At 67.7% G+C, this 96,894-nt stretch carries 60 protein-coding genes (1 of these 60 cut by a window edge); 38 read left to right on the forward strand and 22 right to left on the reverse strand.

What is annotated here, in order from left to right:
- Positions 1-848: the 3' portion of a TetR family transcriptional regulator gene (locus AC07NS_RS22670; protein WP_494606925.1), read on the forward strand. It extends 307 nt beyond the left edge of the window; 848 of the gene's 1,155 nt are visible here — the last part of the coding sequence; its start codon lies beyond the left edge, outside the window; it ends in the stop codon at positions 846-848.
- A gap of 18 nt (positions 849-866) precedes the next feature.
- Here AC07NS_RS22670 and AC07NS_RS22675 read toward each other — a convergent pair whose 3' ends face one another.
- The 3 genes from AC07NS_RS22675 to AC07NS_RS22685 form a co-directional block, all read right to left on the reverse strand.
- Positions 867-1,517: a GntR family transcriptional regulator gene (locus AC07NS_RS22675; RefSeq protein ID WP_494606927.1), complete on the reverse strand. Its 651-nt coding sequence runs from the start codon at positions 1,515-1,517 to the stop codon at positions 867-869.
- A gap of 187 nt (positions 1,518-1,704) precedes the next feature.
- The gene (locus AC07NS_RS22680) at positions 1,705-4,464 is read right to left on the reverse strand and encodes a DUF5695 domain-containing protein (RefSeq protein ID WP_494606929.1); all 2,760 of its coding nucleotides are present in this window, start codon (positions 4,462-4,464) and stop codon (positions 1,705-1,707) included.
- 8 nt (positions 4,465-4,472) lie between these two features.
- Positions 4,473-6,824, reverse strand: coding sequence for a S9 family peptidase (locus AC07NS_RS22685; RefSeq protein WP_494606931.1), 2,352 nt, complete (start codon positions 6,822-6,824; stop codon positions 4,473-4,475).
- A gap of 400 nt (positions 6,825-7,224) precedes the next feature.
- On the opposite strand from AC07NS_RS22685, the gene AC07NS_RS22690 reads away from it, so the two are divergent.
- The 4 genes from AC07NS_RS22690 (at position 7,225) to AC07NS_RS22705 (ending at position 14,570) form a co-directional block, all read left to right on the forward strand.
- Positions 7,225-9,600, forward strand: a complete 2,376-nt coding sequence (locus tag AC07NS_RS22690; protein WP_494606933.1) for a beta-L-arabinofuranosidase domain-containing protein — start codon at positions 7,225-7,227, stop codon at positions 9,598-9,600.
- Complete coding sequence (locus AC07NS_RS22695; protein WP_494606935.1) at positions 9,597-11,357, forward strand: DUF885 domain-containing protein; 1,761 nt, start codon at positions 9,597-9,599, stop codon at positions 11,355-11,357. Before AC07NS_RS22690 ends, AC07NS_RS22695 begins: the two co-directional genes overlap by 4 nt.
- 1 nt (position 11,358) lies before the next feature.
- A complete protein-coding gene (locus AC07NS_RS22700) occupies positions 11,359-12,918 on the forward strand; it encodes a family 43 glycosylhydrolase (RefSeq protein WP_494606936.1) in 1,560 nt (519 codons plus the stop codon).
- A 134-nt stretch (positions 12,919-13,052) separates the two neighbouring features.
- Positions 13,053-14,570: a glycoside hydrolase family 27 protein gene (locus tag AC07NS_RS22705; protein ID WP_494606938.1), complete on the forward strand. Its 1,518-nt coding sequence runs from the start codon at positions 13,053-13,055 to the stop codon at positions 14,568-14,570.
- 245 nt (positions 14,571-14,815) lie between these two features.
- Here the strand turns inward: AC07NS_RS22705 and AC07NS_RS22710 are convergent, their stop codons facing one another.
- Together AC07NS_RS22710 and AC07NS_RS22715 are read right to left on the reverse strand one after the other, a co-directional pair.
- Positions 14,816-17,467 carry a TonB-dependent receptor gene (locus AC07NS_RS22710; RefSeq protein ID WP_494606940.1) on the reverse strand — a complete coding sequence of 884 codons (2,652 nt, stop codon included), beginning with the start codon at positions 17,465-17,467 and terminating at the stop codon, positions 14,816-14,818.
- Between the two features lie 318 nt (positions 17,468-17,785).
- Complete coding sequence (locus AC07NS_RS22715; RefSeq protein ID WP_494606942.1) at positions 17,786-19,294, reverse strand: DHA2 family efflux MFS transporter permease subunit; 1,509 nt, start codon at positions 19,292-19,294, stop codon at positions 17,786-17,788.
- A gap of 231 nt (positions 19,295-19,525) precedes the next feature.
- Between AC07NS_RS22715 and AC07NS_RS22720 the strand changes: the two genes are divergently transcribed.
- Entirely contained in the window at positions 19,526-20,212 is a 687-nt protein-coding gene (locus AC07NS_RS22720) for a DOPA 4,5-dioxygenase family protein (RefSeq protein WP_494606944.1), read from the forward strand.
- A 6-nt stretch (positions 20,213-20,218) separates the two neighbouring features.
- Here the strand turns inward: AC07NS_RS22720 and AC07NS_RS22725 are convergent, their stop codons facing one another.
- The gene (locus AC07NS_RS22725; protein ID WP_494606946.1) at positions 20,219-21,514 is read right to left on the reverse strand and encodes a spinster family MFS transporter; all 1,296 of its coding nucleotides are present in this window, start codon (positions 21,512-21,514) and stop codon (positions 20,219-20,221) included.
- Between the two features lie 335 nt (positions 21,515-21,849).
- Between AC07NS_RS22725 and AC07NS_RS22730 the strand changes: the two genes are divergently transcribed.
- Entirely contained in the window at positions 21,850-24,165 is a 2,316-nt protein-coding gene (locus tag AC07NS_RS22730) for a TonB-dependent receptor (protein ID WP_494606948.1), read from the forward strand.
- 113 nt (positions 24,166-24,278) lie between these two features.
- Here AC07NS_RS22730 and AC07NS_RS22735 read toward each other — a convergent pair whose 3' ends face one another.
- The gene (locus AC07NS_RS22735; RefSeq protein ID WP_494606950.1) at positions 24,279-25,214 is read right to left on the reverse strand and encodes a LysR family transcriptional regulator; all 936 of its coding nucleotides are present in this window, start codon (positions 25,212-25,214) and stop codon (positions 24,279-24,281) included.
- Between the two features lie 419 nt (positions 25,215-25,633).
- Between AC07NS_RS22735 and AC07NS_RS22740 the strand changes: the two genes are divergently transcribed.
- The gene (locus AC07NS_RS22740) at positions 25,634-26,851 is read left to right on the forward strand and encodes a lipase family protein (RefSeq protein ID WP_494606952.1); all 1,218 of its coding nucleotides are present in this window, start codon (positions 25,634-25,636) and stop codon (positions 26,849-26,851) included.
- A 130-nt stretch (positions 26,852-26,981) separates the two neighbouring features.
- Here AC07NS_RS22740 and atzF read toward each other — a convergent pair whose 3' ends face one another.
- The 5 genes from atzF to AC07NS_RS22765 form a co-directional block, all read right to left on the reverse strand.
- Positions 26,982-28,730, reverse strand: a complete 1,749-nt coding sequence (gene atzF / locus AC07NS_RS22745) for an allophanate hydrolase (protein ID WP_494606954.1) — start codon at positions 28,728-28,730, stop codon at positions 26,982-26,984.
- Entirely contained in the window at positions 28,727-29,347 is a 621-nt protein-coding gene (locus AC07NS_RS22750) for an urea amidolyase associated protein UAAP2 (protein WP_494606955.1), read from the reverse strand. Before AC07NS_RS22750 ends, atzF begins: the two co-directional genes overlap by 4 nt.
- Before the next feature lie 9 nt (positions 29,348-29,356).
- Positions 29,357-30,178, reverse strand: coding sequence for an urea amidolyase associated protein UAAP1 (locus AC07NS_RS22755; protein ID WP_494606957.1), 822 nt, complete (start codon positions 30,176-30,178; stop codon positions 29,357-29,359).
- A complete protein-coding gene (locus AC07NS_RS22760; RefSeq protein WP_494606959.1) occupies positions 30,175-30,819 on the reverse strand; it encodes a cysteine hydrolase family protein in 645 nt (214 codons plus the stop codon). The genes AC07NS_RS22755 and AC07NS_RS22760 overlap by 4 nt, the downstream gene beginning before the upstream one ends.
- 118 nt (positions 30,820-30,937) lie before the next feature.
- Positions 30,938-32,155, reverse strand: a complete 1,218-nt coding sequence (locus AC07NS_RS22765) for a dipeptidase (protein ID WP_494606961.1) — start codon at positions 32,153-32,155, stop codon at positions 30,938-30,940.
- A 276-nt stretch (positions 32,156-32,431) separates the two neighbouring features.
- Here AC07NS_RS22765 and AC07NS_RS22770 point away from each other — a divergent pair, with 276 nt between their 5' ends.
- The 3 genes from AC07NS_RS22770 (at position 32,432) to AC07NS_RS22780 (ending at position 37,725) form a co-directional block, all read left to right on the forward strand.
- Positions 32,432-33,706 (forward strand): MFS transporter, encoded by a 1,275-nt coding sequence (locus AC07NS_RS22770; RefSeq protein ID WP_494606963.1) that lies wholly within the window; start codon positions 32,432-32,434, stop codon positions 33,704-33,706.
- 14 nt (positions 33,707-33,720) lie between these two features.
- A complete protein-coding gene (locus tag AC07NS_RS22775) occupies positions 33,721-35,286 on the forward strand; it encodes a sulfatase family protein (RefSeq protein ID WP_494606965.1) in 1,566 nt (521 codons plus the stop codon).
- 156 nt (positions 35,287-35,442) lie between these two features.
- The gene (locus AC07NS_RS22780; RefSeq protein WP_494606966.1) at positions 35,443-37,725 is read left to right on the forward strand and encodes a TonB-dependent receptor; all 2,283 of its coding nucleotides are present in this window, start codon (positions 35,443-35,445) and stop codon (positions 37,723-37,725) included.
- Between the two features lie 165 nt (positions 37,726-37,890).
- On the opposite strand, the gene AC07NS_RS22785 is transcribed toward AC07NS_RS22780, so the two are convergent.
- On the reverse strand, positions 37,891-38,991 hold the full coding sequence (locus AC07NS_RS22785) for a Gfo/Idh/MocA family protein (RefSeq protein WP_494606968.1): 1,101 nt from the start codon (positions 38,989-38,991) through the stop codon (positions 37,891-37,893).
- Positions 38,992-39,101: 110 nt separating this feature from the next.
- Between AC07NS_RS22785 and AC07NS_RS22790 the strand changes: the two genes are divergently transcribed.
- From AC07NS_RS22790 to AC07NS_RS22800, 3 genes are all read left to right on the forward strand, one after another.
- Positions 39,102-39,935 (forward strand): aldo/keto reductase, encoded by an 834-nt coding sequence (locus tag AC07NS_RS22790; protein WP_494606970.1) that lies wholly within the window; start codon positions 39,102-39,104, stop codon positions 39,933-39,935.
- Complete coding sequence (locus AC07NS_RS22795; RefSeq protein WP_494606972.1) at positions 39,932-41,002, forward strand: LLM class flavin-dependent oxidoreductase; 1,071 nt, start codon at positions 39,932-39,934, stop codon at positions 41,000-41,002. Before AC07NS_RS22790 ends, AC07NS_RS22795 begins: the two co-directional genes overlap by 4 nt.
- Positions 41,003-41,381: 379 nt before the next feature.
- A complete protein-coding gene (locus tag AC07NS_RS22800; RefSeq protein WP_494606974.1) occupies positions 41,382-43,694 on the forward strand; it encodes a TonB-dependent receptor family protein in 2,313 nt (770 codons plus the stop codon).
- A gap of 60 nt (positions 43,695-43,754) precedes the next feature.
- On the opposite strand, the gene AC07NS_RS22805 is transcribed toward AC07NS_RS22800, so the two are convergent.
- Entirely contained in the window at positions 43,755-45,101 is a 1,347-nt protein-coding gene (locus AC07NS_RS22805) for an MFS transporter (RefSeq protein WP_494606976.1), read from the reverse strand.
- A 206-nt stretch (positions 45,102-45,307) separates the two neighbouring features.
- Between AC07NS_RS22805 and cyoA the strand changes: the two genes are divergently transcribed.
- From cyoA to AC07NS_RS22870, 13 genes are all read left to right on the forward strand, one after another.
- Positions 45,308-46,369, forward strand: coding sequence for a ubiquinol oxidase subunit II (gene cyoA / locus AC07NS_RS22810; RefSeq protein ID WP_494606978.1), 1,062 nt, complete (start codon positions 45,308-45,310; stop codon positions 46,367-46,369).
- Between the two features lie 19 nt (positions 46,370-46,388).
- Entirely contained in the window at positions 46,389-48,386 is a 1,998-nt protein-coding gene (gene cyoB, locus AC07NS_RS22815; RefSeq protein ID WP_494606980.1) for a cytochrome o ubiquinol oxidase subunit I, read from the forward strand.
- A gap of 2 nt (positions 48,387-48,388) precedes the next feature.
- Positions 48,389-49,012 (forward strand): cytochrome o ubiquinol oxidase subunit III, encoded by a 624-nt coding sequence (cyoC, locus tag AC07NS_RS22820; protein ID WP_494606982.1) that lies wholly within the window; start codon positions 48,389-48,391, stop codon positions 49,010-49,012.
- A complete protein-coding gene (gene cyoD / locus AC07NS_RS22825; RefSeq protein WP_487290922.1) occupies positions 49,009-49,404 on the forward strand; it encodes a cytochrome o ubiquinol oxidase subunit IV in 396 nt (131 codons plus the stop codon). Before cyoC ends, cyoD begins: the two co-directional genes overlap by 4 nt.
- A complete protein-coding gene (locus tag AC07NS_RS22830) occupies positions 49,404-50,144 on the forward strand; it encodes an SURF1 family protein (protein WP_494606984.1) in 741 nt (246 codons plus the stop codon). Before cyoD ends, AC07NS_RS22830 begins: the two co-directional genes overlap by 1 nt.
- The gene (locus AC07NS_RS22835) at positions 50,141-51,496 is read left to right on the forward strand and encodes an ATP-binding protein (RefSeq protein ID WP_494606985.1); all 1,356 of its coding nucleotides are present in this window, start codon (positions 50,141-50,143) and stop codon (positions 51,494-51,496) included. The genes AC07NS_RS22830 and AC07NS_RS22835 overlap by 4 nt, the downstream gene beginning before the upstream one ends.
- Positions 51,486-52,019, forward strand: coding sequence for a response regulator transcription factor (locus AC07NS_RS22840; RefSeq protein ID WP_494606987.1), 534 nt, complete (start codon positions 51,486-51,488; stop codon positions 52,017-52,019). The genes AC07NS_RS22835 and AC07NS_RS22840 overlap by 11 nt, the downstream gene beginning before the upstream one ends.
- Positions 52,020-52,276: 257 nt before the next feature.
- Positions 52,277-54,493 (forward strand): alginate lyase family protein, encoded by a 2,217-nt coding sequence (locus AC07NS_RS22845; protein ID WP_494606989.1) that lies wholly within the window; start codon positions 52,277-52,279, stop codon positions 54,491-54,493.
- Positions 54,490-55,758: an MFS transporter gene (locus AC07NS_RS22850; RefSeq protein WP_494606990.1), complete on the forward strand. Its 1,269-nt coding sequence runs from the start codon at positions 54,490-54,492 to the stop codon at positions 55,756-55,758. The genes AC07NS_RS22845 and AC07NS_RS22850 overlap by 4 nt, the downstream gene beginning before the upstream one ends.
- 13 nt (positions 55,759-55,771) lie before the next feature.
- Complete coding sequence (locus tag AC07NS_RS22855) at positions 55,772-56,521, forward strand: SDR family NAD(P)-dependent oxidoreductase (RefSeq protein ID WP_494606991.1); 750 nt, start codon at positions 55,772-55,774, stop codon at positions 56,519-56,521.
- A 38-nt stretch (positions 56,522-56,559) separates the two neighbouring features.
- Positions 56,560-57,438: a rhamnogalacturonan acetylesterase gene (locus AC07NS_RS22860; protein ID WP_494606993.1), complete on the forward strand. Its 879-nt coding sequence runs from the start codon at positions 56,560-56,562 to the stop codon at positions 57,436-57,438.
- A gap of 202 nt (positions 57,439-57,640) precedes the next feature.
- Positions 57,641-60,523 carry a TonB-dependent receptor gene (locus AC07NS_RS22865; protein WP_494606995.1) on the forward strand — a complete coding sequence of 961 codons (2,883 nt, stop codon included), beginning with the start codon at positions 57,641-57,643 and terminating at the stop codon, positions 60,521-60,523.
- A 96-nt stretch (positions 60,524-60,619) separates the two neighbouring features.
- Positions 60,620-61,375: a FadR/GntR family transcriptional regulator gene (locus tag AC07NS_RS22870; protein WP_494606996.1), complete on the forward strand. Its 756-nt coding sequence runs from the start codon at positions 60,620-60,622 to the stop codon at positions 61,373-61,375.
- A gap of 7 nt (positions 61,376-61,382) precedes the next feature.
- On the opposite strand, the gene AC07NS_RS22875 is transcribed toward AC07NS_RS22870, so the two are convergent.
- Positions 61,383-63,374 carry a response regulator gene (locus tag AC07NS_RS22875; protein WP_494606997.1) on the reverse strand — a complete coding sequence of 664 codons (1,992 nt, stop codon included), beginning with the start codon at positions 63,372-63,374 and terminating at the stop codon, positions 61,383-61,385.
- Positions 63,375-63,376: 2 nt separating this feature from the next.
- Positions 63,377-69,211, reverse strand: a complete 5,835-nt coding sequence (locus AC07NS_RS22880; protein ID WP_494606999.1) for a HAMP domain-containing protein — start codon at positions 69,209-69,211, stop codon at positions 63,377-63,379.
- 180 nt (positions 69,212-69,391) lie between these two features.
- Here AC07NS_RS22880 and AC07NS_RS22885 point away from each other — a divergent pair, with 180 nt between their 5' ends.
- From AC07NS_RS22885 to AC07NS_RS22900, 4 genes are all read left to right on the forward strand, one after another.
- Positions 69,392-69,976 (forward strand): RNA polymerase sigma factor, encoded by a 585-nt coding sequence (locus AC07NS_RS22885; protein ID WP_494607001.1) that lies wholly within the window; start codon positions 69,392-69,394, stop codon positions 69,974-69,976.
- Positions 69,951-70,913 (forward strand): FecR family protein, encoded by a 963-nt coding sequence (locus tag AC07NS_RS22890; protein WP_494607002.1) that lies wholly within the window; start codon positions 69,951-69,953, stop codon positions 70,911-70,913. The genes AC07NS_RS22885 and AC07NS_RS22890 overlap by 26 nt, the downstream gene beginning before the upstream one ends.
- 124 nt (positions 70,914-71,037) lie before the next feature.
- Positions 71,038-74,097, forward strand: coding sequence for a TonB-dependent receptor (locus tag AC07NS_RS22895; protein WP_494607003.1), 3,060 nt, complete (start codon positions 71,038-71,040; stop codon positions 74,095-74,097).
- 89 nt (positions 74,098-74,186) lie between these two features.
- Complete coding sequence (locus AC07NS_RS22900) at positions 74,187-75,290, forward strand: pectinesterase family protein (RefSeq protein ID WP_494607005.1); 1,104 nt, start codon at positions 74,187-74,189, stop codon at positions 75,288-75,290.
- Positions 75,291-75,469: 179 nt separating this feature from the next.
- On the opposite strand, the gene AC07NS_RS22905 is transcribed toward AC07NS_RS22900, so the two are convergent.
- From AC07NS_RS22905 to AC07NS_RS22930, 6 genes are all read right to left on the reverse strand, one after another.
- A complete protein-coding gene (locus tag AC07NS_RS22905) occupies positions 75,470-76,495 on the reverse strand; it encodes an amidohydrolase family protein (RefSeq protein ID WP_494607006.1) in 1,026 nt (341 codons plus the stop codon).
- A 128-nt stretch (positions 76,496-76,623) separates the two neighbouring features.
- The gene (locus tag AC07NS_RS22910) at positions 76,624-77,898 is read right to left on the reverse strand and encodes an MFS transporter (RefSeq protein WP_494607008.1); all 1,275 of its coding nucleotides are present in this window, start codon (positions 77,896-77,898) and stop codon (positions 76,624-76,626) included.
- A gap of 51 nt (positions 77,899-77,949) precedes the next feature.
- Entirely contained in the window at positions 77,950-78,897 is a 948-nt protein-coding gene (locus tag AC07NS_RS22915; RefSeq protein ID WP_494607009.1) for a LysR substrate-binding domain-containing protein, read from the reverse strand.
- Positions 78,897-79,781, reverse strand: coding sequence for an NAD(P)-dependent oxidoreductase (locus tag AC07NS_RS22920; RefSeq protein WP_494607011.1), 885 nt, complete (start codon positions 79,779-79,781; stop codon positions 78,897-78,899). The genes AC07NS_RS22915 and AC07NS_RS22920 overlap by 1 nt, the downstream gene beginning before the upstream one ends.
- Complete coding sequence (locus AC07NS_RS22925) at positions 79,778-80,863, reverse strand: 4-oxalomesaconate tautomerase (protein WP_494607013.1); 1,086 nt, start codon at positions 80,861-80,863, stop codon at positions 79,778-79,780. The genes AC07NS_RS22920 and AC07NS_RS22925 overlap by 4 nt, the downstream gene beginning before the upstream one ends.
- Positions 80,864-80,867: 4 nt before the next feature.
- Complete coding sequence (locus AC07NS_RS22930; protein WP_494607015.1) at positions 80,868-81,563, reverse strand: 4-carboxy-4-hydroxy-2-oxoadipate aldolase/oxaloacetate decarboxylase; 696 nt, start codon at positions 81,561-81,563, stop codon at positions 80,868-80,870.
- Positions 81,564-81,817: 254 nt separating this feature from the next.
- On the opposite strand from AC07NS_RS22930, the gene AC07NS_RS22935 reads away from it, so the two are divergent.
- The 7 genes from AC07NS_RS22935 to AC07NS_RS22965 all read left to right on the forward strand — a co-directional run.
- Positions 81,818-83,608, forward strand: coding sequence for a tannase/feruloyl esterase family alpha/beta hydrolase (locus AC07NS_RS22935; RefSeq protein WP_494607016.1), 1,791 nt, complete (start codon positions 81,818-81,820; stop codon positions 83,606-83,608).
- Positions 83,609-83,619: 11 nt separating this feature from the next.
- Positions 83,620-84,873, forward strand: coding sequence for a gallate dioxygenase (locus AC07NS_RS22940; RefSeq protein WP_494607017.1), 1,254 nt, complete (start codon positions 83,620-83,622; stop codon positions 84,871-84,873).
- A gap of 244 nt (positions 84,874-85,117) precedes the next feature.
- Entirely contained in the window at positions 85,118-87,394 is a 2,277-nt protein-coding gene (locus AC07NS_RS22945; protein WP_494607018.1) for a TonB-dependent receptor, read from the forward strand.
- A gap of 532 nt (positions 87,395-87,926) precedes the next feature.
- Positions 87,927-90,062, forward strand: coding sequence for a type I secretion system permease/ATPase (locus AC07NS_RS22950; protein ID WP_494607019.1), 2,136 nt, complete (start codon positions 87,927-87,929; stop codon positions 90,060-90,062).
- Positions 90,059-91,456 carry an HlyD family type I secretion periplasmic adaptor subunit gene (locus AC07NS_RS22955; protein WP_494607021.1) on the forward strand — a complete coding sequence of 466 codons (1,398 nt, stop codon included), beginning with the start codon at positions 90,059-90,061 and terminating at the stop codon, positions 91,454-91,456. The genes AC07NS_RS22950 and AC07NS_RS22955 overlap by 4 nt, the downstream gene beginning before the upstream one ends.
- Positions 91,453-92,028 (forward strand): hypothetical protein, encoded by a 576-nt coding sequence (locus AC07NS_RS22960; protein WP_494607023.1) that lies wholly within the window; start codon positions 91,453-91,455, stop codon positions 92,026-92,028. Before AC07NS_RS22955 ends, AC07NS_RS22960 begins: the two co-directional genes overlap by 4 nt.
- 46 nt (positions 92,029-92,074) lie before the next feature.
- A partial coding sequence (locus AC07NS_RS22965; protein WP_494607025.1) for a calcium-binding protein occupies positions 92,075-96,894 on the forward strand: 4,820 nt, incomplete at its 3' end.

Genomic DNA, 96,894 nt, shown 5'->3' on the forward strand with positions numbered 1-96,894 from the left:
CCGAGGGCGTCGGCCTGGACTGGACGCGGGCTTGGGCGAGTTTCTGGCGCGAGACGGCCCAGGCGCTCGATCTGCCGCCGATCGCCGGCCGGGCCTTGCACGCCTTTTTCGAATCCGAGGCGCTCTATCACCTGTCGCCCTGGTCGCCGGCCCTGGAGCGGGCGGTGCTGCGCGACATGGTCGACCACTTCGCCGCCGTCTGGCTGGGCGCGCCCGCACGGCCCGAGGCTGGCGCCTTGCTGGCGGCCGAGCGCGCGGCCGGCGCCCGCCCGCACGGCTCGGTGCCGCTGTCGGCCATGCGCATCGCCGCCGCCGCCGCCGAGGTGGTCGAGGAAAAGGGCCTGGCGGGCCTGACCCACCGCGCCGTCGCCGCCCGGGCGAGCGTCACGACGGGGGCGGTGACGCACTACTTCCGCACCGTCGAGGATCTGGTCGGCGGCGCCATCCGCGGCCAGGTCGCGGCCATGGAGGCCGAAGCCGTCGAGGCCGCGGAGACGGCGCCCCACATCGACGAGGTGCTGACCCTGGAACGGCTGCGCGAGGTGCTGACCTTTCACGCTCGCGCCGAACGCCCGGCCAGCCCGGTCCTGCGCCGTCGCCGGCTGTTCCTGGCGGCCCTGCGCCGCGCCGATCTCGCCGGGGCGGGGGCGGTGATCCGCTACTCCCACGGCGGCACCCTGCGCGACTCCCTTGGCCGGGTCACCGGAAGGTCCGCCGAAGAGGTGGTGCTGGCCGCCGGCGTCGCCTCGCGCCTGCTGTCGGCCATCTGGTTCGCCTGCCGGGCGGATGACGACCCCGCCGCCGGGCGCGAGGCGCTCGCCGACTGGGTCCTGGCGTGGCTGCGCTAGGACAGCTTTGGGGGGCGTTTAGCCCTGCTTGAGCGCCAGCTGCTGGCGCAGGTCGTCCAGCGTGCCCTGGATGTGCTCGGCGAGCAGGGCCTCGACCTTGGCGGCGTCGCCGGTCTTCCAGGCGTCGAGGATTTCCCGGTGCTCGCGGCTGGCGCGCTCGTCGCGACCGAAGGGCTCCAGGTGGATGCGCACATAGCGCTCCGACAGGATCTGGAGCCGTTCGACCAGCTGGCTGGTGATGTGGCCGCCGGGGCGGACCAGCGACATGTGGAAGGCGCGGTTGTGGCTGACATGGTCGCCGTCGGGCCTGCCGAGCGCGGTCTCCAGGGCCGTGAGCGCGGCCTCGGCCCGCTCGTGGTCTTCAGGGCCGGCCTTGACGGCGGCCTTGGCGGCGGCGCCCGGCTCCAGCTTAAGGCGCAGGACGAAGACCTCGCTGGCTTCCTCGGTCGAGACGCCGCGCACCACATAGCCGCGGTTGGGGTAGGAGCTGAGTAGGCCGTCTTGCTCCAGTCGGCTCAGAGCCTCGCGCAATGGGATTTTCGAGACGCCGAGCTCGGCGGCGATGGCGTCCTGGCGCACGGCGGTTCCCGGAGACATGTCTCCCGTCAGGATCTTGAGGCGGACGACTTCATAGGTCTGCTCGGAGAGCGTGCGAACAATAATGCTCATAATGAACGGAGTATCTTCCAAGGCCGCGATCGGCGGCGCTGCTTCGTTCATCGTATATCAGATAAATCTCCAAGCTGACCAACAACTGACCTGGCTTGGGCAGGAAGCGGCTGCTCACGCTCGCCAATCAAACGAAAACGCCGCCGCTCGGAAGCGACGGCGTTCGTAGAAGAGGCGTCCGCCGGATCTATCGCGGACGCAGCACGATCGTCTTGGCCTTGTCGCCCAGCGGCACGGTGTAGGCGCCGCGCTCGAAGGTTGCTTCGGCCGGGACGTAGGCCTTGGCGCCGGCCGTGGTGGCCTCGACCAGCAGGCGCGCCGCGGGGGTGGCGGCGTCGGCGGCCGCCAGGGTCAGGGTGATCTCGCCGGTGGCCGGGGCGTAGGTCGCCGCCTCGATCTTACCGGCCTCCAGCGTCAGCCAGGCGCCGACGGGAGCGACGAACAGGCGGGCGCGGGCGCCGTCCTTGGGCGTGATGCGCACCACGCCGCCGTCGGCCTTGACGTCGCCGCCGAAGCCCAGCCAGCCGAAGGTCGGGTCCTTCACCGCATAGGTGGCCGCCGCATAGGCGTGGCCGAAGAAGCCCATGCCGTAGTCGCCGGTCAGCGGGTCCCACTTCATCATGTCGGGATAGGAGTGGAAGGCGGCCGAGCCGAAGCCGTCCTGGTCGATATTGGTGATGCCGCCCATCATGCCGCCGTAGGCAACGCGCAGCAGGTGCAGGTCGGCCGGATCGGCGCGGAAGGCGTCGAACAGCGGCACCGCGTTCAAGGCCGAGCCGTAGTGGTGGATCTGCCGCTCGATGCGCGAATACTTGCCGCCGTACAGGAAGTCCCAATAGCGGCGGGCGTTGCCGTTGTAGCCCCAGCTGGGGATGGTCGGGTCATAGGCGAGGATCACCTCGCGGGTCTCGTCGGCCTGGGGCTGGTAGCCGAAATAACGCATCCAGGCATAGACCTCGGGCTGGCCGGTGGAATCCCAGGCCATCTCGCTGCCGAACGGATAGGGCAGGGTCTTCCAGTGGTCGGCGCGGCCCTTCATCAGGGCCTCGTACTCGGCCGCCTCGGCGGTCATGCCCTCGCGCTTCAGGTCCTTGAGGATGTCGACGAAGACGTCGCCCTCCATCTGGCCGAACTGGGCGTAGTAGGGGGCGTCGCGCATCATCGCCACGGCGGTCATGCGCGCATGATCGAGGTACCAGCGCCAGTCGTGGCGGGTGACCAGGCCCTGGTGGTTGCGGGCCAGGCGGTAGAGCACCCAGTGGCCGATGGCGACGTGCGGGTAGTTGTAGGAGCGGCCCAGATCCCCGGCGTCCTTCTTCGACCACGAGGTCCAGGAGCGCCAGTCGATCTTGGGGTCGTAGTAGTTGGGCAGCTCGTCGGGCTGGTAGTAGAACAGGCTCTTCTTGACCGCCCCGGCCTGCGGGCCGTCGGCGACCTGCAGGTTGCCCACCACGGTCTCGTCGACCATGCGCTCAAGCCGCGCGACCTCGCCGGCGTCGGGGTTGTCGAGCTGCTTCATCATCGCCGCCACCCAGGCGCCGGCGCCGCCTTCGTCGCTCATGCCCGCGACCCAGACCCGGGAGTCCTGGGTGACGATCTTGTTGGTCTCGCGGTCGTAGCTGAGGATCGCCGGCGAACGGCCGAACGGATCGGCCTTGTCGTCGAACCACTGCTTCTCGGTGGAGAAGCGGCCAAGGTCGGCCATGGTCTGTTCGAGCGGCTTGGTGACGAAGTAGCTGACCGTCTGCACTTGGCCGTCGGCATAGGTGATCGACAGGGTCGCGCGGCCCCAGCCCGAGGCCTTCACGTCATAGCGCGCCCAGCCCTTGCCTTCGCCCGCCGCCGTGGCCGCCAGGGCGCCGGCCGGAAAGCTCTCGACCTTGGCCACTTTCGAAGGCGACCTCAGGAACAGCGAGCCCTGCTGATCGGTGGGCAGCACGTAGCCGGGCACGCCGACGGCGACGGGACGCTTGTTGGCGACCAGGGTCTCCTCGATGGCGCGGATCGAGGGCGAGGCCACGAAGCGCACGCCGATCTCGCGCTTTTCGCCCGGTTGCAGGGTGATGCTGGTCGGCGTGTTCCACTGCTGGCCGGCGTTCTTCCATTCCTTCTCGGCGAAGCCCAGGCTGGCCACGGTCCAGTCGTAGAAGCCCTCGGCGGTCTGGCCGCGCTGAGTCTTGTCGGTGAGGATGTCGCCGTCGCCGCGCGTGGCGCGGGCCTCGCGGATCGGGCGGTAGGCCTCCAGCGGCGTGCCCTTCTCGGGCAGCACCAGCAGGGCCGGGCCCTTGCCGTTCAGGCGGGTCACCTGCAGGTAGCCGGCGTCGCGGCCGATATAGGGATCGACGAAGCTAGCCTGGGCGTGGGCCTCCTCCAGCGAGCGATCGGTGATGATGTTGTCGAACACCATCGGCAGGCCCAGGCCCCCGATCTCCAGCGGCGTCTTGCCGGTGTTGACCAGGGTGAAGCGCAGGGCCAGCACGCCGTTGTCGTTGACCCAGCGGCGCTCGATACGCACTGGGGCACCGTCGCCCAGCGAGGCTGTGATGTCGGCGGCGGCCAGCACCGCGCCGCCGGCCTTCAGGGCGCGGATCGGCTTACGGGCGTGGGCCGAGCTGAAGTCGCGCCAGGCGCCGCCGGCCTCGCGCACGCGCAGATGAATGTCGCCGATGTGGACGTAGCCGCTTTCAGCCCGTTCGGCCTCGCGGGCGCCGGGCGTGAAGTCGAAGGCCGGCTCGCCCAGCGGCGACAGGCGCGCCAGCGTCTGGGTGTCGGTCCGCAGGTCCAGCTGGAACTGCTTGGTGCGATAGGCCGTCTTGGCGATCGGCGGGAAGACCTTCTTTTCTTCCTTGGGCGGTTCTTGCGCGAAAGCCGTCATCGGGACGGGCAGGGCGGCGGAGGCGCCGGCGAGCAGCAGCAGGGCCAGGGAAAGGGAGCGTGTTTTGTTCATCGGGCGCCTCATCGCGTGACCGGAGCCGAGGTCGCCGCTGTGGTCAGCGGCGGCGGGGCTTCGTCGAGCAGATTACGGGTGAAGTAGTCGCGCAGCTTCTTGTGGAAGAAGGGCTGGCCGACGGCGTGGGTGGTGTTGGGCAGGATCACAAGGTCGACGTCGCGGCCGGCCTTGATCAGGGCCTGGGCTAGGCGAAGGCTCTCGGTGACCGGCACGTTGTCGTCGATGTCGCCGTGGACCAGCAGCAGCTTGCCCTGCAGGTTGCCGGCGACCGACATGTTGGAGTTGCGCTCCCAGGTGGCCTCGTCGGCCAGGCCCATCGAGACCTCGGGCCACCAGGCCTTGTCCAGGCGCAGGTCGTGGTTGCCCGACGAGGCGACGGCGACCTTGAAGAACTCCGGCCGGCGCAGGACGAAGCGAGCCGCGTCGTAGCCGCCCGCCGAGCCGCCGTAGACGCCCACGCGGGTGGCGTCCATCTCGGGATGCTTGGTCGCCATCTGCTTGATCATGGCGATGTGGTCGTCGAGGCCGACTTCGCCGAGGTTCTGGTAGGCGGGCAGGCGGAAGGCCTGGCCCCGGCGCGAGGTGCCGCGGCCGTCGATCATCACCACGATCGCGCCGATCTGGGCGACGCTGTTGCCGCCGGCCAGGACGCTCTCGCTCCATTCGACCGGAACCTGGGTGGTGGTCGGGCCGGTATAGACGTTGTCGATCACCGGATAGCGGCGCTTGGGATCGTAGCCGGCTGGGCGGAAGATCATGCCGTAAAGCGGCGTCTTGCCGTCGGCCGCCACGCCCTGGAACGGCTCGGGCGGGGTGTAGCCGGCGGCGGCCAAGCCGCTGGCGTCGGCGCGGCCCAGTTCCAGCACGATCTTTCCATCGGCGGCGTCGCGCAGCACGGTGCGGGTCGGCTCCGTCGGGCTCGACATGGCGTCGACGAGCCAGCGGCCATCGGGCGAGACGCGGGTGTCGTGGTCCAGGGGCTCGGGCGTCAGCAGGCGCGGCGCGGCGCCGTCGAGGCCCGTGCGATAGAGGGCGCGGTCGTAAGGGTTACGGTCGGTCTCGCGACCGACGCCGGTCAGCACCAGGCTCTTGGCGGCTGGATCGATGTGCTCGATCGACAGGACTTCCCAGTTCCCGGTCGTCAGGGCCGCGCCGCCGTCCGGAGCGTCCGGCTTGACCAGATAGAGCTGCGCCCAGCCCGAGCGCTCGGAGATCACCAGCTCGCCGCCGAGGTCCGGCTGGGGCTGGATCTGGGTGGAGGTCACGGTTACGATCGGCTTGACGGCCTCGCGCGCCACGACGGTGGCGGCGCCGGTCTTCGGATCGGCCGAGTAGACGACGAGCTGGCCATAGCCGCGCTCGGTCCACTGCACACGGACGTGGTCGCCGATCCAGCCGAGGTCAGGATCGGCGGGATAGAGCAGCGACTCGCTGGGGATCTGCAGCGCGACCTGCTTGGCCTTGCCGTCCTTGAAGGCCTGGTCGACGTCGATCACCAGGCGGCTGGCCTGGGGCAGCACCTTCGCGCCGGCCAGCGGATAGACGTAGGCGAAGCTGCGCGGATAGAGGCCGCCGGGGTTCTGCTGGGTGATCGACAGCCGCTCGACGCCCCGGGTGTCGAGCCGCCAGGTCAGGACCTTCGAGCCGTCCGGCGACCAGCGCACCGAGACGGGCATGTCCGGCTCTTCCTTGCCGGCCTTCAGGATGTCGGCCAACTGCGGTATGCCGCGACCGTAGGGCTGTTCGCGGGTTCCGTCCTGGGTCAGGGCGATCTCGCGGCCGGTCTTCAGTTCGCGGGCGAAGAGGTTGAAGTCGCGGGCGACGATCTCGAAGCGGCCATCGGGCGATAGCGCCGGGTTCCATTCCGCCTCATGCGCTTCGGACAGCTCGCCCTTGGCTGAGAGGCTCCAGCGCTTGCCCTGAGCGTCGAAGGAAAGGACGCCGCCAGCGGTGTCGTAGCCCAGGCGGCTGAGCCACAGGCCGTCGGCCGGCACGGGCCTGCCCAGCGCCGCCGACAGCTTGCCGGCCAGGGCGCGATCATCGGTCAGGACGCGGTCTTGCTTGCTGGCCAGATCGACGAAGCGCACCGAGCGCTCGCCAGCCTTGCCCTTCAGATAGAGCAGGCCCTTGCCGTCGTCGGTGAAGGCCGGCTGAAGGTCGGCGTCGACGATCAGCTTGGCCAGATTCTGGCGCAGGAAGGCGTCGGCCTTGCGATAGCGCTCGGCGATCGGCGGCTGGGGGGAGGGGGCGGTCGCGCTCGAGGCGGGCTTGGTCGTTGTCGCGGCGACCGAAATCACCGGCGCGGACAGGGCCAGGACGGCGCCCGCCGTCATCCACAAGGTCGCTCGTCGCGACATGCGCGTCTTCGTCCGCAAGGCTCACCCCCGTTTCGCTTGGTTGCAGAAACGACGGTCAGCGATGCGACGTCAAGAAGATTATACGATATATGATCAGACTTTTTGTCGATCCCACGCATCTGGCGAAGTGGCCGTTCCTCGATCGAGGCGCCTCGCTTCCTCCTTATAAATGCGTAGGGCAAGCGAGGTTTCGGCGCACCATCGTGATGACCGAAGCAAGCCCGCCAAGCCCCTGACCTACCTGCACGAATGGCGGTCGCGGCTTGCCCGCTTGATAGGCTGGACGACGAGGGTGGCGTGCGTTTCGGCGCCGCTTCCCGCATCCCTGCAAATCAGGAGATTGACCTTCGAAAATATGTCTGACTTATTTCGTATACCGTATTAAGTTTTGGGTGCTTCGATGTCCGCCAGCCGCCGGGATTTGCTGCTCGCCACCGCCGCCGTCATGGCGTCCGCCCAGCCGATCCGCGCCTTCGCCGCCGGCAAGGGGCCTTCCGTTCCGACCAAAGCCGCGCCGCTGCCGCTTTCCGACGTGCGGCTGCTGCCGTCCGACTTCGCGACCGCGGTCGAGGTCAACCACGCCTACCTGCTGCGCCTCAGCCCCGACCGGCTGCTGCACAACTTCATGATCTTCGCCGGCCTGCCCGCCAAGGGGGAAATCTACGGCGGCTGGGAATCCGACACGATAGCCGGCCACACCCTGGGCCACTACATGAGCGCCCTGGTGCTGACCTGGCAGCAGACCGGCGACGCCGAGTGCCGCCGCCGCGCCGACTACATCGTCTCCGAACTGGCCCGCGCCCAGGCCAAGCGCGGCACCGGCTACGTCGGCGCCCTGCAGCGCAAGCGCAAGGACGGGACCGTCGTCGACGGCGAGGAGATCTTCGCCGAGGTGATGAAGGGCGACATCCGCTCGGGCGGCTTCGACCTCAACGGTTCCTGGTCGCCGCTCTACACGGTGCACAAGCTGTTCGCCGGCCTGCTCGACATCCACGCCGCCTGGGGCAACGCCCAGGCGCTTGAGGTCGTGACCGGCCTGGGCGCCTATTTCGAGAAGGTGTTCGCCGCCCTCGACGACGCCCAGATGCAGACCCTGCTGGGCTGCGAATACGGCGGCCTGAACGAGAGCTACGCCGAGCTTTACGCCCGCACCAAGGACGCGCGCTGGCTGGTCGTGGCCGAGCGCATCTATGACCGCAAGGTCCTGGATCCGCTGGCCGCGCAGGAGGACAAGCTCTCCAACTTCCACGCCAACACCCAGGTGCCCAAGCTGATCGGCCTGGGCCGCCTCTACGAGCTGACCGGCAAGGAGAAGGACGCCACCGCCGCGCGGTTCTTCTGGCAAACCGTCACCCAGCACCACAGCTATGTCATTGGCGGCAACGCTGACCGTGAGTACTTCTCGCAGCCCGACAGCATCGCCGACCACATCACCGAGCAGACCTGCGAGCACTGCAACACCTACAACATGCTCAAGCTGACCCGGCAGCTCTATAGCTGGAAGCCCGACGGCTCGCTGTTCGACTATTATGAGCGCGCCCACCTCAACCACGTGATGGCGGCGCAGAACCCCAAGACCGGCGGCTTCACCTACATGACGCCGCTGATGACCGGGTCGACGCGCGGCTTCTCGACGACCGACGACGACGCCTTCTGGTGCTGCGTCGGCAGCGGCATGGAGAGCCACGCCAAGCACGGCGAGTCGATCTTCTGGGAAGGCGAGGGGACCCTGCTGGTCAACCTCTACATCCCGGCGAACGCCCAGTGGAAAGCGCGCGGCGCGGCCCTCAAGCTCGAAACCCTTTATCCGTTCGAGCCGGAAAGCCGCCTGACCCTGAGCAAGCTGGCCAAGCCCGGCCGCTTCACCATCGCCCTGCGCGTGCCTGGCTGGGCCAATGGCAAGGCCGTGATCAGCGTCAACGACGAGGCGGTGACGCCCGTGCTGTCGGGCGGCTACGCCCTGGTGGAGCGTCGCTGGAAGGCTGGCGACGTCGTCTCGATCGCCCTGCCGCTCGACTTGCGGCTGGAGGCGGCTCCGGGCGATGCGAACACCATCGCCTTCCTGCGCGGTCCCATGGTGCTGGCCGCCGACCTTGGTCCGGGCGAAGCCGAATGGAACAGCGCCGATCCGGCCATGGTCGGGACCGACCTGCTGGCTGGCTTCAAGCCGGTCGAGGTCAAGAAGGCGCTCTACACCGTCGACGGCGTGTCGCGGCCCGGCGCCCTGAGCTTCGCGCCGTTCTACAGCCAGTACGAGCGCCGCAGCGCCGTCTACTTCAAGCGCTTCACCGAGGCCTCGTGGAAGACCGAAGAAGCCGCGTTCCTGGCCGACCAGGCCAAGGCCCGCGACATCGCCGCCCGCTCGGTCGACGTCATGCACCTGGGCGAGATGCAGCCCGAGCGCGACCACAACCTGACCTCCGACATCTCCTATCCGGTCAGCTATCGCGGCCGTAACGGCCGCGACGCCCGCTCCGGCGGCTTCTTCGAGTTCGACATGAAGGTGCGGGCCGGGGCGTTGATCCTGCAGGCGACCTATTGGGGCGGCGAGCGCGCGCGGACCTTCGACATCCTGGTCGATGGGACCAAGGTGGCGACCCAGGCCCTCGACAACGACCGTCCGGGCAAGTTCTTCGATGTCGAGTACCCGCTGGCCGAGACCCTGACCAAGGGCAAGACCAGCGTGAAGGTGCGCTTCGTGCCGAAGGAGCGGTCGAGCGCCGGGCCGGTGTTCGGCGTGCGGGTGTTCAGCGCCAAGGCCGGGGCCACGGCATGAACCGTCGCGGCTTGATGTTCTCCGGCGCGGCCGTCCTGGGCCTCGCCGCGGCGCCGGCCTGGGCGGCGCCCGCCGCCGGTTCGGCCGACAAGCAGTTCGAGGCGATCTACACCGCCGAGTACGACTGGCGGGTCAGCCAGGCCGCGCCCGACGAGGACAATCCCAACGCCCCCAAGCGGCTGCCCGATGTCGGTCCCGCCGTGCAGGCCGCGCGCCTGAAGCGGTGGACCGAGGTGTCGAGCCAGCTCGCAGCCCTTCCGGTCGCCCAGCTGTCGGTCGAGAACAAAATCAACTTCGCCGTCTACAAGGGCCAGATCGACGCCCTGCTGGCCGAGCAAAAGTACCGCGAATACGAAAAGCCGCTCAGCGCCGACACCAGCTTCTGGGGCGACGTGGCCGAGTGGTCGCGCGGGTCTTTCCGCACCGAGGAGGACTACCGCAACTACGTGGCCATGCTGCGCGAGATCCCGCGCTACTACGGCCAGCAGATCATCAACATGCGTAGCGGCGTGAAGCGCGGCTTCACGGCGGCCAAGATCACCCTGCAAGGCCGCGACGCCGGCGTGGTGCTGGCCGCCGAGGCCAAGACCCCGCAGGACTCGCCGTTCTACGCGCCGTTCAAGGTCATGCCGTCGGTGATCCCGGCGGCGACGCAGGCCGAGCTCCGCAAGCAGGCGGCCGAGGCGATCACCAAGGACGTGACGCCCGCCCACGCCAGCCTGCTGGCCTTCCTGCGCACCGAGTACATCCCGGGCGCGCGCAACTCGCTGGCGGCCTACGACCTGCCGGACGGCAAGGCCTACTACCAGTCCAAGATCGTCGAGTTCACCACCACCGACCATACGCCCGACGAGATCCACGCCATCGGTCTGGCTGAGGTCGCCAAGATCCGTGGTCGGATGCAGGATGTGATCAAGGAGGTCGGTTTCCAGGGCGACCTGCCGGCCTTCCTGACCTATCTGCGCACTGATCCGAAGTTCTACGCCAAGACCCCGCAGGAGCTGCTCAACCGCGCCGCCTGGATCGCCAAGACCTTCGACGGCAAGGCCAGCCAGTGGTTCGGCCGCCTGCCGCGCAGCCGCTTCGCCATCAAGCCAGTGCCCGACGAGATCGCGCCGTTCTATACCGGCGGCCGGGGCGGGCCGGGCATCTATCTGGTCAACACCTACGATCTGCCCTCGCGTCCGCTCTATTCGCAGGTCGCCCTGACCCTGCACGAGAGCGCCCCGGGTCACGCCTTCCAGATGCCGCTGGCGGCCGAGAACCAGAACCTGCCGGCCTTCCGCCGCGACACCTACCTGTCGGTCTATGGCGAGGGCTGGGCGCTCTATTGCGAGGCGCTGGGCGAGGACATGGGCATGTACGAGACGCCCTATGACCGCTTTGGCATGCTCAGCTACCAGATGTGGCGCGCCGCGCGGCTGGTGGTCGACACCGGGCTCCACGCCAAGGGTTGGAGCCGCGAGCAGGCCCAAAAGTACCTGCATGACAACACCGCCATGGGCGACCATGAGATCGAGACCGAGGTCGATCGCTACATCGCCTGGCCGGGCCAGGCCCTGTCCTACTACATGGGCATGCTGGCCTTCGTGGAGGGCCGCGCCCGCGCCGAGAAGGCCCTGGGGCCGAAGTTCAACATCCGCGCCTTCCATGACGCCGTGCTCGAGATCGGCTCGGCGCCGATCCCGGTGATCCAGGCCCGCATCGACCAACTGATCGCCGATGGCGGCAAGGGGCCTTATCCCGATGAGGAATGAGTTGAAGCGCGCCCTGATCGCGGGCGCGGCCCTGCTGCTGTCGCCAGTCGCCGCCTGCGCGGCTGGCCCGGAAGCGGTCCACGCCCCGGGCAACCCGATCCTGGCCGACGGCCGCTACTACTCGACCGATCCCGCCCCGGTGGTCGACGGCGATACGCTGTGGATCCTGGCCGGTCGCGACGAGGCGGCGCCGGACATCAACGACTTCATCATGAACGAGTGGCAGCTGCTGGCCACCAAGGACCCGGCCTCCGGCGACTGGCTGCACTATCCGGCCATCGCCAAGCCTCAGGCCGTGTTCAAGTGGGCCGAGGAAGGCCGCGCCTATGCCGGCCAGATCGTGAAGGGCAGGGACGGCAAGTTCTATCTCTACGCCCCTGTGCTGCAGGCCGGCGGAAACGCCAGGGACCGCTTCGCCATCGGCGTCGCTGTCTCCGACAGCATGACGGGGCCGTGGGTCGACGCCCATCCGTCTGGCCCGATCATCTCGCAGACCACGCCGGTCGCTAACGACATCCAGAACATCGACCCCACCGTGCTGATCGACGACGACGGCCGGGTCTATATCTACTGGGGCACCTTCGGACAGCTGCGTGGCATGGAGCTGGCCGCCGACATGGTCACGCCCAAGGGGGCGGAGGTGAAGGTCGAGGGGCTGACCGGCTTCTTCGAGGCCCCATGGCTGATGAAGCGCAAGGGCGTCTACTACATGCTCTACGCTGGCAATCGCGCCGGCCCGAAGTCGGACTGCACGCCGGCCGTCTATCACGCCTGCATTGCCTACGGCACGGCGACCTCGCCGCTGGGGCCGTGGACCTATCGCGGCGTCATGCTGGGTCCGGTGTCGTCGACGACCTCGCACTCGGGCGCGGTTGAGTTCAAGGGCCGCTGGTACATGGCCTACCACACCGCCGACGCGGCGGGTGGCGGCCATTTCCGGCGCAGCGTGGCGCTGGATCCGATCGAGTGGGACGACAGCGTCAGCCCGCCGGCCATCCGCAAGCTGATTCCGACGCGCCGGCCGCAACCAGCGCCGGCTCCGACTCGCAACATCGCCGGCCAGGCGACCGCCGGGGCCTCCAACGAGCCGATCCCGGTCCAATACTGGATCAAGGCGCTGAACGACGGGATCACCAAGGCCTCGCCCTTGCCACCGGACACCTGGGGGACCTGGTCGCCGAACAATCCGCCGCGCCAGTGGGTCGAGTACCGTTTCGACGCGCCGGTGACCGTGGACGGCGCCCGCATCTGGTTCTGGGGCGATCAGCCGGCAGGCTCCGGCATCGGCGTCGCCCCGCCCAAGGCCTGGCGCATGGAATACTGGGACGGCGGCTGGAAGCCGGTCGCTGCTCCCAAGGGCTTCGGCACGGACGTCGGCGCCTTCCAGGACGCCACCTTCGCGCCCGTCACGACCCGCTGCCTGCGGGCGGTGTTCGACGCGTCTTCAGCCGGCGGAACCTACGCCGCCGTCGCCGTGCAGGAATGGGAAGTGCTGGCCCCCAGCCCGGCGCTTCCCAAGGCCGGCTCGGGCCATGCGCCGCCCTGCGAGGCCGCGCGCTGAGCCGACTATGGACGATCCGCGCGCCGGGCCGGGCGCGCGGATCGTCTTCACCGATTTATCGAGGCCCTGGCGTCGCGCCGGGACTGAGCTTTGCTGCGCCTTGTCCGCAGCCTGATCCACACAAAGGAGATCGCATGCGTCGCCTGCTCATCCCGCTCGCCCTGGGGCTCGCCGCCTCGCACGCGGCCATGGCCGCGCCCGCCGCCCAGCCTGGGCTGGCTGGCGTCTGGACCTTCGACGATGCGCCGTCCTACCCGGGCGTCACCCTGATGAAGATCGAGCAGAAGGCCGGCAAGCCGACCGGGACCGTGACGACGGCCTGGTACGGCGCGATGGACATGCAGAACCTTGTCGTGAAGGACGGGGTGGCGACCTTCGAGCTGCGCAATCTCAACGACAAGGACAAGCCCACCCGCCAGTGGACCGCGACCCTGAAGGGCGCCGGGGTCTCCCTGGCCGGCGACATCTGGTACGCCCATGTCGAGCAGGACGGTCGTCGGGGCACGGCCGCCGACGCCAAGGCCCGCGCCTTCACCACCACTAGCCTGCCGCCGATGGGCGAACTGGCCGCGGACGGCCTGGGCGCCAAGCCGCCGATGGGCTGGAGTAGCTGGAACAAGTTCGGCGCGGCGATCGACGACAAGACCGTCCGGGCGATGGCCGACGCCATGGTCGCCTTCGGCCTGCGCGACGCCGGTTATGTCTATGTCAACATCGACGACGGCTGGCAGGGCGAGCGCGGCGCCGACGGCGTGCTGCGGCCCAACGACAAGTTCCCGGACATGAAGGCCCTGGCCGACTATGTCCATTCGAAGGGCCTGAAGCTGGGCATCTACAGCTCGCCCGGTCCCAAGACCTGCGCCGGCTACGCCGGCAGCTACGGCCACGTGGCCCAGGACGCCAAGACCTTCGCCGAATGGGGCGTCGACTATCTGAAGTACGACCTGTGTTCTGGCGAGTGGTTCTATGCCGACGCCGACACCGTCAAGCGCACCTATTACGAGATGGGCGCGGCGCTGCGGGCCACTGGCCGGCCGATGATCTATTCGCTGTGCCAGTACGGCCGCTTCGACGTCGGCGCCTGGGGGCGTCAGGTCGGTGGCCACCTGTGGCGCACGACCGGCGACATCACCGACGACTATCCGACCATGGCCAAGATCGGCTTCGACAAGAACGGCAAGCCCGAGTTCGCCGGCCCCGGCGGCTGGAACGATCCGGACATGCTGGAGGTCGGCAACGGCGGCATGACCAAGGACGAGTACCTGACCCACATGAGCCTGTGGGCCATGTCGGCCGCCCCGCTGATGATGGGGCACGACCTGCGCGAGACCGGCATCGAGGTGCTGAAGATCCTCGAGAACCGCGAAGTGATCGCCGTCGACCAGGACCCTCGTGGCGTGCAGGGCAAGGCTGTGCGCAAGGACGGCGCGACCGAGGTCTGGAGCAAGCCGCTGGCCGACGGTCAGGTCGCCGTGGCCCTGTTCAATCGTGGCGACAAGCCGGTCCGGATGGAGCTGAAGGCGGCCGACGCCGGCGTCGCCGGCCTGACGGCCGTGCGCGACCTCTGGCGCGGCGCTGATCTGCCGGCGGGCGAACAGGCCTTTGATGTGCCGGCGCGCGGCGTGGTGATGGTGAAGGTGAAGGGGAGCTGAGGCTTCCCTTCAGGCCGTAAAGGCGAGGGGCGCGGGCCATTCGGTCCGCGCCCCTTTTTTCATGGGTGACGATCTGAAGCCCGGGGGGCTTGTGTCACGACGCGCTGTGATGACCGGCCCAGCTCCGCGAAGCGGGCAAGAAGAAGGGGAGGGGCGATGATCGCCGCCTCCCCTGGGAGCGGCTGGGGGAACTTAAGCCGCTCGCTGGCGGCGTCCGGTTGGGGCCGGACGCCGGTTGGTGTTCGTCAGTAGCGGAAGCGGGCGCTGACCTGCAGGGTGCGGGCCTGCACGCGGACGCCCAGGGGCAGCATGCGGTCCTGGCCCCAATAGACGTTGTTGTTTTCCTTCAGCAGGTTGGTGCCCTCGAAGCTCAGCGTCAGCTGCTTGACCGGGGTCCAGTTTACCGCCGCGTCCAGACGCGAGGTCGCGTCGTTGTACGGCGAGTATTCGGGGTTGTCCTGGTAGACGAAGATCTTGTAGCGGGCGCGGTAGTTGTAGGCCACGCGGGCGCTGAACTGCGGCGTATCGTAGTAGAGCGCCAGGTTGTAGGTGTACTTCGAGGTGCTGTCGGCGTCGAAGACGCCCGGGATCAGCCGTTGATCCCCTTCGAAGGGGTAGTTGATGTTGTACTTCGCCATGTAGGTGAAGTTGGCGCTGGCCCCGAAGTTGCGCAGCTTGCCGGGCAGGAAGTCGAAGAAGGCCGACGTGTTGAACTCGTAGCCCTGGAACTCGCCCGGGCCGGCGTTGCGGTTCTTGTAGACGGTGTACTCGGCGCCGTTCACGGTTTCCGTGCTGCCGCTGTAATAGATGTAGCCGTCGGGCTTCTTGAGGAACGCGCCGAGCGAAACGATGCCGCCGCGGCCGAAGTAGTACTCCAGCGAGGCGTCGTAGTTCTCCGAACGGTTCGGCTTCAGGTCCGGATTGCCCGAATAGATGACCATGTTGTTGGCCTGGATCGTCTGCCAGGACGACATGTCCAGGAAGCTCGGGCGCTGGATGTTGTAGGTGTAGGCCATCCGCAGCTGGATCTTCGGCGTGAAGTGGATCACCGCGTTCAGGCTGGGCAGCACGTCGACATAGTCGCCGCCGCCTTCGGTCGGGGTGTCGACCCGGTTCCAGTTCTGGTCGAGGCTGATCTTGGTGCTGACGTTCTCGCCTTCGGTCTTGACGATGCGGACGCCGGCCACGCCGTCGATCGGGAAGCGGGTCTTCACGGCGTAGTTCAGGTTGACGTAGCCCGCCAAGCTCTTCTCGTCCTCGACATAGCTCTGGCCCACGTCGTTGGACGGCTTCACGGTCGTCCAGCCGGCGACCGTCCGCAGGGCGGCCGTGTTGGCCATCAGGTCGGGGCCCGACAGGTGGTACCAGGTCGGCGAGAAGCCGCCGACGGCGAGCTTGCTGGTGGTGACGCCGATGCCCGGCGCGAAGCCGGTCAGGCTGGTGGTCGGGAAGGCGTCGCGATAGCCGTAGTCGCGGGTCAGGTGGCGATCGGTATAGCGCGTCCCGAAACCGATGCTGCGGAAGAACTTGTCGTCGCTCAGGCGATAGGTGCCATCGGCCTTGAGCACGAACTCGCGGCTCTTGGCGTAGGTCTGTTCGTCGTGGACCTGGAAGATCTGGTAGTTGCCGACTTGGCTAAGGTCGGTGCCGGTGAAGGTGATGAAGGGGCCGCGGCCCGGAACGTTGCTGGAATTGAAGTCGACATTGACCGAGCTGATCGGATTGCCCGAGGCGTCCAGAAGGTGCGCCAGGGTCAGGATGCCGTAGTAGTTCGTCGAGCTCCAATTGTACTGGGCGGCGCCGTCGATCTGCAGGCGATCACCGTGCCAGTGGACCTCGGCGTTGGTGGTGTAGTTGTCGGAGTCGACTTCCTCGTAATAGGACTGGGCGCTGGCGTCGACGCCAGCCGCGCGGGTGAGCGTCAGCGACTCGACCGTCTTGCCGTCGTCACCCAGCACCACGTTCGAGACGCTGCTGTTCGGGTCGCGGGTGGTGACGTGCAGGCGGTCGCGCGCGCGCTTTTCCTCACTGCCGAAATAGGAGCCCTCGAGGACGAAATCGAGATGCTCGTCATAGCGCCATTGGCCGACCACGTTGATCGACGGGCGGGTGATCTTGCCCTGTTCGACGCCGTAGTTCACCGCGTAAGGGGCGATGATGTTCTGCTGGCTCGCCGGCAGGGACGCCCGCGAAGGGGTGTTTTCGAAGAATTCGTCGGGGGATTCGCTCTCGACGAAGTCCTCCTCGTAGTTGTTGCGGGTGTAGGAGCCGTTGATCAGGAAGCCCATCTCGCCGATGGCGGTGTCGAAGCGGTTGCCGACCAGCAGGCTGGCGTAGGGGCTCTTGGTGTCGCCGGTGCTGCCGTAGACGTTCTTGACGCTGCCGGCGATCGTGTAGCCGTTGCGCAGGTCCAGCGGTCGGCGCAGTTCGACGTTCACGGTGCCGGCGATGCCGCCTTCGACCTGGTCAGCGGTGCGGGTCTTGTAGACCTGGACCGACTTCAGCAGTTCGGCCGGGATGTCGGCCAGGTTGGTCGAGCGGGCTTCACCGACGCTGTTGCTGTTGCCGTTGATGGTGGTCGAGATGCCCGACATGCCGCGGATGGTGACGTTCGAGCCTTCGCCGTGGACGCGCTCGATCTGCACGCCGGTGATCCGCGACAGGGCCTCGGGCACGTTGTTGTCGGGCAGCTTGCCGACGTCTTCGGACTCGATCGACTCCACGATCTGAGCGGATTTGCGCTTGCGCTCCGCCGCCGCGTTCAGGCTTCCGCGGATGCCCTTGACGATGACCGTGTCGACGACGTTGGTGTCGGTATCGGCTTTCTTGTCTGACTTTTCAGGAGCGCTTGCGGCGTCCGTCTTGACGTCCTGCGCTAGCGCTTGATTTCCAACCATAATTGCCGCCGCGCTCGTAGCGACCAGCAACCAATTTTTCCCTCGGACCTGCATTTGTCCTCTCCCCTGACAAATTCGTGACAGGGAGGAACGCATATAACTCAGACAAGGTCAAAATAAATTATACGATATATCCGGACGGAATTGATCGGCTTGAAAGGCGCGCATTCGGAAGGCTGGGATGCGGCGTGGGGCGCCTTGTTGCGGGGCTGAAGCGTCTCGCGGCATGAACGGCCGATCAGCGCCGCGCGCCGCGCAAGACAGGCGTCGGGAACGACGTTTTCGGGTGTGAAAGACGCTTAGGCTACGGGCGGAAAATCAGCCGCGCTGAGGGCGTCCGCTGAGATCGGCGCCGGCGTCCGGGGCGAAGCGGCGGTTCCAGATCGTGGCCGAGGCCGAGATCGCCGTGACGATCAGGAAGGCCAGGGTGAAGTCGGCCAGTCGCGGCGAGGCGTGGTCGCCCGCCAGCATGCCCAGGTGCAGGGCCAGGGCGCCGGCGCAGACGCCCAGCGACAGCATCAGCTGCTGGAAGGTGGCGTAGAAGCTGGTTGCCGAACTCATTCGCTCGGGCGGGATCTCGTCATAGGCGATGGTGTTGTAGGCGGTGAACTGGAACGACATGCAGAAGCCGCTGACCATGAGCGTCAGGAAAATCAGCCAGATCGGCCATTCGGGCCGGAACAGGCCGCAGACCGCGTAGCCGGCGCTGGCCGCCAGGCCGCCGACGATCATGCTGTTCCTGAAGCCAAAGCGGCGCAGGATGCGCGGCGCCAGGCTCTTCATCGCCAGCGAGCCGATGGCCCCGGCGATGGTGATCGTGCCGCTGGCCGCGGCGGTCATGCCGAAGCCCAGCTGCAGCATCAGCGGCAGTAGAAACGGCTGAGCGCCCTGGGTGATGCGGGTCAGCGAACCGCCGATCACCGACAGCCGGAACGACGGCACGGCCATCAGCGACAGGTCGAGGATCGGGTCGGCGCGCCGGCGGGCGTGACGCAGATAGAGTCCGCCCGCGACCAGGCCGACGGCGATCAGCGCCAGGGCCTGGGGCAGTTCGCCGCTGCGGCTGGTCATCTCGAAGCCGAACAGCAGGCAGCCCAGCGAGGCGCCCGACAGCAGGAAGCCGACGGGATCGGCCCGCACCGGCGTCTCGCCGCGCACCTCGTCGATGAACAGGGTGACCAGCACGACGCCCAGCACGCCGATCGGGATGTTCAGGTAGAAGATCCAGCGCCAGTCCAGATAGGTGACGATGAAGCCGCCGATCGGCGGGCCCAGGATCGGGCCGATCAGGGCCGGGATGATCAGCCACGACATCGCCGAGACCATGTCCTGCTTGGCCACCGACCGCAGCAGCACCAGCCGGCCGATCGGGATCATCATCGCGCCGCCGATCCCCTGCAGGAACCGGGCGAGGATCAGCATCGGCAGGCTGGTCGCCTGGCCGCACAGCACCGAGCCGCCGACGAAGACGGCGATGGCCAGGCGGAACACGGTCTTGGAGCCGAACCGGTCGGCCAGGCGTCCGCTGGCGGGGATGAAGATCGCCAGGGCCAGCAGATAGGCGGTGAGGGCGGAACTGAGGCTCGGCGCGGGCACGCCGAAGTCGCGGGCCATGGTGGGCAGGGCGGTGGCCAGCACCGTGGCGTCCATCTGCTCCATGAAGAGGGCGCAGGCGATGATGACGGCGACGAGGCGGTAGGGCGGTCGCTTGCGGTCGTCGATCGGCGGCGCGTCGGGCGCGCGGGTGACGCCGTCGGCGGCGGGAAGGATGCCGTCGCGGACCTCGGAATTGATCGACGCCAGGCCTCGCCGTCTCAGCCTGGTCACGCGTCCGTCTTTCGGTCGGGAGACGTGGGAGGCGAGACTGGGCGGAGCAGGCGTAGGGACACGGACGAATCTTGGCTGTCGAGCGAGCGGGCGCGCAAGCGCCCCATAGATAGGCGCGAATGGTCAAGTCGCCAGCTTTTCTAAATTCCTACTAATTCAATCTGAATTGCGGCGCGGGCGCAAACGGGAGCTGGCTGGGGTCAGCCAAGCTTAGTTCCCGCGAGTGTTCCGATGAGCGATCCAACCCCTTCCGCCCGCGCCGTGGCGCTCGACGAGCCCGAGATCCAGCGCCGTAACCTGCTGCTCGCGGGCGGTGTGGTCGCGGCGGCGGCCGGTCTCGCCGCGCCGGGCGTCGGCAAGGCCGAGGAGGGGGCGAAGGTCCCGCCGCCCGCACGGCAGCCGCGTGCGCCGGTCGGCGGCAAGAGCCCCTGGGGCTACGAAACCTACAAGCAGACCACGACCCAGCCGGTCTCGATCCGGCCGGGCGAGGCGCCGCTGCCCGACCATCCCCGGGCCTATACCGACATCAAGAGCTATCACGCTCACGTCTATTTCGACGAGGACACCTACCAGAAGGCCGCGCTGCTGCGCCGCTGGGTGTCGGAGCGGTTCGCCGTCGAGCTGGGCGACTGGAACCTGACGCCGCGCGGACCGCATGTGACGCCGTCGTTCTACTTCGGCTTCACCAACGACCTGCTGCACGTGCTGCTGCCGTGGCTTCAGCTCAACAGCCTGGGGCTGACGATCCTGCTGCACCCCAACACTGACGATCCGCGCTCGGATCACCTTTACTACACCGCCTGGATCAACCGCTCGCAGCCGGTGAACGGCTACGGCATGAAGAAGCCGGGCGAGGGCGAGCCGCCGGTGGAGCTGATCTACCCCAACACCAAGCCGTTCCTGCCGATCGAGACCTGAGGCCGGTCAGGCCGGGATCGAGCGCTTCAGTCGGGCGGCGGCGAACACCAGGCAGGCGCCGCCGGCCACCGCGCTGAGCTGCATCAGCGAGATCGACGAGGCCAGGCCGTCGGCCGCGCCGCGGGCGACGAACAGGTCGCTGAGCCAGCCGGTCAGGAACGGACCCACGCCCATGCCGATGACGTTGAGCACGAACAGCATGCTGGCCATGCCGACGGCGCGCAGGCGCGGCGGCAGCAGCATCTGGCCGGCGGCGAACAGCGGGGCCGAGAAGGCCGAGCCGGCCAGTTCGGCGATGAAGTAGCAGAGATAGGCGGTCGGGCCGCTGGTCTGGAAGAACAGCAGGATCGCCGGTCCCATGACGCCGATGCCGATCATCGGCAGCCACAGGTACCAGCGGGCGTCGCGGCCGCCCAGGCGGTCGGCGGCGAAGCCGAAGATCAGGGTGCCGACGAAGCCGGTGACGCCTTGCAGCAGGCCGCTGAGCGAGCCGACCTCGGTCGAGCTCATGTGCTGCACGCGGATCATGTAGGTCGGCACCCAGTTCTCGAAGGCGCTGGCCGAGGCCGAGATCAACGCAAAGCCCAGCGCGATCGGCAGGAAGCAGGGGTGGCTGACGATATGGCCGGCCGCTTCTTTGAGGGAGTACTGGCGGGCGTTCTCTTCGGTGGCGGCGTCGAAGGCGCCGCGCGGCGGCTCGCGCACGATCAGGAAGAACAGCGCCGCCACGATCATGCCGGGGAAGCCGACGATCAGGAACGCGCTGCGCCAGCCGAAGTGGTCCTCAAGCACGCCGCCGAAGGTCAGGCCCGCCCACATGCCGATCGAGATGCCCAGGCTGTAGACGGCGATGGCCGCCCCGCGCCGGGCCTGCGGGAAGTAGTCGGAGATCAGGGAGTAGGCCGCGGGCGAACAGCCCGCCGAAGAGACGGCGATGCCGAACCGCGCCAGGGCCAGGCCCATGAAGTTGCCCACGAAGCCGCTGATGACGGTCAGGGTGCTCCAGGTTCCGATGGCGGCGGCGATGATCGCCCGGCGCGAGCCCTTGTCGGCCAGGCGCGCGATCGGAAAGCCGGCCAGCGAATAGAGCAGGGACGAGCCGAAGCCGGTCAACAGGCCGATCTCGGTGTTGGAGACCTTCAGGTCGCGGCTGATCGGGTCGACCAGGATGATCAGCAGGAAGCGGTCGATCCAGCTGAAGGTGTAGACCAGGGTCAGCATGGCCAGGACGATCCAGGCCCGGCTCGAAACCTTCGAGGGGGCCGGTGCGGGCGTTGCGTCGGCGATAGCGGCGTCGGCCATGTTGGTTCCGTGGGAGTCTCTGACCCCTCCGACGAACCACGGCGCGTGTCGTGGGTAGATGTCGTTCTCGGCAACCATGCTTGGCGGGCCGCGTAACGAACCGCTGGCCCGCTTGGGAAGCGTCGCCGTTCACTTCCAAATTCGCGCAACCATCATTGTGCAACGCGACATTCTCGCTGGCGGGCTCCTGCCAAATCCTCGCATGGAGACCGGCTTGAGCGAGACGCGGGCGGCCTTTCCGGGAGGAGGAAAGCGCCAGGAACCCGTGTCCGCAGCACCCTCGATCAAGAGGCCAGGCCCGTCCGAAGGCTTTCAAGCTCAAGGGGATAATCGTGATGTATTCGGATTTCGTGACGGCTCGCCGACGCAAGCGCGGCCTGAAGGCGACGCTGATGGTTGCGGGCATGCTGGCCGCCGTGACGCCGGCCCTGGCCTGGGCCCAGACCGAAGCGGCGCCGGCCGCCGACGACAACGTCGTGCCCGAACTGGTCGTCACCGCCCAGAAGCGTTCGGAGAACGTGCGCGACGTGCCGCTGAGCATCAGCGTCCTGACCGGCGACCAGCTGGCCAAGCAGCACGTGGCCAACTACGCCGACCTGGCCCGCAGCACGCCGGGCCTGTCGTTCAGCAACACCGGCAACAGCGGCCTGTCGCGCATCAGCCTGCGCGGCATCAGCTCGTCCCAAGGCTCGGCGACGGTCGGCGTCTATCTAAACGACGTGTCGCTGACGATCCCGAACCAGTTCTTCACCGGCGTGACCCTGCCGCGCCTGTTCGACCTCGACCACGTCGAAGTGCTGCGCGGCCCGCAGGGCACGCTCTACGGCGACAGCTCGCTGGGCGGCACCCTGCGCTTCATCACCAAGTCGCCGAAGCTGGGCGGCTATGAGAGCAGCGCCGAGGGCGAGGTCTCGCACACCGACGAAGGCGGCGTGAACTACCTGTTCGGCGGTATGATCAACGCTCCGGTCGGCGAGAACGCGGCCTTCCGCCTGGCCGTGCAGCGCGAGTACCAGAGCGGCTTCGTCGATCACGTCAACGCGGCCGGCGTCGTCGACAACAAGAACGTCGACGCCGAGCGCACGACCGCCGTGCGCGCCAGCTTCCTGTGGGAGCCGACCGACGACCTGAAGGTCAGCTCGACAGTGCAGTGGCAGCAGACCGACGCCGACGACACCGGCATCACCAAGCTGTCTCTGGGCAAGTTCCAGGAGAACCGCCCGGTGCGCGAGCCCAGCCAGGACACCCTGTTCGCGCCGAGCGTGACGGTTGAAAAGCGCTTTGGCGACCTGACCTTCACCTCGATCAGCGGCTACGCCTATCGCAGCTTCGACCGCCAGTTCGACGGCTCGATCTATGACAGCGAATACGTCGCCAGCGTGCTCGACGACAGCTATGGCGACACCTACGAGACGATCGCCGCCCTGCCGGGGATCATGCGCAACAAGGACGCCGTGGCCACCTACAGCCAGGAGTTCCGCCTCGCCTCGCCGTCGCTGGCCGAAAGCGGCAAGCGCTACGAGTGGCAGGTCGGCGCCTATTTCGCCAAGCAGAAGATCACCAGCCTCGACCACGAATACGTGCTGGGCCTGGACGCCGCCGTCGCCTCCGAACTGGGCACGACGACGGAAGACGCCCTGGGCTACGCCACGCCGGGCGGCCTGATCGGCTACTTCAACTCGGTGCGCCGCAACAACCAGATGGCCGTCTTCGCCGAGGGCTCGTTCAAGGTCACCGACCGTCTAAAAGCGACCGTCGGTCTGCGCCAGGTCAAGGCGTCCAGCCAATACGCGCTGGAGGAGGGCGGCTGGCTGGCCGACGGCGCGCCTGCCCATGACGACGCCTCCACCCGCTCGGCGCCGCTGACGCCGAAGTTCGCGATCACCTACGAGGCGTCCAAGTCGGTGTCGCTTTACGCCAACGCCGCCAAGGGCTTCCGTCTGGGCGGCCAGAACAACGCCCTGACCTCGTTCTGCGCGGCCGACGTCGCCTCGCTGGGGCTGTCGGACGCCAAGAGCTATCGTCCCGACAGCCTGTGGAGCTACGAGGGCGGCGCCAAGACCCGCCTGTTCGACGGTCGGGTGAGCTTCAACGCCTCGGCCTTCTACATCGACTGGAAGAACGTCCAGCAGTCGGTGCGCCTGTCGACCTGCGGCTCGGTCATCACCGGCAACGCCGGCGACGCCCGCAGCCAGGGCGGTGAGTTCGAACTGCGCGCGGCCCTGACCGATAACCTGACCCTCAACCTGTCGGGCGCGATCACCGACGCCAAGATCACGCAGGCGGCCAAGGGCACCGGCGCGGTCGACGGCTCCAAGCTGCTGGGCACGCCGGAGAACACCTTCTCGGTGGGCTTCGACTACGATCACGCCATCACCGACCGCATCGACGGTTTCGTCAGCATGAACTGGTCGCACACGGGCGAGAGCTACGGCTCCTACTCGACGACCAGCAAGGACTACCGCCGCCCGTCCTACGACCTGGTCGACGCCAGCGTCGGCGTGGATGTCGCCGACCTGCAGCTGTCGCTGTTCGCCAAGAACCTGCTGAACGAGGACACCATCATCCAGAAGCCTTCGGTGCTGTTCGTCACACAGGGCTTGGCGCTGCGTCCGCGCACCGTGGGTCTGAACGTGAAGGCGAAGTTCTAGGGAGAGGAGAGGGCCGACACTGGCTGTCGGCCCCCTTATCCGAGCATCCCCGCCTTCGCGGGGACATGCGGTTAATTAGGGCGGCGCGAGCACCAGCTCGCGCCCCTTTTCGTTCAGTTCACCCGGGCGCGGGCCGCCTCGACCTGCTGGATGAAGGCCGCGACGAGCGGGGGCGGATGGCCCTGGCGGGTGATCACCGAGATCTTGCTGGCGTAGGAGAAGGTCTCCGGCGCGACCTTGTGGAAGCGCTTGCCGCCGCCCATGCCCGCGACCTGGTGCTCGGTCAGGAAGCCCAGATAGCGGCCCGAGGCGATCATCATGGCGATCGACTCCATGTGGGTGACCGTCGCCGTGCGCTTGAGCAGGCCGCTGACGCCCAGCCGTTCCATCTCGTGCTCGAACGGGTAGCCGACGAAGTCGTAGGAGGCGATGTCATCGAGATCGACGCGGTCGTCGTGCGCGCGCAGTCGCCAGGCCGGGTGATCCTCGGTGCAGTAGAGCCAGCTGACCTCCTCGTAGAGGAAGTTGTAGCGCAGTTGCTCCATCGGCCGGCGCTCGAACACCACGCCGACGTCGAGATTGTTCTCGATCACCGCCTGCTCGATCAGGTTCGAGGTCGTGGTCGAGATGTTGAAGTGCACGTTCGGATAGGCGGCCTTGTAGCCGTCGAACACCTCGGGCAGGCGAAAGTTGGGATCGCCGACCAGGGCGTCGACCATGCCGATGCGAATGGCGCCCGCGGGGCTGGCGTGGATGTCGCGCACCCGGGCCTCGAACAGGTCGAGCTCGTCGAACAGCTTCTCGCAGGCCTCATGCACCCGCGCGCCCTCGGCGGTGAGGGTGAAACCGCGCCGGCCGCGCTCGCACAGCCGCGCGCCCAGGCGGATCTCCAGGTCCTTGATGTAGCGGCTGATCGACGGCAGGCCGATCTGCAGCTCGGACTCGGCGGCGACGAAACCGCCGTGCTTGACCACCGTGGCGAAGGTGCGCAGCAGGCGCAGGTCGTTGTCGCTGACCCGGCCGGTGAAACGCTTCAGACCCAGTTCCATACTTGGCTCGTCCGACAACAATGATTGCCCATGCGGGCATTCCCGACGACCGGGGAAGCGACGCAATCTGATGCTCGCGATCCACGCTCGACGCCTGTCCGCAATAGCACCGGGCCGGAGGGGGCTAAGATCGCCGGCGGCTAGAAACCGGAAATCCCTGGGGTTTGCTGAAAAGCTGATGGCCGGCGCCTGAATTTTGCGCGGGTCGCGGCGTTTGTGAAAACTCGTCGTTCGGCGACCGTCACGCGACGAGCGGGCGGCGGGCCGGGAAAGGCGATCTTTCCGCTTTCGGCAACTAAGGCGATCGGCCGGGCTGGGCGTCGAAACCGCGCCTTCGCGCCTGCCAGGATCCGCCGCCGATGCTTCGAACCCGTCTTTCCTGCCTTCTCGCGGCCGCGGCCATGGTCGCTGGACCTGTCATGGCGCAGCCCGTTCAGCCTTCGGCCGACCGCTGGGCCGGAGACGGCGGCGTCACGCCCTTTTATCGCTGGAACGGCGCGACGCCGTCCCTGCCCGGCATGATGCTGCGGCGGGAGGTCCTGCCGGCCGAGGACGCTCTGGCCGGCGCCGGCCGGGCCGAGCGCATCCTCTACAGCTCCACCGACTGGCTGGACGCCAGGAAGATGGTCACGGTCTCGGGCGCGGTGTTCTTCCCCAAGGGCGCGCCGCCGGCCGGTGGCTGGCCGGTGATCGCCTGGGCCCACGGCACGACGGGCGTCGCCGACGTCTGCGCCCCGTCGTTCATGCCGCGCTCCGAGCGTGACCAGCAGTACCTGTCGGCCTGGCTGGAAGCTGGCTACGCCATCGTCGCCACCGACTATGCCGGGCTCGGCACGCCCGGCCCGCACCCGTATCTGCAATCGAGATCGGAGGGTCTCGCCGTGCTCGACAGTGTGCGGGCGGTGCTGAAGGCATATCCGGGCCAATTGGCCAACAAGGTGGTGACCATGGGCCAGTCCCAGGGCTCCGGCGCAGCCCTGGCCGCCGCCTACTGGGCGCCGACCTACGCCCCGGACCTGAAGATCAAGGGCACGGTGGCCACGGGCGTGGTGGCCCACACCAACAACACCCGCGGCGCGCGGCAGGAAGCGGTCCCCAGCCTCTATACCGACCGCGACGCTGGCGGGAACGCGGCCTACGAGATCCTTTATTTCCTGGGCACGGTGCGTTCGATCGACCCGCAGGGCATCCGCGCCGAAGACTACATCTCGCAGGCCGGCCAGCCGCTGCTGGAGAAGGCCCAGACCACCTGCATGGGCGGCCTGCGCACCTTCGCCCGCGAGATCGCCCTGCCGGTGTCCAAGCTCTACAGCCGGCCGATCGACGCGCTCGAGGCGCGGGCCGACGCCCTGAGCGACTTTCCGGACGTGAAGATCCCGACCCCTGTCTTCGTCGGCACGGGCCTGGCCGACTCCGACGCCCAGACCGTCAGCCAGTACAACTTCGTCTCGGCCATGTGCGCGGCGGGGAACACCGTCGAATGGCGCTACTACCCGCACGCCACCCACGGCAGCGCCGTGATGCGCTCTCGCGCGGACTCTCCGGCCTTCGTCGAGAAGGTGTTGCATGACAAGCCGGTGGCCAACCTGTGTCCGAGCCTGGTTCCGCCGGGGCCGTTGCAGGACCCGGAAGGCTGAGGATACCCCTAAACCGAAAACCCCCGCGAAAGCGGGGGCCTAGGCTTTTCTGAAACGCGAAGCGCTCGACGATAAAAACACCTGGGTCCCCGCTTTCGCGGGGATTTTACGGGTGGGATGCGCAGACCGCCTACAGACTGGCGATATAGGCCCGCCAGCCGCCAAAGCCGGTGATCTCGGTCGCGCCGTCCAGCGCCCGCGGCTCGGCCACGAAGCCCTTCACCGTGCGGCCGTCGTCCAGCGTCACCGAGCCGATGGCCAGCGGCGCGGGCACCTCGGCGGTGAAGCCGCCGAAGGCGGCCAGGTCCAGTTCGTAGAGTTCCACCGCGATCGGCGCGCCGCCCTCCGAAAACACCAGCGCCGGCTTCGGCGGCGTCGAGTTGGCGATGGCGTAGAGGCGGTAGCTGTCGGCGGTCTTGGCCGCGCCCAGGAAGCGGGCGTTGCGCGAGGTCAGCTGCCAGTGCAGCGGCATGCCTTCCAGGTGGGCGCCGACGACGGCGAGGGTGACGGTTTCCATCTTGTCTCCAAGGTCGAGAACGGGAGCTGGCGCATCGAGCCGCGCCAGATAGGGGCGGGCGGCGGCGATCAGGGCGCGGTCGGCATGGGCCGGGCCGATCAGGGTGACGCCAAAGCCGACGTCTCCGCCTAGGAAGCCCGCCGGCACGGCCAGGGCGCTCATGTCGAGCAGGTTGACGAAGTTGGTGTAGAGACCCAGCGCCGCGTTCAGGCGGACCGGTTCCTGGCGCATCTCGGCGATGCGGAAGGCGGTCGGGGCGGTGGGCAGGACCAGCAGGTCGATGTCGCTCCACATCGCTTCGGCTCGGCGGGCCAAGGCCTTCAGCCGGTATTCGCCTTCGAACAGTTCGACGGCGGTGACGCCCAGGCCGGCCTCGACGATGGTTCGCACGGTCGGGTCGATGGCGTCCGGATTGTCGGCCAGCATCGTCTTCAGCGCCGCCGTCCTCTCGGCCACCCAGGGGCCGCCATAGAGCAACTGGGCGGCTTCGCTGAGGAAGTCGATGTCGATGGGCACGATCTGCGCACCGTCGGCGGCGAAGCGACCCAGGGCGCCTTCGTAGAGATGGGCGGCCGCCGCGTCGCCGAGGAAGTTGCGCTGGTGGGGCAGGGGAACGCCGAGGCGCCTAGCCGCGCGGGGCCGGTTCTCCAGCGGGCGCGAGAACGGGTCGGCCGCATCGAAACCGGCTGCGACCGCATCGACCAGTTCGGCGTCGTCGAGGTCGTGGGTGAACACGCTGATGCAGTCCAGCGACCGGCAGGCAGGCACGAGGCCGCTGGTGCTCCAGCGACCCTTGGTGGGCTTGAAACCGACGAGGTTGTTGAAGGCGGCCGGCACCCGGCCCGAACCGGCGGTGTCGGTGCCCAGCGCGAAATCGACCAGGCCCGCGCCCACGGCCACGGCCGAGCCGGAGCTCGATCCGCCGCTGACGAAGGCGCGGTTGAACACGCAGTGGGGCGCGCCGTGCGGGCTGCGCGTGCCGTTCAGGCCGGTGGCGAACTGGTCGAGATTGGTCTTGCCGATGGGGATCGCGCCCGCCGCGATCAGCCGCTGCACCACGGTGGCCGAGGTCTCCGGCGCATAGGCGAAATCCGGGCAGCCGGCCGTGGTCGGCAGGCCGAAGAGGTCGATGTTGTCCTTGATGGCGAAGGTCGCGCCGGCCAGCGGCAGGACCTCGCCGGCCGCGATCCGGGCGTCGACGGCGCGGGCGTAGGCGCGGACGGCTTCCGGATCCAGCCGCTCGATCCAGACCTGGGGCTGGACGGCGTCATAGGCGGCGATGCGGGCCAGGGCGGCCTCGGCCGCCTCCAGCGCGGTCGTTCCGCCGGCGGCGACAGAGGCCGCGATGGCCCGCGCGCTCACGCCCGCACCACCATGCGCACCGGCGTCGGATTGAAGCCGTTGCAGGGGTTGTTGATCTGCGGGCAGTTGGAGACCACCACCGTGACATCCATTTCCGCCAGCAGCGTCACCGACAGACCCGGCGCGGAGATGCCGTCGACGATGCCCAGGGCGCCGTCGGCCTCCACGGGCACGTTCATGAACCAGTTGATGTTGCTGACCATGTCGCGCTTGTTTCGGCCGGCCCGGCCGTTGGCGTCGAGAAAGTTGTCGACGCAGGCGTGCTGGTTCTTGGTGTGATGGCCGTAGCGCAGGGTGTTGCTCTCGCACGAGCACGCCCCGCCGATGGTGTCGTGATAGGCGACGTTGGTGGCCACGATCCGCATCATCGGCCGGCCCTCGTTCGACAGCAGCACGGCTCCGTCGCGCAGGAACAGGTTGCCTTGCGCGGCGATGGTGTCCTGGGCGCTGTAGCGTTCGGCGTCGTCGGCCGTGGCGTACATCAGGAAGTCGACGGCCTGGTTGCCCTCCAGGTCGATGATCTCCAGCGTCTCGCCGGCCTTCAGGCTGTGCATCCACGGGGCGCGGGCGGGCACCACCTCGTCATGGAGGACGGTGGTGTTGAGGTCTTCACGCATCGAACCCTCCTAGCGGGCGTAGTAGTCGTCGACGTTCAGGAAGGCGCGCAGGCCTTCCGGCGTGCCGGTGCGGATCGGGTCGTCGGCGCCCGCGACCGGCGCGCGCCAGGCATGGGCCCGCACGGGGGTGACCGTGTAGTCGGGACGCGGATCCAGCACGTGCGGGGTGTTGGCCAGCACCACGATCAGGTCCATCTCGGCCCGCAGCAGCAGGCTGCGGCCCGGCGCGAACGGCCCGACCTGGGGCGTGATCACCCCGTCGACCTCGACCTTGGCGCCCTTGAACCAGGTGAGGCAGGGATGGATGTCCTTGCGCCCAAGGCCGTACTTGCCGACCGCCAGGGCGAAGCGCTCGCGGCCCGACGGATGCGGGCCGTAGTTGCCGGCCTGACCGTACTTGGCCGCGATGCTCCAGGGCGTGGACGGACCGCAGAAGGCGTCGTGCGTGCCGGCGTCATCCTCCAGGATGCTCATCAGCGCCCGGCCCATGTCCGACAGCAGGAAGCGGCCGGCGCCCAGATAGCCGTTCCACTGGATCTTCAGGGTGTCGGCCACGTTCAGCCGCTCGACCGGCCGTTCGGCGTTGAACAGCAGCATCGACACGCAGCCGTCGCCGGAGAGATCCGTCAGGCGCAGGCGGGTCCCGCGCGCGATCTGCTTTGAGGCGTAACCGCCGGCCGCGATCGTCTCGGCCCAGACCATGTCGTCCGGCGAGACGCCTTCGGGCAGATCGGTCGCGGCCGAGGCCGGCAGGGTGGGCATGGCCTCGACCACCGCGCCGCCCTGGGCGCGGGCATGGGCCTGGGCGCCGTACGGGTCGGCGGTGCTCATGCGGCGCTCTCCCGCTTGGCGGCGAAGGCCTGGAAGCCGTCGATGATCTCGTCCGACATCCGCCGGGCGCCGGTCTGCATGTACTCCATGGCGTTCAGCGCCGCGTCGTGGGCCGGCGTCGACGAGGCGGTCACGCAGTCCTCGACCACGCGGCAGTAGTAGTCGCCCTGGTGGCCGTCGACGAAGGTGTAGTGCACGCAGACGTCGGTGAAGCCGCCGCACAGGATCAGCGTCTCGGCCTTCAGGCCCTTGAGCAGGATCTCCAGCTCGGTGCCGTAGAAGCAGGAGTAGCGGCGCTTGGCGAGCAGGTAATCGCCCTCGACGATGCCCAGCTCCTCGATGGCGAACTCGGTGCCCGGCGAGGTCTCGATGCAGTGCACGTCCTCGCGGCCGTCCAGCTCGCGACCGAAGTCGATCATGTTGGGACGGTGCACTTCCTTGAAGAACACCACGGGGATGTCGGCGGCGCGGGCGGCGTCGACCAAGGTGCGCACGCGGTGCATGCGTTCCACCCGGTCGGGCAGCAGAGGCAGGCGCTCCGACGGCGCCCAGTCCATGAACGAACCCTTCTGGACGTCGATGACGACGAGGACGGGCTGGCCGACGATCATCGGTCGGGCGTTGTCGGGGGTGTAGGTCAAGGCTGGATTCCCTGGTGTCTCTTGAGATCACCAAGACCAGCGCGCGGCGCTTCGAGAAATGACGCCGCCGGAAAAGTTGGTTGCGGATCGCGGCAACTGAACCGGCGGCGTTCGAGGTCTAGCGCTTGGCGGTCTGCTCCACGGCACGGAAGACGCGCAGATAGTTGCCGCCCCACAGCTTGGCGATGTCGGCCTCGGAATAGCCGCGCCGCACCAGCTCGGCGGTGACGTTGGCGGCCTCGCCTTCATTGCTCCAGCCGACGACGCCGCCGCCGTGGTTGAAGTCGGACGACAGGCCCACATGGTCGATCCCGACGCGCTTGACGGCGTAATCGACGGAGTCGGCCAGGTCCTTCACCGTCGCCCTGGGCAGCAGGGCGTTGACGGCGTGGCTGTAGTCCAGCCGCTTCTCGGGCGTCAGCGCCTCGGTCCCGTCGGCGGGGCGGACATAGGCGACCGGCAGGGCGTATTGCGCGCGCAGCGCCGCGACCTTGGGCGGGAAGTCGGGACCCGGCCGCACCAGGTAGGGGCCGAAGGCGACGATCTGCACCACGCCGCCTTTGGCCGCGATGGCGTCGAGCTCGGCGTCGGACAGGTTACGGGGACTGTCGACCACGCCCTGCACGCCCGAATGGCTGGCCACGACCGGCGCGCGGCTGAGCGCCAGCACCTGCTTCACCCCGTCCGGCGTCAGCTGCGAGACGTCGATGATCACACCCAGGTCGTTGAGCTTGGCCACGGCCTGCTTGCCCAGCGGCGACAGCCCGCCCCATTCGACCTTGGTTCCGCCGCTGGGACGCGAGGAGTCGGCAAAGGCGTTGTTGCCGGCGTGGACGAAGCCGAAGCTGCGCACGCCCGCGGCGTAGTAGGCGTCGATCGGCGTCAGGTCTTCGCCGAACGGATAGGCGTTGAGAAAGCCGACGATGATCGCCCGCTTGCCGGCCTTGGCGGCGGCCTCGACGTCGGCGGCCTTCAGGGCCAGGACGGCGCGGTCGGGATGGCGCTCGGCGACGCCGCGGATTGCGGCCAGCTTGGCGTCGGCGTCCTTGCGGGCCTTGGCGTAGCCCTCCGGCGTGCGCGGGCCTTGCGAGACGAACACCGCCAGCACCGCCGCATCGACGCCGCCGCGCTCGAGCTTGGGCAAGTCGACCTGACCGTCGCCGTCGACGGCCGCCTCGTGGGCGCCGACGCCCAGGTCCTGGGGTACGTCCGCATGGCTGTCGAGCACCAGAACGCGGGCGTGAACGGCCTTGGCGTCGAGATCGGCGGCCTGGGTCGTGCCGGCGGTCGCCAGGGCCAGCAGCCCGGCGGTGGCGAGGAGGAGGGGACGGAACATGAGGTCGAGCTTTCTGTGGTCGGCTCTGGTTTGCGATCGGGGGAGGGGAGCGGCCCGAGTCCCGGAGGGGGCGCGGCCTTCTGCGACGCTAGACCGGGCTTTGCGGCGGCGACCAATGCGGTGTTCTCATGTCGGATATTGCCGCCGGTAAAGCTTGGCGCGGTGGCCGAACTGGCAGGGCGTCCAGAAATTCTGCCAACCTGCCCGACGCGGCCTCGTCTAAGGCGTAATTCCTAGCGTCGCCATCGGGTTTGGCTTTGCTTTGGAGACCGTTCGATGATCGACGCCCCGCCCGCGCCTGGGATCCCCACCCTGACCCCGGCCCAGACCGCCGCCGAGCGCCGCCGCTGGCTGCTGCTGGGCCTGATCATCTTCGCCGGCATCCTCAACTACGTGGACCGGCAGGTGATCGCGGTGCTCAAGCCGATCATCGAGCAGGACATGGGCTGGAGCGACGCCGACTACGGGCGCCTGGCCTCGCTGTTCCAGTTCTCGGCGGCGATCGCCTTCCTGTTCACCGGCGGCATTGTCGACAAGCTCGGCGTCAAATGGGCCGCGCCCGTGGGGGTGGCGACCTGGAGCCTGGCGGCCATGGCCCATGGCGGGGCCAACACCATGCTGCAGTTCTCGGCCGCTCGCGTGGCCTTGGGCGCGACGGAGTCGATGGGCACGCCGTCCTATGTGAAGACCATCGGGGCGCTTTTCTCGGCGCGGATGCGGTCGGTGGCGTTCGGCATCTCCAACGGCGCCTCCAACGTCGGGGCGATCGTCACGCCGTTGCTGCTACCGCTGCTGTCGGCGGTGGTCGGCTGGCGGGCCTCGTTCGTGGTGGTCGGCGCGCTCGGTTTCCTCTGGGTGGCGCTGTGGTTCGTCTCGACGCGCGGCCTGCAGCTCGCGCCCGACAAGCCGGTCGAGGTCGCGGGGCAGCCTTCGGGCAAGACGTCGCTGAAGGTTCTGCTGTCGGACCGCCGCACCTGGGGCGTGGCCGGGGCCAAGGCGCTGTCGGACCAGGTCTGGTGGCTGCTGCTGTTCTGGGCCCCGGACTTTTTTCACCGGGTCTTCCACGTCGGCATGCACGACATCGGCAAGCCCCTGGCCGTGGTCTACGGCTTCGCGGCCGTCGGTTCGGTGTTCTCCGGCTGGATCGCCTCGCGGCTGCTGGCGCGCGGTCTGTCGATCAACACCGTGCGCAAGGGCTCGATGCTGGTCTGCGCCCTGCTGGTGACGCCCGTGCCGCTGGCGGTGCTGGTCGACAACTACTGGCTGGCGGTGCTGCTGCTGGGTCTGACGCTCGCCGCGCACCAAGGCTTCTCGACCAACATGTTCGCCACTATCGCCGACATCACGCCCAAGGACCGGGTCGGCTCGGTGACCAGCTTCGGCGCCTTCTGCGGCAACCTCGCCGGCATGGGCATCGTGCTGCTGGCGGGGGAACTGCTCCAGCGCGGCGCGGGCTACCTGCCGCTGCTGGCCATCGCCGCCGTCTCCTACCTGATCGCCGTGGCCTGGCTGCAGCTCTTCGTGCCGCGCCTCCAGACCGCCCAGGCCTGAGCCGGAGCAAGCCGATGATGCAATACACCACCACCCGCGGCGTGCTGCTGGCCGCCGAGGGCCTGGACAAGCCGTTCCACGCCGTCTCGTGGGACGCTGCGGACGGGGAGGGCGCCGCGCCCGAGCCCAAGGACCTCGCCCTAAAGGCCAAGCCCGGCGTGAAGCCGCGCAACATCGTCGTCGTGCTGACCGACGACCATCGGTTCGACGCCATGGGCTTCACCGGCGCTCAGCCCTTCGTCGAGACGCCGGTGCTCGACCGGCTGGCCGCCGAGGGCGCGCACTTCAAGAACGCCTTCGTCACCACGGCCCTGTGCTCGCCGTCGCGCGCCACGATTTTCACCGGCCTCTACGCCCACCAGCATCGGGTGGTGGACAACAACCACCCGATCCGCCCGGACGTGACCTTCTTTCCGGAGTATCTTCAGCACGCTGGCTACGAGACCGCCTTCATCGGCAAGTGGCACATGGGCGTGGAGGGCGACGACCCACAGCGCGGTTTCGACCACTGGATCAGCTTCAAGGGCCAGGGCGACTATTGGCCCAACGGCGACGGTCTGAACGTCAATGGCGAGCGCGTGCCCCAGAAGGGCTACCTGACCGACGAACTGACCGACTACGCCATGGACTGGCTGGAGAGCCGCGAGGGCGACAAGCCCTGGCTGCTGTTCCTGGCCCACAAGGCCGTGCACGCCGAGTTCATTCCCGCGCCGCGTCATCTGGGCCGCTACGACGACGCCGAGTTCCGCTATCCGGAAAGCCTGAACCTGCCCCCCGAGCAGTCCGAGGGCCAGCCGGTCTGGGTCAAGAACCAGCGCAACAGCTGGCACGGGGCCGATTTCCCGTACCACACCAACCTGGACCTGGCGCACTACTACAAGCGCTACGCCGAGACGATGCTGTCGGTCGACGAGGGCATCGGCCGCATCCTCGATCATCTGGAGGCCAAGGGCGAGCTCGACAGCACCCTGGTGCTCTACATGGGCGACAATGGCTTCGCGTTCGGCGAGCACGGCCTGATCGACAAGCGCACGGCCTATGAGGAGTCGATGCGCATCCCGATGCTGGCCCGCTGCCCCGAGCTGTTCCCGGGCGGGACGGTGGTCGAGCAGGTGGTGGCCAATCTCGACGTCGCGCCGACCCTGCTGGCGGTCGCCGGCCTGGAGGCGCCCGAGGGTCTGCAAGGCGCTGACATGCTGCCCCTGACACGCGGCGAGAACCCGCCTTGGCGCACCGAGCTGCTCTACGAGTACTACTGGGAGCGCAACTTCCCGCAGACCCCGACGGTCCACGCCATTCGCCAGGACCGCTACAAGTACATCCACTATCACGGCGTCTGGGACATCGACGAACTCTACGACCTGCAGGCCGATCCGAACGAGACGGTGAACCTGATCCATAGTCCAGGCCACGAGGCGGTGGTCGCGCGCCTGACCGAGCGGCTCTTTCAAAGGCTTGAAGAGCAGGATGGGCTCCAAATCCCGCTGCCCTTGCCAGTGGGAGGGCGGCACCTGCTGCGCGACGCCGACGGAGCGGTTCCGGCCGACTTCCCGGCGGTGCTGCTGAAGGCGCGGGAGTAGGCGGCGTCGGGCGGCTGGCGTGACGTCAGGGAAGCCTTGTCGCCCTTAGGAAATCCGAGGATCGGCCAAGAATATCTTTCTACTCCCATCGGATTAGTAGGAATACGAACCTCCCCCTGGAAGCCGACGCCGAACGCCGGCCCTTGGGGATATGCCATGATTGTTCGTACCGCCGCCCGCCGGGGCCGCGCCCACACCCTGCGCCTGGCTCTGCTGGCCGGCGCCGCCGTTCTCGCCACCGGTTCAGCCGCGCTCGCCGCCGACGCTGGCGCCGACTCCAACACCGTCGAAGAGGTCAAGGTCACCGCCCGCTATCGCGAGGAGTCGGTGACCAAGGTGCCGGTGGCCATCAGCGTCGTGTCGGGCGACGCGGCCGCCGCCAAGAACCTCAACAACCTGCAGGACATCGCCTCGACGATCCCGACGGTCGACTTCCGCACCGGGGCCTCGAACAAGGACCGCACCGTCTTCATCCGCGGCGTCGGCACGATCACCACCTCGCCGGGCGTCGAGCCCTCGGTCTCGACCGTGATCGACGGCGTCGTGCTGTCGCGTCCGGGCCAGACGACGCTGGATCTGGTCGAACTGGAGCGCATCGAGGTGCTGCGCGGCCCGCAAGGCACGCTGTTCGGCAAGAACGCCTCGGCCGGGGTGGTCAACATCGTCAGCAAGAACCCGGGTCCCGACGCCCACGCCTTCGCCGAAGCCGCCTGGTACGAAGGCGACGAGTATCGCCTGAAGGCCGGCGTCTCCGGCCCGCTGATTGACGGCAAGCTGGGCGCCAGCCTGTCGATCCTGAAGAGCGGCTGGGACGGCAACGTCAAGAACGTCACCACTGGCCAGACGGTGAACGGCTACGACCGCTTCGGCGGCCGCGCCAAGATCGTCGCCACGCCCAGCGACGACCTGACCCTGACCTTCAGCGCCGACTTCAGCCGCTCGAACGAGGATCCGCCGACCGGCGTCTTCGCCTCAAGCGACCGCGTGGCCTATCCGACCAACGTCGTGACGGCGAACCCGACCCTGGTCGCGGCCCTGGCCGCCTCGGGGATCACCGCCGGCGCCAACAACACCAAGACCAATGCCGACGTCCGCAGTTTCGTCGAGGACCGCAACGGCGGCGTTTCGGCCCAGGCCGACTGGAAGGTCGGCGATTTCACGATCACCTCCATCAGCGGCTACCGCAGCTGGAAGAACCATCAGCGCCAGGACTTCGACCAACTGGCCGTGGCCACCGCGGCCATCCCGACCGCTTTCGACGACGGCAAGGTGGACTTCAGCCAGGTCTCGCAGGAGCTGCGCATCACCTCGCCCAAGGGCGGGCTGATCGACTACGTGGCAGGCCTCTACTACCTGAAGGCCGAGACCGACGAGGTCTATCGCCGCGACCTGACCCGCATCGTTTCGGGTTCGGCGGTCAGCGACTACGGTATCGCCCGCTACGGCACGCGCGGTGTGAACTACGCGATCTTCGGCGAAGGCAACATCAACTTCACGCCGAAGTTCCGCGCCATCCTCGGCGCGCGCGCGATCCGCGACGAGCTGAGCTACTACCACGACCGCCAGGCCACCACGACCGTGGCCCTGACCGGCATCCGTCCCAACCACACCAGCGCGGGTTCGCTGGAGAAGGACGGTTGGAGCGGCCGCGCCGGCCTGCAGTACGACGTGGCCGAGACGGTCAACGTCTATGCGACCTACTCGCGCGGCTACAAGGGCCCCGCCTACAACACCTATTTCAACATGCAGGCGATCGACGAGATCTCGCTTAAGCCCGAGACCTCGGACTCGTATGAAGCGGGCGTCAAGGGCACGGCCCTGGGCGGCCGCTTCGTCGGCGCCCTGGCGATCTTCAAGACCGACTACGAGAACTACCAGGCCAACTTCACCGACGTGGCCGGCACGCCGGCGGCGATCGTCAGTCGTCTGATCAACGCCGGTTCGGTGTCGAGCCAGGGCGTCGAAGGCGACTTCACCCTGCGTCCGGTTCAGGGCCTGAAGCTGGGCTTCTCGTTCGCCTACACCGACGCCACGGTCGAGCACTTCAACTGCCCGAGCGGCGCGGCCAGCAGCTGCAACATCGACGGCCAGCCGCTGCCCTTCGCCCCGAAGTGGAAGACCTATACCGACGTCGAGTACCGCACCCGCCTGAACAGCGCCTTCGACGTGGTGCTGTCGACCGACTACGCCTGGAAGGACGACACCCAGTACTCGCTGGCCGAGACGCCCGACACCATCCAGAAAGCCTACGGTATCTGGAACGCGGGCGTCGGCCTGGTCGGCGTCGAGAACGGCTGGCAGGTGCGCGCGGTGGTCAAGAACATCGCCGACAAGTCGTACTCGCCGTACCTGGTCTATGGCGGCCTGGCCGGCGTGGTCCGCTACGTGCCGCGCGACAACGCCCGCTACTGGGGCCTGTCGGTGCGCAAGGAGTTCTAAGGGCCTCTCTCAACTTCCCGTCTTTCCCGCCCCTGTGGCGGGAACCCCTGGGTCCGCTCGCACGTGAAAGTGCGGCGGACCGCAGGCGGTCCGCTTCACTCGCGCCTGCGGCTGAGAGAGGGCTTCCCGCCACAGGGGCGGGAATGACGGGAGTAAGAGAGTTTCTCAGAACCCCAGCTCAGCCAGCGTCACCACCCGCTTCTCGCGGGCGCTGATCTCGGCGGCGGTTCCGATGGCCACGGCCATCAGGCCGTCGCGGGCGGTGACGGCGGGTGCTCCGCCGTCGCGGACCGCGTCGAGGAAGGCCCGCAGCTGATAGAAGGTCGAACCATGGTGGGTGCCCGCCTTCATCGCCGCCTCGTCGACCGGCACGTGCTCGCGGACCATCTTCTTGGGCGATCCCAGCGGTACGCGCGGGGCGAACACCAGGTCGCCAGGCGGGATCAGGGCTTCCAGCCGGGCTTCCGAGCCCGTCGCGGTCAGGGTCTCCTGCTCCTCGACGCCTTCTGCGAACATGCAGAGGTCCAGCATGGCCCGCACGCCGTTGTCGAAGTCGACGACCGTGTAGCTGTTGTCGATGATGTCCGGCGTCCGGCCGTCGTAGCGTTCGTCCAGGTGGTTGACGTCCATGGCCCCCGAACAGAACACCGACACCGGCTCGGCCTTCACGATCAGGCGCATCAGGTCGAAGAAGTGGCAGCACTTCTCGACCATGGTGCCGCCGGTGTTGGCCGAGAACCGGTTCCAGTCGCCCACCTTGACCAGGAACGGAAAGCGGTGCTCGCGGATCGACAGCATGGCCAGTCTGCCGATGTCGCCGGCGTGGACGCGTCGGATGAACTCGGCGGCCGGCGGCATGAAGCGGTATTCCATCGCCGTCCAGAACAGGGCACCGGTCTTGGCGGTGCGGGCATCGGCGGTCTCGGCGGCCCAGCGGGCGTCGGCCAGGTCGCTGCACAGCGGCTTCTCGCAGAGGATCGCCACGTCGGTCGCCAACGCCGCCTCCAGCACCTTGCGGTGGGTGAAGTTGGGCGAGACGATGATCACCGCGTCGAGTTCGACCTTGGCCAGCATCTCGGCGCCGTCGGCGAAGGCCTGGACGTCCTTGGCCTTGTCGCCCAGGGTCATCCGCGCCCAGTCCAGCGAGCCGGGCGTCGGATCGGCGATGGCCGCCACGCGGGCGTCCGGCATCAGTTCGAGGTTGCGCAGATGCTCGTTGCCCATCATGCCGACCCCGATCAGACCGACCTTGAGCTTCTCAACCATCTTCAAATCCCCCGAACTGAAAGCATGTACCCATGAGTGAGAGCCGCCAGTCACACGAACCCCGTCCGCTCGGCAAGAGCGGTATTTCCGTTTCTCCGCTGGCCTGGGGAATGTGGCGTTTCAAGGGGGAATCCGTCGCCGACGCCCGCCTGCTGGTCGAGACCGCGCTGGAAAGCGGGATCACCCTTCTGGACACCGCCGATGTCTACGGCGCCGACACGCCCTATGGCTTCGGTTCCTCGGAGGTGCTGCTCGGCAAGGTGCTGCGCGACGCCCCGCACCTGCGCGAGAAGTTCGTGCTGGCCTCCAAGGGCGGCATCATCCTGGGCGTGCCCTACGACTCCAGCGCCGACTATCTGGTCGCCGCCTGCGAGGCCTCGCTGCAGCGCCTGGGCGTCGAGAAGATCGACCTCTACCAGATCCACCGCCCCGATGTTCTGGCCCATCCGGCCGAGATCGCCGCGGCGCTGGTGAAGCTGCGCGAGCAGGGCAAGATCGACGCCGTGGGCGTGTCGAACTACCTGCCAAGCCAGGTGGCCGCCCTGCAGGCGCACCTGCCGTTCCCGTTGGCCAGCATCCAGCCGGAGTTCTCGCCGTTGGCCATCGAACCACTGTCGGACGGCGTGCTCGACCAGGCGCTTGAACGTGATCTGGCCGTGCTGGCCTGGTCGCCGCTGGGCGGCGGCCGGCTGGTGGGGCAGGGGACCGACGATCGCGGCCGCGCCGTGATCGAGGCCCTCGACGTCATCGCCCGCGAGCAGCTCGTCGACCGCGCCGCCGTCGCGCTCGCCTGGATCATGGCTCACCCGTCGCGGCCGATCCCGATCGTCGGCTCGCAGACGCCCGAGCGGATCAAGGCCTCGGCCGACGCGCTTCGCGTGAAGCTGAGCCGCACCCAGTGGTACGCCATCCTGACCGCCAGCCGCGGAGTTCCCCTGCCGTGAGCGCCCTGCCTCCCTGTGAAGTCTCGTGGTTCTCGGCGCTGTGCGATGACGACTACGAGTTCCTCGGCGTTCCGGATCCGGCGCTGAAGGCCTCCTACGCCCACTGCCGCGACATCGCCCTGGCGGCCGAGAGCGGCGGGTTCGACAACCTGCTGCTGCCGTCGGGCTACAACCTCGGCATCGAGGGCGTGGCCTTCGCCGGCGGCCTGGCGCCGATCCTGCGCAAGCTGAAGCTGCTCCTGGCCATCCGCTGCGGCGAGATGTGGCCGCCGCAGCTGGCCCGCCAGATCGCCACCCTGGACCAGATGCTGGAGGGGCGCCTGACCCTCAACATCATCTCCAGCGACCTGCCGGGCGAGACCCTGGCCTCCGGGCCGCGCTATGCCCGCACGCTTGAAGCGATGCAGATCCTGCGGTCCCTGCTCAATGGCGAGAGCATCGATTTCCAGGGCGAGTTCTACAAGCTGAAGCTCGATCCGCCGCGCCTGCGCACGGTCTCGGGCAAGTGTCCGCCGTTCTATTTCGGCGGCCTGTCGCACGAGGCCCGCGAGGTCGCAGCCCAAGCCGCCGACGTCTACCTGATGTGGCCCGACCGCATGGAGGTGGTGAAGGAGACCATCGAGGACCTGCGCGCCCGCGCCGCCGCCCATGGCCGCACCCTTCGCTTCGGCTACCGCGTGCACGTGGTGGTGCGCGAGACCGAGCAAGAGGCGAGGGCGGCCGCCGACCGGCTGCTGTCCAAGCTGGACGCCAAGGAAGGCGAGGCCATCCGCGCCAAGTCGCTGGATGCGGCCTCGTTCGGCGTGCGCCGCCAGGCTGAACTGCGCGAGGCCTCGGCCGGCGACGGCTATGTCGAGGACAATCTCTGGACCGGCATCGGTCGGGCGCGGTCGGGCTGCGGCGCGGCTATCGTCGGCGATCCCGACCAGGTGCTGGCCAAGATCAACGCCTATCGCGAGATCGGGCTCGAGGCCTTCATCCTGTCGGGCTACCCGCACATCGCCGAAGCGGACCTCTTCGCCCGCCACGTGCTGCCGCGCCTGGACCATAGGCCGCTGTTCGGCTGAGGATCGTCCGGTTGCGGATCGCTTGACCGTTGTCGCCCGCCGGGCGCCCCTCGCGTGGGCGTTCGGCGGCGAAGCGGCATGTAGACGGCTCGGACCCTTGACCTGTGGAGCGCAGGGCGATGGACTTGCCTCGTCGCGCCCAAGGCGAGTGGTGCGCCATCGCAGATTTCGATCTCCAACCGCGTCTGACTTTTCAGAAAGAAGTCGGCCGTCGAAGTCGTGGTGCGCGATCAGTCAAGAACTGGTCAGGTTGCATATTAAATCATCTCGTTTGTGTGGCTCGGGAACACGGAGAAAAGTGGGCTGAGTAAATGGCGATTTCTGTTTTTTGACCTGGGGTCGGGAGTCAGGCTCGCCGGGTCAACAGCAGGGGATAGCCATGACCAAAGCCCATTCGAAACCCGACGTCGCACCGCGCTGGAAGCTGGCCTTGATGGCCGCCAGCGTGCTTTGCGGCGCCTCGCCGGCCCTGGCCCAGGAGAGCGCGCCTGAAGAGGTCGACGCCGTCGTGGTCACCGGCCGTCGCGTCTCGGAGGCCAGCGTGGCGATCGGCACGGACCAAGCCACGGCGACGGTGTCGATCACCCGCGAGGCGCTGCTGTCGGCCCCGGCCGGCGTCACCGGCCTGAAGATGCTGGAGAGCCTGCCAGGCTTCAACGTCCAGGCTAACGACGCGCTGGGCATGTACGAGTTCGGCAACTCGGTCTCGGTGCGGGCCTTCAATTTCCAGCAGATCGGCTTCCTGCTCGACGGCATCCCGATGGGCCGCAGCGACCAGTTTGGCGGCAGCCCGATCTATCGCTATGTCGACAACGAGAACCTGGCCCGCGTGCAGGCCTCGGCCGGGGCCGGCGACGTGGCCCTGCCCAGCTACGCCTCGTTGGGTCCGATCGTCGACTACTTCACCAAGACGCCCGACGCCGAGGCCGGCGGTTCGGCCAGCCAGACCTGGGGCGAGGACAATCTGCTGCGCAGCTTCCTGCGCCTGGAAAGCGGCAAGGTGGGCAACTTCTCGGGCTATGTGGCCGGTTCGTGGGTCAAGGGCGACCTGTGGCGCGGCCCCGGCACGATCAAACGCGAGCACTACGAGGGCAAGATCGACTACGCCTTCGAGAGCGGCGGGAACCTGACGTTCCAGACCGTGCACAACGACTATTACGACTACGACTCTCCGTCGATCACCAAGGCCCAGTACCTGGGCACGGCGGGCGACGCCTTCGGCCGTTCGGGGCGCGACTTCGCCTACCTCGGATACGTGCCCAGCCTGGCGGAGACCACGACTGGAGTTAAGTATTCGAACGCGCTCTACAACCAGTACTACAAGTTCGCGGTCAACGCCCGGCAGGACCACCTCTACGGTCTGTCGCTGAACAAGCCGATCGGCGAGAACTTCGAGATCCGCTCGACCGCCTATTACGAGGACAAGGGCGGCTACGGCGTCTCGCCGGAGGCCTACGCCACCTCGCTGGCCAGCTACAACGCCGAGAAGGCCTATGTCTCGGGCCTGACCGCGCCGAAGGGCCTGCAATACGGCCTGTCGGGCGTCGACGGCATCCGCAAGGGCGTCACGGTCGGCGGGACCTGGAGGACAGGCGCCCACACCGTGCAGGCGGGCGTCTGGCTGGAGAAGGACGACTACCACCGGACCCAGGCGCGCTATAACACCGTCAACGGCGATCCGGACGGCACGCCGCTGCTGAACGAGCCGGTGCACCTGCAGCGCAACTACGTCTCGACCCGCGAGACGACGCAGTTCTTCCTCAAGGACACGATCAAGCTGCTCGACGACCGCCTGAAGGTCGAGGTCGGTTTCAAGTCGACCGACATCGACTACAAGATCAGCGGCTATCGCAATCCGGCCGACTACATCGCCCAGCGCAAGCCGACGATCACCGACAACTGGAAGGACGGCTTCCTGCCGCAGGTGGGCCTGGTCTATTCGATCAACAGCCGCGACCAGGTGTTCGCCTCCTATTCGGAGAACCTGGCCCTGCCGCGCGGCGCCGACGACATCTTCTCGGCGGCCAGCCCCAGCGTGCCCGGACCTGAGCCGGAAACCTCGCAGAACCTGGAACTAGGCTATCGCGCCAACCGCGCGACGTTCAACGCCTCTGTGGTGGTCTACTACACCGCCTTCGACAACCGGCTGCAGTCCTACGCTTCGGTGGTGCCGGGCAGCACGACGACCGAGACCTTCTATCAGAACGTCGGGGCGGTCGAGGCGCACGGGGCCGAGTTCAGCGGCCAGTGGAAGCCCGAGCTGCTGGGCGGCAAGATCTATTTCAACACCAACCTGTCGTACAACCGCGCCGAGTTCGAGAACAACTTCGGGACCAACGCCATCGCCGGCAACACCCTGCCGGACTTCCCGACCTGGCTGTTCCAGGGCGGGGTGACCTGGGAGCCGGTCGACTGGGCCGTGGTCAACGTCTCGGCCCGCCATCTCAGCGACCGCTACACCAACATGACCAACACCGAGAAGACCGACGGCTACACCATCTGGAACGCCTATGTGGATCTCGGCGACGGCTTCGGCGTCGGGCCGCTGAAGCAGGTCAAGGCCCGCATCAACGTCGACAACATCTTCGACGAGGACTACCTCGGCACGATCAGCACCACGGTGAACACCGCGGCGACCTTCCGGCCGGGCTCGCACCGGACCTTCCAGGTCACGCTGTCGGCCGACTTCTGATCAAAGAAAACGCCGCGGGCTGAGCCCGCGGCGTCCTCTTGTTCGAACTGACGACTGCAATCAGGCCTTCGGCGCGGCCTTGTGCAGCCGGCGGCGGCGATCGATGGTCAGGGCGATCAGGGTCGCGACCGCGCCGGAGGCGAGGTAGAGCCCGATGGCCGGCAGGCCCCAGAAGCTGGCCAGGGCCAGGGCGGCCAGCGGCGCGAAGCCCGCGCCGATCAGCCACGACAGGTCCGAGGTCAGGGCCGCGCCGCTGTAGCGGAACTTGCGCAGGAAGCCCGAGCTGACCGCGCCCGAGGCCTGGCCGAACGACAGGCCCAGGATCGCGAAGCCGACGACGACATAGACGGTCTGGCCCAGGCTGCCGGCGTCCAGCAGCCACGGGGCCGCCAGGCTGAAGATCCCGATCAGCACAGCCGACAGCGCCAGCTGGTTCTGGCGGCTGATGCGGTCGGCGATCCAGCCTGAGGCCATGATCCCGACCACGCCGACCAGGGCGCCGGCCAGTTCGATGCGCAGGAAGTTCAGCGCCTCGCCGCCGTCGTCGTGCAGGCTGACCCACGACAGCGGGAACACCGTCACCAGGTGGAACATGGCGAAGGTGGCCAGCGGGGCGAAGGCGCCGATGATCACGTTGGACCCTTGCGCCTTCATCAGGCTGGTCAGAGGAACGGGGCTCAGCTGGCCCTTCTCGAACAGCTTGCCGAACTCCTCGGTGGCGACGATCCGCAGGCGGGCGAACAGGGCCACGACGTTGATCGCGAAGGCCGCGAAGAACGGGTAGCGCCAGCCCCAGTCGAGGAAGTCGGCCGAGCCCAGGCTGGCGACGAAGTAGGCGAAGAGGCCGCTGGCCAGCATGAAGCCGAACGGCGCGCCCAACTGCGGGATCATCGCGTACCAGCCGCGCTTCTTCTCCGGCGCGTTCAGCGCCAGCAGCGAGGCCATCCCATCCCAGGCGCCAGCCAGGGCCAGGCCCTGGCCGATACGGAAGGCCGCCAGGGCCCAGATCGCGGCGGCGCCGGCCGTGGCGTAGCCCGGCAGGAAGCTCATCGCGGCCGTCGAGCCGCCCAGCAGGAAGAGGGCGATGGTCAGCTTCACGCCGCGGCCATAGTTGCGGTCGATCGCGCCGAAGATCGCCGAGCCGATCGGGCGGGCCACGAAGGCCAGCGAGAAGATCGCGAACGAGCACAGGACGCCCGTCAGCCGGTCCACGAACGGAAAGAAGAGGTGAGGGAACACCAGCACCGAAGCGATGGCGTAGACGAAGAAGTCGAAGAACTCCGAGGTTCGCCCGATGATCACGCCGATGGCGATTTCGCCCGGGCGGACGCCCTTGTGGTCGGCGTGCAATCGCCGCGCGTCGCGCTCGAGGCCCGATGACGTCGGCAGTGCGAAATCCTGATTCATGCAGCTACGCGCCTTGTTCCTGTTGTTCCGTCCCAAACTCTTTTCAGCCGCCTTGCCGACGGTCTGAACGAGAGCATGAGACCAACTGCCCCGTTCTGGCAAACGCCTTGATGCGCCTTCGGCTCCTCATTTTCGTGCTGCACTGCGGCGCCTAGGACAAATGGTCCAATGTCGCGCCCCTGTGCGTTAGACTATCGCGCCGGCCAATGCGTCCGAAGTCCAGGTTCCCCATGATTCCGAGTCCATTGAAGAAGCTCGCCCTGCTGCCCCTGCTGCTCGCCCTGAGCGGCTGCGACTGGGTCGTGATGAACCCGTCGGGCGACATCGCCACGCAGCAGCGTGACCTGATCGTCCTGTCGACCGTGCTGATGCTCGTCATCATCGTGCCGGTCATCTTCCTGACCCTGTTCTTCGCCTGGAAGTACCGGCAGTCGAACACGACGGCCAAGTACGACCCCGACTGGCACCACTCGACCAAGCTCGAGATCGTGATCTGGGCCGCGCCGCTGGTGATCATCATGATCCTGGGCGCCGTCACCTGGACCAGCACCCACCTGCTCGACCCGTACCGTCCGCTCGACCGCCTGGCTCCGGGCCGCACGGCCGAGGGCGTCAAGCCGCTGAAGGTCCAGGTCGTCGCCCTCGATTGGAAGTGGCTGTTCATCTATCCCGAGCTGGGCGTCGCCACGGTCAACGAACTGGCAGCCCCGGTCGACACCCCGATCGACTTCGACCTGACCGCCTCGTCGGTGATGAACTCGTTCTACGTGCCCGCCCTGGCCGGCCAGATCTACGCCATGCCCGGCATGCGTACGAAGCTGCACGCCGTGATCAACAAGCCGGGCGTGTTCGACGGCTTCTCGGCCAACTACAGCGGCGAGGGCTTCTCGCACATGCGCTTCAAGTTCCACGGCATGAGCAAGGCGGAGTTCGACAAGTGGGCCGCCGACGTCCGCAAGAGCAACGACCGCCTCGACGGTACGCGCTACCTCGTGCTGGAAAAGCCGAGCGAAAAGGTGCCGCCGCAACGCTTCGCCTCGGTCGAGGCCGGCCTGTTCGACAAGGCGGTCAACCGCTGCGTCGAGCCGGGCAAGATGTGCCAGCACGACATGATGGCCATCGACAAGGCCGGCGGCCTCGGCATGGCCGGGACCACCAACGTCACCACCCTCGAATACGACAAGCGGGTTCGGCGCGGGGAGGGCGGCATCCGCTCGTTCGTCGCCGCGCTCTGCGCCCCCAAGTCCGCGCCCGCCGAAGCGCGCTGATCAAAGCCTAGAGATCATCATGTCCCCGGACCTCGTAAAAACGATCTTCGGCCGTCTCACATGGGACGCCATTCCCTTCCACGAGCCGATCCTGCTCGGCACGTTCGCCATGGTCGCGCTGGGCGGTATCACCGTCCTGGCCGCCCTGACCTACTTCAAGGTCTGGGGCTATCTGTGGCGTGAGTGGCTGACCAGCGTCGACCACAAGAAGATCGGGGTGATGTACATCATCCTGGCCATCATCATGCTGCTGCGCGGCTTCGCCGACGCCCTGATGATGCGCGCGCAACAGGCTATCGCTTTCGGCGACGCCGCCGGCTACCTGCCGCCGCACCACTACGACCAGGTCTTCACCGCCCACGGCGTGATCATGATCTTCTTCGTGGCGATGCCGCTGATCACCGGCCTGATGAACCTCGTCGTGCCGCTGCAGATCGGCGCCCGCGACGTGGCCTTCCCGTTCCTGAACAACTTCAGCTTCTGGATGACGGTCGGCGGCGCGGTGACGGTGATGCTGTCGCTGTTCGTCGGCGAGTTCGCCCGCACCGGTTGGCTGGCTTATCCGCCGCTCTCTAATTTGGCGTACAGTCCAGATGTCGGGGTAGACTACTACATCTGGTCGCTGCAGATCGCCGGCGTCGGCACCACCCTGTCGGGCATCAACCTGATCGTGACCATCGTGAAGATGCGCGCGCCGGGCATGAGCCTGATGAAGATGCCGGTGTTCACGTGGACCTCGCTCTGCAGCAACGTCCTGATCGTCGCCAGCTTCCCGATCCTCACGGCCGTCCTGGCCCTGCTGACCGCCGACCGCTACCTGCACACCAACTTCTTCACGAACGACTTCGGCGGCAACCCGATGATGTACGTGAACCTGATCTGGATCTGGGGTCACCCCGAGGTCTACATCCTGGTGCTGCCGGCCTTCGGCGTGTTCTCGGAAGTCGTTTCGACCTTCTGCGGCAAGCGCCTGTTCGGCTACAGCTCGATGGTCTACGCCACGGTCGTCATCACGATCCTGTCGTACATCGTGTGGCTGCACCACTTCTTCACCATGGGCTCGGGCGCCAGCGTGAACTCGTTCTTCGGGATCACGACCATGATCATCTCGATCCCGACAGGGGCGAAGATCTTCAACTGGCTGTTCACGATGTACCGCGGCCGCATCCGCTTCGAGGTGCCGATGCTGTGGACCGTGGGCTTCATGGTCACCTTCGTCATCGGCGGCATGACCGGCGTGCTGCTGGCCGTCCCGCCCGCCGACTTCGTCCTGCACAACTCGCTGTTCCTGATCGCCCACTTCCACAACGTGATCATCGGCGGCGTCGTGTTCGGCATGTTCGCCGGCATCGTCTACTGGTTCCCCAAGGCCTTCGGCTTCAAGCTCGACCCGTTCTGGGGCAAGGTCTCGTTCTGGTTCTGGCAGATCGGCTTCTTCTTCGCCTTCATGCCGCTCTACGTGCTGGGCCTGATGGGCGTGACCCGCCGCATGAGCCACTTCGAGGATCACAGCCTGCAGATCTGGTTCGTGATCTCGGCCTTCGGCGCCGTGCTGATCCTGATTGGCATCATCGCCTTCGTTCTGCAGATGGTCGTCGGCTACCTGAAGCGCGAGCAACTGGCCGATCCGACCGGCGACCCCTGGGGCGGCCGTACGCTGGAGTGGTCGACCTCGTCGCCGCCGCCGGCCTACAACTTCGCCTTCACGCCGGTGATCCACGAGATCGACGCTTGGCACGACATGAAGCAGCGCGGCTACGTGCGTCCGACCACCGGGTTCATCCCGATCCACATGCCGAAGAACACCGGCGCGGGGATCATCCTGGCCGGCATCAGCATCGTCGTCGGCTTCGCGATGATCTGGCACATCTGGTGGCTGGCCGTGGCGTCGTTCGTCGCCCTGGTCGGCGGGGCCATCGCCCACACCTTCAACTTCAAGCGTGACTACTACATTCCGGCCGAGGAGGTCGTCCGCGTTGAGGACGCCCGCACCGAAGCCCTGCGGAGCCTCGCGTAACCATGGCCCACGCCCAGACCCTGACCGAAGCGGGCGAAACCCGCTTCCACCTGACCGAGGACCACCATCCGGAGAACGGGACCCTGCTGGGGTTCTGGATCTATCTGATGAGCGACTGCCTGATCTTCGCGGTCCTCTTCGCGTGCTACGCCGTGCTCGGCCGCAACTACGCGGCCGGCCCCTCGGGGGCGGATCTGTTCGATCTGCCCATCGTGGCGGTGAACACCGCGCTGCTGCTGTTCTCGTCGATCACCTATGGCTTCGCCATGCTCTCGGCCCAGGCCAAGAAGGCGCCGGCGACGCTGATCTGGCTGGCGATCACGGGCCTCTTCGGCCTCGGCTTCCTGTCGCTGGAACTCTATGAGTTCCATCACCTGATCCACGAGGGCGCCGGCCCGCAGCGCAGCGCGTTCCTGTCGTCGTTCTTCGTGCTCGTCGGCACCCACGGCCTGCACGTGACCTTCGGCATCATCTGGCTCGTCACGCTGATGACCCAGGTCGCCAAGCGCGGCCTCGGCGTCGAGATGAAGCGTCGCCTGATGTGCCTGTCGATGTTCTGGCACTTCCTCGACGTCATCTGGATCGGCGTCTTCTCGTTCGTCTACCTGCTCGGAGTCCTGAAATGAGCGCGGCCAGCCACGATGCGCACCACGCGCACGATGACCACGGTCATGACCACGATGGCGGCGCCCACGGCTCGCTGAAGGACTATGTCATCGGCTTCGTGCTGGCGGTGATCCTCACCGCCATCCCGTTCTGGCTGGTGATGGGCCACGTTCTGCCGAGCAACCAGATGACCGCCATCGCCGTCATGGGCCTGGCGATCATCCAGGTGCTGGTCCACATGATCTACTTCCTGCACATGAACTCGCGTTCGGAAGGCGGCTGGACCATGCTGGCCCTGGTGTTCACCCTCGTCGTCGTGGTGATCACGCTGTCGGGTTCGCTGTGGGTCATGCACAACCTCGACACCCACATGATGGCCCCGATGCCGCACGACATGCGGGAAGTCCCCTGATGAAGGCCCGCCGCGGCGGCGTCCGGACGATCGCCCTGGCCGGGCTCTGCCTGGCCTTCACCGCGATCTTCCTGGCGCTCTGCGGCTGGCAGGTCCAGCGCAGGGCCTGGAAGCTCGACCTGATCGCCCGGGTCGAGCAGCGCATCCACGCAGAGCCGACCCCGCCCCCCGGTCCCGACCGCTGGGCGGGGATCAGCCAGGCCTCCGACGGCTATCGCCGCGTACGCCTCACGGGTCGCTTCCTGCACGACCGCGAGACCCTGGTTCAGGCCGTCACCCGCGAAGGGCCCGGCTTCTGGGTCATGACCCCGCTTTCCACCGACCAAGGCTTCGACGTCCTGGTCAATCGCGGCTTCGTTTCCGCCGATCACCGTGCGCCCGGAACGCGCCTGGCCGCCCAGGCCGCCGGTCCGGTCAGCGTCGTCGGCCTCCTGCGCCTGACCGAGCCGCACGGCGGCTTCCTGCGCACGAACGACCCTGCCGGCGACCGCTGGTACTCCCGCGACGTCTTGGCCATCGCCAAGGCCAAGGGGCTTGGCCCCACAGCGCCCTATTTCGTCGACGCCGACGCCACGGCCAACCCCGGCGGCTGGCCGATCGGCGGCTTGACCGTGGTCAATTTCCCCAACAGCCACCTGGTCTACGCCCTGACCTGGTTCGGCCTGGCGCTGCTGACCGGCGGGGCGGCCGCCTATGTTCTGTTCGACGCGCGCCGGAACCGGGTTAAAGAGGCCCCATGACGCCGACCGCCCGCATCCTGATCGCCGGCATGTCGGGCTGGCTTTCAGGGGCGCGGGCCGCGGACAACGCGGCGAACCCCGCCGACGCCATCGCCCGGCAGAACATGCTGCAGTTGATCCACCTGCGCTGGATCGCCGTGGTCGGGCAGGTGGTCACCATCCTGGCGGTGCACTTCAGCCTCGGCTTCCAACTGCCCCTGGCGGCGATGATGCTGGTGCTGGCGGCGCTGGTGGTGCTGAACCTCGCCAGCCTGCTGCGCCTGAAGAGCGCCAAGCCGCTGGGTCCCTACGATCTCTTCTCGGCCCTGGCGCTGGACGCCCTGGCCCTGACCGCCCAGCTCTATTTCAGCGGCGGCGCGACCAACCCCTTCACGACCCTCTATCTGATGCACGTGATCCTGGGCGTCGTCCTGCTCGAGGTCTGGGCCACCTGGGCGATCGTGTTCCTGACCAGCTTCTGCTTCCTGATGCTGGTGGCCTTCAACCGTCCGGTCATCGCCACGGGGCTCAGCGACCAGGCCTTCTTCGGCCTGTTCATCATGGGCATGCTGATGGGCGTGGTGCTGGACGCGGTGCTGCTGGTGACCTTCGTCTCGCGCATCAACACCAACCTGCGTCGCCACGACGCCCACCTGGCCGAGTTGCGCCAGCGCGCGGCGGAAGAGACCCACATCGTCCGCATGGGCCTGCTGGCCTCCGGCGCCGCGCACGAACTGGGCACGCCGCTGGCGACGCTGGACGTCATCCTCAGCGACTGGCGGCGGATGAAGGTGTTCGCCAAGCATCCCGAGCTGGCCCAGGAGCTGGAGGACATGCGCGGCGAGGTCCAGCGCTGCAAGCAGATCGTCACCGGCGTCCTGCTGTCGGCCGGCGAGGCGCGCAGCGGCGAGGTTCGGGTCAGCACCCTCCGGGCCTTTATGGACGAGGTGGTGGCCGAGTGGCGCGCCACCCGCAACAGCGACGTCCTGACCTACGAGACCGATCTCGTCACGCCGACCTCGATCGTTGCGGAATCGACCCTCAAGCAGGTGATCCACAACGTGCTCGACAACGCGCTGGACGCCTCGCCCGAGGCGGTGCGGCTGCATGCGAGCGTCAGCGGGGGGCTGATCGTCATCGAGGTCGATGACGACGGCCCGGGCTTCGCGGCCGAGACGCTGGAGAACTTCGGCCAGCCCTACAACTCGACCAAGGGGCGGGCAGGGGGCGGCCTTGGACTGTTCCTGGTGGTCAACGTGCTGCGCAAGCTGGGCGGCGCGGTCGGCGCGGAGAACCGTCCCGAGGGCGGCGCCAGCGTCGTCCTGACCCTGCCGTTGGCCTCGCTGCAGATCCGGAGGCGTCATGCCCGCTGAGCGCAAGCTGATCATCGTCGAGGACGACGAGAAGTTCGCCGCCACCCTCAAGCGCTCGTTCGAGCGCCGGGGTTATGAGGTGGTGCATGTGCACGGCTTGGACGAGGCCCTGACGGCGCTGGAGACCTTCTCGCCGCGCTACGCCGTGGTCGACCTCAAGCTGGCCGGGGAGTCGGGCCTGGCCTGCGTTCAGGCGCTGATCGCCCGTGATCCGGACATGCTGATCGTGGTGTTGACCGGCTTCGCCAGCATCGCCACGGCGGTGGAAGCCATCAAGCTGGGCGCCTGTCACTACCTGGCCAAGCCCTCCAACACCGACGACATCGAGGCCGCCTTCGGCAAGCGCGAGGGCGACGCCGACGCGACGATCGGCGAACGCGCCACCTCGCTGAAGAACCTCGAGTGGGAGCGGATCCACCAGACCCTGGTGGAGACCGACTTCAACATCTCCGAGACCGCGCGGCGCCTCGGCATGCACCGCCGCACCCTGGCCCGGAAGCTGGAAAAGCGCCGGATCAACTGACGGCTTCGCGCTGTTCTCACTCTTGCTGCTCGTCTCGATCCGAGGCCCGCCGGGCCGTCGGGCTCGCTGCGTCATGGCCGCAAGTCGCCGAATGAGCGCTGAACTAAATTGGTCTAAATTGGTATAGGCAATATCACGGACCAAAAATGGGCTGAGATCTGAAAATTTGTTAGGACAAATGGTCCGCTCTGCCGTATGCCGTTTTCTCGAACCTGCGGACCAGCCACAGAGCTGGCGGCATCGAGGGAGTAAGACGAGTGCGACACATTCGGCGACGCGCGGGCGGCTTGGTTCTGGCCCTGCTGGTCTCGGCGGCTCTGCCCGTCGGCGTCATGGCCCAACCGAGCGGGCAGGGGCCTGTTCTGGTCGGCGGCGCGGATCTGGCGGCCATGCGCAGCGAAGGCGAGCGCTATCCGATGTTCGCCGCCGAACTGAAGCGGGTGCGCAAGGAGGTCGACGCGGCCATGAAGGCCGGCATCGACGTGCCCGTGCCCAAGGATCCGGGCGGCGGCCGCACCCACGAGCAGCACAAGCGCAACTACATGGCCATCTACGGCGCGGGCATGCTGTACCGCGCCACGGGCGACAAGGCCTATGCCGGCTACGCCCGCCGCATGCTGCTGGAATACGCCAAGCTCTATCCGACGCTCGGCCTACATCCGGCCGCCAAGAACAATTCCGCCGGCAAGCTGTTCTGGCAGAGCCTGAACGATGCGGTCTGGGTGGTCTATTCGATCCAGGGCTACGACGCGATCCGCGACACCCTCAGCGACGCCGATCGGAAGACCATCGACGACGGCGTCTTCCGGCCGATGGCCAAGTTCATCGCCGACGACCAGCCGCAGGTCTTCGACATCATCCACAACCACGCCACCTGGGCCTGCGCCGCCGTCGGCATGACCGGCTATGTGCTGCGCGACCAGGTGATGGTGGAAAAGGCCCTGAAGGGCACAGACCGCACGGGCAAGGTCGGCTTCCTCAAGCAGATCGACGAGCTGTTCTCGCCGGACGGCTACTACGCCGAGGGGCCGTATTATCAGCGCTACGCCCTGCAGCCGTTCGTGCTGTTCGCCCACGCGATCAACGAGAACGAGCCGCAGCGGAAGATCTTCGAGTATCGCGGCGGCGTGCTGACCAAGGCGGTCCGCGCGGCGGTGCAGCTGACCTATGACGGCTACTTCTTCCCGTTCAACGACGCCCTGCTGGAAAAGAGCCTCAAGACCGACGAGCTCTACCAGTCGGTGGCCATCGCCTATGGCGCGACCAAGGATCCGTCGCTGCTGTCGATCGCCCGCTGGCAGGGCCGCACGACCCTGACGCCGGACGGCCTGGCCGTGGCCCGCGACCTGGCGGCCGGCAAGGAAAAGCCGTTCCCCTACGCCTCTATGCTGTTCCGCGACGGTCCGAACGGCGACCAGGGCGCGATCGCCGTCATGCGCGCCGGTCCGGGCGACGAGGACGAGGTCGTGGCGGTCAAGAACACCGCCCAGGGCATGGGGCACGGCCACTACGACAAGCTGAACTGGATCCTCTACGACGCTGGCCGGGCGATCGTCACCGACTACGGCGCGGCCCGCTTCCTCAACATCGAGGCCAAGGACGGCGGCCGCTACCTCAAGGAAAACGAGACCTGGGCCAAGCAGACCGTGGCCCACAACACCCTGGTGGTGAACGAGACCAGCCAGTTCGACGGCAAGGTCAAGGTCGCCAACACCCTGGCGCCCAGGCAGGTCTTCTTCTCCGCCGAGGGGACGGCGAAGATCAGCACGGCCGAGATGGCCGGCGCCTGGCCGGGCGTGACCTTCCGCCGCTCGATCGTGCAGATCGACGTCGGCGGCAAGGGCCCGCCGCTGGTGCTCGACCTCTTGAAGGTGCACGGCGAAAAGCCGGCCCAGTACGACTTGCCGCTGCACTTTTCCGGCCACATCATCGACGCCGGTTTCCCGCTGAAGCAGAACCTCGCCGAGCGCCCGGTGCTGGGCAAGGACGACGGCTACCAGCACCTTTGGGTCGACGCGACCGGAACGCCCGACGCCGCCAACGCCCGCCTGACCTGGATCAACGGCGAGCGCTTCTACACTTGGCGCATGCTGCCGCCGGCCGGGGCCGAGGTGATCCTGGGCGAAAGCGGCGCCAACGATCCGAAGTTCAACCTTCGCCGCGAGCCGGTGCTGATCCAGCGGGTGAAGGGCGCGACCGATGCGACCTTCGTCGGCGTGCTCGAGCCGCACGGCGCCTACGACCCGTCGGCGGAGACCACCGAAGGCAGCACCAGCCGCATCGAGGCCCTGCGCCACGTAAGGACGGCCGACGCCGACGTCGTCACCATCGTCCTGGCCGGCGGCCGTACGATCGTCCTGGCCATCGCCGACAGCGCCGAGCCCGGCGCCGCCCATAAGGCCACCGTCGACGGCGCGCCCTTCAGCTGGAAGGGCCACTTCGGCCGCTTCGACGGCGAGGACATCGGCCAATGAGGGGCGGGCTTCGCTGGCTGATCGTCAGCCTCGTCGGGCTGGCGACCGTCATCAACTACATCGACCGCAACGCCCTGGCCGTGATGTGGCCGGCCGTGTCGAAGGACATCGGCGCCGACAAGGCCGACTACGCCCTGCTGGTGACCATCTTCATGGTCGCCTACGCCTTCGGCCAGTCGCTGTTCGGCAAGGTGTTCGACGTCATCGGCACCCGCATGGGCTTCGCCGTCTCGATCCTGGTCTGGTCGCTGTCGATCGCCGCCCACAGTCTGGTGCGGTCGCTCGGCCTCCTGGCCCTGCTGCGCGTGACGCTGGGGATTTCCGAGGCCGGCAACTGGCCGGGCGCGGTCAAGGCCAACGCCCTGTGGTTCCCGCCGCGCGAACGCGCCCTGGCGCAGGGGATCTTCAACTCCGGCGCGGCGATCGGGGCGATCATCTCCGCGCCGCTGGTGGCCCTGCTGTTCGAGCTTTTGGGCTGGCGGGCGACCTTTCTGGTGGTTGGGGTGCTGGGCTTCCTGTGGTTGCTGCCGTGGCTCTTCATCTACCGCGCCGACCCCGGCGCCCATCCGTGGCTCAGCGAGGCCGAGCGCGCTCACATCGCCGATCGCGGCGAGGCGAGCGCGAAGGCCGGCTGGTCGCCGACCCTGCGCCAACTGCTGCGCCAGAAGCAGAGCTGGGCGATCATCGTCTCGCGCTTCTTCCTCGACCCGGTCTGGTGGCTGTTCGTCTCCTGGCTGCCGATCTACCTGGCGGAAAGCTTCGGCTTCGACGTGCGCAAGATCGGCCTGTTCGCCTGGGTGCCGTTCGTCGGCGCCATGCTGGGCAGCCTCGGCGGCGGCTGGCTGTCGGGGGCGCTGATCCGGCGCGGGTGGAAGACGCTCAGCGCCCGGCGCTTCGCGGTGACCCTGGGCGGCGTGATCATGCTGCCGGCCCTGCTGCTGACGGCCCGAGCGGCCGATCCGCTGACCGCCGTGCTGCTGATCGCCGTGATCCTGTTCGGCTTCCAGGTGGCCATCAACAACATCCAGACCCTGCCCAGCGACTATTACGGCGGCGGGGCCGTGGGCACGATCGCCGGCGTCGGCGGCACCGCCGCGGTGGCCGGCACCCTGGTCACCACCTGGCTGGTGCCGGTCATGACCCGGCACGGTTACGCCCCGATCTTCGTCCTGGCGGCGGCCATCGTGCCGCTGGGCGTCATCGCTCTCTGGCTGCTGGGCGGGCGCGAAAGCCCCGTGCCGGCGCCGGCTTCCGACATTCAGTAAAAGAGGGGACCCCATGAGGTTCAAGGACAAGGTCGCGCTGGTCACCGGCGGCGGCCGCGACATCGGCCGCGAGGTCTCGCTGCGGCTGGCCGCCGAAGGCGCGACCGTGGTGGTGAACTATCGCGGCGACGAAGCCTCGGCCCAAGAGACGGCTGCGCGCATCGAGGCGGCCGGCGGCAAGGCGGTGCTGCACCGCGCCGACGTCACCGACGCGGCCGAGGTCGCCGCCCTGGTGGCCGCCGCGGCCGGCGTGACCGGCAAGATCGACATTCTCGTCAACCTCGCCGGCGGCATGGTCGCCCGCAAGAGCCTGGCCGAGATGGACGAGGCCTTCTTCGACCAGGTCATGACCCTGAACCTGAAGTCAGCCTTCCTGGTGACCAAGGCGGCCCTGCCGCACATCCCGGACGGGGCGGCGATCATCAACATCGCCTCGCTGGCCGGCCGCGACGGCGGCGGCCCCGGGGCCAGCGTCTACGCCGCCTCCAAGGGCGCGCTGATGACCCTGACCCGCGGCTGGGCCAAGGAACTGGGACCGCGCGGCATTCGCGTCAACGCCCTATGTCCGGGCCTGATCGGCACCAGCTTCCACGACATCTTCTCCAAGCCCGAAGGCCGCGCGGCCGTCGCCGGCAACACCCCGCTGCGTCGCGAGGGCGCGCCCGAGGAAGTGGCCGCCGCAGTGGCCTTCCTGGCCTCGCAGGACGCCTCGTTCCTGGCCGGGGTCAATCTCGACATCAACGGCGGGCTGGCCTTCTCGTAAGGCCGGCCGCGACGGCAAAGACAAGGAGGGAGGATCCAATGAAAATCAGAACCGCGATGCTCGCGGCCCTGGTCCTGGCGGCGGCTCCGGCCGCCGTCCTGGCCCAGCCGCCCGGCCCGCAGAAGGATCGTGAGCCGCGCACCGACGCCGCCCAGATCAAGCCCTACAAGATCATCCTGGTGGGCGACTCCACCATGGCCCCGGGCAGCGGCTGGGCCTCGGCCTTCTGCGACTATCACGTCAAGTCGTCGCTGAACTGCCTGAACCTCGGCCGGGGCGGGCGCTCGACTCGCAGCTACCGCGCCGAGGGCTCGTGGGACATCGCGCTGAACGAAGCGCGGGTGAAGGGCTACGCCGCCACCTACGTGCTGATCCAGTTCGCCCACAACGACCAGTCGTCCAAGGGCGAGCGCTGGACCGACATGACCACCGAATTCCCGGCCAACCTGAAGCGGTTCGTCGAGGAGGTCAGAGCGGCCGGCGCCGAGCCGGTGCTGCTGACGCCTCTGACCCGCCGCGAGTTCGCCGGCGGCCAGCTGAAGAACACGCTGGAGCCCTGGTCGGAGGAGGTGCGCAAGGTCGCCGCCGAGACCAAGACGCCGCTGGTGGACCTCAACAAGTCCAGCGCCGCCGTCGTGCGCAAGCTGGGCGCCGTCGACTCCATGAAGCTGGCCCAGGCCGAACCGCTGGAGAACGAGGTCGCAGCCGCCAATGCCGGCACGACCCTGCCACCACGCGCAGCCGAGGAGGCGCGCCAGCCCGACGTCCCGACGACCGAGACCGGGCCGCGCGGGCAGTTGGTGCGCAAGTTCGACTACACCCATGTCGGCGAGACCGGCGCGCGGGTGTTCGCCCGGCTTGTCGCCAACGACCTGGCCGCTGCCGTGCCGGCGCTGCGCAGCCAACTGGTTCCTTAAGCCGAGGAGGATGCGGAAGCGGCCTCGCGCCACGGCCCTGGCCGGGGTCGCTTCCGCGCGCCTGTCTGGAGAAAATTGGTATACATATGGTCCGGTTCAGATTGGCCTGAATATTTCTAAAATTGGTCCGAGAATCCGCCTTGACGCACCTGCGGTGAGGTCGCACGGTTCCGGCATAAGAAAAGAAGGGGAGGGAGCAAACATGCACGTCGCCAATACTCCGCGCAGCCAGTCGCGGTTCGCGGTCCTGCGGTCGGTCCTGAGCTGCGGCGTCGCCGCCTCGGCCATCGCGTTCGCCGCCGGCGCTTCGGCCCAGGAGGCGGTCGCCACCGCGCCGGCCGACCAGCCGATCACCGACAATTCGGTCGACGAGGTGGTGGTCAGCGCCGTCCGCCAGACCATGCAGAACTCGATCGCGGTGAAGCGCGACACGACGGCCATCGTCGACGCCCTGTCGGCCAACGAGATCGGCGACCTGCCGGGGCAGTCGATCGGCGAAGCGATCATGACCATCACCGGCGCCACCGCCGACCGCGGCAACTACGGCCCGACGGAAGTGTCGCTGCGGGGCCTGGGCTCGTTCCTGTCGGCCACCACCTTCAACGGCCGCGAGGCCTCGAACGGCAGCGGCGACCGCGCCGTCAACTTCGGCCAGTTCCCGTCCGAGCTGTTCAACGGCATCAAGATCTACAAGTCGCAGCAGGCCGACCTGATCGAGGGCGGCGTCGCCGGCACGATCGAGATGGAGACCAAGAAGCCGCTCGACTACGGCAAGCGGCTGGCCCAGGTGGAGCTGAAGGGCAACTACAATCCCTACCAGAAGCGGATCACCGGCTCCGATCCCTGGGGCTGGCGCGGCACCGCCAGCTATGTCGACCAGTACGAGTTGGGCAAGCTGGGCGATGTCGGGATTTCATTGGGCATCCAGCGCAACCAGGTCGACGACCCGGCCGAGTCCTACGTGGCGTCGAACACCTGGGTGGCCTGCAACCCCAGCATCGTCAGCACCGGCAACTGCACCGAGGTGAGCCGCGCCCAGGCCGCCGCCGGCACGCCGTTCTACCTGACGCCCAACTCGATGACCTATCGCCAGCTGACCGCCAAGGAAAAGCGCGACGCCTTCTTCGGCGCTCTGCAATGGCAGCCCAACGACCGCTTCGACGCCAATTTCGACGTCGAATATTCCAAGCGGAACTACCAGGAAGACCGCCACGACCTGGGTCTGGCCGAGACCCGCTACAACCTGCACAACGTGCAGTACGACGATGACGGCCGGCTGCTCTACGCCGAGGGCTCGAGCACGCTGCAGTCGGTCTCGACCCTGTTCCAGCGGGAAGAGGAATATATCGGCGGCGGCGGCAATTTCGAGTTCGAGGCCACCGATCGTCTGACCCTGAAGGCTGATATCTCCTACAGCCAGACCACCCGCACGGACCTGACCCGTTCGGTGCGCCTGCGCTCGGATCCGCTCGACATCTACGGCGTGCGCACGGCGATCAACAATCAGCGGGTGCCCTACGTCTACGACGCCCGCAACGGCTTCGCGCCGACCATCACCATCGACCCGCGCTTCAACCTCGACGACTGGTCGCTGTTCAGCGACGACGCCCGCCTGACCCGCGAGGAGGAGGAGAAGAAGGACCGCATCTTCGCGACCCGCTTCGACGCCAGCTACGCGCTTGACGGCTTCATCACCAAGGTGGACGCGGGCCTGCGCTATTCACGCCGCCGCTACACCACCTATGACGACCTGGTCACCATCGACCAGAACAGCCTGGCGGTGGACCGGGCGGTGAACCTGGCCTGCCGCACCAACTTCCCGCAGTCGGACTACCTGGCGGACGCGCCCAACAACACGATCCACAGCTGGGCGACCTTCGACACCCTCTGCCAATTCCGCAACTATCTGGGAACGGAGGATCCCGGCGGCACGGGCGACACCCGCTCGGTGGCCAACGCCGACGTCACCGAGACGGTGTGGTCGGGCTACGTCATGGCGTCCTACAAGGGCGAGGCGGCGGGCATGCCGGTGCGCGGCAACTTCGGCGTCCGCGTGGTCGACACCAGCGTCGTCTCCAAGGGCCTGCGGGCCGGTCTGGAAGTGGTCAACAACAGCGACGGTTCGATCCGCCTGGTCGAGACCGGCGAGTTCGACGACACCCGGATCAAGGCCTCCAGCTTCCGCGTGCTGCCCAGCGTCAACGCCAATTTCGACCTGAACCCCAAGACGGTCGGCCGGATCGCCCTCTACCGCGCCATGTCGCGGCCCGCGCCGAGCAGCCTGGCGGCTGGGCGGACCATCACCCTGCAGGACGGCACGGACTTCACCTCGATCCAGGACGCCATCGGCGAGATCGTCGCCAGCGGCAGCCCGCGCCTGAAGCCGATCATGTCGTGGAACGCCGACGTGGCGCTGGAATACTACTACAACCGCGACACCATCCTGGCGACGACGCTGTACTACAAGCAGTTCACCGGCGGCTTCATCCCGGTGACCATCGACGAAGAGTTCGTCATCGACGGCCAGAACGTCACGGTGCCGGTCACCCAGACACAGAACAGCGACGACAAGAGCCACGTCTACGGCGCGGAGTTCACGCTCTCGAACAAGTTCAGCTGGCTGCCCAAGCCGCTCGACGGCTTCGGCGGCAAGCTGAGCTACAACTACGCGATCACCAACTTCAAGAACCACGACATCCGCCTGGGCGACGTCATCGACCCCGACACCGGCGTGGTGACCGAAGGCATGATCCCGGCCGCGGGCCTGAACGGCTATTCCAAGCACGTGCTGTCGGCCCAGCTCTATTACGAGGCCGGCCCGCTGACGCTGCAGGGCATCTACCGCTACCGCTCGCGCTATTATCAGGACTTCGTCGGCGGCAACGCCCAGCTGCGCTACATCTCGGGCGGCGACGCCTTCGACTTCACCGCCCAGTACAAGCTGAACAAGAAGGTCGACATCCGCCTGCAGGGCCTCAACCTGTTCAACGAGGTGAAGGTCGACTCGATGCCGATCCAGGGCAGCACCCGGAACTACCAGTACTTCGGGCCGCAGTTCTTCGCTTCGATACGCGCGCGCTTCTAGGGCCGATTGGCGGCCGTGGTGCAAACCAATTTGCTATTCCAATTTTAATCCGATTGGGGCAAATCTGGCGACGCAACAACGTCTTAGAGGGGCGCCATGGCCGACCGCCGGCTGTTCGAGGAAATCGCCGACAAGATCGCCGGCATGGTCCGGGCCGGAGAGTTTCCGCCCGGCTCCAGGCTGCCGGGCGAGCGGGAGATGTCCGAACGACTGGGCGTCAGCCGGGTGACGGTGCGCGAGGCCGAGATTGCGCTCCAGGCCCGGGGCACCCTGCGCATCCGCGCCGGCTCGGGGGTCTATGTCTGCGGCCCGGTCGCGCCCGACGCCGCTGGCGGCGACAACCTGCCCACGGTCAGCGCCTTCGAACTGACCGAGGCCCGCTCGCTGTTCGAGTCCGAGGCCGCGGCCCTGGCCGCGCCGATCATCTCGGACGCGGACCTCGCCAAGCTCGACGCCCTGTTGATCGAGATGGTCGAGGCCGGCGACGACGACGCCCGCTCGACGGCGGTGGACCGCGAGTTCCACATGACCATCGCCTCGGCCTCGGGCAATCGCGTCATCATCCACACGATCAAGACCCTCTGGAAGTTCCGCATGGAAGATCCCGAGGTGCGCCGCACCCACGAGTCGATCTGCCATCACGACGGCGACGCCCGCCAGAACGAGCACGCCGCCGTGGTCGAGGCCCTGCGCCGTCGCGACGCCAAGGCCGCCCGCCAGGCCATGCGCCTGCACTTCTCGCGCCTGTTGGAAGCCATGCTCGACGCCACCGAGCAGCAGGAGCGTCAGGCCTTGGAACGCAAGGCCGCCGAGAGCCGCAGCCGGTTCCTGATCAGCGCCCGGATGGGCTAGGCGCCGGTCAGTTGACCGCGTCGAGGATCGCCCGCACCCGCGCGGCGAGGGCTGAAGGCGCGTAGGGCTTGTCGATCATCGGGTATTCGTTGGCCCAGTCCTCGGCCTCCTGGCCGATGAAGCCCGAGGTCAGCAGCACCTTCAGGCTGGGCCGCTTGACGCGGGCCTTGCGGGCCAGGTCCAGGCCCGTGATCCCGCCAGGCATCACCACGTCGGAGAACAGCAGGTCGAAGCCGTCGCCGTTGCGCAGCCGGCGCAGGGCGCTGGCGGCGTTGCGCGCCGCGGCGACGTGGTAACCCAGCGGCCGCAGGGTATCGACCGCCAGGGCCAGCACGGCCGGATCGTCCTCGACCACCAGGATCCGCTCGGTGCCGACCGGCACGCTGGCGGCGGGTCCCTCGACCTGGACTTCCACGCTCGACGGCGCGCAGGCCGGCAGGTCGATGCGGAAGGTGGCGCCGGCGCCGGGGCTGGTGGTCACCTCGATCTCGCCGCCCGACTGCCGCACGAAGCCATAGACCTGTGACAGGCCCAGGCCCGAGCCCTTGCCCACCTCCTTGGTGGTGAAGAACGGCTCGAAGATGCGTGAGGCCACTTCCGGCGACATGCCGGGACCGCTGTCGCTGACCTCCAGCTGGTGACCGGCCGCGCCGGTGCGGACCAGGATCTTCAGCAGGCCCGCGCCGTCCATGGCGTCGCGGGCGTTGACCGCCAGGTTCAGCAGCACGCTCTCCAGCTGGGCGACATCGACATGCACCCAGCCCTGTTCGGTCGAGTGCTCGACCTCGATGGTGACGGCCTCGCCCACGGCCTGGCGCAGCAGGGACGAGAACTCGCGGACGAGATCATTAAGTTCGACCGTCGCCGGGTCCAGCCGCTGCCGCCGCGAGAAGGCCAGGAGCTGACGAGTCAGGGCCGCGCCGCGCTCGGCCGCCTGGCGGGCCGCCGTGATCTGCCGGGCATAGGGAAAGGCGTCGCCGCAGCGGCGCTGCACCAGGTCGATGTTGCCCAGCACCACGGTCAGCAGGTTGTTGAAGTCGTGGGCCACGCCGCCGGTGAGCTGGCCGACGGCCTCCATCTTGCGGGCGTGAGACAGGGCCTCTTCCAGGCCGCGGCGGTCGGTGTTGTCGAACAGGGCGCCGAAGACCAGGGCGCGGCCGGTGTCGTCGTCGTAGGCCAGGACGCCCTGGTCGATGAAAGAGCGATATTCGCCGTCGGCCCGCAGCCAGCGGTACTCGCAGGTGTAGGAGCCCGTCCTTATGGCCTCGGCCTGGGCCCGGGCCACCACGGCGCGATCTTCGGGATGCACCCGGTCGATGCCCAACTCGGCCTCGCCCAGAAGCTGTTCGGCTGGAAAGCCGGTCAGACGCTCGGCATTGTCGCTCAGCGACAGCGGGGTGTGGGGCGGCTCAGCCAGGCGGGAGTGGAAGACGATCGGCAGCACCCGCAGGATGGCCTGCTGGCGCTCCTCGTTGCTGCGCAGAGAGCGCTCGGCCGCGGCCTTCTCGGCCTGGACGCGGGCGTATTCCTCCAGCAGGGCCTTCTGGTGCTCGGCCTGGCGGGCCAGTTCCAGCGTCTTGACGTGCAGATCGACCAGCACCTGCACCTTGGAGCGCAGGATGAACGGATCGACCGGCTTGAACACCACGTCCACCGCGCCAGCCGAATAGGCCTTGAAGATGTGGGTCTCGTCGCGGAACACGGCGGTCAGGAAGACGATCGGCACGTTGCGCGTGCGGCGGCGCTGGCGGATCAGGGCGGCGGTCTCGTAGCCGTCCATGCCTGGCATGTGCAGGTCGAGCAGGATCACCGCGAAGTCGTCGGTCAGCAGTCGCCGCAGCGCCTCCTCGCCGGAACGGGCGATGACCAGTTCCTGGCCCAGGCTCTCCAGCGCCTGGACGGCGGCGAAGGCATTGCGCTCGTCGTCGTCGACGATGAGGATCTTGGTGACCGGCTGCGGCTCGGGCTCGAGCGGCGGGAACTGGACGGCGGGCACCATGATCAGGACGCCGCCGTCGCCAGCACCACCACGTTGTCGCCGGCCGCCCGCGCCGCGTCGGCCCGCTGCACCGAGACCCTCAGCACCGAGATTAGCTGATCCAGGTCCACCGGCTTGGAGACGTAGTCGGATGCCCCGGCCTGGATGCACTTCTGGCGGTCGCCCTTCATCGCCTTGGCGGTGACGGCGATCACCGGCAGGTCGGCGAAGCGCCGCCGCGAGCGGATCTCGCGCATGGTCTCGTAGCCGTCCATGTCGGGCATCATGATGTCGACCAGCACCAGGTCGACCTGATCCAGACCGTCCATCAGCTCCAGGCCCGCGCGGCCGCTCTCGGCGTAGCGCAGCTCGATGCCGTATTCCTCCAGGGCGCTGGCCAGGGAGAAGATGTTGCGGATGTCGTCGTCGATGACGACGGCGGTGCGGCCGGCCAGCACGGCGTCGGCGTGGCGGTTCTGGGCCAGCATGGCGCGGGCGCCTTCGGGCAGGCCGTCCACGCGTTCGTGCAGCAGCAGGGCGGCCTGGTCGATCAGCTGTTCGGGCGTGCGGGCGATGCGGGCCAGGCCCGTGAACACCGCCAGCCGCAGCCGCCGCGCCTCCTCGGTGTCGCGCTCGCCCGGGGCGTACAGCACCACTGCCCCTGGCGCCGGGTTGCGGGCCTTGAGGGCGTCGAGAACCGACCCGGCAGCGCCCGGCTCGACCTCGATCACCAGGCCGCCGCCGTCGCCCGAGAAGGCCGAGGCGGGGAGGGCGGAAAGCTCCCGCGCCGCATTCACCTCGCCGAAGGCCTCGTGAAGCAGGCGGAGCGTATCGCTGCCGCCCGCGACCAGGGTCGGCGCCCGCGCGCCGCCGTGGGCCAGTCGGCGCACGCGGTCCAGGGTCGAGATCACTGCTTCCTGCTCGACCGGCTTGCTGGTGAAGCCCAGGGCGCCCATCGAAGGGGCCAGGCCTCCGCGATCGTCGGCCGAGATCACCTGCACCGGGATGTGACGAGTGTCTGCGGTGCGCTTGAGCAGGTCCAGCAGGGCCAGGCCGTCCATGTCGGGCAGGCCGACGTCCAGCAGGATGGCCTCGGGCGAGAACCGGCGCGCCAGGGACGGCACGGCCGAGCCCTCGCCGGTGACCACTCCGCGATAGCCGGCGTCGCGCGCCAGCGTCAGCAGGATCGAGGCGAAGCGCGGGTCGTCCTCGACGATCAGCACCACGGAATCCCCGGGCTCAATGCCGTCGCGGTCGTCCTGCACGGTCTCGACCGGCTCGTAGGCGGGGGCGTCGGCCGTGGAGATGACGAAGGTCGCCGGCGGCGCGCCGGCCGGGCGAGGCGTCGAACCCGGCTGGGGCGAGGCCGCCGTCGGGCTGAAGTTCAGCGGCAGGTAGAGGGTGAAGGTGCTGCCCTGGCCGGGGGTGGAGACCACCCTCAGCTCGCCGCCTAGCAGGCGGGTGATCTCGCGGCTGATCGACAGGCCAAGCCCCGTGCCGCCGTACTTGCGGCTGGTGGTGCCGTCGGCCTGCTGGAAGGCCTCGAAGATGATCCGCTGCTTTTCCTCGGGAATGCCGATGCCGGTGTCCTCGACCGAGAAGGCCAGCACCTGGCCGGCCTTGTTGAGGTGGTCGTTGCCCTCGGCCCAGCCGCGTTCGGCCCGGCTGACCGACAGGCTGACCGAGCCGGCCTCGGTGAACTTGAAGGCGTTGGACAGGAGGTTCTTGATCACCTGCTGCAGGCGCTTGTCGTCGGTGTACATGGCCCGCGGCAGGGCCGGGTCCAGGTCGATCAGGAAGTCGAGCTTCTTGTCCTGGGCGATCTGGGCGAAGGTGCGCTCTGTCTGGTCGCGCAGGCTGGCGAACGACATCTCGCCGATATCGAGGGTGACCGTGCCGCTCTCGATCTTCGACAGGTCGAGGATGTCGTTGATCAGGCCCAGCAGGTCGGCGCCGGCGCTGTGGATGTTCTTGGCGAACTCCACCTGCTTGCCCGACAGGTTGCCCTGGGCGTTCTCGCTGAGCATCTTCGACAGGATCAGCAGGCTGTTGAGCGGCGTGCGCAGCTCGTGGCTCATATTGGCCAGGAACTCGGACTTGTACTTCGAGGTCAGGGCCAGCTGCTCGGCCTTTTCCTCCAGCGCCGCCTTGGCCTGCTCGACCTCGGTGTTCTTGGCCTCGACCTGCTTGTTCTGGGCCGACAGCAGCAGGGCCTTGTCCTCGAGTTCGGCGTTGGTCTGCTGCAGTTCCTCCTGCTTGGAGCGCAGCAACTCTTCCGACTGGCGCAGCGACGCGGCCTGCAGTTCGAGGCGGTCGTTGGTCTTCTTCAGTTCGCCCTGCTGGGCCTGGAGCTCGGAGGTCAGCAGCTGCGACTGGGCCAGCAGGCCCTCGGTGCGCATGTTGGCGGCGATGGTCGACAGCACGATGCCGATCGACTCCATCAACTGGTCGAGGAAGGCCTGCTGGGTCTCGTTGAAGGCGCCGAAGCTGGCCAGTTCGATCACCGCCTTCAGTTCGCCCTCGAACAGGGCCGGCAGCACGATGATGCTGCGCGGCGCGGCCTCGCCAAGGCCCGAGCTGATCTTGACGTAGTCGGTTGGCAGGTCGGTCAGCAGGATGCGCTTCTTCTCGGCCGCGCACTGGCCGACCAGGCCCTCGCGCAGGCGAAGCTGGGTGGAGGGCGAACGGCGCTGGGCGCCGGCGTAGCTGGCCGCCAGGGTCAGCACCGTCTCGCCGGCCTCGTCGGCGTCGGAGACGTAGAACACGCCGTGCTGGGCGTTGATCAGGGCGGCCAGTTCCGACAGCACCAGGTTCGACACCGTCGACAGGTCGCGCTCGCCCTGCAGCATGCGGCTGAACCGGGCCAGGTTGGTCTTCAGCCAGTCCTGCTCAGTGTTCTTCAACGTCTGATCCTTCAGGTTCCGGATCATCTCGTTGATGTTGTCCTTCAGGGCCGCGACTTCGCCCGAGGCCTCGACGGTGATCGAGCGGGTCAGGTCGCCCTTGGTCACGGCGGTCGAGACCTCGGCGATGGCGCGGACCTGGGTGGTCAGGTTGGCGGCCAGTTCGTTGACGTTGTCGGTCAGGTCGCGCCACAGGCCGGCCGCGCCCGGCACCTTGGCCTGGCCGCCCAGCTTGCCTTCCGAACCCACCTCGCGGGCCACGTTGGTCACCTGGTCGGCGAAGGTGGCCAGCGTCTCGATCATGCCGTTGATGGTGTCGGCCAGCGAGGCGATCTCGCCCTTGGCGTCGAGGGTAAGCTTGCGCTTGAGGTTGCCCTGGGCGACGGCGGTGACGACGTCGGCGATGTTGCGGACCTGGCCGGTCAGGTTGGCGGCCATCATGTTGACGTTGTCGGTGAGGTCCTTCCAGGTGCCGGCCACGCCCGGCACGGCGGCCTGGCCGCCCAGCTTGCCCTCGGTGCCGACTTCCCGCGCAACCCGGGTCACTTCCGAGGCGAAGCCGTTCAGCTGATCGACCATGACGTTGATGGTCGACTTCAGCTCCAGGATCTCGCCACGCACGTCGACGGTGATCTTCTTGGACAGGTCGCCCTTGGCGACGGCGGTCGTCACGTCGGCGATGTTGCGGACCTGGCCGGTCAGGTTGGCGGCCATGAAGTTGACGTTGTCGGTCAGGTCCTTCCAGGTGCCGGCCACGCCCTTCACCTGGGCCTGGCCGCCGAGCTTGCCTTCCGTGCCGACCTCGCGGGCCACGCGGGTCACTTCCGAACTGAACGAGTTCAGCTGATCGACCATGACGTTGATGGTGTTCTTCAGCTCCAGGATCTCGCCGCGCACATCGACGGTGATCTTCTTGGAGAGGTCGCCCATGGCCACGGCGGTGGTGACTTCCGCGATGTTGCGGACCTGGCCGGTCAGGTTCCCGGCCATGAGGTTGACGTTGTCGGTCAGTTCCTTCCAGGTGCCGGCCACGCCCTTGACCTGGGCCTGACCGCCCAGCTTGCCCTCGGTGCCGACCTCGCGGGCCACCCGGGTCACTTCCGAGGCGAAGCCGTTCAGCTGGTCCACCATGACGTTGATGGTGTTCTTCAGCTCCAGGATCTCGCCCTTCACGTCGACGGTAATCTTCTTGGAGAGGTCGCCATTGGCCACGGCGGTGGTCACGTCGGCGATGTTGCGGACCTGGCCGGTGAGGTTGGCGGCCATGAAGTTGACGTTGTCGGTCAGGTCCTTCCAGGTGCCGGCCACGCCCCGCACCTGCGCCTGACCGCCCAGCTTGCCCTCGGTGCCGACTTCCCGGGCCACCCGGGTCACTTCGGAGCTGAACGAGTTCAGCTGGTCCACCATGGTGTTGATGGTGTTCTTCAGTTCCAGGATCTCGCCGCGTACGTCGACGGTGATCTTCTTGGAGAGGTCGCCGCGGGCCACGGCGGTGGTCACCTCGGCGATGTTGCGGACCTGGCCGGTGAGGTTGCCGGCCATCAGGTTGACGTTGTCGGTCAGCTCCTTCCAGGTGCCGCCGACCCCGGTGACGTTGGCCTGGCCGCCCAGCTTGCCTTCCGTACCCACTTCGCGAGCCACGCGGGTGACTTCCGAGGCGAAGGCGTTCAGCTGATCGACCATGACGTTGATGGTCGACTTCAGCTCCAGGATCTCGCCCTTCACGTCGACGGTGATCTTCTTGGAGAGGTCGCCGTTGGCCACGGCGGTGGTGACCTCGGCGATGTTGCGGACCTGGCCGGTCAGGTTGGCGGCCATGAAGTTGACGTTGTCGGTGAGGTCCTTCCAGGTGCCGCCGACGCCCTCCACCTGGGCCTGACCGCCCAGCTTGCCCTCGGTGCCGACCTCGCGGGCAACGCGGGTGACTTCGCTGGCGAAGGCGTTCAGCTGGTCCACCATCACGTTGATGGTGTCCTTCAGCTCCAGGATCTCGCCGCGCACATCGACGGTGATCTTCTTGGAAAGGTCGCCGCGCGCCACGGCGGTGGTCACTTCGGCGATGTTGCGGACCTGGCCGGTGAGGTTGCCGGCCATCAGGTTGACGTTGTCGGTCAACTCCTTCCACGTGCCGCCGACGCCCTCGACCTGGGCCTGGCCGCCGAGCTTGCCTTCCGTGCCCACTTCGCGGGCGACGCGGGTGACTTCGCTGGCGAAGGCGTTCAGCTGGTCCACCATGGTGTTGATGGTGTTCTTCAGCTCCAGCACCTCGCCCTTCACGTCGACGGTGATCTTGCGCGACAGGTCGCCGTTGGCGACGGCGGTGGTGACCTCGGCGATGTTGCGGACCTGGCCGGTCAGGTTGGCGGCCATCAGGTTGACGTTGTCGGTCAGGTCCTTCCAGGCGCCGGCGACGCCGGCCACCTTGGCCTGACCGCCCAGCTTGCCCTCGGTGCCCACTTCACGGGCCACGCGGGTCACTTCCGACACGAACGAACCCAGCTGGCCGACCATGGTGTTGACCACCTTGCCGATGCGCAGGAACTCGCCGCGCAACGGATGGTCCTCGTTCTCGAGGTCCATGGTCTGGGAGAGGTCGCCCTTGGCGACGGCCCCGATCACCCGCGCCATTTCGGCGGTCGGGTGGACCATGTCGGTGATCAGGCTGTTGACCGCCTCGACGCTGTCGTTCCACGAGCCCAGGGCGCCGGGCAGGGCGGCGCGCTGGTTGATCTTGCCCTGCCGGCCGACGGCGTCGCGCAGGCGCTCGAATTCCTTGGAAATCCGGTCGTTGAGGCCGACGGCGTCGTTGAAGGCTTCGGCCAGCTCGCCGTCCAGTCCGTCGAGATCGTCTGGGAGACGGACGGAGAAATCCCCCCGTCGAAAGGCCCGCAACGCCGCCAGCAGTTGGCGTTGGTCCAGCTTGTGTTCGCCGGCCGTCTGCCCCGTGTCCCGCATTTCGCCCCCTCGAGTCCCGAACCGTTGCGGCGGAACTCCACTCAACTCAACGGACAACGCGGCTGTTTGACCTGGGTTCCGGGCGCGTCATGCGGACGAGGGCCGACTTTTCCGCCATCGGGTTTGACGGAAATTCCCCGGCCGTGCATCGCTCCCTTCAGAACAACCTGGGCGGAAACGGTGTCGGACGGGCGTACGCGTGTCGTGGCTTGGATTGGGCGGGAGATCCTGCCCCATGAAGCCGACCTGCGCGCGTGGCTGAGGCGGGCGTTCGCGGCCGCGGGCGACGTCGACGACATCGTGCAGGAAACCTACTGCCGCCTGGCGGGCCTGAGCGCCGTCGAGCACATCGGCGAGCCGCGGGCCTATCTCTTCCAGGCCGCCCGCAGCGTGGCGCTGGAACAGCTTCGGCGGGCCAGGGTGGTGCGGATCGACACGGCGGCCGAGATCGACTCTCTCAATGTCGAACTCGACGAGCCGTCGCCCGAGCGCATCGCCGGCGGGCGGCGCGAACTGGAGCGGGTGGCGCGCCTGATCGCCGCCTTGCCCGACCGCTGCCGCCGGATCTTCGAGATGCGCAAGATCGAGGGCCTGCCGCAACGCGAGATCGCCCGCCGCATGGGCGTGACCGAGAACGTGGTCGAGAACGAATCCGTGAGGGGGCTTCGCGCCATCCTCGCCGCCCTCGCCGAGGGTGAAACACAACAACAACCGACGGCCGCGAGGAGGCCGAATACGCATGACCGAACGCGAAAGCGCCGCTGACATCGAGGCGCGCGCCGCCCGATGGGTGGTGCGCGTCGATCAGGGCGAACTCCCCGCCGAAGAGGCGCTCGAACTGGAAGCCTGGCTGGCCGGCGATCCGCGCCGGCGCGGCGCCTTCGTGCGCGCTCAGGCCGGCTGGACGCTGCTGGACCGCGCCCGCGCGCTCGAACCGGAGGCGGTGAAACCGGCGCAGGCCCCGTCGCGTCGCGCCCTGCTGGCCGGCGGCGGCGTCGCCGCGGCCGCCGCCTGCGTCGCGGCGCTGCTGGTTCCGCGCCTGATGGCTGCGCGCTACGGTACGGCGGTGGGCGAGATCCGGCGCGTGCCGCTGGCCGACGGCTCGATGGCCGCCATCAACACCGACACCGCGCTGGAAGTGGCCATGAAGCCGCGCAAGCGCGAGGTGCGGCTCGACAAGGGCGAGGCCTGGTTCCAGGTCGCGAAGGACACGCAGCGGCCGTTCGTGGTCGAGAGCGGGCCGGTGCGGGTGAGGGCGGTCGGCACGGCGTTCTCCGTCCGTCGCCGCGCCGGCGGCTGCGAAGTGCTGGTCACCGAAGGCGTGGTCGAGGTCTGGTCCGAAGGCGCGGGCGAGGCGCCCCGCCGCGTGGCCGCCGGCGAGCGGGTCTTCGTCTCCGACAGCGCCGGCGCGGCGCGGCCGGCGGCCGCGTCTCTGGAGATCACCCGCGAACTGGCCTGGCGCGAGGGCCAGATCGTGCTCGACGGCGAGGCCTTCGGCGCGGCCGCCGAGGAGTTCAACCGCTACAACGCCCGCAAGATCGTCATCGTCGACCAGGGGCTGGCCGACCAGCGACTGGTCGGCTGGTTCCGCACCAACGAGCCCGAAAGCTTCGCCCGCGCCGCCGCCGCCAGCTTCGGCGCGAAGGTGACCGTACGCGGCGACGCCATCCTGGTGGAGGCAAGCGCAGCGCTTGCGGAATAAGGGCCGGTCGCCCTTACCGCGAAAAATTTCGCCGATGCCTGACGGAAACCGGTTTCCCCCGCATCGCTCTAGACAGGCGCTCCGAGAAGCGCCGTGCGAAACGACAAAACAGGGAGGGCGCGGAATGGGTTGTCCGCGATATGTCTACGGCAAGTCGGCCTTGATGCTGGCGGCTGGCGCCGCGGCGGTTCTGGTGGGCACGCAAGCCCAGGCTCAGGCCCGCAAGTTCGATATTCCGGCCCAGGCCGCGGCCACGGGCATTCCGCAGTTCGGCAAGCAGGCCGACCTGCAGATCCTGGCGCCGCAGGCGGCCGTGCAAGGCAAGAAGGTCAACGCCGTGCGCGGGACCTACACCGTCTCCGAAGGCCTCTCGCGCCTGCTCGACGGCGCCAACCTGACCGTGGTCTCCAACGACGGCCGCACCGCGGTGCTGGGCCAGAAGGCCTCGGTGCAACTGGCCTCGACCGCCCCGGTCGCCATCCCGCAACAGTCCGAGCCGGTCGCCGACACGATCGAGGAGCCGGCCGCCGTCGAGGAAGTGGTCGTCACCGGCTTCCGCGCCAGCCTGGGCAGCGCCCTGAACGTCAAGAAGCGCTCCAGCGGCGTGGTCGACGTCATCAAGGCCGAGGACATCGCCGACTTCCCGGACGCCAACCTCGCCGAGTCCATCCAGCGCGTGCCGGGCGTCTCGATCGCCCGCGACGCCGGCGAAGGCCGCCAGATCACCGTCCGGGGCCTCGGGCCCCAGTTCACCCGCGTGCGCATCAACGGCGTCGAGGGTCAGAGCACGGCCAGCGGCACCGACAGCTCGGGCGGCGCCAACCGCAACCGCTCGTTCGACTTCAACGTCTTCGCCTCGGAGCTCTTCAACAGCATCACCGTGCGCAAGACCGCCTCGGCCTCGACCGAGGAAGGGTCGCTGGGCGCCACGGTCGACCTGCAGACCGGCCGGCCGTTCGACTACAAGGGCGCGACCTTCGTGGTCTCGGCCCAGCAGGGCTACAACGACCTCTCCGAAAGCTGGGACCCGCGCTTCGCGGCCCTGGCCTCCAACACCTGGTTCGACGGCAAGCTCGGCGCGCTCGTTTCGGTGGCCTACACCGAGCGCCACCTGCTGGAAGAGGGCCACGGCTCGGGCGGCTGGCTGAACGGCACGGAGGTGGGCGGCTTCAGCCCGGCCTCGACCTTCACCCAGGCCAGCTCGGCCAGCGTCTTCACCCCGCGCTTCCCGCGCTACGGCCGTCTGACCCATGACCAGAAGCGTCTGGGCGTCACCGGTTCGCTGCAGTTCCGGCCCGACGAGAAGACCCTGATCTCGGCCGACTTCCTCTATTCGGACTTCAAGGCCACCCGCACCGAGAACTGGCTTGAAGCCCTGTCCTTCGCGCGCAACGCCGCCCAGGGCGGCCGGCCCGAGATCGTCGTCCGAGACGGCGTGGTCAACGCCAAGGGCGACATGGTCTACGGCCTGTTCGACGACGTCGACGTCGAGAGCGAGACCCGCTTCGACAAGCTCGACACCAAGTACACCCAGGCCACCTTCGCGGCCGAGCACCACTTCACCGACCGCTTCAAGGTGACCGGCCTGGTCGGCTTCTCGAAGTCGGACTTCGACAATCCGATCCAGACCACGGTGATCCTCAACCGCGAGAACGCCGACGGCTTCTCCTACGACTACCGGAATAACGCCAACCTGCCGGCGATGAACTTCGGCTTCGACGTCACCGACCCTCTGGCCTACAACTTCGGCGCGGCGCGCTCGGAGATCCGCCTGCGGCCGCAGGGCGTGACCAACACCATCCAGACCGCCCAGCTCGACGGCGACTACGAGCTTTCCGACACCTTCCGCCTGAAGGCGGGCGTGAACCTCAAGAAGTACGAGTTCGACTCCTGGGCCCTGGCCCGCGTCAGCGAGTCCGTGGTGCCGACCCTGCCGGCCGGCGTCACCCTGGCTAGCCTGACGACCCTGGTCTCGGGCTTCGGCAAGAACCTCGGCGCCTCGGGCATCCCGACCGCCTGGGCCGCCCCCGACCTCGACGCCTTCGCCAAGCTGTTCAACATCTACAGCGGCACGGGCCTGTTCGAGCTTTCGGGCGCCAGCAACTCGGCCGCTCGCGGCAACATCCGCAGCGTCACCGAGAAGGACAGCGCCGCCTATGTGCAGCTGGACTTCAACACCGACCGCTTCGCCTGGCCGATCCGCGGCGACGTCGGCGTGCGCTATGTCAAGACCGACCAGAGCTCGACCGGCTACCAGCTGGTGTCCGGCGCGGCCCAGCAGGCCACCGTCAACCGTGACTACGAGGACGTGCTGCCGGCCCTGAACCTGACCGCCGAGGTGACGCCCGACTTCCTGCTGCGGTTCGGCGCGGCCAAGGTGATGACGCGTCCCAACCTCGGCAGCCTGACGCCGGGCGGCAGCCTCAGCGTCGCCGGCGTGTTCAGCGTCAGCTCGGGCAACCCGTATCTCGACCCGATCCGGGCCACGACCTACGACCTGTCGGCCGAGTGGTACTTCGCCAAGGACGCCCTGCTGTCGGTCGGCCTGTTCTACAAGGACATCGACAGCTACATCCAGACGCAGCGGATCTCGCAGACCTTCGCCGCCTCGGGCCTGCCGACCAGCCTGCTCGACGGCCTGACCGGCGTGTCGGCCAACGACACCTTCCTGTTCAGCAAGCCGGTCAACACCAAGGGCGGGCCGCTGAAGGGGATCGAGATCAGCTATCAGCAGCCGTTCAGCTTCCTGCCGGGCCCGCTGCGCCACACCGGGGCGATCTTCAACGTCACGATCGTCGACTCCAAGATCGACTACATCTCCAGCCTGTCCTCGACCGGCTACGTGCAGAACGATCTGGTGGGCCTGTCGAAGAACGCCTTCAACGCCACGCTCTACTACGAGGACGACAAGTTCAGCGCCCGCGTCTCCGGCGCCTATCGCGACAAGTACCTGACCGCGGTGCCCAGCGGCACCTCGACCAACGACATCGACGGGGTGCGCGACACCTTCACCGTCGACGCCTCGGCCTCGTACGCGATCAACAAGCGCCTGAAGATCACCTTCGAGGGCCTGAACCTGACCGACGAGTTCAACGCCCAGTACACCGACAGCGAGCGCGACAGCATCTACGTCTACTCGCACACCGGGCGGCAATATAACTTCGGCCTGCGGTACTCGTTCTAGGCCGGACCAGACTTCCTCCTCCCAGGGGAATTCAGGGCGTCGGTCTTTCCTCCAGGACCGGCGCCCGCCTTTTCTTTTTCGAGGCTTCGATGACGAAGGTTTCGCGCCGGGCCGTGACGGCCGGCCTGCTGCTGATCCCGGGCCTGGCCTCGGCGGCGCCCCGCTATGACGCCGTGCTGAAGCGGGCCGGCGATCCGCGCCGCTTCTCCGTACCGACCTATGACCGCCTCTCCGCCGCCGTCGCCGCCGCGCCCAAGGAGGGCACGCGGCCATTCCGCATCCTGGTCACCCGCGGCGTGTGGAACGAGCAGGTCGTGATCGACAAGCCGTTCGTCCATCTGGTCGGCGAGGACCGCAAGGCCTCGGTGATCAGCCATCTGGCCGCCTCGGGCCTGATCGCGCCCGACGGCAAGCGCTGGGGCACGTTCCGTACGCCCACCCTGTTCGTGCGCGCGCCCGACTTCGCCGCCCGCAACCTGACCATTCGCAACGCCTTCGACGGCCTGGAGGAAATGAGCAAGCCCGGCGGCCTGCACTCGCACGACGGCGGCGGACCGCAGGCCGTGGCCCTGATGCTCGACAAGGGCAGCGACCGCGCGCGGCTGACCGAGATCGACATCCTCAGCTACCAGGACACCCTGTTTCCCGACGCCGGCCGCAGCCTGTTAGAGCGCTGCCTGATCGCCGGCAGCTACGACTTCATCTTCGGAGCGGGCAGGGCGTTCTTCCGCGATTGCGAAATTCGCTCGCTGCCGCGCCCGGTCGATCCGGTCGACGGCTATGTCGTCGCTCCCAGCACCCCGATCGACCAGCCGTTCGGCTTCGTCTTCAAGGATTGCAGGCTGACCAAGGCGCCGGGAACGGCGCTCCATTCGGTCTATCTGGGCCGGCCATGGCGTCCGTCGGGGACGTTCCCGGACGGCCGCTACGGCGATCCCAAGTACGTCGCCCAGGCGGCCTTCATCGACTGCTGGATGGACGACCATGTCGCGCCGGAGGGCTGGACCGAGATGTGGTACACCGGCAAGGACGGCAATCCGCGCACCATGCTGCAGCCGGAGGCGGTGCGCTTCTCGCAATACGGCGTGCGCGGCCCTGGCGCGGCCGCCTTCCGGCGCGGCCACGCGCTGACTGCGGCTGAGGCCAAGGGTATGACGCCCAAGGTCGTTCTGGCGGGCTGGTCCGTCGGCTAGGTGTCAGCGTCGTTCATCTGTTCGAGCCCTCCAAATCCGTCTTTCCCCGCGTAGGCGGGGATCCAAGCTGACTTTCAGGAGGAGGCGCGGCCGTAGGTCATTCCCAGACACGGCTTGGATCCCCGCCTTCGCGGGGATGCTCGGATGAAAAAACCTCAAACGCCAAACGTCACGCAGTCTTACAGCCCGCGCGCCTTCAGAATCGCATCGAGACGGGGGAACACCCGGCGTGCGTTGCCCTCGAAGATCGTGTGGCGATCCGCGTCCGGGATGTCGAGCGCATCGACATAGCGCTTGGTGTCGTCGAAATAGAACCCCGTCGTCGGGTCGATCCCGCGCACGGCGCCGACCATCTCCGAGCCGAACAGGATGTTCTTGCTGTCGATCACCTGCGCCAGCAGGTTCACGCCCGGCTGGTGGTAGACGCAGGTGTCGAAGAACACGTTCTCCATCAGGTGCTTGTCCAGGCCCGGCTTCTTCAGCATGTCGGCCAGGCCTCGGTAGCGGCCCCAGTGGTAGGGAACCGCGCCGCCGCCGTGTGGGATGATGAACTTCAGGCTCGGGAAGTCGGCGAACAGGTCGCCTTCGATCAGCTGCATGAAGGCGATGGTGTCGGCGGCGATGTAGAAGGCGCCGGTGGCGTGCAGGGCGTGGTTGCACGAGCCCGAGACGTGGATCATCGCCGGCACGTCCAGCTCGCACATCTTCTCGTAGAAGGGATACCAGTAGCGGTCGGTCAGCGGCGGATGCTTGAAATGGCCGCCGCCGGGATCGGGGTTGAGGTTGCAGCCGATAAAGCCCAGTTCGTTGACGCACCGCTCCAGCTCGGCGATCGAGCCCGAAAGGTCTGCTTCCGGCGACTGGGGCAGCATGCAGACCCCCGCGAAGGTCTCCGGATAGAGATCGACCACCCGCTTGATCAGGTCGTTGCAGCGCTCGGCCCAGGCCCGGCTGACGCCCTCGTCGCCCACGTGGTGGGCCATGGTCGAGGCGCGGGGGCTGAAGATGGTCATGTCGGCGCCGCGCTCGCGGATCAGCCGCAGCTGCGCGCCTTCGATGGACTCGCGGATCAGGTCGTCGGGAATGTCGGGATAGAGGGGCGGGGGAGCCTTGGCGTCGAAAGCCTTCACCTGCTCGTCGCGCCAGGCGTTGTGGGGCTCCGGCGCGGTCGTGTAGTGGCCGTGGCAGTCGATGATCAGGCTCATACGGAGAGAACTTTCCTTACCGCGCGGGCGGCCCCGCGTGGCCGGAAAATGCCTGTGCGGCCGGACCCTGTCGTATCGGATGATCGGAACGGCTATGCCGCCCGGTTATAGGCCGGGCGGCGCACGCCTCAGATCTTCACCGGCTCCATCTTGGGCGCGAGCAGGTGCACGACGAGCAGGGCGACGAGATAGGCGCTGCCGGCGACGATGAAGATCGGGGTGTAGGTGCCGATCGTCTCGAGGACCTGGCCGATGTACTTGGAGAACACCATGCCGCCCAGGGCGCCCAGCATGCCGCCGATGCCGACGACGGAGCCGACGGCGCCGCGCGGGAAGACGTCCGACGGCAGGGTGTAGAGATTGGCCGAGAAGCCCTGGTGGGCGGCGGTGGCCACTCCGATGATCAGCACGGCGACCCATACGCTGCTGGCGAACGAGGCGAACATCACCGGCACGGCCAGCAGGGCGCAGATCAGCATGGTCAGCTTGCGGGCGTGGTTGATGGTGGCCCCGCGCTTCATCAGGTTGGACGACAGCCAGCCGCCGGCCACCGAACCGACGTCGCTGAGCAGATAGATGGCGATCAGCGGCGGGCCGAAGGTCTTCAGATCCAGGCCATAGCGCTTGCCCAGGAAGTCGGGCAGCCAGAACAGGAACATCCACCAGATCGGGTCGATCAGGAACTTGCCCAGGGCGTAGGCCCAGGTCTCGCGCTTGGTCAGCAGCTTGCTCCAGCCGATCTTCTCGACCGGGTCGGCGGGATCCTGCTCGATGTGGGCCAGCTCGGCCGCGCCCAGCTTCTTGTGCTCGCGCGGACGGCGATAGACCAGGAGCCAGATCGGCAGCCAGATCAGGCCCGCCACGCCGGTGACGATGAAGGCCATCTGCCAGCCGAAGGCCAGGACGATGCCGGGCACGACCAAGGGTGTCACGATGGCGCCGATGTTGGTGCCTGCGTTGAAGATGCCGGTGGCGAAGGCCCGTTCCTTCTTGGGGAACCACTCGGCCACGGCCTTGATGCCGCCCGGGAAGCCGCCGGCCTCGCCGATCCCAAGACCCATGCGGGCGAAGACGAAGCCGCCGAAGCCCTTGGCCGCGGCGTGGGCGATGTGGGCGATCTGCCAGATGGCGAAGGCCACGCCGAAGCCCCAGCGGGCTCCGATCCTGTCCATGATCTTGCCCCAGGCGAGGTAAGCCACGGCGTAGGCCAGCTGGAAGTAGAAGACGAGGTCGGCGTAGTGCTTCTCGTTCCACCCGAACTCATGGGAGAGATCGGCCTTCAGCAGCCCGATCGTCTGCCGGTCCACATAGTTGATGACCATCGCCGCGAACAGCAGGCTGACGATCACCCAGCGATAGCGACCGATCTTCTCGGATGGCGCGGGAGCCGTTGGTCGTCGCATTCTCGTTGTTTCCTCGTCCCTGCCTGGTTCTTTTCTCGTTGGCGCGTCCGGCTAGTCGGGCGGTCCGGCCAGCCGGCTCTCGATCTCGCCGACATAGGCGCGGGCGGCGTCGACGAAGGCCTGGGTGTTGCGCAGCAGGGCCGTGTCGCCCCGCCGGATCAGCCCGGCCGGACGTGGACGCCCGGTGGCCGGCAGCGGCAGCAGGCGCAGCGCCCCGCGCAGCAGGTCGCCGGCCAGCATCATGTGCGGGATCACCGCCACCCCGTCGGTGGCGTAGAGGATCTCGCGGATCATCGCGACCGAGCTGGAGCGCAGCGGCTGGTGCGGGGCCACGCCCATCTCCGCCAGCAGCACGTCGATCTCCTGGCCCACCCGCTGCGAGACCGTCGGCAGCACCAGAGAATAGTCGACCAGCACCGCCGCCGTCGCATCCCGGCGATCGAAGATCGGATGGTCGGCCCGCGCCACCACCGAGATCGGCTCGGAATAGAACGGGGTACGAACCAGGCCGTCGGGCTCGGCCAGGGTGTAGAGGCGGCCGATGACCAGATCCAGTTCGCGCCGCGACAGCTGCGAGATCAGCTCCTCGGTGCGGCCCTGGATGACCCGCACCTCGATGTCGGGCCGGGCGATCTTCAGGCGAGCCAGGGTTCCGGGCAGCACGCCGGCCGCCGCCACGGGCAAAGCGCCGACCACCACCGGGCCGCCGTCGCCGCCTTCAAGGGCGTCGAGTTCGTCCTCCAGCCGGCCGATCTCGGCCAGCAGCCGGCGGGCGGCGGCGGCCACCGTCAGGCCGAAGGGCGTGGGATCGACGCCGCGCGCATGGCGGTCGAACAGTCGCGCACCGACGATCTCCTCGATCTCCTGCAGGCTCTTGGTCAGGGCCGGCTGGCTGAGGCCCAGCGTCCGCGCCGCCTGCAGGATGCTGTCATGCGTGGCGATCGCGTCGATCACGCGCAGGTGCCGGAACTTCAGGCGCTGTTGCAGGTAGCGTCGCACTAGGTTTCCCGTTGGCTGGCGAGGGACTTTGTCCGCTGCTCGATCGCGTCGAGCAAGTCCCCAAGCTCGGTGGCCTGGTTGTCGGTCGCGGCGAGGCCCAGCGCGCCCTGGCGGGCGTGGACCTCGACCGTGGCGCGGGCCATGGGCGAGGGCAGGCCGGCCGCCTCCAGCATCACCGCCGCCTCGGCCATCTCCTCGCTACGGCGCTGGCCGTGCACGAGGGGGCGGGTGAGCAGATAGCGCGCCAGGGCCGGCCAGTCCGGATGGGGGATGGTGTTGCTCAGCGAGGCCAGCACCTGGGCTTCGACGCCGTAGTGGCGGGCGCTGGCCAGGCTCTCGGTGACGATCGCCTCCAGTCCCTTGACGAAGACGCTGCGCGACAGCTTCACGGCCGAGGGGCCGCCGACGGCGTCGCCAAACATCTCGGCGGAAAAGCCCAGGCGCTCGAGCAGAGGCAGGATCGCCGTCGCCCACGGGCCGCCCAGTAGGATGGCGGTTCTGATCCGTCGGGGCGCGATCGGGGCCATGACCGCTGCCTCGACATAGCGATCGATAAACGCCGCCTGCGCCTGGCGGGTCTGGGGCGCGACGGAGTTCAGATCGAGGAAGAAGGCCTCGCTCAGATGCGGCGCGGCGGCCTGGGCGACATTGACCGCCTCGCCGGCGGTGACGGCGCTGATGACGAGGTCGCGGTCCTGGCAGGCGGCGGCGATGTCGGGCGCCGTGCGTGCGCCTGTCGCGGCGACGGCTTGCGCGGGACCGGAGGCGACGTCCGCCAGCAGGCGATCGTGCACGAGGATGTCCATAAACCCCGCCGCCGCGAGGTCGGCGTGCAGGGTTTGGCCCACCTCGCCGAAGCCGATCAGGGCGATGCGCGGGCTCATCGGCGACCGTCCCAGACGCTGGCCGGCACGAAGACCTGGCCGGTCATCAGCAGGCGCGCGGTGCGCAGCAGGGCGGCCGAGACCACCTCGCCCTGCGGCGACAGGGTCAGCAGGGCCGTGAACTCGCCGGTCGGATGCTCGACGCTGACGGCGACCTCGCCCGCCAGGTCGGGCAGGCTGGCGACCGAGGCCGCGACCGAACCCTTCAGGCAGGCGGCGGTGGCGACGCTGACCGCGCCGAACACGCCGATCGCCTTGTGCACCGTGTGCGGGATGAAGCTGCGGGTCGACAGGGCGCCGCCCGCCGTCGGCGGCGAGACCAGGGTGATCTTGGGCACGGTGGCGTCGGTGACGTCGCCCAGGTTCATGCGCCGGCCCGCTTCCAGGCGGATCGCCTCGACCCGCGCGCGCAGCACGGCGTAGGCCTCCAGTTCGGCTGGGGCCTCGTTCCCCGTCACGCCCAGGTCGGCCGCGCGCACCACCACCACCGGCATGCCGTTGTCGATCAGGGTGACCTCGACGCCTTCGATGACGTCGATGACGTTCCCGGTCGGCAGCAGGGCGCCGCAAGACGAGCCGGCGACGTCGGCGAAGGCGATCGGGATCGGCGCTGCCGAGCCGGGCACGCCGTCGATGCGGCAGTCGCCGTCGTAGTTCACCCGTCCGCCGGGGGTCTCGATACGGGCGGTCGCCAGGCCGTCGGTGTTGCGCATGAAGATACGCACGTCGGTCTGGCCGTCCTGGGCCGCGACCAGGCCCTGCTCGATGGCGTAGGGGCCGATGCCGGCGAGGATGTTGCCGCAGTTCTGCCGGTCGCTGACCTTGGCCTCGGCCACCGAGACCTGCAGGAACAGGTAGTCGACGTCGGCGTCCGGTCGCTGCGAGGCCGAGACGATCGCGACCTTGCTGGTCAGGCTGTCGGCGCCGCCCATGCCGTCGATCTGGCGGTCGTCGGGCGAGCCCATGGCCGCCAGCAGCACCTTGTCGCGCAAGGCCTCGTCGGCCGGCAGGTCCTCGGCCCGGAAGTAGAGCCCTTTGGAGGTGCCGCCGCGCAGGACGGCGCAGGGAATGGCCGTCTGCATGGGCTCAGGCGTCCCCGTTCTCGGTATGCTCGACATAGACGAGGCCGGCGGCGGCGAGCCTTTCGCGCATCTTGTAGAGATCCAGTCCCAGCACCCCGGACGCCAGTTGGGCGCGCTTGTCGACCTCGGCGGCCTCGCGCTTGGCCGAGGCGGCCAGCACAGCGTCGGCGTCCTTGCGGGCCACCACCACCACGCCGTCGTCGTCGGCCACGATCACGTCGCCGGGGTGGATCAGCGCGCCGCCGCAGACCACCGGCACGTTGACGTCGCCCAGGACGGCCTTGACCGTGCCCTGCGCCGAGATGGCGCTGGACCAGACGGGGAAGCCCATCTCCTTCAGCACGGCCACGTCGCGCACCCCGGCGTCGATGACCAGGGCGCGGACCCCGCGCGCGATCAGAGAGGTGGCCAGCAGGTCGCCGAAATAGCCCGCGTCGCTGAACGAGGTCGGGGCCACCACGAGAATGTCGCCCGGCCGGCACTGCTCGATGGCCACGTGCAGCATCCAGTTGTCGCACGGCGGCGAGGAGACCGTCACCGCCGTACCCGCCACATGCGCGCCGGGCCAGATCGGCCGCAGCTTGGGCGACAGCAGGCCGATGCGCCCCTGAGCCTCGTGGATGGTGGCGACGCCGAAGGCCGCCAAGCCCTCGACCGCTTCCTTCGACGCCCGCGGCGGGTTGGTGACGACCTTGTTCAAGGCGAGCGCTCCGAAGCCGAAAATCTCTGCGGCGCCGACGCGAAAAGCGCCGGGCCGAGGCTTGGCTATCACCCGGCCCTGGGGGAGCGGCTATGCAATTTGGGCGGCGGCTATAACCAAAATCGCCGGTCGCGGCCGAAACCCCCACGGCGCGGGCCAGAACGTTATAGCCCCTGGAATTTTGTTATAGCGCGGCCGGCTGCAAGGCTTGCTACCGGCGTCGAGGAGATGACCCGAAGAGACCGGAGACATTGGTGATTTCGTTGCGTTCTTTCGGCGTGTCGGCGGTTCTGGCCGGCCTCGTGGCCCTCTTCGGCGCGGGCGTCGCCGTCGCGCGTCCAGAGCCGGTCCTGACCGACCTCGCCGCGGTAAAGCCGGTGATGGACTGCGCCGTCCTGGCCTCGGCAGACATCAGTGACGCGGTCGGCGCCAAGACCACCATCACCTCGGCCAAGCTCTCCGGTTCCGGCGACAAGGCCTTCTGCGCCGTGCAGGGCGTCATCGCCCCGAAGATCCGCTTCGAGCTGCGCCTGCCGACGGCGGGCTGGACCCAGCGTTACCTCCAGGTCGGCTGCGGCGGCCTGTGCGGCGCGCTGAGCATCCGCACCGAGCACGCCGACGGCTGCACCCCGGTCAAGGACGGCGCCATCGCCCTGGCCTCGACCGACATGGGCCACGAGGGCAAGGGCGGCATGGCCGCCATGGGCGACGGTGAGTTCGGCGCCGATCCGCAGGCCCGTGTCGACTTCGCCTATCGCGGCGTGCACCTGACCTCGGTCGCTTCCAAAGCCCTGATCGCGAAGTTCTACGGCCAGGCGCCGCGCTACAGCTATTTCTCGGGCTGCTCAGACGGCGGCCGCGAGGCGCTGATGGAAGCCCAGCGCTTCCCCGGCGACTTCGACGGCGTCGCCGCCGGCGCGCCGGCCATGGTCTTCACCGTCCAGAACAGCTTCTACCACGCCTGGCAGGCCCGCTCGAACATGGACGCCAATGGCAAGGCGATCCTTATCGCTTCGCGCCTGCCGATCCTGCACGCCGCCGCCCTGGCCTCGTGCGATGAAGTCGACGGCCTGAAGGACGGCCAGATCGAGGATCCGCGCGCCTGCCGCTTCGATCCCGTCGTCGCCCAATGCAAGCCAGGCGAGGGCAAGCCGGGCCAGGCCACCGACGCCTGCCTGACCGCCGCCGAGGTCGAAACCGCCCGCAAGCTCTATGACGGCCCGCGCGACGCGGCCGGAAAGCCCTTCACCCTGGGCCAGCCGCAGGTCGGCTCGGAGCTGTCCTGGGCCGGCGTCTTCGTGCCGCGCTCGGCCGACCAGGTCCCGGGCAGCTGGGGCATGGCCGAGCAGCCGGTGAAGTACGTGTTGTCGCAGACCAATCCGCCGGCCGACTACAGCTTGGCCGACTTCAAGTTCACGCCCGAGCAGTTCGCCGGCCTGAGCTGGGCCCATCGCCTCTACGACGCCACCGACACCGACCTGTCGGCCTTCGCGGCCAAGGGCGGCAAGCTGATCCTGTGGCACGGCTGGTCGGACCCGCACATCTCGCCGCTGAACACCATCGCCTACCGCAACGGTGTCGTGGCGGAGCTCGGCCAGGCCAAGGCCGACGCCATGATGCGGCTCTTCCTGTTCCCCGGCCTCTATCACTGCTTTGGCGGCGACGGCCTGTCGCAGTTCGACATCGTCAGTCCACTGATGGACTGGGTCGAGGCCGGCGCGGCGCCCAACGCCATCGAGGCCGCCAAGGTCGACATGCCGGCCATGACCGGCCCGCCGCCAGTCGGCGCCGACGTTCGCCAGGCGCCGATGCCCGACGCCTCGGCCCTGAAGCCCAGCCGCGTGCGGCCGGTCTACGCCTATCCGCGGGTCGCGGCCTATAAGGGGGCGGGTTCGATCGACGCGCCGGAGAACTTCGCGCCCAAGACCCCGGCGTCCGAGCCGCCCACGCGCGACGCCTACGCCGCCCAGTTCATCGCCCCGCGTTTCCACCAGGACTGCCGCGTCGAGGCCGGCGCCCTGGCCTGCGCGCCGTCCAAGCCCTGAGGAGAGCACCCATGGCCAAGCTCATCGGCACGATCGGCGTCTCCCACACCCCCACCATCGGCTACGCCCGCGACCGCAAGCTGGCGCAGGATCCCGTCTGGGCCCCGATCTTCGAGGCTTTCGAGCCGCTGAAGGACTGGCTGGCCGAGCAGAAGCCCGACGCCCTGGTGATGATCTACAACGACCACGTCACCTCGTTCTCGTTCGACCACTACTCGGCATTCGCGCTCGGGGTGGGCGATCAATACGCCGTGGCCGACGAGGGCGGCGGTCCGCGCGACCTGCCGGCCGTGCCGGGCCATGCCGAGTTCGCCCGCTATCTGGCCCGGGCCGTCATGGCTCAGGACTTCGACCTGTCGCTGTTCCAGCACAAGCCGCTGGATCACGGCTGCCTGTCGCCCCTGTGCCTGCTGACGCCGCCGGAAGAGACCTGGCCGATCCCGATCGTGCCCCTGCAATGCGGGGTGCTGCAGTTCCCCGCGCCGTCGGCGCGTCGCTGCCTCGACCTCGGCAAGGCCCTGCGCAAGGCGATCGACGCCTGGCCGGAGGACAAGCGCGTGGTGATCGTCGCCACCGGCGGCCTGTCGCACCAGGTGCACGGCGAGCGGGCGGGGTTCAACAACACCGCCTGGGACGAGGCCTTCCTCGACATGCTGCAGAACGATCCCGATCGCCTGGCCGGCATGACCCACGCCGAATACGCCAAGCTCGGCGGCTTCGAGAGCGCGGAAGTCATCATGTGGCTGATCATGCGCGGGGCGATGTCGGACAGGATCGCCTGCCATCACCGCACCTATTACCTGCCGTCGATGACCGCCATCGCCACCGTCCGCTACGAGGACCAGGGCGAAGACACCTCGCAGGCCGAGCGCGACCGCGTGCACCGCGAGACGAGCCGCCAGCTGGAGGGCGTCGAGGACCTGGAGGGCACCTATCCCTTCACCCTGGAGACCAGCGCCAAGGCCTATCGCGCCAATCGTTTCCTGCAGAACCTGGTCGATCCCGCCGCGCGCGCGCGGTTCCTGGCTGATCCCGAGGCCGAGTTCGAGGCGGCGGGCCTCAGCGACGAGGAGCGCGACCTGATCCGCCGCCGCGACTGGGGCGGGATGATCCGCTACGGCTTCATCTTCTTCGTGCTCGAGAAGCTGGGCGCGGTGCTCGGCGTGCCCAACCCGCAGATCTACGCGTCCATGAAGGGGCTGACGCTGGAGGCCTTCCTGGCCACCCGAAACGCCCAGATCACCTATTCCGTCTCGCGCAACTGACGGACCTTCCTTCCTCCGAAACCTTCGAGCCCGGCGCGTTCTCGCGCCGGGCTTTTCCTTGTCCTGGCGGCGGTTCTATCGATCCGGTCGATGGCTCCGGGCTTGGTTATAGGTTCCCGCGTTTATCTATAACCGTCACGCCGCCGGAACGCTGTTAGCTGACCTTGGCCGAAATCTCGGTCCGTCCTTGAGAAGTCTCCCGCGAGGAGGCCGAAGGCGAAGGTCTCTAGGGAGGAGGGGTGCGATGCATAGGAAGACTATGCTCTTGGCCGCGGCTGCGGCTTTCACGGGAGTCATGGGAGCGGGGCAGGGGGCCTTGGCCCAGACGGCGACGCCGGCGGCCGAGCCGCAGGACGGCTTCGCCATCGAGGAGGTGGTGGTCACCGCCCGTCGCGTCACCGAAAACCTCCAGGACACGCCGGTCTCGGTGTCGGCCTTCACTGGCGACATGCTGGAGCGCCGCCAGATCGCCAGTACGGCCGACCTCGACGACGCCACGCCCAGCCTGCAGTTCGCGCCCGTCTCGCCGCTGACCGGCAACTCGGCCGCGGCCCAGATCTTCATCCGCGGCGTGGGCCAGACCGACGCCACCGCCGGGGTCGATCCTGGCGTCGGCCTTTATATCGACGACGTCTACATGGGCTCCGCGGTCGGCGGGGTCATGGACTTCCGCGACATCGCCGGCGTCCAGGTCCTGCGCGGACCGCAGGGCACGCTGTTCGGCCGCAACACCATCGGCGGCGCCATCCTGCTGACCACGGCCGCGCCGGGCGAGGACTTCGGCGGCAGCTTCAAGGCCGGCTTCGGCACCGACAACCTGCGTGAAGGGATCCTGGCGCTGAACGTGCCGATCTCCGACACCGTCAAGACCCGCTTCACCTACGGCACGCGCGTGCAGGACGGTTACGTCACCCGTCTCTACGACGGCAAGAAGCTGGGCGACGTCAACACCTTCACCATCACCGGCAAGGTCCGCTGGACGCCGACCGAGAAGTTCACGGCAGAACTGCGCGGCGACTACACCAAGTCCGACGAGAACGGCGCGCCGCTGGTCTTCGCCGCCATCAACGAGACCTCGGCCTTCCCGCGGGCGGTCAGCTACGCCGCCGGCTGCCCGGGCATGGCCTCGGTCGGCACGACCGTGCCGTCGATCAACGACAAGCGCTGCGCCAACGACTATTACAACGCCGGCAAGTACGCCAACAACGGCACCCACCCGGTCAACAGCGACCTGGAGAACCTCGGCGCCTCGCTGCTGCTGGAGTACCGGCTGGCCGACGCCCTGACCCTGAAGTCGATCACCGCCTACCGCACCCTGGAATGGGCCGGCAGCCGCGACGCCGACAACACCCCGTTCCCGATCCTGGCGACCGACTATTCCAGCAAGGGCTTCCAGGCCAGCCAGGAGTTCCAGGCGCTGTATTCGGGCTCGCGCCTGACCGGCGTGGCCGGCCTGTTCCTGTTCCGCCAGGCCGTGGACGACATCCTGACCGTCACCCTGTCGCCGCCGACCGCGCCGACCGGCACGCGCGACAGCAACAACAACGAGGTTCGCAACAAGAACTGGGCGGCCTTCACCCAGTGGACCTTCAAGGCGACGGACGCCCTGAGCGTCACCGCCGGCCTGCGCTACACCGACGAGACCAAGGGCTCACGACCCTACCAGTTCAACTACTCGAACCCGACCGTGCTCTACGTGCCCTACAAGCTCTATGAGCGGAAGTTCTCGGCGACCACGGGCTCGTTCCAGGCGCAGTACCGCTGGAACTCGGCGCTGATGACCTATGTCAGCTGGTCTCAGGGCTTCAAGGGCGGCGGTTTCAACAGCCGCTTCAACGGCGTCGTCGCCTCGGGCCAGCCGCCGTCGTTCGAGCCCGAAACGGCCGAGACCACGGAAATCGGCGCCAAGCTCGATCTCGGCGGCAAGCTGCGGATCAACGCCGACATCTTCAACACCGACTACCAGGATCTGCAGTTCACTTACCGCGTCGGCACCGCGCCCTACCTGTTCAACGCCGGCAAGGCGACGATCAAGGGCCTGGAGGTCGAGTACACCTACGTGCCGACCAGTAAGCTCGTCATCGAAGGGGGCTTCAGCTACCTCGACGACAGCATCGACGAGGTCTCGACCATCGTCGGCGCGACCACGGCCGTCACCACCAACAGCCAGCTGCCCTATACGCCCAAGTGGCAGGGCAACGTCTCGGTGGCCTACACCGTCGACCTGTCGGGCGACCTGACCCTGATCCCGCGCGGCGAGATCGTCTACACCGACAGCCAGTTCTTCGACGCCGGCAACACCAAGGAAATCGCCCAGCTCGACGCCATCACCAAGTTGAACGTCGGCGTGGTGCTGGAGAACAAGGTCGCCGACTGGAAGGCGCAGCTGTCGGTCAACAACCTGACCAAGGAGATCTATCCGGTGGCGGGCAACTCCTCGCTCAGCACCAGCTCGGGCTATGCCGAGGTGGCCTACAACCGCGGCCGCGAAGTGGCCCTGTCGTTCACCAAGCGCTTCTGAGGCGCGAGAGCCGGTCGGCCCGTTGCGGGCCGGCCGGCCTTGCCGACTGTTCCTCCGGTTGCGACGCGATCGTCTGGTGGGGGCGATATGGCGGCTACTCGACTCTAGCTATGGGGGAGTGACCTTCGAAACGGGTCGCTGGCTCGGTGACCGATCAGTCCCGAAACGCCTCGAGGATTTGCGGCCGGGCTCCTCTCCGGGCCGAAAATTGCTGGACACGTCCGCAGCCTCCTGAACTTGCAGTCGCCGTCTTCCGCTCGCCGACGGCCATGGTCAACCGCCTTTAAACCTTGGCGTTGCGTGGTTTTCCGGCGCCGCCGTGTCCCGCGATCGCCGCCTTTCAGTCGAGCTTGGCCGTCGTGCGCGGGAAAGGTTCTCGCGGACGCGAACTCCATGCTTCCGGCTTGAAATGAAGGCGGTTGAGTGCGCCGTGAGCTGACACACAATTTTCGCGATTGAGATGCTGTTTCGCAATTGCAAAGTTTAGCGTGACAGGCGTAATCTGCCCGCGTCGGTTGTGGTGGGGCGTAGGGTGACCAGTTCGCGTGCGGAGGGGGATGAAGGCCTTGAGTGCCTCGTTCTCATCCTGGGGTTTCATCAGATTGGCGCTGATCCCCAACAGCTTCGCCATGCCCTGGGCAAGGGCGCGCCGGCGGATGCTGGCGACCTGGTCCGTCTGGCCCGCCGCATGGGCGCCAAGGCCAAGATGGCCCGCCTGCCGCTGCGGCGGCTGGAAGACGCGCCGTTGCCGGCGATCGCCAAGGGGCGGGCCGGCGACTTCTTCATCGTTGCGCGCGCGGTCGCGGGCGAGGTGCTGGTGCAGTGGCCCGGCCAGCCGCCCAAGACCCTGTCGATGGACGATCTGTTCGCTGTCTGGGACGGCGAGGCGGTGCTGATCACCTCGCGCTCGGAGGTTCCGGGCGGAAGCAAGTTCGACGTCACCTGGTTCATTCCGGCCCTGGTCAAGTACCGCGGCCTGCTGGGCGAGGTGCTGGCCGCCTCCCTGACCCTGCAGCTCTTCGCCCTGGCCACGCCGCTGATCTTCCAGGTGGTGATCGACAAGGTGCTGGTGCACCGCGGCCTGACCACGCTGGACGTGCTGGCCATCGGCCTCGGCTCGGTGATCCTGCTGGAGACCCTGCTGGGCGGCCTGCGCGCGGCGCTGTTCACCCACACCACCAGCCGGGTCGACGTCGAGCTCGGCGCGCGGCTCTATCGTCACCTGCTGGCCCTGCCGATGGCCTATTTCGAGAGCCGGCGGGTGGGCGACACCATCGCCCGGGTACGCGAACTGGAAACCATTCGTGAGTTCCTGACCTCGTCGTCGGTCACCCTGGTCATCGACCTGCTGTTCACGATCATCTTCCTCGTGGTGATGTGGTTCTACTCGCCGTGGCTGATGCTGATCGTGCTGATCGCCATCGCCCTCTACGCCCTGACGGCGGGCCTGATCACCGGCCCGCTGCGCCGGCGCATCGAGGAGCGCTTCCAGCGCGGCGCCGAAAGCCAGGCCTTCCTGGTCGAGAGCGTCGCCGGCATGCAGACCCTCAAGGCCGCCGCCGTCGAGCCGCAGATGCAGACCCGCTGGGAGCGCCTGCTGGCCGGTTATGTCGCCGCCGGCTTCAAGGCCGCGCGGCTGAACATCTGGGGCGGCCAGGCGATCCAGCTGATCAACAAGGCCTCGACCGTCCTGATCCTCTATATCGGCGCGCGCCTGGCCCTGACCGGCCACATGACCGTCGGCGAGCTGGTCGCCTTCAACATGCTGGCCGGTCGCGTGGCCGAGCCCGTGCTGCGCCTGGCTGGTCTGTGGCAGCAGTTCCAGGAAGCGCGCGTCGGCATCGCGCGCCTGGGCGACGTGCTCAACAGTCCGACCGAGGCCCAGTTCTCGCCGTCGCGCGCCGCCCTGCCGCGCATCGAGGGGCGCATCGCCTTCGACGACGTCACCTTCCGCTACAAGCCTGGCGGTCGCGAGGCCATCCGCCGCGTCAGCCTGGCGGTCGAGCCGGGCGAGGTGATCGGCGTGGTCGGGCCCTCGGGCTCGGGCAAGTCGACCCTGACCAAGCTGGTCCAACGCCTCTATGTGCCCGAGAGCGGTCGGGTGCTGGTGGACGGCGTCGATCTGGCCCAGGTCGATCCGGCCTGGCTGCGCCGGCAGGTTGGCGTGGTGCTGCAGGAGAACCTGCTGTTCAACCGCTCGGTGCGCGAGAACATCGCCCTGGCCGACCCGTCGCTGTCGATGGAGGCGGTGATGGCCGCCGCCAGCATGTCCGGGGCTCACGACTTCATCCTAGAGCTGCCGGAGGGCTACGACACCGTGCTGGAAGAGCGCGGCTCCAACCTGTCGGGCGGTCAGCGCCAGCGCATCGCCATCGCCCGGGCCCTGATCACCAATCCCCGCATCCTGATCCTCGACGAGGCCACCAGCGCGCTGGACGCCGAGAGCGAGGCGATCCTGCAGGCCAACATGCGCCAGATCGTCCGTGGTCGGACGGTGATCGTTATCGCCCACCGGCTCAGCGCCATCCGCGTGGCCAGCCGCATCGTCACCATGGAGAACGGCCAGGTCACCGAGACCGGCACCCATGACACGCTGATGGCCGCCGGCGGGCGCTACGCCCAGCTCTGGCGCGCCCAGATGCACGGTCATCACGGAGTGGAGGCATGAGTTTCGCCGCCCACGTCCGCGTCTTCACCCAGGCTTGGAGCGAGGAAAGCCGCCGCCGTCGCGCCGGCGCCGCTCGCCAGCGGGTCGAGACCGCCTTCCTGCCGGCGGCGCTGGAGATCGTCGAAAGCCCGCCGTCGCCGATCGGCCGCGCCATCAGCTGGACCATTGTCGCCGCCGCCTTCGGGGCGCTGGCCTGGTCGTGCTGGGCCAAGGTCGACATGGTCGCCGTCGCCGAAGGCCGCCTGGTGCCCACGGGGCGCTTGCGCAGCGTCGAACCTTCCGACCCGGGCGTCGTCCGCGCCATCGCCGTGCGCGAGGGCGAGCGGGTGCGGCCGGGCCAGCTGCTGATCGCGCTGGACCCCACCGTGGCCGACGCCGACGCCGAAAGCGCCGTGACCGAGCTCTCCACCGCCGGTCTGACCCTGGCCCGCGCCAACGCCCTGCTGGGCTACGCCGCCGGCCGCGGCGGAGCCGTGATCGCGCCGCCCGACTCCGAGCCGACCGCCGTCGAGGCCGAGCGCCAGTTGGTGGCCGCCCGCATCCAGGCCTACGAGGCCAAGCGCGCTTCCCTGGGCGAGCGCCGCATCGGCGCCGAGGCCAGCGCCCGCCAGGCCGAGGCCGAGATCGTCAAGCTGCAGCGCACCCTGCCGATCCTGCAGCGCCAGCTCGACGACCAGAAGGGCCTGGAGGCCAAGGGCTACGGCGCCCGCCAGAAGCTTCTCCAGCAGGAGCAGGCCATGGTCGCCGCCGAGCAGGACCTGATCTCCCAGCGCGGTCGCCTCGACGAGGCCCGCGCTCAGGTCGCCTCGCTGGCCCGCGACGCCGCCGAGTTGCGCGAGCAGTTCGTCGGCCAGGCCGCCCAGGAGCGCGCCGAGGCCGAGGGCCTGGCGGCCACTCGCGCCGACTCCCTGCGCAAGGCCGAGCAGAAGCGCCAGCTCCAGACCCTGACCGCCCCGGTCGGCGGCGTCATCCAGGCCGTGTCAGTCACGACGCTGGGCGAGGTGGCCGAGACCGGCAAGGCCCTGGTCACCATCGTTCCCGACGGCGAGGCCCTGGTGGTCGAGGCCCTGGTCCTCAACAAGGACGCCGGCTTCGTGCGCACCGGCGACCACGCCGTCGTCAAGCTCGAGGCCTATCCCTTCACCCGTTACGGCACACTGCAGGGCGAGGTCGTCCAGATCTCCCCCGACGCCATCGTCGATGAGAAGCGCGGCCTGGTCTTCCCGGTGCGCGTGAAGCTCTCGACCACCCAGCTCAGCGTCGAAGGCCGCCGCGCCCTGCTCTCAGCCGGCATGAGCGCCTCCGTCGAGATCGTCACCGGCAAGCGCCGGGTCATCGACTTCATCTGGTCGCCGGTCGCCAAGACCGTCAGCGAAGCGGGGAGGGAGCGGTGAGCGAGAAGTCGTTTGGCGAGGTGAAGAAAGGGAAGCCGGTGCAGACCATGTTCGGGATCCTGCTCCTGGTCATTGTCGCCGGCCTTATGGTCGTGCGCTTCGATCTTCTGCGTCGCTCATACGGCGGTGAGGTTGGTTGGACGATCCCCGCTTACGAAGATCTTCTTTCCGCTAGCGGTGTCTTTGCCGTTGAACCGGTGAAGTCTTCGCGTGCGCCGTACCGATTCAAGACGACCAGCGGAGAGATCCTTGTCTTGCAGTGCTACCCCAAGGGGGATGCTTACAGGATATCGGATTCCAATACTTGCTTGGAAAATCGTCACGAGATTACGAGTGGTGCAAATTTCGATATCAAGTATTTCAAAATTTCTGATAAATCAGGAAATATTCAGAATATTTTGAGCGAAGTTACCAGTGCTGGAGCGGTTGTGCTTTCTTTTTCGGAAAGTGTTTCCAGTTATGAAGTCGCCATGAATATGCAAAAGAAGGAAAAGGGTGGATTTTTGCCGCTTGCATTGATCGTTGGGGTCTTTGTGCTTGCAGCATTCGCCTTCATCTTTCTGAAGAAATAAGCAATATCCGTCCTAATGTAAATTCCATGCTAGGTGGAGGGTAGTAATGTCCGTTAGTGCGAAGGCTGATTCTATACAGTTCGGTACTGACCTGTCTATCTTCCAGGTCAAGACGCTCGCGCTTGGAAAGGCGTGGTCTGTCTACAACCAGGATCCAAGCACCGCCAACAAGAACGGCCTCGGGATGGCGGTCAACGACACGTCCCTGGCGTTTATGACGGTAGTCAAAGACCTTTTCGACATGGCGACAAACAGTCCCATGGCTGGAAAGTTGGGGAAAGCGCTTGGTATCGCCGGTCTCGCCAGCGACTTGACCTCCGCCTATCAGACGGCTCAACAGATTCAAGCGCTACTCAACAGCGGTCAACCTGTTCCTTTTGCTCTATATCTGAAGATGGGTTCGATCATCTTCAAACTTGGGCCGCAAATCATACTGCTCGGCGTCGAATTTGGGCTCGTGACGGTAAGCGCGCCCGAAACCGCCTTGATATTGGGTGGTCTGGTTCTCGCTGGTGAAGTGATCGGGGTCATCGCGGATTTCCTGCCGGCGGGTCAAGTTTCGACCGAGCAGCGGCAACAACTGGCCGCGGCGAAGAACACCCTGGGTTCCGCCGCCCGACAGATGGCGCCCGAGTCCTCGAACGTGTTGGCGGAAACCATAGTCAACAGCTTCAAGAACTATGATCTTGGGTCTTCGCGGTCTTCGAACTGGTTTTATCCTGAGCAGACCTCAAGCAACGCTCACGAGTTCCAGATCTGGGACAAGCAGACCGGGAAGGTCATGTTCCGCATCGTGGATGGCACTGGCCATGCCCTGACCTTCCCAAGCGGTTCGGACCTCGTATTCCACACTGCGGCCGGCGACATCCGCGTGTTGCCTGACGGCACTGTCACCAAGACGGTGAATGGTGTGACCACCGTGGTCCCGCCGTCCGCCGATGGTTCTGCGACGGTTATCACCGTCAGTCCCAGCGGCCTTACCATCGGCTCTGAAGCTAATAAGCCGGCCGACTTTTCGACCGCGCGTAGGCACACGCCGGCGGAGAACGCAGAACTTCTGTCGGTGGCCGGCACGGTCGGCTCGATCGTGGGGTCGAGCATCGGATCCATGTTGGCGGGCGACGACAAGGTGGCCGGCGTGGTCTACTCGTCGGTGCTCGGTGAGATTGGTGAGCGGCTAGCTGCGGCGCTCGTGGCCCAGGCCGCGGGCGAAACGGTCATCGGGGTCGCGACCAAGGGCGGCCTTGAGGTGTTCGGCGCCGACGTGGCCGTGCGCGCTGGCCAGGCGGCGATTGGCTCTGTCAGTTCCTGGCTGTCGATGGAGCTGGGTGAAGCGCTCGGCCTCAAGGGCTTCGGTGCGGAACTCTTTACGACGGTGGGATCGACCGTCACCTCCCGGGTTATCGGCAACCTGCTCAACAGCGCGTTGGGGCCCAATGAAATCTGGAACGGGTTCGTTCCGAAGAGCACGGTCAATCCGCAGGGATCCGCGCCGACCAGCGGGATCGCGATCGCCAATGCGGTGGGGTCCTTCTTGGGCGCCAAGCTCGGCGCGATGATCGTCAGCCCGACCACCCAGGCCGGTGTGGCGCTGTCCTCGATCGGATCCGCCCTAGGCTCCTTCGTCGCGGGCAAGATGATCGGTCAAGTGACCGGCATGTGGATGAACCTGCTGGTGCCCGGCGTGGGCTCCTTCGTGGGCTTCGTGCTGGGGGCGCTGATCGGCAATCTCTTCGGTAAGAAGAAGCCCAAGATCCCAAGCGCCAGCGCCGAGACTGTTCTGCAGATTCCCTACGCCGAATATCAGCTGGGAACCATCACGGTCACCAACAACGGCAACCGCGACCTTGTCACCTCGATGGCTACGACGGCGCGGGACACGCTGAACAATCTCATCGGCGTCGTCGCTTACATCAATAACGCGACCTATGTGTCCAATCTGAACGGCTATGGTACCACCCAGATCTACGGGCACACCGGCAATCAGATCTACGTCAAGATCAACGGCGTTCAGAACAATTTCGCCTCGGCCGATGCGGCTGTGGAGTTCGGAACTCTGACCGCGATCCGCAATACTAAAATCGTCGGCGGCGACATCTTCTCCAAGCGCGCGATCCTCCGCTCGGCGGCCGCGGACCTGACCTCGCTCAGCGGTGACTTGCAGGTCGCCAGTGATTATCGCGCCTATACTCAAAACCGGGCGCTGGTGAATAGCGCCATCTCGGGGGCCTACGCTTCACTGACCGAGGCGGAGCAAAGCTATTATGCCTCCAACAAGGCGTTGATAGACAAGTTCCAGACGCAAGGAGTCGCGTCGCTGACAGCCGGCGAACTCGCGACCTATAACGGCAACAAGGTCACGATCGACAAGATCGCACTCGCGCTCAAGAGCCAGGCGGTCGCCAATCCCTGGATCATCACGCTTCAGCGGGTCAGTGAACTCGGACTCGAGAAGTTCGCCACCTCAGACTTCTACGGCGGTCTGCGCGGGTTCCTCGACAGCTTCGACCTGCATGGTCACGGCGTGGCCTATGAGGACGCCAATTTTCAATGGAACGGCGGCAACGACTTCGTCGTCTCCGTGGCCGGCGGAACCGAGGGGCTGTTCTCCATCCTGCCGACGGCTTCAGCGGACGGTCGAACGGTCACGATCAACGGCCTCGACAAGATCGGCTACACCTGGGTCAACGCTGGCGGGGGAACTTCCGGCAACGACTATATGGAATACCGCTGGAATGGCGGCGGGGTGATCCTGGACGACAATCACACCGAGACCGAGATCACCTACGAACCGGTCTGGAACGGTTGGGATTACGACTACATCGAGCACGTCAACTACGTCACGGTTGACGGCGGCGACGACATCTTCATCGGCAGCCAGTATGGCGACCAGCTTTACGGTCGCAGCGGTTGGGATTGGCTCGATGGCCAGGCCGGCAACGACTACATCGACGGCGGCGAGGGCAACGACACGCTGATCGGGCGTGACGGCGATGACAGCCTGGTGGGCGGCGGCGGCGACGACTATCTGTCTGGCGGCCTTGGCAACGATGGCCTCTATGGCGGCGTCGGCAATGACGTTCTGGTCGGCGGCGACGGCGCCGACACCCTCCAGGGCGAGGACGGCAACGACACCTTCATTCTGTCCGCCGACTACAACTGGAATTGGATCGTCGGCGGCAATTTCAACTTCAGCAGCGATCCGACCGGCAGCGACACGGTCAGCGCCGAGCGCTTCGGGTTTGGTGTCTTGCTCGACCTCGACGTGCGTCCGAGCGACTGGAACAGCCATCCGGACGCCAGCATCGCCAACCCGGCCAGCCGCCTGCTGGAGGTGCGCAGCGCCGACGGCTCGCAGTGGTACAGCAGCAGCGGCCTGATCAACATCGAGAACGCCACCGGTTCGGACTATGGCGATCGCCTGTTCGGCTCGGCCGGAAACAACGTGCTCAAGGGTGGGGCCGGCAATGACCAGCTCTACGGGCGAGACGGCGACGACGTCCTGGAGGGCGGCGCGGGCGCGGACTATCTCGACGGCGGCGCCGGGTGGAACGCGGTGAGCTACGCCGGCTCGTCGTCGGGGGTCAATGTCGACCTTTCCAACGGTGAGGCGTTCGGCGGCGACGCCGATGGCGACACGTTCCTCAACATCGGCAGCGCGACGGGCTCTCAGGCCGGTGACCAGTTGAAGGGCAACCAGTACAATAACCGCCTGGAGGGCCTTGGCGGCAATGACTGGCTCATCGCCACCAACGGCGAGGACACCTATGTCGGCGGCGAGGGCAAGGACTTCGTCGATTATTCGACGGGCTTCGCCAGCGGAACCTCGACCTACCAGGTCTGGGTCGAGGACGGCTACTGGGAGTACGACTACTACGACTACTCGCAGTACTGGGTGTCGACCGGCGGTCACTACGAGACCACCACCACCACGGTCGCGGCCCTGAACATCAACCTGGGCAGCGGCTACGCCCAGGTGCGCGGGACCGACGGCACGGTGTCGAACCATACGTTGACGGGCGTCGAGGGCGTGATCGGCACGGCCTATGCCGACACGATCGGCGGCGGCACGGCCGACGAGACCTTCGTCGGCGGGGCTGGCAACGACTATCTCTACGGCGGAGCCGGGGCCGACACCTACGTCCTCAATCGTGGGGACGGCTCGGACACCATCGTCGAGGACAGCGCCGGCTGGAACGTGGTCTCGTTCGGATCGGACGTGAAGTTCTCCGACATCTGGGGCGGCACGATCGGCGGGGCCAGCGGCTGGCTGGACCTGGGCATCCGGGGCGACGCCCAGGTGCGGATCGGCGCCAACTTCTATCCGACCGCAGGCAACAACAAGATCAAGTCGATCGACATGGGCGGCGCTTCGCAGCTCGACATCGGCTCGGTCAACTTCGGCGTGGCCAGCGACGACAACTCCACCACACTGGTCGGCAGCAAGACCAATTCCGACCTGATCCTGGCGATGAACGGCGACGACATCGTCTGGGGCGCCCAGAGCGGCCAGGTGGAGAGCAACGGCAATGTCGTGGTCGGCGGTCTGGGCAACGACCAGATCCACACCTCCAACGGCGACGACCAGTTCGGCTACGACCGTGGCGAGGGGCTGGACATCATCTGGGACACCGGCGGCGAGGACACCCTGGCCTTCGGGGCCAGTGTGGCGGCCGAGGACGTGATCTACCAGGTGGTCGGCAACGACCTCTACATCGGCGCCAAGGACCTGACCAACACCGCGCTGACGGCTAGCCAGGTCGCCGACCGGGTGCAGATCGTCGGCGGTGGGGTCAAGTACGTGACCATGGACGGCTACTCCAACACCGTCCTCTACGAGAGCTTCAACACGGTCGAATACGTGCT

The sequence above is a fragment of the Caulobacter sp. GW821-FHT10A10 genome (assembly GCF_059415745.1).

What these genes read in the sequence shown, in the direction of transcription:
- AC07NS_RS22675 (WP_494606927.1), bottom strand. Translation starts at nt 1,517, where the DNA reads ATGAGCATTATTGTTCGCACGCTCTCCGAGCAGACCTATGAAGTCGTC.
- AC07NS_RS22680 (WP_494606929.1), bottom strand. Translation starts at nt 4,464, where the DNA reads ATGAACAAAACACGCTCCCTTTCCCTGGCCCTGCTGCTGCTCGCCGGC.
- AC07NS_RS22685 (WP_494606931.1), bottom strand. Translation starts at nt 6,824, where the DNA reads ATGTCGCGACGAGCGACCTTGTGGATGACGGCGGGCGCCGTCCTGGCC.
- AC07NS_RS22690 (WP_494606933.1), top strand. Translation starts at nt 7,225, where the DNA reads ATGTCCGCCAGCCGCCGGGATTTGCTGCTCGCCACCGCCGCCGTCATG.
- AC07NS_RS22695 (WP_494606935.1), top strand. Translation starts at nt 9,597, where the DNA reads ATGAACCGTCGCGGCTTGATGTTCTCCGGCGCGGCCGTCCTGGGCCTC.
- AC07NS_RS22705 (WP_494606938.1), top strand. Translation starts at nt 13,053, where the DNA reads ATGCGTCGCCTGCTCATCCCGCTCGCCCTGGGGCTCGCCGCCTCGCAC.
- AC07NS_RS22710 (WP_494606940.1), bottom strand. Translation starts at nt 17,467, where the DNA reads ATGGTTGGAAATCAAGCGCTAGCGCAGGACGTCAAGACGGACGCCGCA.
- AC07NS_RS22720 (WP_494606944.1), top strand. Translation starts at nt 19,526, where the DNA reads ATGAGCGATCCAACCCCTTCCGCCCGCGCCGTGGCGCTCGACGAGCCC.
- AC07NS_RS22725 (WP_494606946.1), bottom strand. Translation starts at nt 21,514, where the DNA reads ATGGCCGACGCCGCTATCGCCGACGCAACGCCCGCACCGGCCCCCTCG.
- AC07NS_RS22730 (WP_494606948.1), top strand. Translation starts at nt 21,850, where the DNA reads ATGTATTCGGATTTCGTGACGGCTCGCCGACGCAAGCGCGGCCTGAAG.
- AC07NS_RS22735 (WP_494606950.1), bottom strand. Translation starts at nt 25,214, where the DNA reads ATGGAACTGGGTCTGAAGCGTTTCACCGGCCGGGTCAGCGACAACGAC.
- AC07NS_RS22740 (WP_494606952.1), top strand. Translation starts at nt 25,634, where the DNA reads ATGGCGCAGCCCGTTCAGCCTTCGGCCGACCGCTGGGCCGGAGACGGC.
- AC07NS_RS22750 (WP_494606955.1), bottom strand. Translation starts at nt 29,347, where the DNA reads ATGCGTGAAGACCTCAACACCACCGTCCTCCATGACGAGGTGGTGCCC.
- AC07NS_RS22755 (WP_494606957.1), bottom strand. Translation starts at nt 30,178, where the DNA reads ATGAGCACCGCCGACCCGTACGGCGCCCAGGCCCATGCCCGCGCCCAG.
- AC07NS_RS22765 (WP_494606961.1), bottom strand. Translation starts at nt 32,155, where the DNA reads ATGTTCCGTCCCCTCCTCCTCGCCACCGCCGGGCTGCTGGCCCTGGCG.
- AC07NS_RS22770 (WP_494606963.1), top strand. Translation starts at nt 32,432, where the DNA reads ATGATCGACGCCCCGCCCGCGCCTGGGATCCCCACCCTGACCCCGGCC.
- AC07NS_RS22775 (WP_494606965.1), top strand. Translation starts at nt 33,721, where the DNA reads ATGATGCAATACACCACCACCCGCGGCGTGCTGCTGGCCGCCGAGGGC.
- AC07NS_RS22780 (WP_494606966.1), top strand. Translation starts at nt 35,443, where the DNA reads ATGATTGTTCGTACCGCCGCCCGCCGGGGCCGCGCCCACACCCTGCGC.
- AC07NS_RS22785 (WP_494606968.1), bottom strand. Translation starts at nt 38,991, where the DNA reads ATGGTTGAGAAGCTCAAGGTCGGTCTGATCGGGGTCGGCATGATGGGC.
- AC07NS_RS22790 (WP_494606970.1), top strand. Translation starts at nt 39,102, where the DNA reads ATGTGGCGTTTCAAGGGGGAATCCGTCGCCGACGCCCGCCTGCTGGTC.
- AC07NS_RS22800 (WP_494606974.1), top strand. Translation starts at nt 41,382, where the DNA reads ATGACCAAAGCCCATTCGAAACCCGACGTCGCACCGCGCTGGAAGCTG.
- AC07NS_RS22805 (WP_494606976.1), bottom strand. Translation starts at nt 45,101, where the DNA reads ATGAATCAGGATTTCGCACTGCCGACGTCATCGGGCCTCGAGCGCGAC.
- cyoA (WP_494606978.1), top strand. Translation starts at nt 45,308, where the DNA reads ATGCGTCCGAAGTCCAGGTTCCCCATGATTCCGAGTCCATTGAAGAAG.
- cyoB (WP_494606980.1), top strand. Translation starts at nt 46,389, where the DNA reads ATGTCCCCGGACCTCGTAAAAACGATCTTCGGCCGTCTCACATGGGAC.
- cyoC (WP_494606982.1), top strand. Translation starts at nt 48,389, where the DNA reads ATGGCCCACGCCCAGACCCTGACCGAAGCGGGCGAAACCCGCTTCCAC.
- cyoD (WP_487290922.1), top strand. Translation starts at nt 49,009, where the DNA reads ATGAGCGCGGCCAGCCACGATGCGCACCACGCGCACGATGACCACGGT.
- AC07NS_RS22830 (WP_494606984.1), top strand. Translation starts at nt 49,404, where the DNA reads ATGAAGGCCCGCCGCGGCGGCGTCCGGACGATCGCCCTGGCCGGGCTC.
- AC07NS_RS22835 (WP_494606985.1), top strand. Translation starts at nt 50,141, where the DNA reads ATGACGCCGACCGCCCGCATCCTGATCGCCGGCATGTCGGGCTGGCTT.
- AC07NS_RS22840 (WP_494606987.1), top strand. Translation starts at nt 51,486, where the DNA reads ATGCCCGCTGAGCGCAAGCTGATCATCGTCGAGGACGACGAGAAGTTC.
- AC07NS_RS22850 (WP_494606990.1), top strand. Translation starts at nt 54,490, where the DNA reads ATGAGGGGCGGGCTTCGCTGGCTGATCGTCAGCCTCGTCGGGCTGGCG.
- AC07NS_RS22855 (WP_494606991.1), top strand. Translation starts at nt 55,772, where the DNA reads ATGAGGTTCAAGGACAAGGTCGCGCTGGTCACCGGCGGCGGCCGCGAC.
- AC07NS_RS22860 (WP_494606993.1), top strand. Translation starts at nt 56,560, where the DNA reads ATGAAAATCAGAACCGCGATGCTCGCGGCCCTGGTCCTGGCGGCGGCT.
- AC07NS_RS22865 (WP_494606995.1), top strand. Translation starts at nt 57,641, where the DNA reads ATGCACGTCGCCAATACTCCGCGCAGCCAGTCGCGGTTCGCGGTCCTG.
- AC07NS_RS22870 (WP_494606996.1), top strand. Translation starts at nt 60,620, where the DNA reads ATGGCCGACCGCCGGCTGTTCGAGGAAATCGCCGACAAGATCGCCGGC.
- AC07NS_RS22875 (WP_494606997.1), bottom strand. Translation starts at nt 63,374, where the DNA reads ATGGTGCCCGCCGTCCAGTTCCCGCCGCTCGAGCCCGAGCCGCAGCCG.
- AC07NS_RS22880 (WP_494606999.1), bottom strand. Translation starts at nt 69,211, where the DNA reads ATGCGGGACACGGGGCAGACGGCCGGCGAACACAAGCTGGACCAACGC.
- AC07NS_RS22890 (WP_494607002.1), top strand. Translation starts at nt 69,951, where the DNA reads ATGACCGAACGCGAAAGCGCCGCTGACATCGAGGCGCGCGCCGCCCGA.
- AC07NS_RS22895 (WP_494607003.1), top strand. Translation starts at nt 71,038, where the DNA reads ATGGGTTGTCCGCGATATGTCTACGGCAAGTCGGCCTTGATGCTGGCG.
- AC07NS_RS22900 (WP_494607005.1), top strand. Translation starts at nt 74,187, where the DNA reads ATGACGAAGGTTTCGCGCCGGGCCGTGACGGCCGGCCTGCTGCTGATC.
- AC07NS_RS22905 (WP_494607006.1), bottom strand. Translation starts at nt 76,495, where the DNA reads ATGAGCCTGATCATCGACTGCCACGGCCACTACACGACCGCGCCGGAG.
- AC07NS_RS22910 (WP_494607008.1), bottom strand. Translation starts at nt 77,898, where the DNA reads ATGCGACGACCAACGGCTCCCGCGCCATCCGAGAAGATCGGTCGCTAT.
- AC07NS_RS22920 (WP_494607011.1), bottom strand. Translation starts at nt 79,781, where the DNA reads ATGAGCCCGCGCATCGCCCTGATCGGCTTCGGCGAGGTGGGCCAAACC.
- AC07NS_RS22925 (WP_494607013.1), bottom strand. Translation starts at nt 80,863, where the DNA reads ATGCAGACGGCCATTCCCTGCGCCGTCCTGCGCGGCGGCACCTCCAAA.
- AC07NS_RS22940 (WP_494607017.1), top strand. Translation starts at nt 83,620, where the DNA reads ATGGCCAAGCTCATCGGCACGATCGGCGTCTCCCACACCCCCACCATC.
- AC07NS_RS22945 (WP_494607018.1), top strand. Translation starts at nt 85,118, where the DNA reads ATGCATAGGAAGACTATGCTCTTGGCCGCGGCTGCGGCTTTCACGGGA.
- AC07NS_RS22955 (WP_494607021.1), top strand. Translation starts at nt 90,059, where the DNA reads ATGAGTTTCGCCGCCCACGTCCGCGTCTTCACCCAGGCTTGGAGCGAG.